Annotated in this window: 106 protein-coding genes, 1 pseudogene and 1 riboswitch (1 of these 108 cut by a window edge); of the genes and pseudogenes, 62 read left to right on the top strand and 45 right to left on the bottom strand. The window is 65.4% G+C overall.

Annotated features, from left to right (window positions below; genetic code table 11):
• The 5 genes and pseudogenes from R6258_RS13140 to R6258_RS13120 form a co-directional block, all read right to left on the bottom strand.
• Positions 1-178, bottom strand: partial view of a TAXI family TRAP transporter solute-binding subunit gene (locus R6258_RS13140; RefSeq protein WP_318450983.1) — the beginning only. It extends 794 nt beyond the left edge of the window; the window shows 178 of its 972 coding nt (coding positions 1-178); it begins with the start codon at positions 176-178; its stop codon lies beyond the left edge, outside the window.
• A 414-nt stretch (positions 179-592) separates the two neighbouring features.
• The gene (locus tag R6258_RS13135) at positions 593-1,888 is read right to left on the bottom strand and encodes a TRAP transporter large permease (protein ID WP_318450981.1); all 1,296 of its coding nucleotides are present in this window, start codon (positions 1,886-1,888) and stop codon (positions 593-595) included.
• Positions 1,878-2,357: a TRAP transporter small permease gene (locus R6258_RS13130; RefSeq protein WP_318450979.1), complete on the bottom strand. Its 480-nt coding sequence runs from the start codon at positions 2,355-2,357 to the stop codon at positions 1,878-1,880. The genes R6258_RS13135 and R6258_RS13130 overlap by 11 nt, the downstream gene beginning before the upstream one ends.
• Positions 2,358-2,421: 64 nt before the next feature.
• Positions 2,422-3,430, bottom strand: a pseudogene (locus R6258_RS13125) (DctP family TRAP transporter solute-binding subunit).
• A 258-nt stretch (positions 3,431-3,688) separates the two neighbouring features.
• Complete coding sequence (locus tag R6258_RS13120) at positions 3,689-4,192, bottom strand: DUF192 domain-containing protein (RefSeq protein ID WP_318450977.1); 504 nt, start codon at positions 4,190-4,192, stop codon at positions 3,689-3,691.
• A gap of 123 nt (positions 4,193-4,315) precedes the next feature.
• Here R6258_RS13120 and R6258_RS13115 point away from each other — a divergent pair, with 123 nt between their 5' ends.
• The 5 genes from R6258_RS13115 (at position 4,316) to modC (ending at position 8,471) form a co-directional block, all read left to right on the top strand.
• Positions 4,316-5,206, top strand: a complete 891-nt coding sequence (locus R6258_RS13115; RefSeq protein WP_318450976.1) for a DMT family transporter — start codon at positions 4,316-4,318, stop codon at positions 5,204-5,206.
• Positions 5,207-5,302: 96 nt separating this feature from the next.
• Entirely contained in the window at positions 5,303-5,680 is a 378-nt protein-coding gene (locus R6258_RS13110) for a winged helix-turn-helix domain-containing protein (RefSeq protein ID WP_318450975.1), read from the top strand.
• 86 nt (positions 5,681-5,766) lie between these two features.
• Positions 5,767-6,606 (top strand): molybdate ABC transporter substrate-binding protein, encoded by an 840-nt coding sequence (gene modA / locus R6258_RS13105; protein ID WP_318450973.1) that lies wholly within the window; start codon positions 5,767-5,769, stop codon positions 6,604-6,606.
• A gap of 12 nt (positions 6,607-6,618) precedes the next feature.
• A complete protein-coding gene (gene modB, locus R6258_RS13100) occupies positions 6,619-7,314 on the top strand; it encodes a molybdate ABC transporter permease subunit (RefSeq protein ID WP_318451152.1) in 696 nt (231 codons plus the stop codon).
• Positions 7,311-8,471, top strand: coding sequence for a molybdenum ABC transporter ATP-binding protein (gene modC, locus R6258_RS13095; RefSeq protein WP_318450971.1), 1,161 nt, complete (start codon positions 7,311-7,313; stop codon positions 8,469-8,471). The genes modB and modC overlap by 4 nt, the downstream gene beginning before the upstream one ends.
• A gap of 120 nt (positions 8,472-8,591) precedes the next feature.
• Here the strand turns inward: modC and R6258_RS13090 are convergent, their stop codons facing one another.
• Positions 8,592-8,963, bottom strand: coding sequence for a phasin family protein (locus R6258_RS13090; protein ID WP_318450969.1), 372 nt, complete (start codon positions 8,961-8,963; stop codon positions 8,592-8,594).
• A 188-nt stretch (positions 8,964-9,151) separates the two neighbouring features.
• Here R6258_RS13090 and R6258_RS13085 point away from each other — a divergent pair, with 188 nt between their 5' ends.
• The 5 genes from R6258_RS13085 (at position 9,152) to R6258_RS13065 (ending at position 13,666) form a co-directional block, all read left to right on the top strand.
• A complete protein-coding gene (locus R6258_RS13085; RefSeq protein WP_318450967.1) occupies positions 9,152-10,111 on the top strand; it encodes a threonine/serine dehydratase in 960 nt (319 codons plus the stop codon).
• Between the two features lie 218 nt (positions 10,112-10,329).
• Entirely contained in the window at positions 10,330-11,145 is an 816-nt protein-coding gene (locus tag R6258_RS13080) for an ABC transporter ATP-binding protein (RefSeq protein ID WP_318450965.1), read from the top strand.
• On the top strand, positions 11,142-11,849 hold the full coding sequence (locus R6258_RS13075) for an ABC transporter ATP-binding protein (RefSeq protein ID WP_318450963.1): 708 nt from the start codon (positions 11,142-11,144) through the stop codon (positions 11,847-11,849). Before R6258_RS13080 ends, R6258_RS13075 begins: the two co-directional genes overlap by 4 nt.
• A gap of 3 nt (positions 11,850-11,852) precedes the next feature.
• Positions 11,853-12,722, top strand: coding sequence for a branched-chain amino acid ABC transporter permease (locus R6258_RS13070; protein ID WP_318450961.1), 870 nt, complete (start codon positions 11,853-11,855; stop codon positions 12,720-12,722).
• Positions 12,722-13,666, top strand: a complete 945-nt coding sequence (locus R6258_RS13065) for a branched-chain amino acid ABC transporter permease (protein ID WP_318451150.1) — start codon at positions 12,722-12,724, stop codon at positions 13,664-13,666. Before R6258_RS13070 ends, R6258_RS13065 begins: the two co-directional genes overlap by 1 nt.
• Positions 13,667-13,792: 126 nt before the next feature.
• Here the strand turns inward: R6258_RS13065 and R6258_RS13060 are convergent, their stop codons facing one another.
• A complete protein-coding gene (locus tag R6258_RS13060) occupies positions 13,793-15,007 on the bottom strand; it encodes an ABC transporter substrate-binding protein (protein WP_318450959.1) in 1,215 nt (404 codons plus the stop codon).
• A 236-nt stretch (positions 15,008-15,243) separates the two neighbouring features.
• Here R6258_RS13060 and R6258_RS13055 point away from each other — a divergent pair, with 236 nt between their 5' ends.
• The 6 genes from R6258_RS13055 (at position 15,244) to R6258_RS13030 (ending at position 20,881) form a co-directional block, all read left to right on the top strand.
• Positions 15,244-15,462: a DUF1656 domain-containing protein gene (locus R6258_RS13055; protein WP_318450957.1), complete on the top strand. Its 219-nt coding sequence runs from the start codon at positions 15,244-15,246 to the stop codon at positions 15,460-15,462.
• A 3-nt stretch (positions 15,463-15,465) separates the two neighbouring features.
• Positions 15,466-16,332 (top strand): efflux RND transporter periplasmic adaptor subunit, encoded by an 867-nt coding sequence (locus R6258_RS13050; protein ID WP_318450955.1) that lies wholly within the window; start codon positions 15,466-15,468, stop codon positions 16,330-16,332.
• A gap of 10 nt (positions 16,333-16,342) precedes the next feature.
• Complete coding sequence (locus R6258_RS13045; RefSeq protein WP_318450953.1) at positions 16,343-18,376, top strand: FUSC family protein; 2,034 nt, start codon at positions 16,343-16,345, stop codon at positions 18,374-18,376.
• Between the two features lie 69 nt (positions 18,377-18,445).
• Positions 18,446-19,684, top strand: coding sequence for a PQQ-binding-like beta-propeller repeat protein (locus R6258_RS13040; RefSeq protein ID WP_318450951.1), 1,239 nt, complete (start codon positions 18,446-18,448; stop codon positions 19,682-19,684).
• Positions 19,572-20,333, top strand: coding sequence for a PQQ-binding-like beta-propeller repeat protein (locus R6258_RS13035; protein ID WP_318450949.1), 762 nt, complete (start codon positions 19,572-19,574; stop codon positions 20,331-20,333). Before R6258_RS13040 ends, R6258_RS13035 begins: the two co-directional genes overlap by 113 nt.
• Before the next feature lie 128 nt (positions 20,334-20,461).
• Positions 20,462-20,881 carry a GNAT family acetyltransferase gene (locus R6258_RS13030; protein ID WP_318450944.1) on the top strand — a complete coding sequence of 140 codons (420 nt, stop codon included), beginning with the start codon at positions 20,462-20,464 and terminating at the stop codon, positions 20,879-20,881.
• Positions 20,882-20,950: 69 nt separating this feature from the next.
• Here R6258_RS13030 and R6258_RS13025 read toward each other — a convergent pair whose 3' ends face one another.
• Entirely contained in the window at positions 20,951-21,640 is a 690-nt protein-coding gene (locus R6258_RS13025) for a glutathione binding-like protein (RefSeq protein ID WP_318450942.1), read from the bottom strand.
• A gap of 79 nt (positions 21,641-21,719) precedes the next feature.
• A complete protein-coding gene (locus tag R6258_RS13020; protein ID WP_318450940.1) occupies positions 21,720-22,430 on the bottom strand; it encodes a glutathione S-transferase N-terminal domain-containing protein in 711 nt (236 codons plus the stop codon).
• 266 nt (positions 22,431-22,696) lie between these two features.
• Between R6258_RS13020 and R6258_RS13015 the strand changes: the two genes are divergently transcribed.
• Positions 22,697-24,397 (top strand): diguanylate cyclase, encoded by a 1,701-nt coding sequence (locus tag R6258_RS13015; protein WP_318450938.1) that lies wholly within the window; start codon positions 22,697-22,699, stop codon positions 24,395-24,397.
• Positions 24,398-24,407: 10 nt separating this feature from the next.
• On the opposite strand, the gene glcC is transcribed toward R6258_RS13015, so the two are convergent.
• The gene (gene glcC, locus R6258_RS13010) at positions 24,408-25,184 is read right to left on the bottom strand and encodes a transcriptional regulator GlcC (RefSeq protein WP_318450936.1); all 777 of its coding nucleotides are present in this window, start codon (positions 25,182-25,184) and stop codon (positions 24,408-24,410) included.
• Positions 25,185-25,439: 255 nt separating this feature from the next.
• Here glcC and glcD point away from each other — a divergent pair, with 255 nt between their 5' ends.
• The 7 genes from glcD to R6258_RS12975 all read left to right on the top strand — a co-directional run bounded on the left by glcD (position 25,440) and on the right by R6258_RS12975 (position 31,787).
• The gene (glcD, locus tag R6258_RS13005) at positions 25,440-26,939 is read left to right on the top strand and encodes a glycolate oxidase subunit GlcD (protein WP_318450934.1); all 1,500 of its coding nucleotides are present in this window, start codon (positions 25,440-25,442) and stop codon (positions 26,937-26,939) included.
• Positions 26,940-26,948: 9 nt separating this feature from the next.
• Entirely contained in the window at positions 26,949-28,133 is a 1,185-nt protein-coding gene (glcE, locus tag R6258_RS13000; RefSeq protein WP_318450932.1) for a glycolate oxidase subunit GlcE, read from the top strand.
• Position 28,134: 1 nt separating this feature from the next.
• Complete coding sequence (gene glcF, locus R6258_RS12995) at positions 28,135-29,418, top strand: glycolate oxidase subunit GlcF (protein WP_318450930.1); 1,284 nt, start codon at positions 28,135-28,137, stop codon at positions 29,416-29,418.
• Between the two features lie 115 nt (positions 29,419-29,533).
• Positions 29,534-29,935 (top strand): heme-binding protein, encoded by a 402-nt coding sequence (locus R6258_RS12990; protein WP_318450928.1) that lies wholly within the window; start codon positions 29,534-29,536, stop codon positions 29,933-29,935.
• A 99-nt stretch (positions 29,936-30,034) separates the two neighbouring features.
• Positions 30,035-30,301 carry a DksA/TraR family C4-type zinc finger protein gene (locus tag R6258_RS12985; protein ID WP_318450926.1) on the top strand — a complete coding sequence of 89 codons (267 nt, stop codon included), beginning with the start codon at positions 30,035-30,037 and terminating at the stop codon, positions 30,299-30,301.
• Between the two features lie 268 nt (positions 30,302-30,569).
• Entirely contained in the window at positions 30,570-31,277 is a 708-nt protein-coding gene (locus tag R6258_RS12980; protein ID WP_318450924.1) for a dienelactone hydrolase family protein, read from the top strand.
• A 261-nt stretch (positions 31,278-31,538) separates the two neighbouring features.
• Positions 31,539-31,787 carry a GlsB/YeaQ/YmgE family stress response membrane protein gene (locus R6258_RS12975; RefSeq protein WP_318451148.1) on the top strand — a complete coding sequence of 83 codons (249 nt, stop codon included), beginning with the start codon at positions 31,539-31,541 and terminating at the stop codon, positions 31,785-31,787.
• A gap of 234 nt (positions 31,788-32,021) precedes the next feature.
• On the opposite strand, the gene R6258_RS12970 is transcribed toward R6258_RS12975, so the two are convergent.
• The 4 genes from R6258_RS12970 to R6258_RS12955 form a co-directional block, all read right to left on the bottom strand.
• The gene (locus R6258_RS12970) at positions 32,022-32,864 is read right to left on the bottom strand and encodes a carbohydrate ABC transporter permease (protein WP_318450920.1); all 843 of its coding nucleotides are present in this window, start codon (positions 32,862-32,864) and stop codon (positions 32,022-32,024) included.
• Positions 32,861-33,739, bottom strand: coding sequence for a sugar ABC transporter permease (locus R6258_RS12965; protein ID WP_318450918.1), 879 nt, complete (start codon positions 33,737-33,739; stop codon positions 32,861-32,863). Before R6258_RS12965 ends, R6258_RS12970 begins: the two co-directional genes overlap by 4 nt.
• Before the next feature lie 109 nt (positions 33,740-33,848).
• Positions 33,849-35,084: an ABC transporter substrate-binding protein gene (locus R6258_RS12960; protein ID WP_412176380.1), complete on the bottom strand. Its 1,236-nt coding sequence runs from the start codon at positions 35,082-35,084 to the stop codon at positions 33,849-33,851.
• Positions 35,085-35,137: 53 nt separating this feature from the next.
• Positions 35,138-36,307: an ABC transporter ATP-binding protein gene (locus tag R6258_RS12955; RefSeq protein WP_318450914.1), complete on the bottom strand. Its 1,170-nt coding sequence runs from the start codon at positions 36,305-36,307 to the stop codon at positions 35,138-35,140.
• 232 nt (positions 36,308-36,539) lie between these two features.
• Between R6258_RS12955 and R6258_RS12950 the strand changes: the two genes are divergently transcribed.
• Positions 36,540-38,135: a bifunctional GNAT family N-acetyltransferase/carbon-nitrogen hydrolase family protein gene (locus R6258_RS12950; protein WP_318450912.1), complete on the top strand. Its 1,596-nt coding sequence runs from the start codon at positions 36,540-36,542 to the stop codon at positions 38,133-38,135.
• A 33-nt stretch (positions 38,136-38,168) separates the two neighbouring features.
• A complete protein-coding gene (locus tag R6258_RS12945; RefSeq protein WP_318450910.1) occupies positions 38,169-38,960 on the top strand; it encodes a zinc-dependent peptidase in 792 nt (263 codons plus the stop codon).
• A 4-nt stretch (positions 38,961-38,964) separates the two neighbouring features.
• Here R6258_RS12945 and R6258_RS12940 read toward each other — a convergent pair whose 3' ends face one another.
• On the bottom strand, positions 38,965-40,377 hold the full coding sequence (locus R6258_RS12940) for an ATP-binding protein (RefSeq protein WP_318450908.1): 1,413 nt from the start codon (positions 40,375-40,377) through the stop codon (positions 38,965-38,967).
• Complete coding sequence (locus R6258_RS12935; RefSeq protein ID WP_318450906.1) at positions 40,374-41,036, bottom strand: response regulator transcription factor; 663 nt, start codon at positions 41,034-41,036, stop codon at positions 40,374-40,376. Before R6258_RS12935 ends, R6258_RS12940 begins: the two co-directional genes overlap by 4 nt.
• A 412-nt stretch (positions 41,037-41,448) precedes the next feature.
• On the opposite strand from R6258_RS12935, the gene R6258_RS12930 reads away from it, so the two are divergent.
• The 5 genes from R6258_RS12930 to R6258_RS12910 all read left to right on the top strand — a co-directional run bounded on the left by R6258_RS12930 (position 41,449) and on the right by R6258_RS12910 (position 46,798).
• Positions 41,449-42,201, top strand: coding sequence for a phosphatase PAP2 family protein (locus tag R6258_RS12930; protein ID WP_318450904.1), 753 nt, complete (start codon positions 41,449-41,451; stop codon positions 42,199-42,201).
• The gene (locus tag R6258_RS12925) at positions 42,198-43,862 is read left to right on the top strand and encodes a phosphoethanolamine--lipid A transferase (RefSeq protein WP_318450902.1); all 1,665 of its coding nucleotides are present in this window, start codon (positions 42,198-42,200) and stop codon (positions 43,860-43,862) included. The genes R6258_RS12930 and R6258_RS12925 overlap by 4 nt, the downstream gene beginning before the upstream one ends.
• An 80-nt stretch (positions 43,863-43,942) precedes the next feature.
• Positions 43,943-44,749, top strand: coding sequence for a glycosyltransferase family 2 protein (locus R6258_RS12920; protein ID WP_318450900.1), 807 nt, complete (start codon positions 43,943-43,945; stop codon positions 44,747-44,749).
• A complete protein-coding gene (locus tag R6258_RS12915; RefSeq protein ID WP_318450898.1) occupies positions 44,746-45,039 on the top strand; it encodes a lipid-A-disaccharide synthase N-terminal domain-containing protein in 294 nt (97 codons plus the stop codon). Before R6258_RS12920 ends, R6258_RS12915 begins: the two co-directional genes overlap by 4 nt.
• A 40-nt stretch (positions 45,040-45,079) precedes the next feature.
• On the top strand, positions 45,080-46,798 hold the full coding sequence (locus tag R6258_RS12910; RefSeq protein WP_318450897.1) for a glycosyltransferase family 39 protein: 1,719 nt from the start codon (positions 45,080-45,082) through the stop codon (positions 46,796-46,798).
• A 20-nt stretch (positions 46,799-46,818) separates the two neighbouring features.
• Here the strand turns inward: R6258_RS12910 and R6258_RS12905 are convergent, their stop codons facing one another.
• Complete coding sequence (locus tag R6258_RS12905; RefSeq protein ID WP_318450895.1) at positions 46,819-47,406, bottom strand: hypothetical protein; 588 nt, start codon at positions 47,404-47,406, stop codon at positions 46,819-46,821.
• Positions 47,407-47,478: 72 nt separating this feature from the next.
• On the bottom strand, positions 47,479-48,345 hold the full coding sequence (locus R6258_RS12900) for a LysR substrate-binding domain-containing protein (protein WP_318450893.1): 867 nt from the start codon (positions 48,343-48,345) through the stop codon (positions 47,479-47,481).
• Positions 48,346-48,468: 123 nt separating this feature from the next.
• On the opposite strand from R6258_RS12900, the gene R6258_RS12895 reads away from it, so the two are divergent.
• Entirely contained in the window at positions 48,469-49,656 is a 1,188-nt protein-coding gene (locus tag R6258_RS12895; protein ID WP_318450891.1) for a TauD/TfdA family dioxygenase, read from the top strand.
• A 149-nt stretch (positions 49,657-49,805) separates the two neighbouring features.
• Positions 49,806-50,495 carry a TVP38/TMEM64 family protein gene (locus R6258_RS12890; RefSeq protein ID WP_318450889.1) on the top strand — a complete coding sequence of 230 codons (690 nt, stop codon included), beginning with the start codon at positions 49,806-49,808 and terminating at the stop codon, positions 50,493-50,495.
• A gap of 10 nt (positions 50,496-50,505) precedes the next feature.
• Here R6258_RS12890 and R6258_RS12885 read toward each other — a convergent pair whose 3' ends face one another.
• On the bottom strand, positions 50,506-51,807 hold the full coding sequence (locus R6258_RS12885; protein ID WP_318450887.1) for a glycosyltransferase: 1,302 nt from the start codon (positions 51,805-51,807) through the stop codon (positions 50,506-50,508).
• Positions 51,808-51,870: 63 nt separating this feature from the next.
• A complete protein-coding gene (locus R6258_RS12880; RefSeq protein ID WP_318450885.1) occupies positions 51,871-52,812 on the bottom strand; it encodes a LysR family transcriptional regulator in 942 nt (313 codons plus the stop codon).
• A 127-nt stretch (positions 52,813-52,939) separates the two neighbouring features.
• On the opposite strand from R6258_RS12880, the gene R6258_RS12875 reads away from it, so the two are divergent.
• The 3 genes from R6258_RS12875 (at position 52,940) to R6258_RS12865 (ending at position 55,262) form a co-directional block, all read left to right on the top strand.
• Complete coding sequence (locus tag R6258_RS12875; RefSeq protein ID WP_318450883.1) at positions 52,940-54,016, top strand: tartrate dehydrogenase; 1,077 nt, start codon at positions 52,940-52,942, stop codon at positions 54,014-54,016.
• Positions 54,017-54,135: 119 nt separating this feature from the next.
• Entirely contained in the window at positions 54,136-54,573 is a 438-nt protein-coding gene (locus tag R6258_RS12870; RefSeq protein WP_318450881.1) for a hemerythrin domain-containing protein, read from the top strand.
• Positions 54,574-54,707: 134 nt separating this feature from the next.
• On the top strand, positions 54,708-55,262 hold the full coding sequence (locus R6258_RS12865; RefSeq protein ID WP_318450879.1) for a lipocalin family protein: 555 nt from the start codon (positions 54,708-54,710) through the stop codon (positions 55,260-55,262).
• Positions 55,263-55,361: 99 nt separating this feature from the next.
• Here R6258_RS12865 and R6258_RS12860 read toward each other — a convergent pair whose 3' ends face one another.
• Entirely contained in the window at positions 55,362-57,005 is a 1,644-nt protein-coding gene (locus tag R6258_RS12860; protein WP_318450877.1) for a methyl-accepting chemotaxis protein, read from the bottom strand.
• 204 nt (positions 57,006-57,209) lie between these two features.
• On the opposite strand from R6258_RS12860, the gene R6258_RS12855 reads away from it, so the two are divergent.
• The 7 genes from R6258_RS12855 (at position 57,210) to R6258_RS12825 (ending at position 63,698) form a co-directional block, all read left to right on the top strand.
• The gene (locus R6258_RS12855) at positions 57,210-58,235 is read left to right on the top strand and encodes an SMP-30/gluconolactonase/LRE family protein (RefSeq protein ID WP_318450876.1); all 1,026 of its coding nucleotides are present in this window, start codon (positions 57,210-57,212) and stop codon (positions 58,233-58,235) included.
• 247 nt (positions 58,236-58,482) lie between these two features.
• Positions 58,483-59,301, top strand: coding sequence for a DUF1338 domain-containing protein (locus tag R6258_RS12850; RefSeq protein ID WP_318450874.1), 819 nt, complete (start codon positions 58,483-58,485; stop codon positions 59,299-59,301).
• Positions 59,291-60,304 (top strand): succinylglutamate desuccinylase, encoded by a 1,014-nt coding sequence (locus tag R6258_RS12845; RefSeq protein WP_318450872.1) that lies wholly within the window; start codon positions 59,291-59,293, stop codon positions 60,302-60,304. Before R6258_RS12850 ends, R6258_RS12845 begins: the two co-directional genes overlap by 11 nt.
• Positions 60,305-60,567: 263 nt before the next feature.
• Entirely contained in the window at positions 60,568-61,338 is a 771-nt protein-coding gene (locus tag R6258_RS12840; protein ID WP_318450870.1) for an ABC transporter ATP-binding protein, read from the top strand.
• A 22-nt stretch (positions 61,339-61,360) separates the two neighbouring features.
• On the top strand, positions 61,361-62,074 hold the full coding sequence (locus R6258_RS12835) for an ABC transporter permease (protein WP_318450868.1): 714 nt from the start codon (positions 61,361-61,363) through the stop codon (positions 62,072-62,074).
• The gene (locus R6258_RS12830; protein ID WP_318450866.1) at positions 62,062-62,790 is read left to right on the top strand and encodes an ABC transporter permease; all 729 of its coding nucleotides are present in this window, start codon (positions 62,062-62,064) and stop codon (positions 62,788-62,790) included. Before R6258_RS12835 ends, R6258_RS12830 begins: the two co-directional genes overlap by 13 nt.
• A 137-nt stretch (positions 62,791-62,927) precedes the next feature.
• Entirely contained in the window at positions 62,928-63,698 is a 771-nt protein-coding gene (locus R6258_RS12825; RefSeq protein ID WP_318451146.1) for a transporter substrate-binding domain-containing protein, read from the top strand.
• A 155-nt stretch (positions 63,699-63,853) separates the two neighbouring features.
• On the opposite strand, the gene R6258_RS12820 is transcribed toward R6258_RS12825, so the two are convergent.
• Genes R6258_RS12820 through R6258_RS12790 form a run of 7 tightly spaced genes read right to left on the bottom strand, consistent with a single transcriptional unit; the run spans position 63,854 to position 71,585 of the window.
• The gene (locus R6258_RS12820) at positions 63,854-64,795 is read right to left on the bottom strand and encodes a hydroxymethylglutaryl-CoA lyase (RefSeq protein WP_318450865.1); all 942 of its coding nucleotides are present in this window, start codon (positions 64,793-64,795) and stop codon (positions 63,854-63,856) included.
• The gene (locus R6258_RS12815; RefSeq protein ID WP_318450863.1) at positions 64,792-66,735 is read right to left on the bottom strand and encodes an aconitate hydratase; all 1,944 of its coding nucleotides are present in this window, start codon (positions 66,733-66,735) and stop codon (positions 64,792-64,794) included. Before R6258_RS12815 ends, R6258_RS12820 begins: the two co-directional genes overlap by 4 nt.
• On the bottom strand, positions 66,728-67,249 hold the full coding sequence (locus R6258_RS12810) for a TRAP transporter small permease (RefSeq protein WP_318450861.1): 522 nt from the start codon (positions 67,247-67,249) through the stop codon (positions 66,728-66,730). The genes R6258_RS12815 and R6258_RS12810 overlap by 8 nt, the downstream gene beginning before the upstream one ends.
• 11 nt (positions 67,250-67,260) lie before the next feature.
• Positions 67,261-68,307, bottom strand: a complete 1,047-nt coding sequence (locus R6258_RS12805; protein WP_318450858.1) for a TRAP transporter substrate-binding protein DctP — start codon at positions 68,305-68,307, stop codon at positions 67,261-67,263.
• A 56-nt stretch (positions 68,308-68,363) separates the two neighbouring features.
• Entirely contained in the window at positions 68,364-69,656 is a 1,293-nt protein-coding gene (locus R6258_RS12800; protein ID WP_318450857.1) for a TRAP transporter large permease, read from the bottom strand.
• A 13-nt stretch (positions 69,657-69,669) separates the two neighbouring features.
• Positions 69,670-70,869: a CaiB/BaiF CoA-transferase family protein gene (locus tag R6258_RS12795; RefSeq protein ID WP_318450855.1), complete on the bottom strand. Its 1,200-nt coding sequence runs from the start codon at positions 70,867-70,869 to the stop codon at positions 69,670-69,672.
• A gap of 41 nt (positions 70,870-70,910) precedes the next feature.
• Positions 70,911-71,585 carry a GntR family transcriptional regulator gene (locus R6258_RS12790; protein ID WP_318450853.1) on the bottom strand — a complete coding sequence of 225 codons (675 nt, stop codon included), beginning with the start codon at positions 71,583-71,585 and terminating at the stop codon, positions 70,911-70,913.
• A gap of 140 nt (positions 71,586-71,725) precedes the next feature.
• On the opposite strand from R6258_RS12790, the gene R6258_RS12785 reads away from it, so the two are divergent.
• Both R6258_RS12785 and corA read left to right on the top strand, forming a co-directional pair.
• Complete coding sequence (locus tag R6258_RS12785; RefSeq protein ID WP_318450851.1) at positions 71,726-72,115, top strand: SirB2 family protein; 390 nt, start codon at positions 71,726-71,728, stop codon at positions 72,113-72,115.
• A gap of 153 nt (positions 72,116-72,268) precedes the next feature.
• Positions 72,269-73,222 carry a magnesium/cobalt transporter CorA gene (gene corA / locus R6258_RS12780; protein WP_318450849.1) on the top strand — a complete coding sequence of 318 codons (954 nt, stop codon included), beginning with the start codon at positions 72,269-72,271 and terminating at the stop codon, positions 73,220-73,222.
• Positions 73,223-73,264: 42 nt separating this feature from the next.
• Here the strand turns inward: corA and cadR are convergent, their stop codons facing one another.
• The 7 genes from cadR to R6258_RS12745 all read right to left on the bottom strand — a co-directional run bounded on the left by cadR (position 73,265) and on the right by R6258_RS12745 (position 81,524).
• Positions 73,265-73,720, bottom strand: a complete 456-nt coding sequence (gene cadR / locus R6258_RS12775; RefSeq protein WP_318450847.1) for a Cd(II)/Pb(II)-responsive transcriptional regulator — start codon at positions 73,718-73,720, stop codon at positions 73,265-73,267.
• Positions 73,721-73,882: 162 nt separating this feature from the next.
• Complete coding sequence (locus R6258_RS12770) at positions 73,883-74,602, bottom strand: glutamine amidotransferase-related protein (RefSeq protein ID WP_318450845.1); 720 nt, start codon at positions 74,600-74,602, stop codon at positions 73,883-73,885.
• A 56-nt stretch (positions 74,603-74,658) separates the two neighbouring features.
• Positions 74,659-75,843: an iron-containing alcohol dehydrogenase gene (locus R6258_RS12765; protein ID WP_318450843.1), complete on the bottom strand. Its 1,185-nt coding sequence runs from the start codon at positions 75,841-75,843 to the stop codon at positions 74,659-74,661.
• Between the two features lie 88 nt (positions 75,844-75,931).
• Positions 75,932-77,317 carry an aldehyde dehydrogenase family protein gene (locus R6258_RS12760; protein WP_318450841.1) on the bottom strand — a complete coding sequence of 462 codons (1,386 nt, stop codon included), beginning with the start codon at positions 77,315-77,317 and terminating at the stop codon, positions 75,932-75,934.
• Between the two features lie 134 nt (positions 77,318-77,451).
• Positions 77,452-78,831 carry a glutamine synthetase gene (locus tag R6258_RS12755; protein WP_318450839.1) on the bottom strand — a complete coding sequence of 460 codons (1,380 nt, stop codon included), beginning with the start codon at positions 78,829-78,831 and terminating at the stop codon, positions 77,452-77,454.
• A gap of 45 nt (positions 78,832-78,876) precedes the next feature.
• Positions 78,877-80,376 carry an amino acid permease gene (locus tag R6258_RS12750; protein ID WP_318450837.1) on the bottom strand — a complete coding sequence of 500 codons (1,500 nt, stop codon included), beginning with the start codon at positions 80,374-80,376 and terminating at the stop codon, positions 78,877-78,879.
• Positions 80,377-80,567: 191 nt separating this feature from the next.
• Entirely contained in the window at positions 80,568-81,524 is a 957-nt protein-coding gene (locus R6258_RS12745) for a LysR family transcriptional regulator (protein WP_318450835.1), read from the bottom strand.
• Between the two features lie 232 nt (positions 81,525-81,756).
• Between R6258_RS12745 and R6258_RS12740 the strand changes: the two genes are divergently transcribed.
• The gene (locus R6258_RS12740; RefSeq protein WP_318450834.1) at positions 81,757-82,563 is read left to right on the top strand and encodes a TraX family protein; all 807 of its coding nucleotides are present in this window, start codon (positions 81,757-81,759) and stop codon (positions 82,561-82,563) included.
• A 49-nt stretch (positions 82,564-82,612) separates the two neighbouring features.
• On the opposite strand, the gene R6258_RS12735 is transcribed toward R6258_RS12740, so the two are convergent.
• Positions 82,613-84,937, bottom strand: a complete 2,325-nt coding sequence (locus tag R6258_RS12735) for a putative bifunctional diguanylate cyclase/phosphodiesterase (protein WP_318450832.1) — start codon at positions 84,935-84,937, stop codon at positions 82,613-82,615.
• A 265-nt stretch (positions 84,938-85,202) separates the two neighbouring features.
• Here R6258_RS12735 and R6258_RS12730 point away from each other — a divergent pair, with 265 nt between their 5' ends.
• The 4 genes from R6258_RS12730 (at position 85,203) to R6258_RS12715 (ending at position 88,251) form a co-directional block, all read left to right on the top strand.
• Complete coding sequence (locus tag R6258_RS12730) at positions 85,203-85,658, top strand: hypothetical protein (RefSeq protein WP_318450829.1); 456 nt, start codon at positions 85,203-85,205, stop codon at positions 85,656-85,658.
• Positions 85,659-85,807: 149 nt separating this feature from the next.
• The gene (locus tag R6258_RS12725) at positions 85,808-86,911 is read left to right on the top strand and encodes a malate dehydrogenase (protein WP_318450827.1); all 1,104 of its coding nucleotides are present in this window, start codon (positions 85,808-85,810) and stop codon (positions 86,909-86,911) included.
• 204 nt (positions 86,912-87,115) lie between these two features.
• Complete coding sequence (locus tag R6258_RS12720; protein WP_318450825.1) at positions 87,116-87,808, top strand: SDR family oxidoreductase; 693 nt, start codon at positions 87,116-87,118, stop codon at positions 87,806-87,808.
• 122 nt (positions 87,809-87,930) lie between these two features.
• Positions 87,931-88,251 (top strand): XRE family transcriptional regulator, encoded by a 321-nt coding sequence (locus tag R6258_RS12715; RefSeq protein ID WP_318450823.1) that lies wholly within the window; start codon positions 87,931-87,933, stop codon positions 88,249-88,251.
• A 49-nt stretch (positions 88,252-88,300) separates the two neighbouring features.
• On the opposite strand, the gene R6258_RS12710 is transcribed toward R6258_RS12715, so the two are convergent.
• The 3 genes from R6258_RS12710 to R6258_RS12700 form a co-directional block, all read right to left on the bottom strand.
• On the bottom strand, positions 88,301-88,786 hold the full coding sequence (locus R6258_RS12710) for a metallophosphoesterase family protein (RefSeq protein ID WP_318450821.1): 486 nt from the start codon (positions 88,784-88,786) through the stop codon (positions 88,301-88,303).
• 3 nt (positions 88,787-88,789) lie between these two features.
• Positions 88,790-90,481, bottom strand: coding sequence for a dihydroxy-acid dehydratase (gene ilvD / locus R6258_RS12705; protein ID WP_318450819.1), 1,692 nt, complete (start codon positions 90,479-90,481; stop codon positions 88,790-88,792).
• Between the two features lie 158 nt (positions 90,482-90,639).
• The gene (locus R6258_RS12700) at positions 90,640-92,037 is read right to left on the bottom strand and encodes a sodium:solute symporter family transporter (RefSeq protein WP_318450817.1); all 1,398 of its coding nucleotides are present in this window, start codon (positions 92,035-92,037) and stop codon (positions 90,640-90,642) included.
• Positions 92,027-92,144: riboswitch (TPP riboswitch) on the bottom strand. Its footprint overlaps the gene before it by 11 nt.
• Before the next feature lie 201 nt (positions 92,145-92,345).
• Here R6258_RS12700 and R6258_RS12695 point away from each other — a divergent pair.
• Entirely contained in the window at positions 92,346-93,023 is a 678-nt protein-coding gene (locus tag R6258_RS12695; protein WP_318450815.1) for a hypothetical protein, read from the top strand.
• Between the two features lie 21 nt (positions 93,024-93,044).
• Here R6258_RS12695 and R6258_RS12690 read toward each other — a convergent pair whose 3' ends face one another.
• The 3 genes from R6258_RS12690 to R6258_RS12680 all read right to left on the bottom strand — a co-directional run bounded on the left by R6258_RS12690 (position 93,045) and on the right by R6258_RS12680 (position 98,232).
• Positions 93,045-94,913, bottom strand: a complete 1,869-nt coding sequence (locus R6258_RS12690; protein ID WP_318450813.1) for a diguanylate cyclase — start codon at positions 94,911-94,913, stop codon at positions 93,045-93,047.
• 138 nt (positions 94,914-95,051) lie between these two features.
• Complete coding sequence (locus tag R6258_RS12685; protein WP_318450811.1) at positions 95,052-96,551, bottom strand: CoA-acylating methylmalonate-semialdehyde dehydrogenase; 1,500 nt, start codon at positions 96,549-96,551, stop codon at positions 95,052-95,054.
• A gap of 178 nt (positions 96,552-96,729) precedes the next feature.
• On the bottom strand, positions 96,730-98,232 hold the full coding sequence (locus R6258_RS12680) for a protein adenylyltransferase SelO (RefSeq protein WP_318450809.1): 1,503 nt from the start codon (positions 98,230-98,232) through the stop codon (positions 96,730-96,732).
• Positions 98,233-98,459: 227 nt separating this feature from the next.
• On the opposite strand from R6258_RS12680, the gene R6258_RS12675 reads away from it, so the two are divergent.
• Both R6258_RS12675 and R6258_RS12670 read left to right on the top strand, forming a co-directional pair.
• Positions 98,460-99,830 (top strand): AlkA N-terminal domain-containing protein, encoded by a 1,371-nt coding sequence (locus tag R6258_RS12675; protein WP_318450807.1) that lies wholly within the window; start codon positions 98,460-98,462, stop codon positions 99,828-99,830.
• A 1-nt stretch (position 99,831) separates the two neighbouring features.
• Positions 99,832-100,329: a methylated-DNA--[protein]-cysteine S-methyltransferase gene (locus tag R6258_RS12670; protein WP_318450806.1), complete on the top strand. Its 498-nt coding sequence runs from the start codon at positions 99,832-99,834 to the stop codon at positions 100,327-100,329.
• Positions 100,330-100,422: 93 nt separating this feature from the next.
• On the opposite strand, the gene R6258_RS12665 is transcribed toward R6258_RS12670, so the two are convergent.
• Entirely contained in the window at positions 100,423-101,385 is a 963-nt protein-coding gene (locus R6258_RS12665; RefSeq protein ID WP_318450804.1) for a LysR family transcriptional regulator, read from the bottom strand.
• A 213-nt stretch (positions 101,386-101,598) separates the two neighbouring features.
• Between R6258_RS12665 and R6258_RS12660 the strand changes: the two genes are divergently transcribed.
• From R6258_RS12660 to R6258_RS12635, 6 genes are all read left to right on the top strand, one after another.
• Positions 101,599-102,732, top strand: coding sequence for an iron-containing alcohol dehydrogenase (locus R6258_RS12660; RefSeq protein ID WP_318450802.1), 1,134 nt, complete (start codon positions 101,599-101,601; stop codon positions 102,730-102,732).
• 239 nt (positions 102,733-102,971) lie between these two features.
• Entirely contained in the window at positions 102,972-103,949 is a 978-nt protein-coding gene (locus tag R6258_RS12655; protein ID WP_318450800.1) for a tripartite tricarboxylate transporter substrate binding protein, read from the top strand.
• A gap of 12 nt (positions 103,950-103,961) precedes the next feature.
• Positions 103,962-104,426, top strand: coding sequence for a tripartite tricarboxylate transporter TctB family protein (locus R6258_RS12650; RefSeq protein WP_318450798.1), 465 nt, complete (start codon positions 103,962-103,964; stop codon positions 104,424-104,426).
• A 3-nt stretch (positions 104,427-104,429) separates the two neighbouring features.
• Positions 104,430-105,944 carry a tripartite tricarboxylate transporter permease gene (locus R6258_RS12645; protein WP_318450796.1) on the top strand — a complete coding sequence of 505 codons (1,515 nt, stop codon included), beginning with the start codon at positions 104,430-104,432 and terminating at the stop codon, positions 105,942-105,944.
• Positions 105,941-107,020, top strand: a complete 1,080-nt coding sequence (locus R6258_RS12640) for an Ldh family oxidoreductase (RefSeq protein ID WP_318450794.1) — start codon at positions 105,941-105,943, stop codon at positions 107,018-107,020. Before R6258_RS12645 ends, R6258_RS12640 begins: the two co-directional genes overlap by 4 nt.
• Before the next feature lies 1 nt (position 107,021).
• Complete coding sequence (locus tag R6258_RS12635) at positions 107,022-107,936, top strand: NAD(P)-dependent oxidoreductase (RefSeq protein ID WP_318450792.1); 915 nt, start codon at positions 107,022-107,024, stop codon at positions 107,934-107,936.
• 34 nt (positions 107,937-107,970) lie between these two features.
• Here the strand turns inward: R6258_RS12635 and R6258_RS12630 are convergent, their stop codons facing one another.
• Both R6258_RS12630 and R6258_RS12625 read right to left on the bottom strand, forming a co-directional pair.
• On the bottom strand, positions 107,971-108,939 hold the full coding sequence (locus R6258_RS12630) for a GntR family transcriptional regulator (RefSeq protein ID WP_318450791.1): 969 nt from the start codon (positions 108,937-108,939) through the stop codon (positions 107,971-107,973).
• A 54-nt stretch (positions 108,940-108,993) separates the two neighbouring features.
• A complete protein-coding gene (locus tag R6258_RS12625; RefSeq protein WP_318450790.1) occupies positions 108,994-110,526 on the bottom strand; it encodes an altronate dehydratase family protein in 1,533 nt (510 codons plus the stop codon).
• A gap of 279 nt (positions 110,527-110,805) precedes the next feature.
• Between R6258_RS12625 and R6258_RS12620 the strand changes: the two genes are divergently transcribed.
• From R6258_RS12620 to R6258_RS12610, 3 genes are all read left to right on the top strand, one after another.
• Positions 110,806-112,122 carry an L-fuconate dehydratase gene (locus R6258_RS12620; protein WP_318450789.1) on the top strand — a complete coding sequence of 439 codons (1,317 nt, stop codon included), beginning with the start codon at positions 110,806-110,808 and terminating at the stop codon, positions 112,120-112,122.
• A 161-nt stretch (positions 112,123-112,283) separates the two neighbouring features.
• Complete coding sequence (locus R6258_RS12615; protein WP_318450788.1) at positions 112,284-113,117, top strand: hypothetical protein; 834 nt, start codon at positions 112,284-112,286, stop codon at positions 113,115-113,117.
• Between the two features lie 201 nt (positions 113,118-113,318).
• Positions 113,319-114,092, top strand: coding sequence for an IclR family transcriptional regulator (locus R6258_RS12610; protein ID WP_318450787.1), 774 nt, complete (start codon positions 113,319-113,321; stop codon positions 114,090-114,092).
• Positions 114,093-114,364 lie beyond the last annotated feature (272 nt).

The following is a 114,364-nucleotide window of genomic DNA, read 5'->3' as shown; positions in this document are numbered from 1 at the left end:
CGTCTTCGACCCGGTTGACCATGCGACATACCGACTGGCCGACGACGTAATAGACGCCGGTCTGGCCGCCGGTGCCGATGGTGATGAAGTTCTGTTGGGCCTGAGCCGGCGTTGCGAGTGTGGCAGCACCGAGGATGGCGCCGGAAGCCATAGCGGCGGAAAGTAACTGGCGTTTCATGCAAGACACCTCATTTGGGTTGTTGTCACGTTTTCGGTCCCTGGCCAACTCATCTCGACGTAGATCATCGGACTGTACCGGGCATGCCGGCAGGCGAACCGATCCTGCGCATTAGCCAAGCGCGTCGTCAATGACCGATCGCTTGGCTGAAAATAGCCGTCGCCCTGTCAAGATACGCACTGTCACACAGGGCTGCAAAAGTGTTCGTCGTTCGTCGGAGCGACGATCAGGCACTCGACGACATGGGCAGTGCGGCTGCGGCTCGGCAATCTTACCCAAAGCCGTCAGCGGACGACAGACCCTTGAATGACTAAGTCGTTGAAATGGCACACTGCGCAAGGGGAAAACGCCGGGAGACAGAGCCCTCCCGGCGTTGCTCATTCTAGCCCATGGCGCTGGTGGCTCGACCCGGGCTCAGAGGTTGTAGCCCAGCACGCCGGGCAGCCACAGCGCGATGGGCGGAAACAGCGCCACCAGCAGCAGGGCCGCGGCCATCGCGACGACGAACACCAGCGCCCAGCCCAGGGTCTGCTCGAGGCGGATGCCGGCCACCTCGGTGGTCACCATCAAATTGACCGCCACCGGCGGCGTGAACTGGCCGATGGCGATATTCATCGCCAGCAGGATACCGAACCACACCGGATTCCAGTCGAAATGCTGCATCACCGGAATCAGGATCGGCATCAGGATCAGATAGATGGAGATCGCGTCGAGCAGCATCCCGGCGAGCAGCACCGCGATCATGATCAGCAGCAGCATTACCGCGCCGTTGTCGGACAGCGCGATCAGCCACTCGGCGAGATGCCGGAAGGTGCCCAGCATGGTGCCCGCCCAGGCGAAGATGCCGGCCAGCGCGATGATCAGCATCACCACCCCCGAGATCGTCGCCGCCTCGCCGAACAGGCGCCACAGTGCGCGCCAGTCGAGTTCCCGAGTCAGCAAGAGTCCGACCACCACGCCATAGGCGACCGCCGCCACGGCGGCCTCGGTCGGGGTGAACAGCCCGCTGCGCAGGCCGCCGAGGATCAGTACCGGGGCGAACAGCGCGGGAATTGCCTGGCGGAAACTCTCGCCCAGGGGCGGGCGCGCGACTTCGTCGGGCGCCTCCCAGCCATGGCGACGCGACAGCCAGAACGCCGGCACCAGCAACGCCAGGCCGGCGAGCACGCCGGGAAACAGCCCGGCGGCGAACAGCGCGCGCAGGTCGACCCCGGGCACCACGATCGAATACAGGATCAGCGCCACCGAGGGCGGGATCAGGATCGCCGTCGAGGCCGAAGCGGCGATCAGCGTCGCCGAGAACGGCTTTGGATAGCCGGCGCGGGTCATGCTCGGCAGCATCACCATCGCCACCGCCGCCGCATCCGCCGGGCCCGAACCGCTCATGCCGCCCATGATCATGCACACCAGCACCGCGACCAGCGCCAACCCGCCGTGACGCGGTCCGATCAGCGCCTGGGCGAAGCGCACCAGCCGCGCGGCGACGCCGGCGCGCTCGAAGACCAGGCCGGTAAGGATGAACAGCGGTATCGCGATCAGCGGGTACTTGGCGATGCTGTTGTAGGTGTTGGTGCCCAGCGTCGCCAGCATGTCGGGCGAAAGGCCGGTGACGATGCCCACCGCGCCGGCCAGGCCCAGCGAGAACGCCACCGGCACCCCGGCCAGCAGCAACAGCAGGAAGCTGGCGATCATCCACAGGTCAGGACTCATCGTCGAGCTCCCCACGCAGGCGATCGCGAGTCTGCTGGACGAGCCGCACCAGCATCGCCAGCGCCAGCAGCGGCAACCAGACCAGGTACCACCACTGCGGCACGCCGAGGCCCGGCGACAGCGACTGCCAGTGGTATTCCTGCCAGGCCAGTTGCGCCCCGTAGCCCACGATCAGGCCCAGCACGGCCAGTCCCGCCAGGCCCTGAAACAGGATCAGGGCGCGCCGCGGCCCCGGCGGCAGCGCGCGTTCGACCAGGCTAATGCGAATATGCCCGTTGCGCCGCACGGCCACCGCCGCGCCGGCGAAGGTCACCACCACCAGCAGGAATACCGAGAACTCCTCGGTAAAGGCGAACGAGGCGTCGGTCACGTAGCGCACCACCACGTTGGCCAGGCTGATCAAGGCGATGATCATCAGCCCGAGACTGGCCAGCAGGCGCTCGAGCCGCGCATCCGGTTGCGGTTTCATGCAGACCTCGTGAAAAAGCCGGCCAGCGCCGAGGCGGCTGACCGGCGATGCGACAAACCCAGGATTAGTGGTTAGAGACCGCCTCGCGTGCCGCGGCGACGATGTCCTCGCCGATCTGCGGGGTCCATTGCTCATATACGCTCTGGGTCGCGTCGACGAATGCCTGACGCTGCGCATCGCTGAGCTCGACCACCTCGACGCCGCGCGACTTGATGTCGGCCAGACGCTGGTCTTTCTGACCGCGCGACAGCTCGATCTCCCACGCACCGGCATCGACCGCCGCCTGCCGCAGCAGTTCGCGGTCGTCTTCCGGCAACTGCTGCCAGACGTTGCGGTTGACGGCGAAGATCAGCGGATCGTTCATGTAGTGCCACAGCGTCAGGTACTTCTGGCCGACCTGGTCGATACGCGCCACGTCGAACACCGACAGCGGGTTTTCCTGGCCGTCGACGGCGCCGGTGGTCAACGCCGGCTTGGCATCGGCCCAGCTCATCTGGGTGGGATTGGCGCCCAGGGCGGTGAAGGTGTCCTGGAACAGCGGCGAACCGACCACGCGGATCTTCAGCCCATCGAGGTCGTCGGGCGAATCGATCGCCAGCTTGGAGTTGGAGAGTTCGCGGAAGCCGTTCTCGCCCCAGGCCAGCGGCTTGACGCCGCGCGACTCGATCGCCGCGAAGATCTTCTCGCCGGCCTCGCCACCGGTAATCGCATCGACTGCGGCGTAGTCCGGCATCAGAAACGGCAGCGAGAACAGGTTGAGCTGCGGCACCTGCGGCGACCAGTTGATGGTCGAGCCCACCGCCATGTCGATCAGCCCCTGTCGCATCGCCGAGAACTCGCGGGTCTGGTCGCCATTGACCAGCTGCGAGTTGGGATAGACGCGCAGGGTGATGCGCCCCTCGGAGCGCTGCTCGACCAGTTCGGCCCACTTCATCGGCGGCCTGGCCCCAGGGGAAGGCGTCCGAGAGTACCGTCGAGACCGAGTATTCGCGAGCCTGGACGGTTAGCGCGGTGCACAGCAAAGCGGCTCCTGCGATAGCGGCAGAAAGGCCGGTACAGCGGCGTGTGATCATAGATCCGTGTCCTTGCATGCGCCAGCCGGTGGACCCGGCCTGGCTTCGTTATGAGTAGCGAGAAATCATGGCTTCTAATGCATCCAGGGCCCTGGAGGGTAGGCGGGCCTTTGCTGGCCGGCTTCTGGCCGGCGTCGATTCTGGCGTACGAGGACGGATAGTCCACAACGTCGCACCCGGCTGGCCGAGCGAGGCTTCATTGTAAGGCGCCGGTGAGCGAATGAAAGTTACCGTGCGTGCGCCATTAGGCGTATTCGTTCAGGGCGATACCGGTAGCGCGACACGATCGCCGACCTCTATATCGCGCGCGGCGAAATAGCCGTCGTTGACCTCGAGCGCCGCGCGAAAGGCCACCCCCGCCGGGTACGAGGGGCAGTCGCTGGCCCGCTCGCTGAGACACGGCGGCATGTGCCTGATGGCGAGAATCTCGCCATCGCTGCCGAGAAAGGCGATCGCCAGCGGAATCAGCGTGTTGTGCATCCAGAATGCCCCCTGGGGCGATTGCTCGCGGGGATAGACGAACAGCATTCCGGCTTCGTCCGGCAGCGTCTCGCGATTCATCAGGCCGCGCGAACGCTCGCGCGGTTCGCGGGCGATCTCCACGCTCAGCGCATGGCGGCGCTCGCCGTTGTCGATGATCAGCCGCGAGCGCTCCAGGCCACCCTCGTCGCCCTCGGCGAGGGCGAGGCTCAGCGCCATGCCCAGCGCAACCAGCGGCGCCCAGCGCCAATGGCGCGCCGCTTGCCGTGAACCGTCCTGCATTGTCGCTCCTCGATGCTCGCCTCATGCCCCGGCGATACGGTTGCCTCGCTGCGATCGCCCCCCTTCTTTATACTCGTGGCTCGCCCTTTAGTCAGGCCCTCCGCCGCACACTCAGGATGTCCCGTGCCACTACGTGATCTAGCGCTCGGTCTCACCGTCATCGCCATCTGGGCGCTCAATATCATCGTCATCAAGCTCGGCGTCGCCGACATGCCGCCACTGCTGCTGATGACGCTGCGCTTTATGCTGGTCGCGGTGCTGATCGTGCCCTTCACCCGCATCACCCGCCGCCAGCTCCCCTGGTTGCTGCTGCTCTCGGTCACCTTCGGCGGGCTGCATTTCCCGCTGTTGTTTCTGGGACTGGGTGAAGCCGAGGCCGGCACCGGCGCGTTGCTGGTGCAAATGGGTACCCCCTTCGCGACCCTGCTCGCCGCGGCCTTCCTCAAGGAGCGCCTCGACGCGCGCCGCTCGATCGGCCTGCTGCTGTCGTTCGGCGGGGTGGTGATCATCGCCGGCGGGCCATCGCTGCCTGCCGCGCTGCCCACCACCCTGCTGCTGGCCAGCGCGCTGTTCTGGGCGGTCTCCAACCTGTTGATCAAGGCGGCGCCGTACATTGCGCCACTGACCCTGGCCGGCTGGATAGCGCTGTTCGCGATTCCCCAGGTGGCGCTGGAAAGCTGGCTGTTCGAGAGCGGTCAGTTGGCGGCGCTGAGCGCTGCCGGACCGAGCGGCTGGGGGGCGGTCGTCTACACCGCCGTAATGTCGTCGATCGTCGCCTACGGCCTGTGGTATCGGCTGCTGCAGAAACATCCGGTCAGCCGCGTCGTGCCCTTGTCGCTGCTGATGCCGGTGTTCGCGGTGCTCCTCGGCGTCTGGCTACTGGACGATTCGCTGGGCGTCAACAAGCTGGCCGGCGGCACCCTGGTGGTCGCCGGGCTGGCAGTCATCAATCTACACCTGGACACGTTGCTGCCCTGGTTCGGCAAGCGCCGCAGCGGCACTCAAAACCGCTGACGGCAAGCCGCGGCCTATCGGGCGGTCGTCAACCGATCCTGTGGCCGATGCCGATCGCATGGTACAAAATGGTTTCATTTCGCCCCCGGAAAACCCATGACACGCACCCGACACGATCGCCCCGGCTTGCAGATCCGCCTGGTCGCCGACCGGGACGTGGTGCTGGGCCCGGGCAAGGCGGCGCTGCTCGAGGCGATCGAGGCCAGCGGCTCGATCGCCGCCGCGAGCCGCACCCTGGGTCTGAGCTACAAGAAGGCCTGGCAACTGATCGACACCATGAATCGTCATCTGCCCCAGCCGGTCGTGACCACCGTCACCGGCGGCAACCAACGTGGCGGCGCCGGGCTGACCCCGCTGGGCCGCGAGGTGATCGAGCGCTATCGCGCGCTGCAACGCAAACTCGATCCCGCCGACTGCGAGGAAGCCAGGGACTTGCTGGCCCTCGTCGGTCAGTGCCACGACACGCCCCGCTGAGCGGTGCCCTGCGCGGCGCTTGGCAAGTCGTCATCCGGCCTCTACAGTGAAGCCGTTATATCCATTCGTACATAACGGAATTCGCGATGGCCACCCTCCCCGTAGAAGCCGCCACCCCCCGTTCCTGCCGTTCGCCGCTGCGAATGGCCGCCCCGTGGCTGCTCATCGCCGTGCTCCTGACGGCGCTCGGCCAGCCGCCGCTGGCGCGGGCCGCACCGAGCGTACACATCTATGCCGCGGCATCGCTCAGCGACGCGCTGGACGCGGCCATCGCACGCTACGAGGCCAGCCATGCGGCGCGTATCGTTCCGGTCTATGCCGCCTCGTCGACTGCCGCCCGCCAGATCGCCCACGGCGCGCCCGCCGAGCTGTACTTTTCCGCCAACGAACGCTGGATGAACTGGCTCGGCGAGCAGGGCATCACCCTCACCGAGCGCAGCGACCTGCTGCACAACCAACTGGTGCTGATCGCCCCGCGCGACGGCGACACCCGGCCCATCACCCTCGACGGCAATCACGAACTGGCGGCGCGGCTCGGCGACGGGCGGCGCCTGGCGGTGGGCGATCCCGCCCACGTCCCGGCCGGTATCTACGCCAAGCAGGCGCTGCACGCGTTGGGTGAATGGCAGGCGCTGGAGCCGCGTCTGGCGCGGGCCGACAACGTGCGCGCCGCGCTGGCGCTGGTCGAGCGCGGCGAGGCGCCGCTGGGCATCGTCTACAAGACCGACGCGCGTGCCAGCAACCAGGTGCACGAGCTCGCCACCTTCCCCGCCGACAGCCACCCGCCGATCAACTATCCGCTGGCGCTGGTCGGCGCCTCGCCCAGCGAGGCGGCTCGGGCTTTCCGCGAGTGGCTGGCCAGCGAACAGGCCCTGGCGATCTTCCACGATTTCGGCTTCACCGCAGCCGCGCCGGGCGCGCACTGACCCGCCATGCCCATGCTCTCGGAGATCGAGCGCGAAGCCATTGCCATCAGCCTCAAGGTCGCCGGCAGCGCGGTCGGTTGGACCCTGATACCGGGTATCGCCCTGGCCTGGCTGCTGGCGCGTCGCGAATTCCGTGGCAAGGCGCTGCTCGACGGTTTACTGCACTTGCCGCTGGTGCTGCCACCGGTGGTGGTCGGCTACCTGTTGCTGATCTCGCTCGGCCGCCAGGGCTGGCTGGGTCAGTGGCTGGATCGGCTGTTCGGGATCGGCCTGCCGTTCACCTGGCAGGGCGCGGCACTCGCCGGCGGAATCATGGCGTTTCCGTTGCTGGTGCGCGCGGTACGGCTCTCGCTCGAGGCCGTCGATCCCAAGCTCGAAGCCGCGGCCAGCACGCTGGGCGCCAACCGCTGGCGGGTGCTGGCGACGATCACCCTGCCGCTGGCACTGCCCGGGGTGATTACCGGCACCCTGCTGGCCTTCGCCCGGGCGCTGTCGGAATTCGGCGCCACCATGACCTTCGCCGCCAACATCCCCGGCGAGACGCGCACCCTGCCGCTGGCGCTGTACAGCTTGATCCAGACCCCCGGCCAGGAGGACGCCGCCGCGCGACTGTGCGCGCTGTCGATCGCCATTGCCATGCTAGCGCTGCTGGCCTCGGAATGGCTGGCCCGGCGCGCCCGGCGGCGCATCAGCGAGCGTGACGGATGACCCGCCTGCATAAAACCGACTCGCACGGGCTCGCCCTCGACGTGACAAAGCGTCTCGGCGGCTTCGCGCTGTCCGCGGAGCTGACCTTCCCGGCCACCGGCGTCACCGCGCTGTTCGGCGCCTCGGGCAGCGGCAAGACCAGCCTGCTGCGGCTGATCGCCGGCCTCGACGGACCCGATGACGGCAGCATCCGCCTCGCCGGCGAAACGCTGGTCGATACGCGCCGTGGCGTGTTCGTCGCTCCCCATCGCCGCCGCCTGGGGGTGGTCTTCCAGGAAGCCCGGCTGTTCCCGCATTACCGGGTGCGCGGCAACCTGACCTACGGCATGCCGCGCGCGAAGCGCAAGCGAGACACCGTTAAGGGCCCCGGCTTCGATGCCGTCGTCTCGCTGCTGGGTATCGAGGCGCTGCTGGATCGCCTGCCCGGCACCCTTTCGGGTGGCGAGGCACGCCGTGTGGCGATCGGCCGGGCGCTGCTGAGCGAGCCCCGCATGCTGTTGCTGGACGAGCCGCTGAGCGGGCTCGATGCGCCGCGCAAGCGCGAATTGCTACGCTACATTGGGCAACTGGCGAAGCGCATCGACATTCCCATCCTGTTCGTCAGCCATGTCCCCGAGGAGCTCACCGCGATCGCCGATCATCTGGTCGTGCTCGAGCACGGCCGGGTTCGCGCGCACGGCCGCCTCGAGGAGCTGCTGTTGCGCTTCGACCTGACCGAGCAGTTGGGTGGCTTCGATGCCGCCTCGCTGCTCGAGGCGCACCTGGTCGGCCACGACGAACGCTACGCGCTGAGCACGCTGCGTCTCGCCGACGGCCAGACGCTGGCCGTGCCCAGGGTCGATGCGCCGCTGGGGGCTCGCCTGCGCCTGCGCGTGCCGATCCGTGACGTCGCCCTGGCCCTGCTCCCCCCCGAGCGCACCAGCTTTCGCAACCAGCTCGCGGCCACCGTCGCGCGCATCGACGCCACGCCCGGCGGAACCGGGATCGGTAATGACGAGGTCGCTGAGAACAGTGCCGTCGAGGTGGGCCTGCGCCTCGGCGACCAGCCGCTGCGCGCGCGCTTGACGCGCAAGTCGCTCGACGAGCTGGGGCTCAAGGAGGGCATGTCGGTCATCGCGCTGGTACGCAGCGTCGCCTTCGCCGAAGTGATGGTGTGACGCGCCGCGCGCAGCCAAACCCTGCGCGGCGAACGGCCATGCAAAAAAACGGCCGCCGGGGTTACCGGCGGCCGTTTGGAGTCGGCTGCGGCGCGAGTGCCGCAGTCGATTCAGCAGCGCTTACTTGGCCTTGCTGGCGGCAGTGCGGCTGGCGGTCTTCATGTTGTCCTCGACCAGCTTCTGGCTCTTCTGAGCGAAGTCCTGGTTCAGGGCAACGACCTTCTCGGCGTCATCCTTGAAACGCTCGCCGAGATCCTTCGCCGTCTTCTGCTGCTCTTGGACGTAGTTGCGAAGGCCTTCGGCATCGCGCACGTTGAGCATAGAACGCGCCTGACCCATGTAGGTGTCGGTGCACGCCTTGGCGAAGTCGAGCTGGGTGTGGAGCACCTTCTCGCTGTAGTCCACGGCCATGGCGGCGTAGGCGCGCGCCGGGCCGAAGAACATGGATTCGAACTGCTGGGTCGCCTGGTCGAAATTGGTGCTAGTCGCCATGATTCACCTCCGTGAGTGATGGTTGGCTAAACTCGGAGGGCTCCTCTCAAAGGGCTTTGACCTCCGCTGCAATGCAACATAGCAAAGCCATTGCTGCATTGCAACATGAGACGTGAAATCGATGCCTCGACTATCTTGACGATACGACCCTGACAGCTCGAACACGTTGCGCGACTCAAGGAATCGGCATGTCTCATCAACACCTTACGCTCGACTCGCTGCATCGGGCCCGCGAGCACATCCAGCGCACGCTGGCCCCTTCCCCGGTCATCGACGACATCGAGCTGTCCCGGCAGTTGGGATGCCCGGTGCGTCTCAAGGCCGAGCTCTTCCAGCCGACCGGCTCCTTCAAGCCACGCGGCAGTCTCAACTGGCTGGCCACCGCCAGCGACGCAGAACTGGCCGCCGGGCTGGGCGCGGTGTCCGCCGGCAATCACGCCCTGGGGTTGGCCTGGGCCGCCTCGGAGCGCGGTGTGCCGGTGACCATCGTGATGCCCGAAAACGCCAGCCCGTATAAGGTCGAGGGCAGCCGTGCGCTGGGCGCCGAGGTGATTCTCCACGGCGACATCAACGACGCCTGGACGCATATGCATCAGTTGGTCGCAAGCCGCGGGCTGACCCTGGTCCATCCCTACGACGATCCGCGCATCATCGCCGGCCAGGGCAGCGTCGGCCTGGAGATTCTCGAGCAGATCCCCCACGCCGCCATGCTGCTGTGCCCGATCGGCGGCGGCGGGCTCATCGCCGGCATCGCCGTCGCCGTCAAGGCGCTGCGCCCGGATATCCGCCTGATCGGCGTCGAGCCGACCGGCGCCGCCAGCATGCAGGCCGCCTTCGACTACGGCGGCCCCTGCCGGCTGGGCTCGGTCGAAACGCTGGCCAAGAGCCTGGGCGCGGCGATCGTCGGCGAGCATACCTACCCCCTGGTACGCCGCTGCGTCGATGCGCTGATCGGCGTCAGCGAATCGGCGATCGACGCGGCCATGCGTCACCTGCTGTTCGACGCCAAGCTGCTCGCCGAGCCCGGTGCGGCGGTCGGCATCGCCGCCCTGCTGGAGGGCCAGCTGGCGCTGCCTCAAGCGGGCGATATCGTCGTGGTGGTCACCGGCGGCAACCTGGGTGGCGATGAGCTCAGTCGCTGGTGTTGAACGTAAAGGCAATGCCATTGGCCGCCGATACAGCGTTTAATCATCGCCATGACAAGCGCTTGTCGCCCATACGCGCCACGCTGTAAGGTCTGGCGACGACTCTCGTCACACCAATCACACCGTGAAAAGCGTTGCCGGCCAAGGCGGGTGGAGCCCAGCCATATCCGCCCTATCCGCATGCGCATAACCACAACAAGACGCTTACGAGGAACTCTTCCTTGATTCGAATCGACAACGTCTCCAAGGCGTTCGGCGGCCTTCAGGCGGTACGGGGCGTTTCCTTCGAGGTTACGCAGGGCAGTATCACCGGGCTGATCGGTCCCAACGGGGCCGGCAAGAGCACGCTGTTCAACATCGTCGCCGGACTCTTCCCCCCTTCCAGCGGCCGCGTGCTGCTCGACGGCCAGGACATTACCGGCCTGCCGCCGCACAAGCTGTTTCACCGCGGCCTGGTGCGCACGTTCCAGATTCCCCATGAATTCTCGCGCATGACGGTACGCGAGAACCTGATGGTGGTCCCGCCCGACCAGAGCGGCGAGAACCTGTTCCAGAGCTGGCTGCGCTGGGGCAAGGTCAAGCAGCAGGACAGCGAAGTGCTGGATCGCGTCGACGAGGTACTCAAGTTCCTCGAGATCACCCACGTCGCCGACGAACTGGCCGGCAATCTGTCGGGCGGTCAAAAGAAGCTGCTCGACCTGGGCCGCACGATGATGACCGACGCCAAGGTGGTGCTGCTCGACGAACCCGGCGCCGGCGTCAACCGCACCCTGCTCGGCAAGATTCGCGAAGCGATCCTGCGGCTCAACCGCGAACGCGGCTATACCTTCTGCGTCATCGAGCACGACATGGATCTGATCTCGGCGCTGTGCGAACCGGTTCACGTGATGGCCAACGGCGCGCTGATCGCCTCCGGTTCGATGGACGTGCTGCGCCAGAACGAGGAGGTCCGCGAGGCCTATCTGGGCGGCGGTGCCAGCGGCCGGATGGGCGAATCGACCAATAAGCCTGCTGCGGATCAAGGAGAGCCCTCATGAGCAGTCTGCTCGAAGCCAAGGGCCTCTACGGCGGCTATGGCGGTGCCGATATCCTCAAGGGCACCAACCTGCGCGTGGAGACCGACGAGATCGTGGTCATCGTCGGCCCCAACGGCGCCGGCAAGTCCACCGCCATGAAGGCGGTGTTCGGCCTGCTGCGGATTCGCGAAGGCGAAGTCCTCTACCGCGGCGAGGCGATTACCAACGCCAAGCCCGAACAGATGGTCCGCCGCGGCATCGCCTACGTGCCCCAGGAGAAGAACGTCTTTCCGTCAATGACGGTGCGCGAGAACCTCGAGATGGGCGCCTATCTGATGAAGGGCGACCTGACCGAGCGCCTCGACAAGGTCTATACACTATTCCCCAAGCTCGCCGAGCGGCGCCGCCAACAGGCCGGACTGATGTCCGGCGGCGAACGCCAGATGGTTGCCATGGGCCGCGCGCTGATGATCGATCCGCAGCTATTGATGCTCGACGAACCCACCGCTGGCCTCTCGCCGCTGCTGATCGACGAGACCTTCGAACGCATCCAGGAGATCAATGCTCAGGGCATCGGCGTGATGATGGTCGAACAGAACGCCAAGCAGGCACTGGCCATCGCCAGCCGGGGCTATGTGCTGGCCACCGGCAGTAACCGCCACGAAGACACCGGTCCCAACCTGTTGGCCAACCCGGAAGTCGCTGAAATGTTCCTGGGAGGCTGAACCATGACCGATATCCTGCAACTGCTCGTCTACGGCCTGGTTCTGGGCAGCGTCCTGACCATGGGTGCGATCGGCGTGTCGATGATTTTCGGCATCCTGCGCTTCGCGCATTTCGCACACGGCGATTTCATGACCCTGGGCGCCTATCTGGGACTGACCTTCATCTCGGCCTTCGGGCTAAGTTCCTGGTGGGCACTGCCCGCGGCGATGGTCGGCATGGCGGTGGTCGCGGTGTTCATCGACCAGGTACTCTACCGGCGGATTCGCCGCACCCAGCCGGTGATCCTGCTGATCGCCTCGTTCGGCATGGCGCTGATCCTGCGCAGCCTGGTGCAGCTGATCTGGGGCTCCGACAACCAGACCTACGCCTCGGGCATCCAGTTCCCCTGGCGGCTCGACTGGCTGGGCGGGCTGCGCCTCAAGCCCGACCACCTGTGGATCATGCTGATCTCGCTGGGCCTGGTCGCCAGCGTGCATCTATTCCTGACCCGCACCCGGCTGGGCAAGGCGATGCGTGCGATGTCCGACAACATGGATCTGGCGCTGGTCTCGGGGATCCCCGCCGAGCGCGTGATCATGGTCACCTGGGTGATCGGCGGCGCCCTGGCGGCCGCGGCCGGCGTGTTCCTGGGCATCGACACGCGCCTGCACCCGGTGATGGGCTGGACCACGCTGCTGCCGATCTTCGCCGCGGCGATCCTCGGCGGCATCGGCCGACCCTATGGCGCCATTGCCGGCGGCATGATCATCGGCGTGTCGATGGAGATGTCGACGCTGCTGATCCCCGCCGCCTACAAACCCGCCGTGGCCTTCGCGATCATGGTCGGCATGCTCATCCTGCGCCCGCAGGGCATCTTCAAGGGGACTGTGTGATGGAACTCACCGGCATCGCCTCGTACCTGATCTCGTTTCTGACCTTCGCCGGCATCTATGCCGTGCTCGCGCTGGGCCTCAACATGCAGTGGGGCTTCACCGGCCAGTTCAACATCGGTATCGCCGGCTTCTTCGCGGTCGGTGCCTATACCAGCGCGATCCTCACCACGCCGTCGAGTCCCGCCTACCTGGGCGGCTTCGGCATGCCGTTTTCGGTCGGTCTGGTCGGCGCGGTCATCGCCTCGACGCTGCTCGGCCTGGTCGTCGGCCTGATCACCGCGCGGCTGCGCACCGATTACCTGGCCATCGCCTCGATCGGCATCGCAGAAATGGTCCGCCTGTTCGTCAAGAACGAGGACTGGCTGACCAACGGCGTGCGCGGCATCGCCGGCATCGACCGGCCGCTGGCCGGCACCGCGCTGGATAGTGGGTTCACCTACCTGGTGATCGTGGCGCTGTTCGTCGGCCTCGTCTACTTTCTGGTCGAGCGCGCCTACGCCTCGCCCTGGGGCCGTGTGCTACGCGCCATTCGCGAGAACGAGCCGGCCACCGCGGCGGCCGGCAAGTCGATCGCCGGTTTCCGGCTTCAGGCGTTCGTGCTGGGCTCGGCGATCATGGGCCTGGGCGGCGGGCTCTATGCCCACTTCTTCGGGTTCCTGAGCCCCGAGGCGTTCATGCCGCTCTACGGCACCTTCCTGGTCTGGGTGATGCTGATCGCCGGCGGCAGCGGCAACAACCGCGGCGCGATTCTCGGCGCCATCGTGGTGTGGGGCGTGTGGTCGGGCACGGAGCTGCTCACCGGATTGCTGCCCTCCGAACACGCCACCCAGGCCGCGGCCCTGCGCGTACTGCTGATCGGCGTGCTGCTGCAGCTCATCTTGGTGCTGCGTCCCGAGGGGATCCTGCCCGAGAAGCCGCCCAAGCTGATCGTCAGGAAGCGCTGAGCGTCTGCGTCGCTCCACCGGCTTTCCCCCGTAACGACAACGCCCGGCCTAGGCCGGGCGTTGTCGTTGCTGATTCGAGAATCGTCGCGGCGGCCAGGCGATGCTCGATCGCCTGGCACGCGTTGCTTACATCTTGGGTTCGAAGATCCGGTTGGTGACCACTTCGCCATCCTTGAAGGTCCACTCGCCGAAGGTCCCCGGCACGTCGCCGTTGTCGTCGAAATTGACCGAACCGGAAGCGCCTTCGTAATCGATATCCTGGCCTTCCTTGAGCAGCTTGACGGCTTTCTCGAACTCACCCGGGCCGACCTGCTCGCCCGGCGGGTTGGCGACGTCGCGCAGGTGATCGCGAATCGCCACGCTATCGGTGGTACCGGCCGCCTGAGCCGCCAGCGAAAGCAGGTAGAAGGCGTCGTAGGCGGTATCCAGGTAGGGCTTGGGCGGCAACGAGCCGTATTCGCTCTTATAGGCGCTACTGAAGTGCTGAGCCCCCGGCGAATCGGCGCGAGCCTGCGGTACGGTACCCACCGAGCCCTCGAGGTATTTCGCGCCCAGATTGTCGACCAGCTCGGGAGCCTTCATGCCATCGGTGAAGACGAAGTTCTTGAAGAAACCGCCCTCCAGCGACTGACGCAGAATGGTCTGGCCGTTCTCCGGGTAACCGATCAGTACCAGCGCCTCGGCGTCATCGTTGGCGGCCTGCTGCAGCTCGCCGCGATAGGCCGCCTGGCCCTGCTCGTAGGCCACCGACGCGGAGACCGTGCCGCCGGCCTTCTCGTAGGCCTGGGTGAAGGCATCGGCAAGCCCTTTGCCGTAGTCGTTGTTGATGTAGATGATGCTGACGTTTTCGTAGCCCTTCTCCTGGGTCACTTCGGACAGCGCCACGCCCTGGAAGGCGTCCGACGGCACGGTGCGGAACAGGAAGTCGCCATCGTCCAGCGAGGTGATCACCGGCGAGGTCGAGGCGCTGCTGATCTGCGGCACCTGCTCGGGCTTGGAGACGCTCTGCGCCACGGGGATGGTCACCCCACTGGAAAGCGCGCCGAAGATCGCGTTGACGCCTTCGATGTTGACCAGCTTCTGAGCCGCGGCGACGCCCGGCTGCGGCGAGGTCTGGGTATCGCCACTGCTGATCGCGACGTCTTCGCCCAGTACGCCGCCGGCGGCGTTGATCTCCTTGGCGGCGAGTTGCGCGGCCTTGAGCGCGGGCTCACCATAGCTTTGCAGATCGCCGGTCAGCGGCACCAGCACGCCGATCTTGAGCGGCGCAGCCAGGGCGGAAATACTGGTGGCCAAGGCCACCGCGGAAATGGCACCGATAAGCGGTTTCTTGACGGTCATTGCAGAGACTCCTTTGCTGACCTTTGATTGTTGGTTGATCGGTGGGCGTGACCCTTCATTGACATCAACCCGTGGTCCAGCATAAGCGGGTCACTGGCAATAGACAAAGTGCCGCGTAGCGCGACAGTCAACGCTCGATCGACAGAGTGGCGAAGGAGACGTACATGGTCACATAATTAGTTAGCATGTTAACATTAATGGCCATTATCCCGCCGCATAATCAGCCAAGGACTCGCATGGGACTTAAGGAAATCGCGCTCGGCGGCATCTATCTGAGCCCAATGCTGGGCTATGCGCTACTCGGCTTCATTAGCGCCGTCGTCGTGCGCAGTTGCCTGCATCGCTTCCTGCGCCAGCAGATCCTGTGGTACGAGGCGTGGTTCGATGCCGCCCTGTTCATCATTCTCACGGCGCTCGCCGCCTTCCTTTTTTCCGCTCCCGGTGAGGCTATCTAGTCGATGCGCAAGTCGTTACGCATTCTCGTTACTCTGCTGGTCGTCGCCGCCGCGGTCGCCGCCGGGCTATGGCTGTGGCATTACTATCTGTATACGCCGTGGACCCGCGACGGCCGCGTGCGCGCCAACGTGATCACCATCGCCCCGGACGTCTCGGGCTGGGTCGATACGCTGGCGGTGCAGGACAACGCCAGCGTCGACCGGGGTGAGGTGCTGTTCACGGTCAACGATACGCGTTACCAGGCGGCGCTCGAGCGCGCCCAGGCGGTGGTCGATCAGCGCCAGGCGACGCTCGATCTCAAGCGCCACGAACAGTCGCGGCGACAGCGCCTGAGCCGCCAGGCGATCAGCGCCGAAAACCAGGAGATCGCCCGCATCGACACCCGTGTCGCCGAGGCCAATCTGGCCCAGGCCCAGGCCGACCTGGAAAGCGCGCGCATCGATGTCGAGCGCACCGTCGTCAAGGCGCCGGTGGCCGGCCACATCCTCAACATGCATCTCAACGCGGGTAACTACGTCAACGCCGGTCAGGCGACGATGGCATTGGTCCAGGCGGATTCCTTCTACGTCACCGGCTATTTCGAAGAGACCAAGATGCCCTTCATCGACCTCGGCGACGCCGCCGTGGTCACGCTGATGAGCGGCGACACCCGCCTGCGGGGGCATGTCGCCGGCCTCGGGCGGGGCATCGCCAACACCAACACCTCGACCAATACCGAGTTGCTGCCCCAGGTCCAGCCGACCTTCAACTGGGTGCGCCTGGCCCAGCGCATTCCGGTGCGCATCGAGCTCGACGCGATCCCCGAGGGCACCCTGCTGAGCGCCGGTATGACCGCGACGGTGCGCATCGTCGACGCAGCCGATCAGTGAGCGCGGCCTGATGTCGGCTTTCCTCGATGCCTACCTGACGCCCTCGGCGAGTGCCGTCAAGTTCGCTATCAAGGCCACCCTGGCGATGTTCCTGGCGCTCTATCTGGCGCTGTGGTTCAACCTCGACCGCCCCTACTGGGCGCTGATCTCGGCGGCCTTCCTGCAGATTCGGCCGATGAGCGGCATGGTCGTCGAGAAGGGGCTCTGCCAGATCGGCGGCACCGCCATCGGCGCGCTGGCGGGCATCGTTATCATGGCGCTGTTCGTTCAGGCGCGCGTCCCGGCGCTGATCGCGCTGACCGCCTGGATCATGCTCTGCACCTACGGCAGCTCGCTGCTGCGCAACAACTTCTCCTACGGCTGCATCATGGCCGCGGTGACCGCGATGCTGATAGTGGTGATCGCCGGCAGCAACCCGGCGAGTGTCTTCGACGTGGCCGTCGCGCGGCTTTCCGAGCTCGGCCTGGGCGCCGTCTGCGCGACCCTGGTCAGCTCGCTGCTGTGGCCTTCGCAGGTCAGCGACCATCTGGCCGCCCAGGCCGACAGCGTGGTCAATCAGGCGTTCGTCCAGGCCGCGCAGCGCCTCGAGGCCAGCGACGACGAAGCAGCGCTGCAAGCCTCGCTGACCGGCAGCCTGGGGCCGCTGACGATGCTCGAGACCGACAGTCAGGCCGCGCGCTACGAAGGCCCCGAGGGCAAGGGCCGGGTGCGCGCCACGCATGTGCTGACCCGGCGTACGCTACGCTTTCTGGCCACGCTACAGGCCATGCAGCGCCTGCTGCGCGATCACAACGCACGAATCGATGGCGACATACGCCAACTCATCGCCGAGATCGCCGAGGGCTTTCGCCAGGCCGAGCAGGTCAGTGGCGTGAGTGCGGCCCGTGAACGGCTCCAGGCCCTGCGCCACCGCGCCCACCAGCAGGACACCGCCAGCCTCGCCCCGCTGCAGCTGCGCATCGTGCTGGGGCTGCGCGAGACGCTCGGTCACGCCATCGTGATGCTCGACGCACGCGAGGCGGTAACCCGTCCCCGCGGCCGCCAGTTGCGCAGCGGCCGACTGTCCTGGCACCGCGACCATCTCGCCGCCGGCGTCAACGCCCTGCGCGCGGGGATCGTGTTCGTCGGTCTGGCGACGTTCTGGGTTCTCACTCACTGGTCCAACGGCCAGGTGGCGATGCTGCTGGGCACGCTGTTCTCGGCGTTCTTCGCCAGTCGCGACAATCCCGTCGCGCTGACCCTGACGTTCTTCAAGGGCATGCTGTTCGCCATTCCCAGCGCCTTCCTGTTCGGCCACGTGCTGCTCTCGCAGGCGTCGGGATTCCCGCTGCTGGCGTTAGTGTTCGGCACGCCGTTGTTCCTCGGCCTGCTCGGCGCCGGCAATCCCAGGACCATGGGCCACTGCCTGGCGTTCACCATCTTCAATATCCTGCTGACCATGCCCGGCAATGGCATGGACTTCTCGTTCGACAGCTTCGCCAACCGCGCCATCAGCGTGATCATCGGGCTCAGCGCGGTGGTCATGAGCTTCAGGCTGCTCCCCGGGCTGGGAGCGACGCTGCGCCAGCGGCGGCTGGTCTCCTCGATCACCCGCGACCTGCGGCGCATCGATCGCCACTCGCGCCACGATACCGAGGCGCGCTTTGCCGGGCGCATGGCCGATCGCATCCTGTCGATGGCCCGCCACGACGACACCCTGCCGGAAAAGCAACGCCACCTGCTCGCGCTGGGCCTGACCGGGCTCGACATGGGCAACAGCAGCCTGCGCCTGCGTGGGTGGCTGGACGACACGCCCCATCCCGCGGTGAAGCGCGCCCAGCGCCAGGTGCACGAAGCGCTGGCCGAGGCGTATGCCGAGAGCGCCGCCGGGCGGCCCATCGGTAACGCGCTGTCCCGGGCCGCCCATTCGCTGTACGACGCCGTCGCCCACCATGACGCCCTGCCCCAGGAGAGCCGGCCTCTGTTACAGGGCCTGCTCGAGCGCCTCGAACTGACCCTCAGCCAACAGGCCGAGCGCCAGGCGGCGACCGATACCGCAGGGTGAGGCCAGCGCTGCGACCGGTTACTGCAAATCCGGTCACGTATTTGCGTTCCCTCTGCATGATGACAACACTTGATTAACCGCCTAAGGATTGAAAATACCCCGCTCAAGGTCGGCGACGATCTCTATGTGTGCACCGGCCACGACATCCTGATCTCCCTGGATGCCGCCACCGGCGAGGAAAACTGGCGCTACGATCCGCAAGTACCCGACGAGGCGATTCCCTATACCGCCGCCTGCCGCGGCGTCACCTATTACCAAGTGCCGCGGGATCGCCTGGCTTCATCTTCAGCGACCACCGACCAGGCTGGCAACGAACAGGCCAGCGACAATGCTCGGGGCAACGACTCGAAGCCGGCCCCGAGTGGCTCGGAGAGCAATCAGCAGGCCGCCGCCGTCAGCGACCAGCGCTGCCGCGCCCGGATCATCGTCGGCACGCTGGACGCGCGACTGATCGAGGTCGACGCGCAAACCGGCAAGCCTTGCAGCGGCTTCGGCCAGCACGGCCAGGTCGATATTACCGGCCACATGGGGTCGACCCCGCCAGGCTACGTCGCCATCGACACCGCCCCCGTGGTGGTCCGCAACGTACTCGTGACCGGACACGAGGTGCTAGACGGCCAGAGCACCGACGAACCCTCCGGCGTGATCAAGGGCTGCGACGTCGTCACCGGCGAGCTACTGTGGGCCTGGGACCCGGCCAAACCCAGGCAGAGCCGCCCCCTGACCGGCGACGCCATCTACCCACGCGGCTCTCCCAACATGTGGACCACGGCCATTGGCGACAGCAAGCTGGGCATGGTCTATCTGCCGATGGGGAACGCCCTGCCCGATTACTGGAGCAGCAACCGCAACGAGGCGGAAAAGACCTACTCCAGCGGTGTCGTCGCGCTCGACGTGGAGACCGGCCGGCCCGTCTGGCATTTCCAGTCGGCGCACAACGACGTATGGGACTACGATCTCGGCGCCCAGCCGACGCTGATCGACTTTCCCACCGATCACGGCGAGGTGCCGGCACTCATCCTGCCCACCAAGCAGGCCGAGATCTATATGCTCGATCGCAAGACGGGTAAACCGCTTGGCGGTGGCGTGGAAGAACGCCCCGTGCCCCAGGGCGGCGTCGAGCCCGAGCAGCGCTCGCCGACCCAGCCGCGCCGATCTGCGCTTCCCGCCGCTCACACCGCGCGATACCTGGGGAATGAGCCCCTTCGATCAGCTCTATTGCCGCATCCAGTTCCAGCGCGCCCGCTACGACGGCCCCTATACGCCACCGATGGCGGACCAGCCGTATATCCAGTACCCCAGCTATAACGGCGGCTCCGACTGGGGCAGCGTGGCGGTCGACCCCACGCGCGGCGTACTCATCGCCAACTACAACAATATGGCCATGTACAACCAGCTGCTGTCGCGCGAGACCGTGAAGAAGCTCGGCTGGCAGACCCGCGCGGAGAAGCACCAGGGCGTGACTGCCGTGGAGGGCGCCGGAGCGCCGCAGGTCGGCGCTCCCTACGGCGTCGATGTCAACGCCGGCTGGCGCAACCCCTACACCGGCCTGCTCTGCACCCAGCCGCCCTACGGCGGCATTCGCGCCTTCGACCTCGCCAGCGGCAAGACGCTGTGGGATCGGCCGCTGGGAACGGCACGCGCCAATGGCCCCTGGGGGATCGAATCCCATCTACCAATCAATATCGGCACCCCCAACAACGGCGGCGCCGGGGTCACCGCCGGCGGTTTGGTCTTCATCGCCGCGGCGACCGACAACCTGTTTAGAGCCATCGATATCGAGACCGGCAAGACGCTCTGGAGCGTACCGCTGCCGGCCGGCGGCCAGGCCAACCCCATCGTCTACAAGGCCGATGGCCACGAATACGTGATGATTCGCACCTCCGGTCATCATTTCATGCACACGCCCAAGGGCGACTCGGTCATCGCCTATGCATTGCCGGAGAATAGCGGCTGAGGATCAGTCATCAGACTGACAGCGAGAAAGCGCCGCCTCTCGGGCGGCGCTTTTTTATGTCCGGGCCGTTTCGCCCCGCGATGGCGTCGCGCATGGCAGAATGGCGGCGAGCGCCGAAGGAGAAAGAGATGCAGATCCGCCCGTTTCAACACGCCGACGAGGATGCCGTGATCGCGCTGTGGCAGGCCTGCGAGCTATCGCGCCCCTGGAACGACCCGCGCCGCGACATCGCCCGCAAGCTCGCCGAGGATCCCAGCCTGTTCCTGGTCGGCATCCTCGATGGCGAGTTGATCGCCAGCGCAATGGCCGGTTACGAGGGCCATCGCGGCTGGCTGCACTATCTGGCGGTGGCGCCAGCGCATCAGGGTCGCGGCCACGGCAAGCGGATGATCGCCGCCGTCGAGCGCGCGCTGATCGCCCGGGGCTGTCCCAAACTGATGCTGATGGTGCGCCACGAGCGCCCCGAACTGCTCGAGCTGTATGACCGGCTCGGCTACACGCAGGGCGAGTTCGTCACTCTCGGTAAGCGGCTGATCGCCGACGATTGACGCTCGACCGGCGTACCATCATGAAAAAGCCCGGCTTCAGCCGGGCTCTTGCGTTGCGAGGGGATGGCGTCATTTCTGGCCGAACAGATGCTTGCGCGCCTCATCGTCCATGGTCACTCCATCTTCCGGATTGACTTCCTCGGCACGTGCATAGGCGCGCTTGATGCCGTCACGCCGAGCGATCTTCTCGAACCAGCGCTGGACATTGGGAAAGTCCTCGATCTCCTGGCCCTGCTTGGCATACGGCTTGATCCACGGCCAGATCGCCATGTCGGCGATGGTATAGTCGTCGCCGGCCACGTAATCATGATCTTCCAGACGCTTGTCGAGCACGCCGTAGAGCCGCGCGGTCTCATTGAGGTAACGCTCGATGGCGTAATCGATCTTCTCCGGCGCGTAGTTGCGAAAATGATGGTTCTGGCCGGCCATCGGCCCCAAGCCGCCCATCTGCCAGTACAGCCACTGCAGCGTCACATAGCGCTCGCGACCGCTTGGGGCGAGGAACTTGCCGCTCTTGTCGGCCAGGTATTCGAGAATCGCCCCCGACTCGAACAGCGACAGCGGCTGGCCGCCATCGGCCGGATGCCGGTCGACGATCGCCGGGATCCGATTGTTGGGCGCGATCTCCAGGAACTCGGCGCTGAACTGTTCGCCCTTGCCGATATTGATCGGATGCAGGGCGTACTCGAGCCCCGCCTCCTCGAGAAAGATGCTGATCTTGTGGCCGTTGGGCGTTGTCCAATAATACAGATCGATCATGGAACCTCCTGTGTCCTATGACTTTCTGTGACGGCAAGCTGTGACGGCGAGCGGCGCACCGCTCGCCCGGGATCCGGCGTCAGTTGGCGTAGGCGCCCTCGATATCGACGATGCGCTTGGTGTTGCGTCCCAGGCCGTCATGCAGGTCGAGCATGCGCTCCATCCAGGCGTAGACCGGGTCGGCGTTCGACACCAGATCGGCGGTCGATACGCAGCGCGCCCACATGAAACTGCCGAACAGCAAGTAGTCGGCGGCCGCCGGCGCCTCGCCGTCGACGAAATCCGCTTCGCCGAGCCGGCCGCGCAGCGGCTCCAGCGCCTGGTCGAGCTGGCTCAGACCGCGGCTCGGGGCATGGACCTCCTCGAGGGCGCGACCGAATGCCTTCTCGCGGGTCTCGCGGAAATACTCGCGGTCGCACGGATCGATGGCGTTGTACAGATCCATGATGATGGTCTTCATCATCCCCGGGGCCAGGCTGCGTTCGGCATAGAACTTGAAGAAGCGCGCCCGCGACTCGGCCTCGCCGCTGCCCAGCAACGGCTTGTCGGGGTAGGTGCGGTCGAGATAGCGGAAGATCTCGTAGCTGTCGGTCGCCGTGGTCTCGCCGTCGACCAGCACCGGCACCTTACCCTGCTCGGAGAAGGCGATCGCCTGCTTATCGGTGAAGTACCAAGGCCGGGCCTCGTAATCCAGCCCCTTGTGGGCCAGCGCGTACTTGACGCGCCAGCAGTAGGGAGAAAAGCGCAGATTCTCGTCGATACCGCACAGGTCATACAGTACACGTGGCATAGCGTCCTCGGCGTCAGAAGCGTTGTTTGCAGACGCTACCATCATGCCCAAGATGCCACCAAACCGACAGCGACAGTCGCTGGTAACGGCATCGATGCGCTGCGTTGAATCGAAGGCGTTTCATCCTGGCGGCTAGCGGCCGGATACTAGACGCAAACCGAGCGGACGCCTTATAGACGCAGCAGAGCGACCGCCGATAATCAACGGGGCGCCGTTGTCGCGCCCCACCCTCGCCCAGCGAGGGTTATAACCGACGGACGCAGCGGATGCCCTGGCGCCTTCTGGCGGGAATCGTAGCGCTATTCGCAGGCTTGCTGAGCGGGCCGGACGATGCGCGCGCCCATGCAGGCCCGGTGCGCGAACCCGAGTCGCTCAAGCGCGTTTCACTGCAGTTGCTGTGGCACCACCAGTTCCAGTTCGCCGGCTACTACGCCGCCGTCGATCAGGGCTATTACCGTGACGCCGGGCTCGAGGTCGAGATTCGCAGCGGCGGCTACGACGCCCAGGGCCACGCTCCCGATCCCGTGGAAGAAGTCGTGTTCGGGCGCGCCGACTTCGGCACGTCGCGCGCCGACCTGCTGATCCACCATAGCCACGGCCTGCCGGTCGCGTTGCTGGCCAGCATCATGCAGCGCTCGCCACTGATCTTCCTGACCCTGAAACGCTACGGTTTCAACCGGCTCGAAGCGATCGGCGACCGGCCGGTATCGTTGACCCTGCCCAGCCTGGGAAGCGGTACCCGGGTCAGCGCCGAGACGCTGGCCGCGCTCGAGCGCGCCGGGGTCGACTATCGCGCGCTCGACAATTCCGCGCCCAGTTGGCAACTTGCGGACCTACTCGACGGCACGACCCAACTGATCCCCGCGTATGTCACCGACACCCCTTACTTCGTGCGCCAGGCCGGCGCCCGACCGGTGGAAATCAAACCCACCGACTACGGCATCGACTTCTACGGCCAACTGCTCTTCACCAGCCAGCAGCTACTCGACGAAGCGCCCGAGACCGCCGCCGCGTTTCGCCGCGCTTCCCTCCAGGGCTGGCGCTACGCCCTCGATCACCCCCAGGAAATCGCCGAGCTGATCCTGCGCGATTACGGCACTCGCGGCCCCGGCTACGACAAGGCCTTCCTGCTCGCCGAGGCCGAGCGTATCCGCGGACTCATGCAGCCCGAACTGATCGAGATCGGCTACACCAACCGTCAACGTTGGCAGCAGATCGCCGATACCTATAGCGAATTGGGTCTGATCGGACACTACGAACTCGACCGTTTCCTGCAGGCGGCTTTGCCGCCTCGGCCTCAGCTCGCCAATCTCTGGGCCTGGTCGCTCCCCGGGTTGAGCGTACTGTTGGGGATCGCCGGAATCGCCGGCTATCTGTACGCCACTAACCGCCGGCTAGTTACCGAGGTGGGGCGGCGCCAGCATGCCGAGCAGGCGCTACGCCACCATGCCGAACGCGACGGGCTCACCGGCGCCCTGAACCGGCGCCTATTCGACGAGAATTACCAGCACGAGATCGCCCGCGCGCATGCCGGGGGCCGCGCGTTGAGCCTGATCATCTTCGATGTCGATCACTTCAAGCTGATTAACGATCACTTCGGCCACCTGGCCGGCGATCAGGTATTGATCGACATCGCCGCCGTCACTCGACCGCTGCTACGCGCGACGGACTATTTCGGTCGTTATGGCGGCGAGGAGTTCGCCTTGCTGCTGCCAGACACTCCGCTCGACGAGGCCTGCGAGATCGCCCAACGGCTGAACGAAGCCCACCGCGCCCATCGGGTCGTCGATGGCGCCAGCACCATCCATTACACCGTCAGCCTGGGTGTGGCGGCGCTGCGGCCCGACGACGGTTCGTCCGACGCGCTATTGCGACGTGCCGACCAGTTGCTCTATCAGGCCAAGCGCGCCGGGCGCGACACGCTGATGAGTCAGGGGGTGGATGGGAGCGCGACACCGGTGGGCTGAGAAGGCACGCTCACTGCCATGCTTCCAGACGCATCGCCGCTCGCACTAGCCGCTCATTCTCGGCCTCGATCTCGCGCAGGCTGTCGCCGATACTCTCGAGATGTTCCAGGGCCGCTCGCTGGGCGCCCTCGGCGTCCTGGTCGATCACCGCGCGATACAGCCGCTCGTGCTGGCGGTTGATCCGCTCGCGCGATGCCGGGCGGTGATAGAGATTCTTGACCGAGGCGAATACCGAGCTCAGCAGCAGGTCGGTCAGGCTCTGCAAGGTGTAGACCAGCACCGGATTGTGCGAGGCCTCGCAGATCGCCAGATGGAAGCCGTGATCGTAGCGCGCCAGGCGTTCGACATCGATCTCGTCGGACTGGCTCACATAGTTCGCCATGGCCTCGTAGCGATGCCCGATGACCACGCGATCGGCAGGAGTGCCGCGCATCGCCGCCAGCCGTGCCGACTCGCCCTCGAGCAGGGCCCGCACCTCGAGCAGGTCGTAGAGCGTGCGCGGATGATCGCGGAACAGATGCATCAACGGACTGTCGTCGCGACGCGGAATCAGCCGTGCGACCACCGAGCCACGGCCCTGGCGGGTCTCGATGATGCCCTTGCCGCGCAACACTCGCAGCCCTTCGCGCAACGAGGCCCGCGATACCCCCAGCTTGTCGCACAGACGACGCTCCGAAGGCAGCAGCTGACCGGGGCGGATGACCCCGTCTAGCACCAGCTGCTCGAGTTTGGCGGCCACCGCATCCGGCATTCGGGTACCGCTCGGCATCGTGGAATGCGCAACCATGCTGGCTCTCCCCGGACGCTCGCATGGCGTCCTTCATGCGGTTTTATGTGGGCGAATCGGCCCAGCACATGGCTTCATTGAAGACCTGGAAAACCATTTCATAAATACGACCAATGGCTGGTCTGACCAGCGAACCAATGGCTGGACAGCGCCGTCCTGAAAGACCAAATTAAAAGGCCAGATCGAAGGACCAACCGGACCACTCGTGCGGCGGCGGCCCAACTCGGGACCGCGCCCGGACAACGGGAGCACGCCATGAACATTCTCTACGACGAGCGGCTCGACGGGGCCCTGGCCACGCTCGACAAGGCCAGCGTGCTCGCCGACCTGCAGCAAGCGCTCCCCGAGATGACCCTGCTGCATCGCGAGGAGGACCTGCGTCCGTTCGAGTGCGACGGCCTCTCGGTGTATCGCGTGCTGCCGATGCTGGTGGCCATGCCGCACACCCTCGAGCAAGTCGAGACATTGATGCGGCGCTGTCATGCGCTCGACGTGCCGGTGGTCACCCGGGGTGCCGGTACCGGCCTGTCGGGCGGCGCACTGCCGCTCGAAAAAGGCGTGCTGCTGGTAATGTCGCGCTTCGCGCGGATTCTCGGCGTCGACCCCCAGGCACGCACCGCCCGCGTCCAGCCCGGCGTGCGCAACCTGGCGATCTCCGAGGCCGCCGCGCCTCATGGGCTCTATTACGCACCCGATCCCTCGTCGCAGATCGCCTGCTCGATCGGCGGTAACGTCGCCGAGAATGCCGGCGGCGTACACTGCCTCAAGTACGGGCTGACCGTGCACAACGTGCTGCGCGTCGAGGTGATCACCATCGAGGGCGAGCGCATGACGCTGGGCTCGGATGCCTTCGACGCACCCGGCTTCGACCTGCTGGCGCTGTTCAACGGCTCCGAGGGCATGCTCGGGGTGATCACCGAGATCACCGTCAAGCTGTTGCCCAAGCCACAGAGCGCCAAGGTGCTGATGGCCAGCTTCGACGACGTCGGCAAGGCCGGCAAGGCGGTCGGCGACATCATCGCCGCGGGAATCGTCCCCGGTGGCCTGGAGATGATGGACAAGCTCGCCATCCGCGCCGCCGAGGACTTCGTCAAGGCCGGCTATCCGGTCGAGGCCGAGGCGATCCTGCTCTGCGAGCTCGACGGCGTCGAGGCCGACGTCGACGACGACTGTCAGGCGGTGCGCGGCGTGCTCGAGGCGGCCGGTGCGACGGCCATCGACCAGGCCCGCGACGACGCCGAGCGCGCACGCTTCTGGGCCGGCCGCAAGGCCGCCTTCCCGGCGGTCGGGCGCATGTCGCCGGACTACTACTGCATGGACGGCACCATCCCGCGCCGCGAGCTGCCGCGGGTGCTCAAGGGCATCGCCGAGCTTTCGGCACAGTATGGGCTGGCGGTGGCCAACGTCTTCCACGCCGGCGATGGCAACATGCACCCGCTGATCCTGTTCGATGCCAACAAACCCGGCGAGCTGGAGCTTGCCGAGACCGTCGGCGGCAAGATCCTCGAGCTGTGCGTCGAGGTCGGCGGCAGCATCACCGGCGAGCACGGCGTGGGTCGCGAGAAGATCAATCAGATGTGCAGCCAGTTCCGGGCCGACGAACTGAGCGTCTTCCACGCCGTCAAGGCCGCCTTCGACGAGTCGCGCCTGCTCAATCCCGGCAAGAACGTGCCGACACTGGCCCGCTGTGCCGAATTCGGCGCCATGCACGTGCACAACGGGGAATTGCCGCACCCCGATCTGCCGCGTTTCTGAGGAGCGACGATGAGCCACGATCCATACGATGCGAACCGACCCGATCCACGTCGTCGTGACCCGGATCGCCATGAGCAGGATCGCTACCCGACCCACGCCGAACCGGACCAGGCGGCGGGCCATGACGCCAGCGAGGCGCTCGCCGAGCGCATCCGCCGGGCGCATGCGAACAGAACGCCGCTGCGCATCGTCGGCGGGGACACCAAGGCTTTCTATGGTCGCCGGGTGGATATTTCAGGCGGCGGCGAAGCGCTTTCGACCACCGAGCATCACGGCATCGTCCACTACGATCCGGTCGAGCTGGTCGTCTCGGTGCGTGCCGGAACCCGCCTGGCCACACTCGAGGCGGCGCTCGACGCCGAGGGCCAGCAGTTGGCCTGCGAGCCGCCGCATTTCGGCGCGGCCGCCACGGTCGGCGGCATGGTCGCCGCGGGACTGTCGGGGCCGCGTCGCCCCTGGGCCGGTGCGGTGCGCGATTTCGTGCTCGGCATCCGCATGATCGGCCACGACGGCACGCAACTGCGTTTTGGCGGCGAGGTGATGAAGAACGTCGCCGGCTACGACCTGTCGCGGCTGATGGTCGGCGCCCAGGGCTGCCTGGGCGTGCTCACCGAAGTGTCGTTCAAGGTGTTGCCCAGGCCCGCCGCCACGCGCAGCCTGCGCCTGGCGATGCCCCTCGAGACCGCGCTCGAGCGCCTCGCCGAGTGGGGGCGCAAGCCGTGGCCGCTGAGTGCCGCGAGTTACCATGACGGCGCGCTCAACCTGCGCCTGGAGGGCGGCGCCGGTTCGGTCGCGCAGACCGCCGGGCAACTCGGCGGCGATGCTCTCGAGGATGACTACTGGACAGCGCTTCGCGAGCAGCGCCTGGCACTGTTCACCAGCGACGATCCGCGCCCCCTGTGGCGCCTGTCGTTACCCAACAATACGCCGCCGCTGGCCCTCGACGGCGACGTGCTCTACGACTGGGCCGGCGCCCAGCGCTGGCTGAAGAGCGACGCCCCCGTCGCGAGCATCCGCGGAGCCGCGGCCCGCGCCGGAGGCCACGCCAGCTGCTTCCGGGCGCAGCACGGCGCGAATCCCGACGAGCCTTTCACCGCGCTGACGCCGGTGCTGGCCAAGTATCACCAGCGCCTCAAGCAGCGGCTCGACCCGTACGGCATCTTCAATCCCGGCCGGCTCTACGAGGCCCTCTGACATGCAGACCCACTTCACCGACGCCGACCTACAAAAGCCGCATCTGCGCGAGGCCGATCGCGTGCTGCGCACCTGCGTACACTGCGGCTTCTGCAACGCCACCTGCCCCACCTACCAACTGCTCGGCGACGAGCGTGACGGTCCGCGCGGGCGTATCTATCTGATGAAGGAGTTGCTGGAAAGCCGCGACGATGACGACCAGGTGACCCGCGAGACCCAACTGCACCTGGATCGCTGCCTGACCTGCCGCAACTGCGAGACGACCTGCCCGTCGGGGGTCGAGTACCATAAACTGCTCGACATCGGGCGCGCCGAAATCGAGCGCCGGGTGGGCCGCACGCCCAAGGAGCGCGCGTTGCGCTTCGGTCTGCGCCAGGCACTGGTCGAGCCACAGCGCTTCAAGGCGCTGCTGGCACTCGGCCAGACCTTTCGTCCCTTGGTGCCCGGCACGCTGCGCGACAAGCTGCCGGCCAGGCCGACCGATCCCGGGATCAGGCCCGCGCCCGAGGTTCATCAGCGCCAGATGCTGATTCTCGAAGGCTGCGTCCAGCCCGGGCTGTCACCCAACACCAATGCCGCCACCGCGCGGGTTCTGGACCGCCTCGGCATCGGCCTGACCCCGGCGCCCCAGGCCGGCTGCTGCGGCGCCATCGACTATCATCTCAACGCCCAGCAGGCCGGACGGGCGCGCATGCGCGCCAACATCGACGCCTGGTGGCCGCACATCGACAAAGCCGGCGATGCGGGGATAGAGGCAATCGTCCAGACCGCCAGCGGCTGCGGCGCGTTCGTCAAGGAGTACGGCGAAATGCTCGCCGACGACCCCGACTATGCCGAAAAGGCCATGCGGGTCAGCGAACTGGCCAGGGATCTCGGCGAGATCCTGCGCGACGAGGATCTCGCGCCGCTGGCGATAAACGGCGAGCGGCGGCTGGCCTTTCACTGCCCCTGCACCCTGCAGCACGCCCAGCGGCTCAATGGCCTGGTGGAAGGCGTGCTCACCCGGCTCGGCTTTGCGCTGACCCCGGTGCGCGACGCCCACCTGTGCTGCGGCTCGGCGGGCACCTATTCGGTGACCCAGCCCGAACTCGCCACCCGATTGCGCGACGACAAGCTCGACGCGCTCGAAGCCGGCGAGCCGGAGCTGATCGTGACCGCCAACATTGGGTGTCAGACGCACCTTAATGGGGCTGGCCGTACCCCGGTCCGACACTGGATCGAGATCGTCGATGAGGCATTAAAACCAGCAACGAGCAACGGGCCGCGAGTAGCGAACAGCTCGTAGCCCTTTGCTCGTGGCTCGTAGCCCGTAGCCCGTAGCCCGTAGCCCGTAGCCCGTAGCCCGTAGCCCGTAGCCCGTAGCCCGTAGCCCGTAGCCAAATACTAACCAAGGAGATGTCATGCAAACCAAGGCCGTACTCACCCAGAGCGACGTCAACGCCATCCTCGATGCCGCGCAGCAGGAAGCCGAGGCCAACAGTTGGGCGGTGACCGTCGCCGTCGCCGATGACGGCGGCCACCTGCTCGGTCTGCGCCGGCTCGACGGCGCCGCGCCCTTCTCGGCCGGCGTCGCCGGCGAAAAGGCCCGCAACGCCGCCATCGGACGCAAGGAGACCCAGGTCTTCGAGGAGATGATCAATAACGGTCGCACCGCCTTCGTCACCGCGCCGCTGCAGGCGCTGCTTACCGGCGGCGTTCCGGTGATCGTCGACGGCCAGGTGATCGCCAGTGTCGGCGTTTCCGGCGTCAAGCCCGACCAGGACGCGCAGGTCGCCAAGGCCGGTGTCGCGGCCATCGGCTGAGTGCCGCGGCACGACGCGCTGGCGTCGGCCCCGACCGGATTCCTATACTGATTGAATCAGCCCGATCAATTGGTGGCTCACCGGAGCCGAGGAGACGACATGGCCGGCGGATGGTCGAGAGATGGCGCCGTGCAGGACCAGATCGACAGCACGGTCGAGGATGCCGTGCAGCGCTCGCGCAGCCAGTTGCCGCGCGGCGAGAGCCTGACCCACTGCGAGGAGTGCGACGCGCCGATTCCCCAGGCGCGCCGCGAAGCGGTGCCCGGGGTGCGCCTGTGCATCGCCTGCCAGGGCGAGCGCGACAAGCGCCAAGCGGCGTTCAGCGGCTACAATCGTCGCGGCAGCAAGGACAGCCAGTTGCGCTGAGCGAGTGGTACGTTTCTTCTGAATGCCTTCCACACGGCGCACTGACGCTGTGCGGAGTGATCATGGCCCAGACGCCAACCCAGACGCTGTTGCGCAACGCCGCCAGCAACGGCTGAACGAGCCATGCACTCCTCCCGGCATTGCACCCGCGGAACGGGCGATCGTCCGAACGTTTCGCAAGGCCTACGATTAGCCGGCAAACGTCAGCGTCGCTGCGACTTTGCCTGCCAGGCCGGCGTACCACGAACGACACCATCACGGAGGACCCATGTCGCAATCACCCGTTACCACCCAGTGGATCGATATCGCCAGCCACGACGGCCAGACCTTCAAGGGTTACCTGGCCCTGCCGCCGGCCGGCAAGGGTCCCGGTATCGTGTTGATCCAGGAGATTTTTGGCGTCAACCGGCATATCCGCAGCGTCGCCGAACAGTACGCGCTGGACGGCTACGTGGTGCTCGCCCCCGATGTTTTCTGGCGCCAGGAACCGGGCGTCGAGCTGACCTACGAAGGCGACGATATGGACAAGGCCCGCGAACTGGTGGGCGAGATCGACTTCACGGTCGCCGTCAAGGACCTGGCCAGCACCACCCAGACACTGCGCCAGCGCCCCGAGTGCGAGGGCGAGGTGGCGTCGTTGGGCTACTGCATGGGCGGCATTCTCGCCTACCTGGCCGGCATCGAATCCGGCGTCGACAAGGCGGTGTGCTTCTACCCCGGCGGCATCGCCAAGCATCTCGACAAGGCCGACGCGCTCAAGGTGCCGACGCAGTTCCACTTCGCCGGCAACGACGGCCATATCACCGACGACCACATCGGCCAGGTACGCGGCACCTTCGCCCGGCGCGACGACATCGAGATCCACGTCTACGACGACGCCGATCACGGCTTCAATTGCTGGGCACGCGGCGCCTACCATCGCCATGCCGCCGCGCTGTCCCACGGTCATGCGCTGACCTTCCTGGAAAACGCCTGAAGCCATCGCCTCGCCCCGGCATCACTACACGGGGCGAGGCAACTGTCAGAAATCGTGCGATGTCCTCTTGCTGATTCGTTGCCAACTAGCATCACTCGTCCTGGTCGATGCGGCCCTAGGGGTTGTTGGAAGCGCCGACGTCCCTTTCGCGGAGAGGGTGCAGTCAATTCGGCGCTTGTCGTTTCCGCCATCCACGACTAGCTTCCAGAGGGCATGTCAGGAAGGCATGCCCAGACCATGAATCAACTAGGGATAGAAGCGATGGGAATTATTGCGTGGATCATCTTCGGTCTGATCGCCGGTGCTATTGCCAAGCTGATCATGCCGGGTAAAGATCCGGGTGGCTTCATTGTCACTATCATCATCGGCGTCCTCGGCGCCGTCGTCGGCGGCTGGATAGGGACCGCACTGGGCTTCGGTGACGTCTCCGGCTTCAACATCGGTAGCTTCATAATCGCGGTGCTCGGTGCTATCGTGCTGCTGATCATCTATCGCGTCGTGCGTAAATGAGTTGTGCGTAAATAACCAGCGACTAGATAGCCGGTCCGGCGGCTCAGTCCGCCGGGCCGCCGCGCTGTCCCACGGCCATGCCCTGACCTTCCTGGAACCCCACTGAAGCCATCGCCTCGCCCCAGCCCACCATGGGGCGAGGCAGTCACGCTCGTGCCGTGGATTCCGCGACGGCTATCGTCTGTTCAGCGCCAACAAGCACGCTCAGACCTGCCCATTTCAGGCAGTACCGGTTCAACGAATCCCCGCCCTGAGAAACGACTGCACGAACTGACGCTGGAATAACAGGAAGGCCACCAGCAACGGGGCGATACTGAGCAGCGTGGCAGCGCTGACGGTGGCCCAGTTGACGCCGGTTTCCGGCGCGGAAAAGATGCCGAGCCCTACGGTCAGCGGACGACTTTCCACCGAGTTGGTGACCACCAGCGGCCACAGGAAATTGTTCCAATGGTGGCTGATCGACACCAGCCCATAGGCGAGATAAGTGGGCTTGGCCAGTGGCACATAGACCTTGAGCAACACCGCCATCCAACCGCAGCCCTCCACCCTGGCGGCGTCTTCCAGCTCCCGGGGAATCGTCTTGAAGGTCTGCCGCAGCAGGAATATCCCCAGAGCACTGGCTACATAGGGCAGCCCGATGCCGGTAATCGTGTCGACGAGTCCCAGCGAACTGGCGATGCGATAGTTCTCGACGATGAGTACTTCGGGGAAGACGAAGAGCTGGATCAGCACCAGCATGAACAACACGTTCTTGCCCGGGATCGGAAAGCGGGCAAAGGCGAAACCGGCCAGGGTGCACACCACGAACTGGGCGATGACGATACCCGTCACGAGCATGAACGTATTGAGGTAGTAACGCGCGAACGGCGCCTGGGCCCAAGCATCGGCGAAGTTATCCCAGGTCAGCGGCGACAGAAGATCGAAGCGCACCATGAACTCGGTGGGATGAAAGGCGGCCCACAACGCATAGAGCAAAGGGGATACCCATATGATTCCCAGCAGCCACGCCGCCACCGTTTCGAGCCCCGGCACATGGATGCGCTGTCGCTTGATTGGCGAGAGTGCCGGAGTACTCATTGGTAATGGATCCGACGATCGAGCACGACGAATTTGACCGTGGCCACCCCTGCCAGCACCACTAGAATCACCACGGTGATGGTCGCGGCGTAGGTACGGTCGAAGAAAGAGAAGGCGTTTTCGTAGACGTAATAGAGCAGCAAGTTGGTAGCGTTGTTGGGCCCGCCCTTGGTAAGAATGAATAGGTGATCGATTACACGCACGGCATTGATCAGCGCATTGATCAATACGAACAGCGTGGTCGGCATCAGCAGCGGGAACGTCACGCGACGAAAGAAACGCCAGCGGCTGGCGCCCTCCAGATCGGCAGCCTCCTTGAGCTCGGGCGGAATGCTTTGTAGGGCCGCCAGGTAGAAGATCATGAAGAAGCCGGCCTCTTTCCATACCGCCATGGCGATGACGGAATACAGGGCTACGCCGGGATCGCCCAGCCAGTTGACGCCGGGGATGCCGAACGTGCCGAGAATCGTATTGAACAGGCCGATTTGGGGGGCATAAAAGAACATCCAGATATTCGCGGCGGCGATCATCGGTAACACGGTGGGTGTGAAGTAGGCCATGCGCACGAAGCTACGCCCCGGCAGCCGACCGTTGACGAACAGCGCCATGCCCAGCGCCAGGGCCATCGAAGTGGGAACGGTGCCCAGCGCATAGATCAGGTTGTTGCGTGCCACTTTTCGGAACGTGGCATCCTCGAACAAGAGCGTGTAGTTCTCCAGGCCCACGAATTCGGTGGGGGCACCACCAAAACCGGGCAGGAACAGGCTGCTGATGACCGTCGAGACGGTCGGCAGGTAGGCGAACGTGGCCAGCAATACCGCCGCGGGAAGCAGCAGCAGTGCGCCATATATCTGCATCCGACGATTGTCGTTCATGATCGGCGTACCTCTTGCCGTAGCCAAGCCGGGGACAGATCAAAGAGCCTCCTCACCTGACCTGTACCCGGCGAGGCCATGTGCACCTGTCAGTCAGCCGGCCGCAGCTTCAGCGGGCGTAGCGGCGCAGCGCTGCATCCGCCTCCGCCTGGGCCTGCTTGAGCGCCTCCTCGGGGCTCATCTGGCCGGTGAGCGCGGCCTGCACGGCGTTATCCAGCGCCCGCCGTACGCGTCCACCCTGATAGGTCGCCAGTTCGGCCGTACTGTGCTCGAGCTGGTCGCGGGCCACCGCCGCCGCAGGGAACTCCTCGACATACTGCTGCAGCGCCTCGGTCTCGTATGCTGCGGGGCTCACACCCATGTAGCCGGTCTCCATCGACCATGCCGCCGCGCGCTCGGGAGCCGTCATCCAGCGAATGAAGGTCATCGCCGCGCGCTGCTCCTGCTTGCTGGTGTCCTTGAAGACGTAGAAGTTACCGCCTCCGGTCGGGCTCCCCCGCTGGGTCTTCATCGGCAGCATCGCCACGCCGAAGTCGAAACCGGCCTCATCCTTCACCGCGGTGAGGTTACCGGTGCTGTGCCAAATCATGGCGGTGGACTGCTCGATGAAATTCTGGCGCAGCGTGCCCCACTCGATGATGCCGTCGGGCATGGCGTCGTGCTCGTCGGCCAGCGATACCCAGTATTCCAGTGCTTCGATGGCGGCGGGGGCATCGAAATAGACTTCGGTGCCATCATCGCTCATGAGTTTGTGACCGTTCTGAAAAGCGAAGGCCTGGAACATCCAGTAGGGATAACCGGTCGAGGGAACCATCACGCCCCACTGGTCACCGCCGCTGGCCTCGCGAATCGCGGCGCCCATTTCGGCCATCTCTTCCCAGGTTTGCGGGGGCTGTTCGGGATCGAGTCCGGCGGCCTCGAACGCGTCCTTGTTCCAGTAAAGGACGATCGTCGAGCGTTGGAAGGGAATGCCGTAGGTCTTGCCGTCGACACGTCCGTTCTCCATCAGGCCCGGATAGAAGCTATCCAGCCATTCACGCTCGGCGTCACTCTCGACGATATCGTCGAAGGCCACGATCGCGTCCTGCTCGAGCAGTTCATAGATATCGATGGAGAACAAAACGGATAGCTGAGGGGTATCTCCCGCCTCGATGGCCGACATCGCCCGCACGCGGGTATCGTCGTAGTTGCCGGCGTAGATGGCTTCAACGTCGATATCGAGATGTTCTTTTTCGAAATCGGCCACCAGGCCGTCGATCACCTCGGTCAAGGCACCGCCGACGGCGACCGGGTAGTACATGGTCAGCGAGGTCGGCTCCTGCGCCTGGCTCGGACCGGCCGTCATCAAGCCACCAAGGGCCAGGCCGCCAAGCATGCTCAATTTGGAAGTACGCGCGTTCATCGGTTCACTCCCGGACGCTGGGTCCCAGTTTGAGGGGGCGGGGTTTGCGCCTCGCTTTCCCGGTAGACGCGACCCACGGTCGCGGAAACGTCATGCCCACGGAGGACGAGCCGTTGCCCGCCGTCCCCGTCGAAGAAGTGAGCCGCCTCGGCCGGCCACTGCAGGCGGCATTGGCCCGGCGGTTTCTCGGGGGCCGGGCCATCCAGCCGGGCGCGCAGCGCATGCTCGCCGACTTTGAGGCGTACGATGCTATCGGCCCCAAGGTACTCGGTATCCTGCCATTCGGCCGGCACCCCCGGAGCATCCCAAGCGGCAATATGGATATCTTCCGGGCGCACACCAAGTTGTCTTCCCACTGCCTCGTGGCTCGCCACGGCGCAGCGTGGTTCGCCTTCGATCACCGCGCCGTCCGAGGCCGCAGCCAGCGGCAGCAAGTTCATGGCCGGGCTACCGATGAAGCTCGCGGCAAAAGCAGTGGCCGGCCGTCGGTAGAGCTCGCTCGGCGTGCCGTCCTGAACGATGCGTCCACCCTGCATCAGGATCACCCGGTCGCCCATGCTCATGGCCTCGACCTGATCGTGGGTGACATAGATCACCGTCATGCCCAGCCGACGCTGCAGGGCCTTGATCTCACGTCGCATTTCGCCACGCAGACGCGCATCGAGGTTGGACAGCGGCTCATCCATCAGGCAGATCTGATGTTCGGAAATGATGGCTCGGGCCAATGCCACGCGCTGGCGCTGCCCGCCCGAGAGCTGCGCCGGCTTGCGGTCGAGGTAGGCTTCGAGGTCAACCAGCTTGGCGACGCTGGCGAGTCGCTCGCGGCGCTCGGGACCCGCCACCTTACGGCTGCGCAGGCCGAAGACGATGTTCTCGGCCACGTTGAGATGGGGAAACAGGGCATAATTCTGGAAGACCATGCTCAACCCGCGATCGCCGGGCGGCAGCGAGGTGACGTCCCTTTCACCGATATGGATGCGCCCGCCCGAGGCCTGCTCGAGGCCGGCGATCATGCGCAACGTGGTTGACTTTCCGCAGCCTGACGGGCCGAGCAATATGACGAACTCCCCCGGCGCGACATCGAAGCTGATGCCGTCGACGGCGGGGGTGTCTCCCCACTTTTTGCTGACGTGTTCCAGGCAAATGCGCTTGTTGTTATCGGACATGACGTTCCCGGGCAGGCGAAGGCGGCGTGGGCCGAACGTGAGCGTCGAAGGTTGTCATCCCTGTTTTCCAAGCGTAGCCGCTGTCGTCTCCTTTTCATCATGTTTATGGTCGGTCCGTTACCGCTGCGTGATCGTCGGGTGACAGGGTCGTGACAATCTTCTCCGAGAGGGGAAGGCCCGACGCCATGCTAGAATGGGACATTCATTTTTCGCTCAGAAACAACAGGCCCTAATGTCCCTCGACGATCTTCACCTTAACCTGCGCAACCTGGCCCCCGACGACTATCCCCAGTTGAAGACGCTGATGGATGCCGTCTATGACGATATCGGCGGGGCCTGGCCGAAACACACCATCGACAAGCTGATCGGCGAGTTTCCCGATGGTCAGATCCTCATCGAGGACGACGGCCGCATCGTCGGCGTGGCGCTGACCGCGCTGGTCGACTACGACGAATTCTCCAATCCGCACAAGTACGACGACCTGATCGGCCATCGCGAGGTGATTCTCAACGATCCCAACGGCGATGCGCTGTACGGCCTCGACGTGCTGATCGACCCGGCCTACCGCGGCCACCGCCTGGGCCGGCGCCTCTACGAGGCGCGCAAGGAGCTGTGTCGCTCGATCAACCTGCGCTCGATTCTCGCCGGGGGGCGGATCCCCAACTATCACCAGTACGCCGCCGAGATGTCGCCCACCGAGTACCTGGAGAAGGTCGCCCGCAAGGAGATCCACGACCCGATCCTGTCGTTCCAGTTGGCCAACGATTTCCAGGTCAAGCGGCTGTTGCGCAAGTACCTGCCCGAAGACGAGAAGTCCCAGGGCTACGCGACGTTGCTGGAGTGGAACAACATCCTCTTCGAGCCCGCCGAGCGGGTGCTCGAGACGCGCAAGACCCAGGTGCGCGTCGGCGCCGTGCAGTGGCAGATGCGCGAGTTCGCCTCGGTTGAATCGGTGCTCCAGCAGGTCGAGTACTTCGTCGACGCGGTGGCCGACTACCAGAGCGACTTCGCGGTACTGCCGGAACTGTTCAACACGCCGCTGATGGGGCTCACCGACCAGTCCAACCAGATCGAGGCGATCCGTTTCCTGGCCGGCTTCACCGAGCGCTTCAAGAGCGAGATCTCGCGCATGGCGGTGTCGTTCAACATCAATATCATCGCCGGCTCGATGGTCGAGATCGGCGACGACGGCAAGCTCTACAACGTCTCCTACCTGTGCCACCGCGACGGCGAGATCGATCGCCAGGCCAAGCTGCACATCACCCCGCAGGAGCGCCGCGACTGGGTGGTGGAAGGCGGCGACGAACTGCGCGTGTTCGATACCGACGCCGGCCGCGTGGGCATCCTGATCTGCTACGACGTGGAGTTCCCCGAACTGCCGCGGCTGCTCGCCGATCAGGACATGGACATCCTGTTCGTGCCGTTCTGGACCGACACCAAGAACAGCTACCTGCGGGTGCGTCACTGCTCCCAGGCGCGCGCCATCGAGAACGAATGCTACGTGGTGCTGTGCGGCAGCGTCGGCAACGTGCCATCGATCGAGAATCTCGACATCCAGTACGCCCAGTCGTCGGTGTTCTCGCCGTCGGACTTCGCCTTCCCCCACGATGCGGTGCTCTCCGAGACCACCCCCAACACCGAGATGGTGATGTTCTCGGATCTCGATCTGACCCGGCTCAAGGTGGTGCGCAGCGAAGGCTCGGTGACCAACCTCAAGGATCGCCGCCAGGACCTTTACGACCTGCGCCTGCGCGACTGGTCATGGAAGTCCGGTGGCCGGCAATCCGGTGGCCGGGATGCCGATGGCCGCCTCGACGAAAGCAGTTGACGATAGCTTGGCGCAAATAGCCAAGGAACGCCCATGAACCTGTGGAACGAACTCAAGCGCTGGGGCGGCGCGCACCGGCCCGGCCGTCAACCTTTCCCCGAGGCCGAATGGCAGCGCGCACGCCGACGGCTGCCGCTGCTTGCGGCGCTCGACGACGCCGAGGCCGAGCGACTCGGTCAGCGCGCCTGGGCGTTTCTGCATCGCAAGCGCCTGACGCTGCCCGACGACGATGCCTTCGACCTGGCCGCGCGCCTTGCACTGGCCGCCCAGGCCTGCCTGCTGACGCTCGGCTGGGACGATAGGGAGGCCCGCGAGGCGTTCGCCAACGTCCATCAGGTCGTGGTGGTCCCCGACGCCTTCCGGCGCCATGTGGAAGAGATGGACGAGGCCGGCGTGGTCCATGAGTACGAGGACGAGCGGGTCGGCGAAACCTGGTATCAGGGGCCGATCGTGGTGTCGCTGGCCGACCTGGCGGAAAGCGGCGACTGGACCGGCTTCAACGTGGTGATCCACGAATTCGCGCACAAGCTCGACATGGGCAATTCGCAGGATGTCGATGGTTGCCCGCCGCTGCCGCGAGACATCGCCGCCCAGGAGTGGCACCGGGTGTTCACGGCGGTATGGGACGATCTGCAGGCGCACCTCGTGCGCGGCGAGCCCACGCCGATCGACGACTACGCCGCGACGCATCCCGGCGAGTGCTTCGCGGTGTGCTGCGAGACCTTCTTCAGCGCCCCCGACCTGCTCGACACCGCCTACCCCGAACTCTACGCCTTGCTCGCGCGCTACTTTCGCCAGGCGCCGCTGGCTCGCCTGCCGCACTGAGCCTTCATGAAGCTTTGCGGCCTGGCATGCTCGGCCAGGCCAGGCTCACCTCGAGTCCGTGCGGCTCCCGATTGGTCAGGATCAACCGTGCCCGCTGGCGTTGTGCCAGTTCCAGGACGATCGACAGGCCCAGGCCGCTGCCGGTGATGCGCTGATCGGCGGCGCGCCGGAAGCGCTCGGTGACCCGCGTGAGCATGGCCTCGGGGATTCCCGGGCCGGTATCGCTGACTATCAGCCGGGCTTCACCCTCGGCGCTCGACAGCTCGAGCGTCACTCGTCCGCCGTCAGGGGTGTAGCGCAGCGCGTTATCGACGAGATTGCGCACCAGGATGCCCATCTCGACCGGATCGGCGCGGACCCGAAGCGCCGTCAATCCGGTCACTTCGAGCGTCTGGTCGCGCGCCTGGGCCCAGGGCCAAAGTTCGGCGATCAGCTCCAGCACCAGCGGATAGATATCGATGTCCTTCGCCTGCTGGGCGTCGCCCCGGTCCAGGCGGGCCAAAACCAATAGCTGTTCGACGACCCGCTGCAGGCGCGCCACTCCGGTATAGGCCTTGTCCAGCGACGCACTTTCGCCGGCGCGGGCGTTGTCGAGATGGATCTTGAGCCCGGCCAGCGGGGTACGCAGTTCATGGGCCGCATCGGCGGTGAAACGCCGCTCGCGCTCCAGCGTCTCGCGCAGGCGGGCGATGAAATCGTTGATCGAAGTCTGCAGACCGTTCAGCTCACGCGGCACGGCGGCATCGATGAAGCTCAATTGCCGGTCGTTGCGTCCGGCGACCTGGCGCGACAGGCTGCCGATGGGCTTGAGACCGCGCTTGACGGTCCATGCCGTGGCCAATAACAGTAGCGGCAAGGCGATCAGCATCGGAATCAGGTTGCCCAGCATGACCTTGCCGCCGAGCTCATCGATGAATTCCTTCTGGATGCCGGCGCGGATCCAGGTCTCGCTGCGTGCGTCGAGCAACGAAAACACCCGCCAACGCTCGCCGCCATAGTCGACCCAGCGATAGCCCTCGGCCTCGGGCGGCGGAAAGGGACCATGGTCGTTCCATCCCGCGCCCAACAGCAGTGGCGTCGCGTCGCCATTCCAGAAACCCATTGCAAGCATGCGTTCCTCGTGGTGGTAACGCACGGCGTCGTCGGGATCATCGGGCGGCTCGGCTCGGCCATCGGTATAACGCCGCGCCAGGTGACCGGGCTGATTGAGCCGTGCGGCGATCGCGCGATACGCCGCGGGGGACGTATCGGCACGAATCTGGGCGGCGATCAAGCGACCCTGCAGGCTCAGTTGAGCATCGAGGATCTCTTCCATCTCGTGCTCGGTGATTATGTAGGTGGCGGTGACGGTGAGCGCCGTGGCCGCGGCCAGTACCAGCGCCAGGGAGCGGGTGAGATAGCGTCTGATCGAGATCATTCACGGTCCGGAGTAAGCCGATAGCCGATGCCGCGCACCGTGGCGATCAGCCGCTTGTCGAGTTTCCTGCGCAGATGATGAATATGCACCTCGACGGCGTTGGAGGCCACCTCTTCGTTCCAGCCGTAGAGCAGGCTCTCGAGATGCGGCCGGGTCATGACCTTTTCCGGATGGCGGGCGAGTTCGAGCAACAGTGCGTACTCGCGTCGCGCCAGGGGCACGACCTGGGAATGCCAGGTCACTTCGTGACTCGCCTCGTCGATCCGCAGCGGGCCGATCTCGATGATCTGCGAGGCCCGCCCCTGGGCGCGACGCATCACCACACGCAGGCGTGCCAGCAATTCCTGCAGATCGAAGGGTTTGAGCACGTAGTCGTCGGCCCCGCCATCGAGCCCGGCGATACGCGCCTCGATGTCGTCACGCGCAGTCAGTATCAGCACTGGCATGGCGCTATGGCGGCGAACACCCTTCAACACTTGCATGCCATCGATGTCCGGCAGCCCAAGGTCCAGCACCATTACCGAGAAGGTATCGTAGCGAACCGCGGCTAGCGCATCGTGGCCGTTTTCCAGCCAGTCGACCGCATAACCCTCGCGCTGCAGGGCCGTCTTGATGCCGTCGCCCAGCAGTGGATCGTCCTCTACCAGTAATACACGCATGCCGGCCTCTTCGCTCTGCCCTAACGACCTTCACTATCCGCGCCCTTTCTTAAGGACACCTTAAGGCGAAATATTCAGAACAGTAAACCGGACAGTTCCAAAAATCGACAAAACAAAACACCGGTAAAAATTAACAGTTCATTTCTTACTTTCGACTTTTCAATTAAGTCTTCGTTAAGCAATGACAGCAAGAATAGGCTCAATAACGACGATCACAGGGTCATTGTTTATCGGTAAAAAGCCCACTTACCCGTCCCTATCGAAAAATTGAACTGACCGATGTCTATCAACACTTATCCGCTCAAGGCAAAGAGTAAACGATGATCCAGCCTTCGTTAAAAGACAACGCAACGCCAGGCACCCGCAGGGTTTTTAGAGCCCATTGCCTGGCGTTCATGGCAAGCATTTGGTTATGTACCCGCGACTGAAAAAGGACCGCCCTTGGCTGGCACTGGGCGCGTCCTGGGCCAGTTTCATCGCCTTGAGTATTCCCTATCGTCATTATGCGGTCGACTTCACGGTTGCCGACTATCTATTCAATAGCGAAGGCAACGACTGGACCCTGCAACATGCATGGGTGACCGAAACGCTATTGCACGAAGGCGGAAGATCTTTCAGTGAGCTGCTCGCTTTCCTCGCCATAGGCGGACTGATCACCAGCTTCATCCGGCCTTCGCTTCGTCGCTGGCGTCGCCCGTTGAGCTATCTGGTAATCGCGATAGCCGCCTCGACGATCAGTATCGCCACACTAAAACAACTGATCAGCATGGATTGTCCCTGGGATCTGGCGCGCTACGGCGGTGAGCTGCCATTCATCGGCTTGTTCGAAATGCGGCCCGGCAATCTGCCGGATTCCGCCTGTTTCCCGGCCGGACACGCCAGTGCCGGCTACGCCTGGTTGGCATTGTATTTTCTCTTCAAGGCAACCCATCCCCGCTGGCGCTGGCTCGGGTTGGCGATCGGTCTGGCGATGGGAGTGGCCTTTGGTTTCGCTCAGCAACTGCGTGGCGCTCACTTTCTTTCGCATGACCTATGGACGCTCCTCATCTGCTGGACGATCAGCGCACTGCTGGCCCGCGCCCTGCTGCCTCTACCTGAACCAACCGTGGCTGTAACGCGACCACTGGCTCATCCGCTGAATTCCAACGCGAGACCTTCATCATGACGTCGCTACTTTCGCGCTTGCCCAGCTCCGCGGCAGGCATCGTGGCAGGATCCTGGCACTACCGGCCCCGGGTAAGCACCGAATGCCTCACCCTGATCGTCACCGTGGTCTTTACGCTGTTGTATAACATTCCCTTCTGGCAAGGCGCCCTCGATGGACACGCCTGGTCCGCCCCCGGCACCTGGCTGTTGATTGCGGGATATGCGGTGGTACTGACCAGCCTGCAGTATGTGGTCTTCCTGCTATTCGTGAGCCGCTGGACGGCCAAGCCATTACTGGCGCTGCTGATCCTGGTCGCCGCCACGGTGAGCTATTTCACCGGCACCTACGGCACGTATTTCGACACCACCATGATCACCAACGTGTTGCAGACGGACAGCCGCGAAGCCGGCGAACTGCTGACCGAGAGCTTCGCGCTGCATATGGCCGTCTTCGCCCTACTGCCCATCGCGCTGTTGCATCGAGTGCGCATCCCGGCCATTTCCTGGCGCCGCGCTGTCCTTCGCCGCCTGGGCTATCTATCGCTCGCCGCCATCGCCCTGATCGCCTCCGTGCTGCTGACTTACCACAGCCTGTCGCCATTGATGCGCAATCGGCCCGAGCTGCGTTATCTGGTCACGCCGGGCAATTACCTGGTGTCGATGGGACGGGTCTTGACCGCCCACGACAGTGTCGAACCACAACAGCGACTGCCGCTTGAAAGCGACGCCAAGCTCGCCGCTCACCCCGGCCACAAACCGGCACTGCTGGTGATCGTGGTCGGCGAAACCGCACGCGCTGCCAACTGGGGGCTGAACGGCTACCATCGGCAGACCACGCCGCAGTTGGCCCAGCGCGACGTGATCAATTATCCGGATGTTTCCTCGTGCGGCACCAGTACCGCCGTTTCGGTGCCTTGCATGTTCTCCCCCCTGGGCCACGAGGATTACGACGAATCCTACATAGACAGCCACGAATCGCTGCTCGACGTGCTACGACATGCCGGCGTCAACGTGCTGTGGCTGGACAACCAGTCGGGTTGCAAGGGCGTGTGCGACGGCGTCGCCAGCGAGTACATCGCGCCCGACGACTATCCTGCGCTCTGCCAGGACGGGCGTTGCCTGGATGGCGCCCTGGCGAAGGAATTAAAACGACGCGTCGAGCGAAGCCACGGCGACACGGTGATCGTGTTGCATGAATTGGGCAATCACGGGCCCAGTTACTACCAACGCTACCCCGAGGCGTTTCGGCGTTTCACACCGACCTGCGACAGCGCCGACCTGAGCCAATGCTCCCAGCAACGAATCGTCAACAGCTATGACAATGCCATTCTCTATAATGATACGGTACTCAGCGACATCATCGACTTTCTCGCCCGGCAACAGCGCTTCGCGGCCTCGATGGTCTACCTGTCCGATCATGGCGAGTCGCTGGGCGAGCACGGGCTGTACCTGCATGGCCTGCCTTACGCCATCGCGCCGGACGAACAGACCCATGTGCCCATGATATGGTGGCTGTCCAAGGCCATGCAGCGCCGGGCGAGCATCGATTCCAGCTGTCTCAGATCGAACGCCGACCGGCCCCACAGTCATGCCAATCTGTTTCATAGCGTATTGGGGATCATGGGCGTAACGACGCAGGTGTACCGCCCCGAGTTCGATATCGTCAGTAGTTGCCGCTAAAGTACTCTCGAGGCACTTAAGGATTGCTTAAGAAATGCCCGTCAAACTGGACGGCTCGTGATAGAACATAGGGCTTCATCGTGACAGCACCGCAGCTTTCCATTGTAATTCCCGCCAAGGACGAGGCCGGCAACCTGCCTGCGTTGCTCGACGAGATCCAGGCCGCCCTGCCGGATACCGACTACGAGATCCTGGTGGTCGACGACGCTTCGAGCGATGGCACCTGGGAGCTGCTGTGTCGGCGTGCCGCGGGCGACGCACGAGTGCGTCCGTTACGCCATGCCGAGAGCGCCGGTCAGAGCACCTCGATCTGGCAGGCCGCCCACGCGGCGCAGGGTATCTGGCTGGCGACACTGGATGGCGACGGCCAGAACGACCCCGCCGACCTGCCCAGGCTTTTCGAACGCGCCCAGCGTGGCGACGTGACGCTAGTCATCGGGCAACGCACCAACCGTCGCGACGACTGGCTCAAGCGTCTGTCGTCGCGCATCGCCAACGGCGTCCGCGCGGCCCTGCTCAATGACGCGACACCCGATACGGGATGCGGCATCAAGGTCATCCAGCGTCGCGCCTTCCTAGCGCTGCCTTACTTCGATCACATGCATCGCTTCACGCCCGCGCTGGTGCTGATGCAGGGCGGAAGCTGCCTATCGCTGCCGGTCAATCACCGCCCGCGCGGCAGCGGACGCTCGCATTACGGGCTCAACAATCGGTTGTGGGCCGGGTTGGTCGACCTGCTGGGCGTCATGTGGCTGCGGCGTCGTTCGCGCCTGCCGTCGCCGCTGGAGAGCGTCAGCGGGCCTGCAGCGCTGAGCGAGGGCGAGGAGGCGCCCCGGCCCGAGCAGGCCGAAAGCGGTACGACGGCCCTGAAGGGACTGTCGCGATGAATCAGGAGTGGCTCTGGATTGCCATTGGCTTCCTCGGGCAGGCGCTGTTCTCGGCACGCTTCATGGTCCAGTGGATAGCTAGTGAGCGCGCCAAGCGCAGCATCGTTCCCAAGGCCTTCTGGTTTTTCAGCCTGGGCGGCGGCGCCACGCTGCTCGCCTATGCGCTGTATCGTCAGGACCCGGTGTTCATCGTCGGCCAGGGGACGGGGCTGTTCATCTATGTCCGCAACCTGATGTTGCTGCGTCGCGAGGAGCGCAATACCGCACAGAACGCCCCGCATGAGCCTTGAGCTTGCCTGGGGCCGTCATTCGCTAGGCCGTGAGTGATTCATGCAACGACCCGTCTACCTGCGCGGCAACCAGCGACTGATCTGGTTGCTGCTGCTGATCGCCGCCGTGCTCTTGCTGGCCCTGGGCATCGGGTTACGCGACCCGTGGCCGGCCGACGAGCCGCGTTTCGCACTCAATGCCCAGGAGATGCTGGAGACCGGTAACTTCTGGATCCCCCACCGGGGTGGAGAGCCCTACCCCGACAAGCCGCCGGTCTTCATGTGGGTCTCGGCGGCCTCGATCGCCCTGACCGGCTCGGTGCGGCTGGGCTTTTTGCTGCCCTCGCTGATCGGCGCGCTGGGCACGCTGGGGCTGGTGATGGACCTTTCGCGACGGCTCTACGGCCGGCGCATCGCCACGCTGGCCGGCATCGCACTGCTCACCACCCTGCAGTTCGTGCTGCAGGCCAAGACCGCCCAGATCGACATGCTGGTGACGCTGTGGACCACGCTCGGCGCCTACGGATTATTGCGTCACGCCCTGCTGGGGCCGGCGCGGCGCTGGTGGTACATCGGCTGCGTGGCGATGGGGCTGGGCGTGATCACCAAGGGCGTGGGATTCCTGCCGCTATTGATGCTGCCGGCCTGGGGGCTGCTGGCACGGCGCGGGCAGGCCGGCCGCCTGGCCTGGAAGGACCTGGGATTGGGCCTGGCGGCGCTTCTCGGAACCATTGCGCTGTGGGTAGTACCGATGGCACTGATCACCACCCTGGGTGACGATCCGACCCTCACCGCCTACCGCGACAATATCCTGTTCAAGCAGACCGGCGAGCGCTACGCCGAGTCCTGGCACCATCTCAAGCCCTGGTACTACTACCTCGTCGCGGTGATTCCCTGGGCCTGGCTGCCGCTGGTCCTCGGGCTGCCCTGGCTGATACCCGCCTGGTGGCATCGCGCCCGCCGGCTCGACGCCCGGGTACTGCTGCCGCTCAGCGGGGTGATTCTGCTGGTGATGTTCTTCTCGCTGTCGCCGGGCAAGCGTGGCGTGTATGTACTGCCGGGTATTCCACTGCTGGTGCTGGCCATGGCGCCATTGCTGCCGGGCCTGCTGTGCAAGCGCTGGCTGCACTGGCTGGGGACCGCCCTGGTCGCGGTGCTGGGCGGCATCTTCCTGGTTGCCGGCGTGCTCGGTGCCGTCGGCCTGCCGGCACTCACCGACCTGGCCACCAAGTATGGCGTCTCGCCGTGGCTGTGGTGGATCGTGCTGGGGCTGAGTGCGGGGGCATTGCTCTATTGGCTGCGGCCACGCCAAGGCATGCTGGCCCTGGCCGGCTGGCTGGCGGTGTTCTGGTGCCTGTGGTCGACCTGGGGCTACATCCAGCTCGACGCCACCCGCTCGCCGCGCGACATGATGCAGCGTGTCGAGCGGCTCACCGGCGACGATGCCTGGCTGGCGATGCCCGCCTTCGACGAGGAGTTCCTGCTGCAAACGCGTCAACCGACCGTGCACTTCGGCAACGCCACGCCGCTGGAGCGACAGCTACAGCGCGCTTTCGCCTGGATCAACCAGGCACCGCACAAACGCTGGCTGTTCATCGATCAAGGCAAGGCCGACGAATTGCAATGCGCCGAGCTCTCAAGGGCGCTCGATCTGGGCTTCCAGAACAGCGATCGCTGGTGGCTGATCCCGGGCGAGGCCTTCGACGCCTGCCGGGGGGACGCACAGGCGGCACCGCTGTATGTCGTGCCGACCAGCCTGGAGGCGTCGGCACACGGCTGAGGCTGGCTGAGCGGCGGGCCTCACTGCGAACTCGACCAGTCCTGGCTGCGCGAGGGAGGATTGGGCTCGGGGCAGTCGAGGCTACCCGTCGACCAGCTATCGCTGCGCAACTGATGGCAGCGATCGGGACCTTCCCGCGGATCGCGTGGAAGCCGACGGCCGTCGCTCGAGACGCCGTCGACGATCACTTCGACATTGGGCGTCCATGCGCCGGGACGCCCGTGATGGCCATAACGATCCCGATCCCGACCCCAGCCATCATGATGGCGCCCGTCATGATGGCGACCGTCATGGCGATCACGATAATCATAATCGTCGCGTCGGTAATGCCAGCGTCCGTCCCGATAGGGATCGCGGTAATCGCGTTCGTAGTCGCGGCGTTCACGGTCGCGTTCGTAGTCGCGGCCATCGTAGCCACGCCCATGATCGCGGCCGTCTTGCCAACGCATTCGCTCGCCGCCGCGGTGCATGTCGCTGCCGAACGTCTGGTTGCCGAACGTGATGTCATAGCGCCGCTCGTCGGCGACCACCGGCAGCGGGGTCGCGAGCAACAGGTACCCGACGATCAGCAGGCCCCCCGCCAGCGTCGGCTTGTCCGTGAGTCGCATCGGATTCTCCCAGTCAGGCTTTCTTTCAGCTTTCTTTCAGAGTAGTTCGCTATTCGTCTCCCCACCCTGAACCTAGCCACCCTGCGCCACCAGCCAATCCCACAGCAGCAATGCCTCTGGGCGCGGTGAACGGCGTGCCGGACGCACCAGCCAGAAGCCCTCGTCGCTGGGCACGCTCAAGGCGAACGGCGCCACCAGGTCGTGACGCTTGGCCAGCAGGCTGCGATGAACCAGCGCCACGCCGCCGCCGCGGGCCGCCAATGACAGCGACATGACCTGGCTGTCGCACATCAGCGAGCCACACTGACGATCAAGCCCGGGCACCCCGGCGCGCTCGAGCCAGGCCGGCCAGCCCACGGCAAAGCCCATCGCATGGATGAGCGTCTCGCCGGCCAGCGCCTGCGGCGTGGTGAGGCGTTCGGCCGTTCCGGCCGAGCAGGCCGGCAAAAGCTCTTCGTCGCCCAGCGAAAAGGCCACCGAGCCCTCCCATTGGCCGAGCCCGTAGCGGATCTCTATATCGGCGCCTTCGGGGCCGAAGTCGTCGCGCCAGATCGCGCTGACCAGGCGTACCACCACCTGTGGATGCTGGCGATGAAAGTCGAGCAGCAGCGGCGCCAGCCAGGTCTGCTGCATCACCGGCGTGGCGCGCAGCGTAACCGGAGCCTCGGCGCGGGGGCCGAACACCTCGGAGGTGCCCTCGGCGAGCCGCGCGAAGCCTTCCTGTACGCTCGGCAGCCAGGCTCGGCCGGCCGGGGTCAGCGTCAGACTGCGTGCATGGCGGATGAAGAGCTTCTGGCCCAGGCGATCCTCGAGCAGGCGGATGCGCTGGCTGACCGCCGACTGGGTCACCGCCAGCTCCTGGCCGGCCTGGGTGAAGCTCAGGGTACGCGCGGCGGCTTCGAAGGCCTGCAGCCATTGCAAGGGGGGAACGGCGCTCATGGGAAAGTTACCTATAAGCCATGCTTGGTCATTGGTCCTAGATTAATCGTTTGTCGAAGTCCCGTGCAAACTCCATGCTGTGTTCGTTCAACCGATACAGACGTTCGCAACAGGAGGCCACCGATGACGACCGCGAGTCCCGATCGCACCCAGCAGACAACCGCTCGCCAGCGCTACGACATGGGCGAGTTGTCGGCTTATGACGACGGCCCGACCCTGAACGATGCCGTGGCGACCGGCGCGCGCGTCACCGTGACCTGGGACGATGGCGTCCAGGGCCATTTCCCGCTGCTGTGGTTGCGCGATCATTGCCCGTGCGCCGCCTGCCGCCACCCGCTAACCCGCGAGCGTCTCTACCTGCCGCTCGAGAGCATTTCCGGCGCGCCGGGCGTTAGCCTGGACGGTGGCATCCTGCGTCTGGAATGGGCCGACGGCCATCTCAGTCATTACGATCCGGTATGGCTTCATCAGCGCCGCCTGGAAGAGGCCGGCACGCAACCGGCGCAGGCGCTGCCGGCGCGCCGCCCCTGGACGCGCGACTTTCGCCCCGCCCGCGTTCGCCACGCCGACTTCCTCGCGCTCCAAGGCGAGCGCGAATGGCTCGAAGCGCTGCTGCGCGACGGCCTGGTGCTGCTCGAGGACGGTCCGCTGGCCGACGAGGAAGTCAGCCGGCTGGCCGGGCGCATCGGCCCGATGCGCGCCACCAACTTCGGTGCGCGTTTCGACGTTCGCTCCAAGCCCAACCCCAACAACGCCGCCTACACGGCCATCGGCCTGGCGCTGCACTCCGACCTGCCCAACTGGCGCCAGCCGCCGGACATCCAGATGCTGTATTGCCTGCAGAACGAAGCCGAGGGCGGTGAATCGATCTTCGCCGACGGTTTCGCGGTGGCCGAGGCCTTGCGCGACGTCGATCCCCAAGCGTTCCGCGTGCTCGCCGAGACGCCCATCGACTTCCGCTTCCAGGACGAGGAGCACGACATCGCCGTCCGCGCGCCGGTGATTCAGCTCGACGCCGACGGCAACCCGCTTGAAGTGCGCTTCAACAACTGGATCCGCGACACCCTGCGGTTGCCGCTGGACAAGGTCGAAGCCTGGTACGCGGCCTACCAGCGCTTCTGGCAGATGCTCCACGATCCCCGGCATCAGATCGAATTCGTCCTCGAGCCGGGCCAGATGGTCGCCTTCGACAACCGCCGCGTACTACATGGCCGGCGCGCCTTCGACCCCAATACCGGCAAGCGTCACCTGCAGGGCACCTATCTCGATCTGGACCTGCTGGAGTCGCGCCTGCGCGTCCTCGCGCGTTGATCGACACTGCGTGTCTGCGCGCACCCATCGAAGATTACGCCGTTACCGTGCCCGGGCCCTGCGCCCGGGCATTTTGCCTGGCGGCCGTTGGCCGCCGGCGCTTATGCCAGTATCCTGAACGCGAATCCTTTCGCGACGAGCTCTGCCCCATGAACCGCTCCCTGGGCCTCGTCATCGCCCTGCTGCTCGGCCTGATCGGCCTGGGCCTGCTCTGGCAGTGGCTGGCGATGAACGATGCGCTGACCCCGCAACGGCTGATGGAAACCACCCGATACGCACTGAGCTGGCGTGATTCGCCATGGGCGGTGCCGGTGGTGATGGGCGTCTACGTCGGGGCGACACTGATGGTCTTTCCGCTGAGTATCCTGGTGGCGGTGACCGGGTTGCTGTTCGGTCCGCTGTGGGGTTTCGGCTACGCGCTCGCCGGCACCCTGCTGGCCTCGGCCGTCACCTACTGGGTGGGCCGCAAGCTCGGCCGCGAGGTGCTGCTGCGTCACGGTGGCAAGCATCTCAATGGCCTGGCCAAACGGCTCGCCGGGCGCGGCATACGCACCATGACGGTGGTCAATCTATTACCGCTGGCGCCGTTCACGCTGACCAACATGATGGCCGGTGCCTTCCATCTGCGCTTTCGCGATTACATGGTCGGCTCGCTGATCGGAATCATCCCCGGACTGGTCGGGGTCACGTTGCTGGGCAGCCAGCTCAAACAATTGATTACCGCCGAGAATCGCGGCGAGCTGGCGTGGGCATTGGGCGGGATCACGCTCGGCGTGCTGGTGCTGGTCGCGCTCAAGCGTTATGCGGATCGCAAGCAGCGCTCGCGCCGCGCCCCCTGAGCGTTGCCGGTCATTTCTGCGAGGCTTCCGGCTCGTCCGGCCTGACCAGCGGCAGGCCGAACATCGGCTCGTCCTGCAGCACCGAACGCAGCACCCGGCCGCGATGGCGCAGCAGCTGCCATTCCGCCTCGAGCCGTCCGCGCACACGCTCCCAGGCACCGTCATCGGCATGGCTGACCGGGCCGCCGGCGGCAATCACCCGCCGATAGACCGCCAGGCATGAATCGGCGCAGCAGCCCTCGTCGCACGCGTCGGCGGTCGCCAGCGCGCCTTCGCGCAGCGCATCGCGCAACGCCGGGTCGATCAGCTTGTCGAGCGCCTCGCCGAACGCGGCGACATCGTCACGCGCCAATGACAGTCCATTCTTGCCGTCGCGCAGCACCTCGCGCACCCCCGAGGCGTCGATCGCCACCACCGGCAACCCTGCCGCCATCGCCTCGACCAGCACCATGCCCTGGGTTTCGCTGTGCGAGGCGAAGGCGAACACGTCCATGGCGTGATAGGCGTCGATCAGCGCCTGATCGTGCAGCTTGCCCGAAAAATGGAAGCGATCGGCCACGCCCTGCTGGGCCGCCGCGCCGTGCATGGCGGTACGCGCATCGCCATCGCCGACGATCAGGAAATGCGCCTCGGGGTGGTCGGCCAGCCAGTGGGCCACCGCACGGGCGAGGAACGGCAGATTCTTCTCCTGGGCCAGGCGGCCGACGTGCCCCACCAGGTAGGCCGACTCGGGGATCCCCATCCGCCGGCGCAGCGCCAGGCCGTCGCCGTTGGCGAAGCGGCGCGTGTCGACGCCACTCGGGACCACGTACACGGCGCTGTTGGCGCCACGCTGGAACAATAGACCGCGGATGCTTTCGCTGGGGGCGATCACCGCATCGCAGAGATGGGTGTATTCGGTGGACAGCGCGACGGCGAAACGTTGCATGCGCGGCGAATCGCCCGGCACGTAGTGGGTGTAGTGCTCGTAGAGCGTGTGATGGGTGAACACCAGCGGCAGGCCGTAGGTCTCGGCGGCGCGCGCGGCGGTATCGCCGAGCAGGAACGGATGGTGCGAATGGACGATGTCGGGTTCGAAGGCCTCGATGGCCTCGTAGAGCTGGCCGGGAATCGGTACCGGTAGCGAGAAGTCGCTGCCGTTGAAGTGCTGCACCGCCGCCACGCGGATCACGTCCGGCTCATGCCGCGGCTGTCCCTGCAGCTTGGGCGCCACCACCAATACCCGATGCCCTTCGGCCTGCAGGCGCCCCTTGAGTCGCTGGACCGACTCGCTGACGCCGCCCACGATTGGCCGGTAAGTATTGGTAAACATGAGGATATTCAAGCCATCGCCTCCCTTGGCACTCAGGACGCCCACTTGGGGGTGCACATCATATCAGGCCGAGCCGTGCTTGCCTGCTGTCGAGGTGCCCACATCCTGGGGTGGCACGCGTCCGGGCAGGTTGTCTTCAAGGTAGGCGATAAAGGCCCCTAGCCGCGCCGGTAAATGTCGACGCGGCTCGTAGACGGCGTAGAAATCGGCAGCCACGCCTTGCCAGTCCGGCAGCAGGGCCTGCAGCTCGCCACGTTGCAGGTAAGGGTAAACGTCCCACCATGAACGCAGCATGACGCCGTGGCCGTCCAGCGCCAGGCGCGTGACCACCTCGGCATCGTTGCTTGCCAGCCGCCCACCGACCTTGATCGCCGTCGTCTCGCCGTCACGATCGAAGCGCCACAGTGCATAGCCGCTATCGTTCTCGCGCACGACCAGGCAGTCGTGGCCGGCCAGCTCGCGCGGATGCGCCGGCATGGCGCGGTGGGCCAGGTAGGCCGGAGCGGCACACAGCACCCGCCGGTTGGCCAGGACGCGCCGCGCGACCACGCGGGCATCGGGTGGCGGGCCGACGCGAATGCCCACGTCGAAACCGTGGTCGGCCAGGTTGAGCGGGAAGTTGGTCAGTTCGAGCAGCACCTCGAGACGCGGATGCTCGGCGGTGAAGCGCGAGATCAGCGGCGCCACGTGGCGCCGGCCGAAACCGAATGTCGCGTTGATCCGCAGTTGGCCGCTCAGTGCCGCCTGACGCGTGTTCAGTGCGCCTTCGAGCTCACCGAGTTCGTCGAGGATCGCCGCGCCGCGCCGCCGGTAGAGCTCACCCTCCGCGGTCAACGTCAACCGGCGTGTGGTGCGGCTGGCGAGTTCGACGCCGAGCCGCGCCTCGAGCTGCTTGAGACGCTTGCTCACCGCCGACAGCGACATGCCCAGCTCCTGCGCGGTGGCGGTCAGGCTGCCGCAGCGGGCCAGGTGTTGAAAGAATGCCAGATCGTCGAGCGGAGCCATGAGTCGACCGATTCTCCACTTTTTCGCAACAATGGCTTGCACTCTAGCCTGATTATCTCGGCGCGCCCAGCGTCTAGACTGGGTGGACAGACGCCCACCGAACAATCAATGCACCAGGAGACGCCCCATGAGTCACAAGATTGCCGTGATGGCCGGCGACGGCATCGGTCGCGAAGTCGTGCCCGAAGGGCTTCGCGTACTCGAGGTCGCTGCCGAGCGTTTTGGCATCGCCCTGGAATTCGAGCACTTCGATTTCGCCAGCTGCGATTACTACCTCGAACATGGCCAGATGCTGCCCGACGACTGGCGCGAGACGCTCGGCCGCTTCGATTCCCTGTTCTACGGCGCGGTCGGCTGGCCCGAGAAAGTCCCCGACCATATCTCGCTGTGGGGCTCGTTGCTGCAGTTCCGGCGTGGCTTCGATCAGTACATCAACCTGCGCCCGTGCCGCTCGATGCCCGGCATCAAGAGCCCGCTCGCCGATCGCCAGCCCGGCGACATCGATTTCTACGTGGTCCGCGAGAACACCGAGGGCGAGTACTCGAGCATCGGCGGCAGGATGTTCGAGGGTACCGAGCGCGAAGTGGTGATCCAAGAGACCGTGATGAGCCGCATCGGCATCGATCGGGTGCTCAAGTACGCCTTCGAGCTGGCCGCCCGGCGCCCGCGCCACAAGCTGACCTCGGCGACCAAGTCCAATGGCATCTCGATCACCATGCCCTACTGGGACGAGCGAGTGGAGGCGATGGCCAAGACCTACCCCGACGTCACCGTCGACAAGTTCCATATCGACATCCTCGCCGCCAATTTCGTCCTGCATCCCGACTGGTTTGACGTGGTGGTCGGCAGCAACCTGTTCGGCGACATCCTCTCCGACCTGGGCCCGGCCTGCACCGGCACCATCGGCGTCGCGCCCTCGGCCAACATTAATCCCGAGGGCGATTTCCCGAGCCTGTTCGAGCCGGTCCACGGCAGCGCCCCGGACATCGCCGGACGCGGCATCGCCAACCCCATCGGCCAGATCTGGTCGGGTGCGATGATGCTCGAGCACCTCGGGCACGAGGACGCCGGCCGCGCGATCGTCGATGCCATCGAGGCGGTGCTCGCCGAGGGACCGCAGCAGGCGCCACTGACTCCCGACCTCAAGGGCAAAGGCAGCACCGAAGAGCTCGGCAAGGCGATCGCCGACAGGCTGCGCGGGTAAAATCTCGTGCAGCGGGCGGGCCTGCGGTCGTCATCCGGGTCCGTGATCGGCTAAGGTAACGAGCGGCGTCCCTGGCAGGCGCCGCCATCAGGATGCCAGTTCATCACAAGGAGATAACCGTGACCCTATTCGAAGCCTTGCGCGAAGATCACCAGACCCAGCGCACCCTTCTCGACCTGCTGACCAGGACCCATGGGGACAGCGACGGTCGCGACGAGCTGTTCCAGAAGGTCAAGGCCGAGCTGCAGTACCACGCCAACGCCGAGGAACGCGCGCTCTACGTGCCGATGATGGAGCACGACATGACCCAGGAGAAGGCGCGTCACAGCGTGGCCGAGCATCACGAGATCGACGAAATGATCGAGACGCTCGAGGCTACCGACTACAGCTCGTCGAGCTGGATCGCCTCGGCGAAGAAGCTCCAGGAACTGGTCAATCATCATCTGGACGAGGAGGAGCAGGAGGTCTTCCAGCTTGCCGGTCGCGCGCTCAGCGACGCCCAGAAGAACCAGCTGACCGCCACCTACCGCAACGCCATGGCCGAGCAGCGCCAGTAACGCCGCCGTTCCAGGGCCGGGCGCCTCCGGGCCCTCCCGGGGGCATGGCGATCTCGCCTGGCGGTGTATGCAACTTTTTGCACGCACGGCCATCACAGTAGGGGTCACCGCGAACAACACCGATAAGGACGTTCATGGCAACCCGACTGCCGCATTTTCCGCGTCTCACCTGGCTCGCCCCCTTCTCGCTGCTCGCGGGCTGTACCGGCATTCCCGACGGCACCGAACCGGTCACCGACTTCGAACTCGAACCCTACCTCGGGCAATGGTATGAAATCGCCCGTCTGCCGCATCGCTTCGAGGAGGGGCTGGCCTGCGTCACCGCCACCTACGAGCGCCACCCGGAGGGCGGCGTCAAGGTCATCAACCGCGGCTACGATTTCCAGGAAGCCAGCTGGGACGTCGCCGAGGGTCAGGCGCAGTTCATCGACGAGCCGACGGTTGGCCGCCTCAAGGTCAGCTTCTTCGGCCCCTTCTATGGCGGCTACAACATCCTCGAACTCGACGACGACTACAGCCATGCCCTGGTCGCCGGCCCCGACCGCGACTACCTGTGGATCCTCGCGCGCCAGCCGCAGCTCGAGGAGGCCACCTACCGGAGCCTGGTCGAACGCGCCCGGGAGCTCGATTTTCCGGTCGACGAGCTGATCAGGGTCGAGCAGGATCCCAGCGTCTGCCCGGATCGCTGATCGGCGCGCAGCCGATCCACGCAAAAGCCCCGGCAGGACCCTGCCGGGGCTTTTTATCTTGCATGGCGAGCGACCCAAGCCGCTCGCCCCGACCACCACTCAGGCGTTGTCGACGACCCGAAAGCGCGCCACCGCTTCATAGAGCTGGCCCGACTGATCTTCAAGCGAACCCGCTGCGGCAGCGGCCTGCTGGACCAGCGCGGCGTTCTGCTGGGTCACCTGATCCATCTGCGTCACGGCCTGGCTGACCTGTTCGATCCCCGAAGATTGCTCGTTGGAAGCCGCGGAGATTTCACCCATCAGGTCGCTGACCCGCTGGGCGCTGTCGCGGATCTCGCTCATCGCGCTGTCGGCCTGGTCGACCAGTTTCGCCCCGGTGTTGACCTGCCCCACCGAGCTTTCGATCAATGCCTTGATGTCGCTGGCGGCCTTGGCCGAACGACCGGCCAGGTTGCGCACCTCGCTGGCGACCACCGCGAAGCCGCGCCCCTGCTCGCCGGCGCGCGCCGCTTCCACCGAGGCGTTGAGCGCCAGCAGGTTGGTCTGGAAGGCGATGCCATCGATCAGCGTGATGATGTCGGCGATCTTGCCGGAGCTTTCGCGGATATCGCCCATCGTGGTGACGACCCGGGAAATCACCTCCTGGCCGCTGGCCACGGACTCCGTGGTCTGCGCGGCGAGACGGTTGGCCTGGCCGGCGTTGTCGGCGTTCTGGCTGACGGTCGAGGTCAGCTGCTCCATGCTCGCGGCGGTTTCGGCCAGCGATGCCGCCTGCTCTTCGGTGCGCGCCGAGAGATCGTTGTTGCCGGTGGCGATCTCGCGGGTACCGGTGTCGATCGACTCGCTGGCGCGGCGGATCCTCGCGATGGTCGCTGCCAGCTCGCCGCGCATGCGCTCGATGGCGTACATCAGGCTGCTGGTGTCGCCACTGCGCAGCGGCGTCGGCCGGGTCAGGTCGCCGTCGGCGATGCGCCCGACCACGTCGACCGCCGTGCGCGGCTCGCCGCCGAGGCTGCTGTAGACATTGCGGATCAACACCAGAAACACCGCCGTCAAGGCACCGCCGGCGACCAGCAGGATCATTGCATACTGCCAGAGCTTGCCGATAAAGGCCGACTCGATATCATCCGTGTAGACACCCGCCGCCATGTTCCATCCCCAGGGTTTAAAGCGCTCGACATAGCTAAGCTTGGGGAGCAGCGTCTTGTCCTCGGCGCTGCGCTGCGAGTGGTAGGGCAAGAAACCGCCCTCCGCGGCCAGGCCGGCCAGGTCGCGATAGACCGCCACGCCATTGGGATCCTGGTAGTCGCGCATGCTGGTGCCCGGCTCGCGACGTGGGTGGTAAACGATATCCACGTCCGCATCAAACACGAACACATAGTTGTTGCGTTCCTCACCGAAGCGCATGGTATCAAGCGCCGTGATAGCCCGCTGCTGGGCCTCTGCCTGATCCATCTCGCCCGCTGACACTTGTTTCGCATAGCCGTCGAGTAGCGTATGCACCATGCCGACGATGTTGTACAGCGACCGCTGGCGGTCTTCGTACATGGTGTTGCGGCTCTGCCAGGCCATGCCGACGACGATGCCGATCATCACCATCCACATCAGGGCCAGGGTCAGCCACATCTTCTTCTTGAGCGTCCAGCCCGCCAGCCGCGGGAGCGACCGGCTCGACGCTCCCGGAGAAGCATCCGTCCGGGAATGACTCCCGTCATGCACCATCACCGCGCTACTCGCTGCCATCGTCTATCCTCGCATCTGCTCTCGCCCCGTTTTGGACTACCGTCTTATCGGCATCTCGGCGCGGTACTGTAGCGACACGAGCCATTTACCGACCCCATCTCCTCACCATGGCGCCGTGGAACTTCTACAGTTGATAGGGGCACGCTGCCCGGACCTCGAAAGGTCGCGGCCCGCACAAATCGACAAACAAAAGGAATGCGCACTATGAAACTCGGACGCCGTCAGTTTCTGTCCGCCTCGGCCGCATTGGCCGCCGCCTCTACCGCCCCGGCGCTGTTCGCCCAGGCCAGGACGCCCCAGCCCAGCCGCTACCCGGCCGATGTCTGGCAAACCATCGACGATCGCTTCAAGCAGTTCGTCCTGTTCAACACCCCGCTCGAGCGTCACTGGTCCGGCGGGCTGTGGCTGGAGGGTCCGGCCTGGAACGCCGTGGGCCGCTACGCGGTATTCAGCGACATTCCCCGCGCCCTGCAGATGCGTTGGGACGAAGTCACCGGCGAGGTCAGCGTCCTGCGCCACGAGGTCGGGCACTCCAACGGCAACACCTTCGACGCCCGAGGCCGGCTGGTCGCCTGCGAGCACTATCCGCCGAAGGTCGTGCGCTACGAATGGGACGGCTCGACCACCGTGCTGGCCGAGACCTATCAGGGCAAGCCGCTCAATGCGCCCAACGACCTGGTCGCGGTCGGCTCGGGCGGCATCATCTTCACCGACCCGGGCTACGGCGCCCACGTCGACTACGAGGGCCACAAGCGCGAACTGGAACTCGAGACCGCGGTGTACTACATCGACGACAGCCTCGATGAGCCGGTCGTCCTGACCACCGCGCTGTTCAAGCCCAACGGGATCGCTCTGGGGCCGGACAAGCAGACGCTGTTCGTCAGCGACACCGCGCCCTCGCACTATCCCCAGAAGCCGGCCACCATCACCCGCTACAAGCTCTCGCCGGACTACCGGAAACTGCAGGATGAAAAGCAGATCGTCGCCAGCCCCAAGGAAACCTACGACGGCATGACCTGCGATGCGCAGGGTAACGTCTGGGCCGCCACCTCGGGCGGCGAGGGGATCGACGGCGTGTCGGTGTTCGACCGCGAAGGCGCGCTGCTCGGGCGCATCCTGCTGCCCGAGGTCTGCGCCAACGTGTGCTTCGTCGGTGACGACCGCAACCGATTGCTGATGACCGCGAGTCAGTCCATCTACACCCTTTATACCGGCGCCAAGGGCGCCTGATCCGGGCCCACCCAAGCAGACACCGCCCGGTCAGGCTGATTCCCGGGCGGTTTTCATTATCTCACCCGCGTTTTTCATCAGCTCGACGTGGCCCCTTGCCGGGCGCGCGGCTCGCGCCGGATGGTTAAGCGATGATGATCGCTTTGGCTAATCGGGCATTCGCCCGGCTACTTGAGGCTACTAGTTAGTAGCCCGCGACTGCGACGCGCATCCGACTAATCCGAGCACAACAACAGCAAGGCATGCCATGACACTCGAGACGTTCTTCGCCCAGCTGTGGGACGACTACATCGCCATGACGCCTCAGGCGCAGCGCATCCACGATGCGTTCATCGCCGACGGCGAGAGCATCATCAACGATCATGTGGCCTTTCGGACCTTCGATCGCGGGCCGATCACCCTCGCCGATCTGGAGCCGCATCTACTGGGGCTGGGCTACACGCGCTACGAGCCCTACGATTTCGCGGCCAAGAAGCTGCGCGCCTATGGCTACCTGCCGCCGGCCGACGACCAGCCGCGAGTGTTTCTTTCCGAACTCAAGTGCGACGAGCTATCGTCCTCCGCCCAGCGCATCATCGACGCGCTCGTCGCCCAGATCGATCCCGCGCGGGTCGCCACGCCCGACGTGCTGTGGGCCGGCCGACTGTGGGACGCGCCAAGTTTCGAGGACTACCAGGCACTGATGGCAGAGAGCGAGTACGCCGCCTGGCTGGCCATCATCGGCCTGCGCGCGAATCACTTCACCATCAGCGTCAATCAGTTCCGGGCCTACGACAGCGTCGAGAAGGTCCTGGCCAAGGTCGAGTCGCTGGGGCTGGGCATCAACGAGTCGGGCGGTCGCATCAAGGGTTCCCCCGAGGTGTTGCTCGAACAGGGCTCGACGCTGGCCGACCGGGTCGAGTTCACCTTCGCCGGCGGCCAGGTCGAGAAGATCCCCAGTTGCTACTACGAGTTCGCCAAGCGCTATCACGACGCCGACGGCAAGCTTTATCAAGGGTTCGTCGCCGCCAGTGCCGACAAGATCTTCGAATCCACCGACATCCGCGGCGACCGACATGCTGGCTGAGTGGCTGGCGTTGACGCTGGATGGCGAGGCGCCTGAAGCGCGTCAGGGCCGCCTGCCCTTTGCCCGCTACGTGGTCCACGCTCCCGGCATCCTCGAACTGGTGCCCAGTGCCGCGCGTCATCAGGCGCGGGCCTGTGTGCTGTCGGCGGGCATCCACGGCAACGAAACGGCGCCCATCGAACTGCTCGGCGAGCTGCTCGCACGGCTCGAAGCCGGCCTGCTGCGCGTCGGTGCGCCAACGCTGATCATTCTCGGCAACATTCCGGCGCTACGCGCCGGTGAGCGCTTCATCGCGACCAATCTCAACCGGCTGTTCGACCGCGAGCAGCATGCCGAAGGCGACGAGGCGCAGCGCGCACGCCAGTTGATGGCCGCGGTGGATGACTTCTACGCGCGCCATTCGCAGCCCAGGCTGCACTATGACCTGCACACGGCGATCCGCGACAGTCGCTACCCGCTGTTTGCCGTCGAGCCCTATACGCAAGACGCCGCAACCGGCACCGAGCAGTGGCGCTGGCTGGCAGCCGCCGGCATCCAGGCGGTACTGCATCAGCATCGCCACAGCTGGACCTTCTCGCACTACTCGCGGCACTATCACGCGGCCCAAGCGTTTACGCTGGAACTCGGCAAGGTGCGCGCTTTCGGCGACAATGACCTCGCCGCGCTGCGCCCGATGCGTCATCTGCTCGAGGCGTTGATCGAAGGTCGCGAACCCGCCGGCGCCGATCCGCAGGCCATGGCCTTCTTCCAGGTCGAGCACGAGCTGATGCGTCAGGCCGAGGATTTCAAGCTCTGCTTCGCCGACGATACGCCGAACTTCACCCAGTTCGCCGCCGGCATCCGGCTGGCCGTGGACGCCGTAGCCGGTGACTTCGTCGTCAGGCCATCGCCGCTGGCGGTGGTGTTTCCCAACGCGGCCGTCGAGATCGGCGCCCGCGCCGCGCTGCTGGTGCGTCCGACGACAGCACCGAAGCCGGCGTCTGGCGGGTCGATAACCGATTAGCGAGCGCCCGGCGCTCGGTACGGCCCCGCGCCGACGCAGGCGATGGATAGCGGACAACAACAAGACAGAGGCACGTCATGCCCCCGACACGATATTTCGACCCGACGACCTTATTTCGACCAAAGTCGAATGACCAGACGCCACGCCGGTTCTGATCCTTGGCCGAGTGCCTGTTAGAATCGCTGCTTTTTCGCGCCGGCCTCGTTAGCAATCTCTCTTCAACGCCGACCGCACCGGCAAGATCCGTCACTGGAGCCCGACTCATGGCCGCAACACCCCTTCCGCTGGAAGTGATCAATCTCAAGAAGCGCTTCGGCGACAACGAAGTGCTCAAGGGTTTGTCACTCAAGGCCCACAAGGGCGACGTCATCAGCATGATTGGCGCGTCCGGCTCGGGAAAGAGCACCTTCCTGCGCTGCATGAACCTGCTCGAACAGCCCAACGAAGGCGACCTGATCGTTCACGGCGAGTCGATCAACTTCAAGCAGACCCGCCGCGGTCGCGAACCCGCCGACTGGCGCCAGGTCGAGCGCATCCGCGCCAAGCTGTCGATGGTCTTTCAGGGCTTCAATCTCTGGGCCCACATGACCCTGCTCGAGAACGTCGTCGAGGCGCCCATCCACGTACTCGGCAAGCCCAAGAAGGAAGCCCTCGAGCATGGCCGCGCCCTGCTCGACCGGGTCGGCCTGCTGGATCGCGCCGACTATTATCCGACCCAGATGTCCGGCGGTCAGCAGCAGCGCGGGGCGATCGCCCGCGCCCTGGCCATGGAGCCCGAAGTGATGTTGTTCGACGAGCCGACCTCGGCGCTCGATCCGGAACTGGTCGGGGACGTGCTCAAGGTCATGCGCGACCTCGCCGAGGAGGGCCGCACCATGATCGTCGTCACCCACGAGATGAGCTTCGCCCGCGATGTCTCCAACCAGGTGATCTACCTGCATCAGGGGCTGATCGAGGAGGCCGGCGCGCCCGCCGAGGTGCTGGAAAACCCGCAGTCGGAACGCCTCAAGCAGTTCCTGGCGCCCAAGTTCTGAGAGCTGGCTGGAGAGACTCCCCATGATCGACCTGCAAGGTTACGGGCCACGCCTGCTCGAGGGCGCCCTGATCACCATCGAGCTGGCCGTGCTGTCGCTGCTGCTGTCGGTGGTTCTCGGCCTGCTCACCGCCACCGCCAAGATGTCGCGCAACTGGCTGGCCCATCGCATCGCTACGCTCTATACCACGCTGATCCGCGGGGTACCCGACCTGGTACTGATGATGCTGCTGTTCTTCGGCGGCCAGATCGGCATCAACATGGTCACCGACTGGCTCTACTATCAGTTCGACATGGACATCTTCATCAATATCGATGAGTTCATCGCCGGCGTGGTGACCATCGGCTTGATCTTCGGCGCCTACATGGGCGAGACCTTCCGCGGCGCCTTCATGGCGGTGGAAGGTGGCCAGATCGAGGCGGCCCGCGCCTACGGCATGTCCGAGTCGCTGATGTTCCGCCGCGTGCGCTTTCCGCAGATGATGCGCCATGCGCTGCCGGGACTGTCCAACAACTGGATGGTGCTGCTAAAGACCACGGCGCTGGTGTCGGTGATCGGTCTCACCGATATGGTGCGGGTCGCCGAGGAAGCCGCCAAGGCCACCCACGAGCCGTTCACCTTCCTGATTCCGGTGGCGGTGATCTACCTGCTGATTGCCAGTCTCTCGGAATGGTTCTTCGCGCACCTGCAGAAACGCTACGACGTCGGCTTCGGAGGTGAAGAATGCAACAACTGAACGCCTGGTTTACCGACCTGCTGGCCGGTAACGAGATCTTTACCGCCAATACCCTCGGTTATTACGCCGAAGGCCTGGCGACCACCGTGCAACTGGTCTTCCTGTCGCTGATCATCGGTCTGGTAATGGCGGTGCCACTGGCCATCGGCCGGGGCTCCAAGCGTCCCTGGATCAAGTGGCCGATCTTCTTTTATACCTATGTGTTTCGCGGCACACCGCTGCTGATCCAGCTGTATATCATCTATTACGGCGTGGTCTTCGTGGAGGGGATCCAGGACACCTGGCTGTGGCTGATTCTCGAGGAACCCTTCTACCCGGCGCTGATCGCCTTCACGCTGAATACCGCGGCGTACACTACCGAGATATTCCGCGGTGCGATCAAGGCCACGGGCAAGGGCGAAATCGAGGCGGCGCGCGCCTACGGCATGTCGCGGGCCAAGATGATGCGACGAATCATCCTGCCCAGCGCCTTTCGCCGCGCCCTGCCGGCCTACGGCAATGAAGTGATCTTCATGCTGCACGCCAGCGCCATCGCCAGCGTGGTGACGATCATGGACCTGACCGGCGCGGCGCGCTTCGTCTATGCGCGCTTCTACGCGCCGTTCGACGCATTCCTGTTCGTCGCGGCGATCTACCTGTGCCTGACCTTCAGCATTCTCTATCTGTTCCGCTATCTCGAGAAGCGGCTGCTGGCCCATCTCAAGCCGCAGAGCTGAGAGCGGGCTGAAACGAGCGTTGGAAAAGTGCTGATAACAAGCGCTTTTCCCTCTTCCGACCCGGCGCGCGGTGAGATAACGTTAGCGGGTCATCGGCCAAGGTCGATCAATACAAGAACGGGGAATCACTACTCATGATGAAGAAATTGCTTTCCGTCACCCTGCTGGGCGCCGCCCTCATGGGCGGCACTGCGCAGGCCCAGGAAGACACCGTACGCTTCGCTGTCGACGTGCCCTACGAACCGATGGAATACCGCCTGCCGAGTGGCGAACTGACCGGCTTCGATATCGAGCTGGGCAACGCCCTGTGCAAAGAGATCGGCATCGATTGCGAATGGGTCGTGCAAGGCTGGGACGGTATCATTCCCGGACTGCTGTCGCGTAAGTACGACGCCATCATGTCGTCGATGACCATCAACGACCAGCGTCGCCAGCAGGTGCTGTTCTCCGACCCGTACTTCACGCCGCCCTCGGCCTGGTTCGTACCGGCCAAGAGCGACATCCGCACCCCCGCCAAGGAGACCCTCGAAGGCAAGAGCATCGGCGTTCAGCGCGGTACCCTGCAGGATAACTACGCCACCGACATGTACGGCGATGTCGCCAATATCAAGCGCTATTCCACTGCCGGCGACATGGTGCTGGACATGGAATCGAATCGCCTGGACATCGTGTTCCTCGACTTCCCGGTCGGCAAGTCCACGCTGCTCGACAGCGAAGAGGGTAACTACAAGGTGGTCGGCGGCATGATCACCGAGCCCAAGAAATATTTCGGCGACGGCTTCGGTATCGCCTTCCGTCAGCGCGACGAGGATCTGGCCCAGAAGTTCAACGACGCCCTCGCCACGCTCAAGGAAAACGGCACCTACGACGAGATCTTCGAAAAGTATTTCGGCAACAAGAAGCAGTAAGTCTCATCGTGGTCTTGCCCTTGAAGGGCTAATGACCGCAGCGGCCTTGCGCTTGGCGGCTTGACCCCGTCAGTCACGCCAAGGCAGTGCCCAAGAAAAGGATGGCCCTCGCGGCCATCCTTTTTCTTTTGCGGATTGCGGATTGCAGATTACGCTCAGCCCACCCGCTCGCGGGGCACGTTGCCGAGATGGCTCGCCGTCTGCCCTCCCGGCAGCGCGGCGATCAGGTCGGCCGCCTCGAGCAGGCGCGGCAGCGACACGCCGGTATGCACCTGTCCGCCATGCAGCGCATAGAGCAGATCCTCGGTGGCGGTGTTGCCCGTCGCGCCGGGCGCGAACGGGCAGCCGCCCAGTCCCGCCGTGGCGGCATCGAGCGCCGTCGCCCCGTGGTGGATGGCGAACAGCGCATTGGCCACGCCCATGCCGTAGGTGTCATGACCATGAAACGCCCACTTGAGCCGCTCGTCGGCGTGCCGCTCGCGCAGTCGGGTGAAGTGATCCGCCACCTGATAGGGCGAGGCCCGTCCGGTGGTGTCGCACAACGCGACTTCCAGCGAGACGTCCCTCACCGCATGGCGTGCCTTGTCGAGCACCGCATCGACCTGCGGCCAGCCGATGGTGCCTTCATAAGGGCAGTCGAAGCTCGTGCCCAGGTCCAGGCGCAGGCAGACGGCATCCTGCAGATCGCGCTCATGCAGCCGCTCGACGATGGCGGCCAGGCCCACCAGCGACTCGTCGACGCTCTGGCGCACGTTGCCCCGGTTATGGGATTCGGACACCGACACCACGTAGACCAGCTCGCGCAGGCCGCTGTCCAGGGCCCGCTCCGCGCCCTTGAGGTTGGGTACCAGCGCCGAGAAGCGCATGGCCGGACGGCGGTTGAAGGCCGCCACGATCTCGCCGATGTCGGCCATCTGCGGGATCGCCTTGGGACTGACGAAAGAGCCGATTTCCAGGCGCGTGATGCCCGCCTCGATCAGCGCCTCGATGCAACGGATCTTGTCGGCGGTGGGCAGCGGCTCGCGAATCGACTGGAAGCCGTCGCGCGGGGCGACTTCGACGATGTCGACGCGGGACGGCGGTGTCAGGGCATTCATGAGCGGCCCTCCATGTTCAGCCAGTTGATGACGCCGCCCCGGGACAGGATCGCCTGCTGCCGGGGGCTGAGCTCGTGGTGCAGATAGAGTGTATCGGTATCGTTGAGCGTGGCGACGACCCGCTGGCCCGCGGCGAGTTGCTGGCGCAGCCCGACAATCTGCAGACGGTCGCCCTGCTGCAGCCGGTCGATATCCGCCGGCTCCTCGAAGGTCAGCGGCAGCACGCCGAAGCACGGCAGGTTCTGCCAGTGGATACGCGCGATGCTTCTGGCGATGACCACCTGCAGGCCCAGAAAGCGCGGCACTAGCGCGGCGTTCTCGCGGCTCGAGCCCTGCCCGTAGTTGTCGCCGGCGACGATGATGTGTCCCGCGTCGCCACGTTCTTTCGCCCGCCCTACGTAACCGGGATCCACCGTCTCGAAGGTGAACTCGGCCGAGGCATGGATGTTGCTCCAGATCGGCAACACTCGAGCGCCGGCCGGGATGATGTCGTCGGTGGAGATGTTGTCGCCGACCTTGAGCAGCACCGGCGCGTCGATCGCCTCGGGCAGCGCCTCGAGCGCGGGCAGCGGCGGCGTGTTGTCGGTGGCGAGCAGCGATACGCCACGCGCCTTCTCCAGCGGCAGCGGCGGCATGAACATCCGCTCGTCGGCGGTCATGTCCTCGGGCTCGCGAATCCGGGGATAGGCCATGTCCAGCGTGCGCGGGTCGGTGATCACGCCGTGTAGCGCCGAGGCGGCGGCGGTTTCCGGGCTGCACAGGAATACGCTGTCCTCGCGGGTCCCCGAGCGACCGGGAAAGTTGCGCGGTACGGTGCGCAGGCTGTTGCGCCCAGCCGCCGGCGCCTGGCCCATGCCGATGCAGCCGTTGCAGCCCGGCTGGTGCAGGCGTGCGCCGGCCGCGACGAGCGAGGACAGGTGCCCTTCGTCGATGAGCGCCGCGAGAATCTGGCGCGTCGATGGGTTGATGTCCAGCGAGACGCCGTTGGCGACGTTGCGGCCCTTGACGATCTCGGCGGCCACCGCGAAGTCGCGGTAGCCCGGATTGCCCGAGGAGCCGACGTAGGCCTGGTAGACCGGCTCGCCGGCGACATCGCTGACCGGCACGACCTTGTCGGGACTCGACGGCAGCGCGATCAGCGGCTGGAGCTGCGACAGGTCGATGCGCTCGTCGATGTCGTAGGCGCAGCCCGGATCGGCGGCCAGCGGCGTCCACTCGGCCTCGCGGCCCCGTGAGGCCATGAACCGGCGGGTGACGTCGTCGCTGGGAAACACGCTGGTGGTCGCGCCCATCTCGGTACCCATGTTGGCCAGCACGTGGCGGTCCATGGCACCCAGCCCGTCCAGGCCCGGGCCGTAATATTCGAGAATGCAGTTGCGCGCCCCGGCCACGCCATGGCGGCGCAGCAGTTCGAGGACGATGTCCTTGGCGCTGACCCAATCGGGTAACTGGCCCACCAGCTCCACACCGATGATCCGCGGCATGGTCAGGTACAGCGGCTCGCCGGCCATGGCCATCGCCACCTCGATGCCGCCGGCACCGATGGCCAGCATGCCCAGCGCGCCGGCGGCCGTGGTATGGCTGTCGCAGCCGACCATGCTGTCGCCGGGCTTGCCGAAGCGCTCCATGTGCACCGGGTGGCTGATGCCGTTGCCGGGGCCGCTGTACCAGACCCCGAGCCGCTCGCAGGCGCTCTTCAGGAACAGGTGGGCGTCGGCGTTGATGTGGTCCTGCTGGATCAGGGTGTGATCGATGTACTGCACGCTCGGCGAGGTCGTCACCCGCTCGATGCCCATGGCGTCGAGCTCGAGCATGACCAGCGTGCCCAGGATGTCCTGCAGCAACGCCTGGTCCATGCGCAGGGCGACTTCCCGGCCCGGCACCATTTCACCCTCGACGAGGTGGGCGCCGATCAACTTGTGGCTAAGTGTCTCAGGCATGCGAGGCCTCCTTGCCGGTGGCAGGATGAACGAGACGGTAGGCGGCCTGGCAGGTCTCGATCAGAAACTGCAGGGCCAGGGCGCCGAAGCCGATCGGCAGCAGCGCGTAGGGGTAGACCATGGGCGTGCCGAAGGCGCTCGACACTCGCTCGCCGTACTCCCAGGCCTGCATCGCCATCAGCCCGCCGCGCCAGACCAGGATGGCGCAGAACGATACCCCGATCAGGCCGGTCAGCAGCGCGACCAGGGCCTTGGCCCGGCCGGGCAGCTTGTCGATGAAGAAGGTGATGCGGATATGCGCGTCTTGGCGCTGCGCCTCGGCCGCGCCGACCACCGCGAGGTAGACCAGCAGAAAGGAATTGATCTCCAGGCTCCAGCTGGTCGGTGCGGCGAAGAAGTAGCGCATGATGGCGTCGTAGCAGATGGTCAGCATCATGAACGCCAGCACCGCCATCGACGTCCAGCGCAGGACGGCCAGCAGGCCGTCCCATCCGCGCAAGGCTGGCTTGAGCATCGTCGCCCTCCTCACGCCTGGCCGAGCGCCAGCGCAATCGCCCGCTCGCCGACCTCCTGGCCCACCTGTTCCTTCCAGTGGGCCCAGACGGCGTGGGTGCCTTCGTTGAACGCCTCCAGGTCCTCCTCGCTGGGTTCGACGACCTTGACCCCGGCTTCCTTGACGGCGGGCCAGTACTTTTCGGGGTACACCACGTCGTTGCAATGGCTGGCGAAGTTGTCGGTGTACCACTGACTGGCGCCCTGCAAGGCCTGCTTGGTGCCGTCGTCCAGCGCGTCCCAGCGCGAGCGCAGCATGAACGGCGCCACGGTGAAGGCAGTCAGCGGCAGCTCGTAGCAGGTGCCGAGCTGCTCGTGGAGGCTACGCCCATAGATGGTGGAGATATTGGCCACCGCCGCATCCACCGTGCCGCGCTGCAGCGCCAGATAGGTCTCCGACGAGGGGATGCGTACCGCGGCGATGTTGTAGGGCTCCAGGGCCTTGGTGGCTTCGAAGCTGACGATGCGGACCTTCTTGCCGCGCAGCGCCTCCAGCGAGGTGATCGGGCTGGCCTGGGTGCTCCAGATATACTCGGGCTCGAGAATGCCGCCGCCCGAGGACAGCATGTAGAGATTGTCCTTGGCCAATTCCTCGTTGATCAATTGGAACAGCGGGCTGTCCTGGGCCAGGCGATCGGGATTGCGGTAGAGCTCGCCCACCACGCCGGGTAGCCCGGTGATGCCCAGGATCGGCAGCGAACGGGTGATGTACGAGGTGGTATGGAACATGAAATCGATGCTGCCGGCACGCAGCGCCGGGAGTTGCTCGTCGGCCTTGAGCAACTGGCCGGAATGGTAGAAGTCGACACTGGTCGCCTCGCCGCCGTTCTGCTTGAGGTAGTCGACGAAGCCGTTGGAGCCGTAGCTCAACGCCTCGTACGACGGCGTGATGTAGGTCACGCCGGTCAGGGTGGTGGCGGCCATGGCCGGCCGCGCGAACAGACTGTGGCCGCCGAACAGCGTCGCACCGGCGGTGGCGAAGGTACCGTACTTGAGGAGTTCTCGACGAGTGACTGGCATGGTGACGCTCCTTGGGTTGTTGTTGTGGGTTATCACGCGTGGATGGATCGCCGGGCTCACATCAGGCCCGGCAGCCAGAGGCTGATGCTGGGAAACAGCACGAACAGCATCAGGACCAGGAACTGCACCGCCACGAAGGGCAATGCACTGCGAATGATTTCCTCGATCGACAGCTCGGGACACACCCCGCGCAAGGCATACAGGTTGAGCCCTACCGGCGGCGTGACCACGGCGATCTCGAGGTTGAGCACCAGCACGATGCCGAACCACAGCGGGTCGTAACCCAGCGCCTGGATTAGCGGCAGCAGCACCGGCGTGGTGACCACGATCAGCGATACCGCGTCGACGATCATGCCGAGCAGCACCAGCAGCACCATCACCGCCATCAGGATGGCCCACGGCGGCAGCGTGCTGGCGGTCAGCATCTCGGTGAGGATCTGCGGCACTCGCACCAGGTTGAGGTAATCGCCGAAGATCTTGGCGCAGCCGATGATCAGCAGGATGGCGCCACTGATGCGCACCGTAGACCCGAGGATCTCGAGCAGCCTGCGCCACGACAGCGAGCGGAACACCACCGTCGCGATCAGCAAGGCGCCCAGCGCGCCGATCCCGGCGGCCTCGCTCGGCGTTGCGAGGCCGGAATAGATCGAGCCGAGCACGGCCACGACCAATAGCGCGGCGTGCCAGATATTGGCCAGGCTGCGAAAGCGCTCGCCCCAGCTGAAGCGCTCGGTGGCCCGCGGCGCCTCTTCGGGGCGTAGCCCTACTCGCAGGTAGATATACAGCGACAGCGCCAGGGCCAGCACGATGCCCGGCACGATACCGCCGATGAACAGATCGGCCACCGACACGCTGGACACCGCGCCGTAGATGATGAACGGCACGCTGGGCGGGATCAGCATCGCCAGCGCCCCGGCGCTGACCACCGATCCGGCCGCCAGCGAGCGGCTGTAGCCCCGCTCGAGCATCTGCGGCACGGCGATCGAGCCGACGGCGGCGACCCCGGCCAGGCTCACCCCGGACACCGCCCCGAACATCGCCGAGGCGCCCACCGAGGAGATCGCCAGGCTGCCGCGCAGCCAGTTGAGCCAGCGCACGGCGGCCTGGAACAGGCTGGCCCCTACCGGCGTCGCGCCGAGGAAGTTGCCCATCAGCACGAACAGCGGCAGGGCGATCAACTCGAAGCTGTTGAGCTGGCCGAACAGCGACGAAGGGGCGAAGAAGAACGCCAGCGAGCCCTTGGCCAGGTACAGCCCGACCAGCCCCGAGAACCCCAGGGCCAGGAAGATGGGCATACCTAGGCCGATCAGTGCCACCAACGCCAGCAGGACGATTACGGTGTCGTTCATGGTCGCACTCCGCTCAGATCACGCCGCTGTCGCGCAGGGCGGCGATGCCGGCATCGTCGAGCGCCAGCCACTCCTTGAGCACCGCCCCGGTGTGCTCGCCCAGCGCCGGCCCGACGTGGCGCACACGGCCCGGCGTGGCCGACAACCGCGGGAAGACGTTCTGCATCGGCAAGGGTCGGCCGTGGCGGTCCGCGACCTCGACGATCGCCTCGCGGGCCTTGAAGTGCGGATCGTCGAGCATTTCCGGCGCGCGATAGACCAGCCCGGCGGGCACGCCGCCCTCGGCCAGCCAGGCGACGATGTCGTCGGCGTCGTGCTGACGGGTCCAGCCGGCCACCACGTCGTCGATGGCCTGCTGGTGCTCGCCGCGTGCGCGGTGGGTGGCGTAATCCGGATGGTCGGCCAGGGTGGGCTGGCCCATCACCTCGCAGAGACGACGAAACACCGTGTCCTGGTTGGCGCCGATGATCACGTCGCGCCCGTCGCGGGCCGGATAGGCGTTGGACGGGGCGATCTTGGGCAGGAAGCTGCCGCTGCGCTCGCGGATCTTGCCGGCGCGGGCATAGTCGGGGATCAGGCTTTCCATCATGCCCAGCACCGACTCGAAGATCGCGCTGTCGACCACCTGGCCGCGCCCGGTGCGCTCGCGCTGGTGCAGGGCGACCAGCGCGCCGAGCGCGCCGTGCACGCCGGCCAGGGTATCGCCCAGCGAGATCCCGACCCGCACCGGGGCGCGATCGGGATAACCGCTGATGTAGCGCAACCCGCCCATCGCCTCGCACACGGAAGCGAACCCGGCCCGCGTAGCGTAGGGGCCGTCCTGGCCGAAGCCGGTCACGCGGACCATGATCAGGCCGGGATTGCGCCGGGCCAGGTCGTCGTAGCCCAGCCCCCATTTTTCCATCGTGCCGGGGCGAAAGTTCTCGATGAGGATGTCGGCCTCGCCGGCCAGGTCGCGCAGGACCGCCTGGCCGCGCGACTGGCGAAGATCGAGGGTCAGCGACTTCTTGTTGCGGCCGATGACGTTCCACCACAGCGGCTCGCCGTTGGCGTCGGCCTCGCCCCACTGGCGCATGGCATCGCCCTTGCCGGGAGGCTCGATCTTGATCACGTCGGCGCCGAAGTCGGCCAGCACCTGGCCGCAGTAGGGGCCGGCGATCAACTGGCCAAGCTCGAGCACCTTGAGGTCGGTAAGCGGCGTGTCGGGAAGCATTGTTGTTGTCGCCCTCGTGTTGGTTGTCGTTCGGGAGGCGCTCAGCCTCTTCCGCCATCCTCGAAGTGCAGATGCAAGTCGCGCGCCGCCAGCAGATGAGCACGCATCACGTTCTCGGCCCACTGGGCGTTGCCCGCCTCGATGGCGATCAGCATCTCGCGGTGATGGCGCATGCTGCGCAGCAGGTGATCGTGTTGATAGTTCTGCAGGTTGCGTCGTGTCACCGAGGTGCGCACCACCATGTCGAGCACCGTGGCCAGCCGCTGGCTGCCCGAGGCGCGGATCAGCTCACGATGGAACTCGTGATTGAGTGCCGCGATCTCGTTGCGTGCCGACTCGCTGGCCTGCTCGGCCAGCAACTCCATGCGCTTGGCCAGTTGCTGCAGGTGTTTCAACTGGGCCGGCTGGATATGCTGCGTGGCGCGATGAATGGCCAGCGGCTCGAGCAACAGCCGGATCTCGAAGACTTCCCGGGCGTCCTGTTCGGTCCAGGCCGTGACACGGGCGCCATGGTGGGGAATCGCCTCCAGCCAGCCCTCGGACACCAGCTCGCGCAGCGCCTCGCGCACGGGCGTGCGACTGACCTCGAGCTCCCTGGCCACGCCGGTTTCGCGCACGTAGTCGTGGGGCTGGTAGCTGCCATCGAGGATGCGACGTTTGATCGCCTCGTAAACCTGGGCCACCGCCGTAGGATAGGACGTCTGTCTCGTCGTCACGGTTCGCACCTATTGCATGCAATCCAAGCGTAGGAGCTGGTCAAATACGCTGCGCATTGCGCTTTAGTCGTAAAGTTGTATGCAATTCAAGCGCTGCGTACCGGCAATAAAGGCTTCGTCAGCAACACGAGGGAAATCGAGTGGATTACTTTCTCGTCAAGCAGATTCACATGACCGCCGCCGGCCTCAGCCTGGCGCTGTTTTGCCTGCGGGCCTGGTGGTCGGTGCGCGAATCGCCGCAATTGCAGCAACGCTGGGTGAAGACCTTGCCGCACCTGATCGATACGGTGCTGCTGGTGGCAGGCGTCACGCTGATGATCATGCTGCGCGCCTGGCCGACGCAGCAGCCGTGGCTGGCGGCCAAGCTGGTCGGCCTGGTGGCCTACATCGTCATCGGCACGCTGGCGATCAAGCGCGGCAGGACGCCGACGATACGCGCCGTGGCGGCACTCGTCGCGATTGCCATCTTCGTCTATATCGTCGGCGCGGCGCTGTCGCACCACCCCGGGTCGTGGCTGGCGCGACCGTAACGGCCATGCGGCGAAAGACTGCCTGGGGTGCCCTGCGTTCGCGGGGCGGGGATTTCGCTTTTACATCGGCTGCGCCAAGCGATGCGCGACGGTTGGCTAGACGCATGCGAACGCCTAATCTGAGCGCACGCCACCGGATAATCAGGGACATCGATGATTCGCACCTTTGAGCTTCACCGTCAGACCATCAAGGAAGTCACCGAAGAGACGCAGCCGCTGGCCCGGCGCCTCGCCCAGTCCACCTGGATCGATGCCCACGAGCCCGACGACGAGGAGCGCGACCGGCTCAACGCCTTCCTAGCCGACGAACTGCCCGCAGGAGAGGACGTAGAGGAGATCGAGTCCTCGGCGCGCTACTTCGTCGATGCCGACGGCATTCACGTCCACTCGCTGTTTCTCTCCCAGAGCGAGGGCCGCCACGGCAACACCACGGTCGCCTTCATCCTGCAGCCGGAGCGGCTGATCACCTTCCGCGACTGCGAACTCGCCGACTTCCGGCTGCTGCGGCTACGTGCGCGCAGCGGTCAGGTCGAGGCCAGCTCGGCGCAGACGCTGATGATGACCATCTTCGAGCAGAAGGTCGAAAACCTCGCCGACACGCTGGAGGACATTCACCGCAAGCTCGAGGATGTCAGCCATCTGGTACTCGAGGAGGAAGGCTCGGACCTCGAGGACGCCATCGACCAGCTCGCCAAGCTCGAGGACAGCAACGGCAAGATTCGGTTGTGCCTGATGGATACCCAGCGCTCGGTATCATTCCTGATCCGCCACCTGCGCGGCCACAGCGAGATCCAGGAAACCGCCCGCGAGGTGATGCGCGACGTCGAGACGCTGATGAGTCACACCGCCTTCCTGTTCGACAAGATCAACTTCCTGATGGACTCCACTCAGGGCTTCATCAACATCCAGCAGAACCAGATCATCAAGATCTTCTCGATCGCCGCGGTGGTGTTCCTGCCGCCGACCCTGGTCGCCAGCATCTACGGCATGAACTTCACCCATATGCCGGAACTCACCTGGACATTCGGCTATCCGTTCGCGCTGGGTCTGATGGTGGTCGCCGGCGTATCGCCGTACCTGTATTTCAAGCACAAGAACTGGCTGTGAGGCGCCGGCCCGGGCTCTAGCAGGAGGGATCGATCCTCGCGTTCAGTGCGAGTGCGCGCCGCCGATATGGCCCACCGCCGGCGGCGCGCCGGTCTCTTCCTCGTCGGCCGGCTGGGCGAGTTCGCGGAGAATACCGCAGGCGCCGGTCTCGTCGTCGCCGCGACAGCGGGCGCGCAGCTCGATCAGCGCATCACGCAGGCTGTTGAGCTGGGCGAGGCGTGTTTCGACATGACCGATGTGCTCGTCGACCAGGTCGTTGACCTCGGCGCAATCGCGCTCGGGATGGTCGCGGTGCAGCAGTAACCGGCGGATCTCGCCCAGCGTCATGTCCAGCGCCCGGCAATGGCGGATGAACGTCAAGCGCTCGACGTGCATCATTCCGTAGAGCCGATAGTTGCCGGCGCTGCGCGCCGGCTCGGGCAACAGCCCCTCGCGCTCGTAATAGCGTATCGTCTCGACCTGACAGCTGGTACGTCGTGCCAGTTCACCAATCTTCATGATGCCCCTCCTCCACCTGCCGCACTCGCTGGTGCAAGCCCTGGCCTGTCGATTGTCCATCCCGGCTTCAGTGTAGAGCCTGAGACAAACGCCTGACCATCGAGTTCGGGGTCGTCCCTGGGAAAGCTGCTTTGCCGGGACGCAGACCGGCACCGAATACCGCTAGCGCGCGCGATTGAGCGCCTGGCGCATGAAGTTGAGAATCCAGCGCACCATCAACTGGTCGTCGACCGGCGCGTTGAGCGAGGCCTGGCCTTCGCGGACCCGGTTGCCGGGGATCTTGCCGCGGCGACGCTCCATCAAATCCGCAGAGTAGGCCTTGGAAAACTCCGGATGGCCCTGTACGCCGAGGAAGGTCTCGCCGACCTGCATCACGTAGATCGGGCAGAAGTCGCTGGCGGCAAGCACCGTGGCACCCTCGGGCAGCCGCGACACCTGATCCTGGTGGCTGACCACCAGATCGAGCCCCTCCTGCCAGGGGTCCATCCAGTCGGCACACTCGGTGATCCGGTTGAACGACATGCCCACGCCCCAGCCGCGCTCGCTCTTGACCACCTCGCCACCCAGCGCCTTGGCGATCACCTGGTGACCGAAGCAGATCCCCACCAACGGCTTCCCGGCCGCCCACAGCTCACGCACGAAGCCGCACAACGATTCGATCCACGCGTCGCCATCGTTGGCCCCGTACTTGGAACCGGTGGTCAGCCAGGCATCCACGGCATCGACATCGCCGGGAATCTCGCCGTCCAGGCAACGCCACACCTGGAACTCGAGGGTCGGATCGACACTGGTGAACAGCCGCTCGAACATCTCCGGGTAGTTGCCGTGGCGGGGCTGCAGTTTCTCGTCGACGTCGTCGCACTGCAGCAGGCCGATTCGCATGGGCATTGTCTCCTTCAAGGGGTTTGGACGCGCCGTATTCTACCCAACCAGATTGGCTACAAACGACCCTCGACGGCGTTGCAAAACAGCGCCTGGTACTGTTCGGCGTCGAAGGCGATGGGGTTCGAGCCGGCCGATGGGTCGACCGCCGCCATGCGCCCCACCGTCTCGGCCTGGGCCAGGTCGATGTGCAGCTCGGCCAGGGTATGCGGGATACCGAGTCGCTCGCGCAGCTCGAGCACCCAATCGATGACCGCCGCGGTCCCCGGCTGGCGCAGGTCGAGATAGCGCCCCAGGCGCACCATCGGCTCACCGATCGAGCACTCGTTGGCGCGCAGCACGTAGGGCATGAGGATCGCGTTGAGGGTGCCGTGGTGGGCGTCGTACAGCGCACCCAACGGGTGGGCCAGCGCATGCATCGCGCCCAGCCCGCGCTGAAAGGCGGTAGCGCCCATCATCGAGGCGACCAGCATCTGCTGGCGGGCCTCGATATCCTGGCCGTCGCGATAGGCTGAGGGCAGAAAGTCGCGGATACGGCGCATGCCCTCCACGGCGATGCCCTCGGCCAGCGGATGATAGTTGGGCGCGCACCACGCCTCCAGGCAGTGCGACAGCGCATCCATGCCGGTCGCGGCGGTGATCGCCGGCGGCAGGCCGATGCAGAGCTCGGGGTCGAGAATCACCGTCGACGGCATCATGTTGGGATGGAAGATGATCCGCTTGACCCGCGCCTGCTCGTCGGTGATCACCGAAGCCCGACCGACCTCGGAGCCGGTGCCGGCGGTGGTGGGCACGGCGACGATCGGCACGATCGCCGCGCCGTCGGCGTGCTTCCAGTTATCGCCGATATCCTCCAGCGACCAGATCGACAGGCCATCGGGCTGCTTGGCCATCAGCGCCACCGCCTTGGCGGCGTCCAACCCCGAACCGCCGCCGAAGGCGATCACTCCGTCGTGACCGCCGTCGCGAAAGGCGGCCACGCCATCGGTCACGTTGGTGCCGGTGGGGTTGCCCTTGACGGCACTGAACAGCCCGCAGTCGAGCCCCGCCTCGCGACAGCCGGCGAGCGCCGCCTCGACCATCGGCAGCCTGGCCAGGCCGGGATCGGTGACCAGCAGGGGCGCACGCATGCCCAGTGTCCGGCACGCCTCGGGCAACTCGCGTATCCGGCCGATGCCCGTGCGTATCTCGGTGGGATAACTCCAGGTGGTGGTAAATGCGCTCATGTCTTTACGGCTCATGGTGACCTCGTTTCGCTAGAGCCGTCAGCTCGAAGCTGTAAGCTTTAAGTAAAATCGGCTTACGGCTTACGGCTTACGGCTTACGGCTTTAAGCATGCTTGAGATGGAACGACTTGGGCCGGGTCAAGCTCTCGTAACCGATCCTCGACAGCGAGCAACCGCGCCCGGACTGCTTGACGCCGGTCCAGGCCAGCTCGGGATCGAGATAGTCGCAGCGGTTGGTGAACACCGTGCCGGCTTCCAGCCGCCGGGCGAGCGTTTCGCCCGCGGCAAGGTCACGGGTGAATACCGCCGCGGTCAACCCGAACGGGCTGTCGTTCATCAATGCCACGGCCTCGTCGTCCGAAGCCACCGCCATCACGCCGACCACCGGCCCGAAGCTTTCCTCGGTCATCACCCGCATCGAATGGTCGACCCCGGTCAGCAACTGCGGTGCCAGGTAAGCGCTGCCGGGCGCCGACAGCGGGTATTCGCCGGGGTCGATCCACGCCCGGGCGCCCGCGGCGACGGCCTCCTCGATCTGATTGCGTACGAAGTCCGCCGCCTCGGGACGCACCAGCGGGCCCAGGGTGGTCGCCGGATCGCTGGGGTTGCCGAGCTTGAGTTGGCGCAACCAGGCCACCGCGCGCTCGACGAAGGCCTCGAAGAGGGACTGAGCGACGTAGATGCGCTCGATGGCGCAGCAGCTCTGCCCCGAATTGAAGAAGGCGCCGTCCATCACTCCCTCGACGGCGGCATCCAGGTCGACGTCGGCGCGAATGTACGCCGGGTCCTTGCCGCCCAGCTCCAGCCCGCTGGCGATGAAGCGCCCGGCCAGGGCCGACTCGACCCGCTCGCCGCCGGCCACCGAGCCGGTGAACGAAACGTAGTCGATGCGCGGATCGCGCATCATGTCCTCGGCCGCCGCGTGCGACAGGTGCAGATGCTGAAAGACTCCCTCGGGCAGGCCGGCGACATCGAAGGCCTGCTGGATGCGCTCGGCGCACAGCGGAGTCTGGGAGGAATGCTTGAGGATCACCGCGTTGCCGGCCATGATCGCCGGCACGATCGCGTTCACCGCGGTCATGAAGGGGAAGTTCCAGGGCGCCACGACGAAGGCCACGCCCAGCGGCTCGCGGCTGATGTAGCGGGTAAAGCCCGGCTTGTCGGCGAGCCGGATCGGCGCCAGCGCCTGTTCGGCGAGTGCGATCATGCCCCGTGCGCGCTCCTCGAAGCCGCCGACCTCGCCGCCGGCCGCGGCGATCGGCCGGCCCATCTGCCAGGTCAGCTCCTCGGCCAGCTCATCGCGCATCGCCACGAAGGCATCGACCATCGCCGAGCAGTAGCGCGCCCGCTCGCCCAGCGGCACCTCGCGCCAGGCCCGCTGCGCGACACTCGCCCGGTCCAGGGTCGCCTCGACCCGCGCCGGATCGGCCAACTCGCGCTCGACGTAGACCGAACCATCCACCGGGGATATCGTTTTCTGTATAGCCATGAATGTTCCTTAGCTCACGAGCTTCGGGCTTCGAGCCACGAAACCCAAGCTCATCCAATCTTGCCCGTAGCCCGTAGCCCGTAGCCCGTAGCCCGTAGCCCGTAGCCCGTAGCCCGTAGCCCGTAGCCCGTAGCTCAGATGATTTCGAAATAGCGGTCCAACTCCCAATCGGTAATATGCTTGCGAAACTCGCGCTCCTCCCACTCGCGAGTCGCCGCGAAATGCTCGACGAAGGCATCGCCGAACAGCTCGCGCGCCGGGGCCGAGGCCTTGAGCCGCTGCGCCGCCTCCCACAGCGTGCGCGGAAGCGCCTGATGCGCGGGATGCTCCAGCGCATAGGCGTTGCCGACGACCTGCTCGTCGGGCTCGAGCTGATGCTCGATGCCGTACAGCCCCGCGCCGATCGCCGCCGCCAGCGCCAGGTAGGGGTTGGCGTCGGCGCTGCCCAGGCGGTATTCGACCCGCTGCGACTTGTCGCTGCCCGGTATGACGCGCAGCGCGCAGGTGCGGTTCTCGACCCCCCAGGTCGCCTCGGTGGGCGCCCAGAAGCCGGGGATCAGCCGCGTATAGCTGTTGATGGTCGGCGAGAACATCGCCAGCAATTCCGGCATCAGCTTCTGCTGACCGGCGACGAAGTGGCGCTGCACGTCGCTCATCGTGTAGGGCTTGTCGGCGTCGAAGAACGCCGACTTGCCGGTGCCGCGTTCGCGCAGCGACAGGTGGATGTGCCCGCTCTGACCGGGATAGTCGGGCGACCACTTGGCCATGAAGGTCGCCATCAAACCGCGCCGCTGGGCCCAGACCTTGACGAAGGTCTTGAACAGCGCGCCCTTGTCGCCGGCGGCGAGCGCGGCGTCGACGCCGATCGCCGCCTCCAGCACGCCGGGGCCGGTCTCGGTATGCAGCCCTTCGATGGGAAAGTCCATGGTCTCCGACAGCGCCAGCAGTTCATGGTAGAGCTCGCCGTGCACCGAGCTTCTGAGCATCGAGTACCCCATCATGTCGGGCGTCAGCGGCTTGAGGTTGCGAAAGCCCTTGTCGCGGATCGATTCGGGGGTTTCCTGGAACATGAAGAACTCGTATTCCAGCGAGCCGAACACCTCGAAGCCCAGCCCCTCGGCGCGCGCCAATACCCGCTCGAGCAGGCCGCGCGGGCAGATCTCCCGCGCCGGTCCGGCGAACTCGGCGAGAAACAGCAGCATGTCGCCTTCGAAGGGGATGTCGCGACAGCTTTCCGGGACGATGCGCAGCGGCGCGTCGGGGTAGCCGGTGTGCCAGCCGGTGAACTGCACGTTGTCGTAGAGCGCGTCCTTGCTGTCCCAACCCAGCACGACGTCGCAGAACGCGAAGCCGTTCTCGAGCGCATCGAAGAACTTCTTCTTGCTCATATACTTGCCGATCATCACGCCGTCGATGTCGAACAGTCCGACCTTGACGTGACTCAGCCCGCGGGACTCGACCAGCTGCCGGGCCTGGTCGGCGCTGGTCACTTCTCTGGCTTGCTTGACGCCCATCGCACTACCTCGCTGGCCGTGTTGTGGTTGTTATTGACGCTTGCCTCACGCGGTGCCCGCGCGTTCGCTGTGCTCGACGGCGAATTCCTCCTCGGGAGAGAGTATCAGACGATGCCGGCCGACCAGCGCAAAGTAGACGATGCCCACCGCGAACCAGGCCGCCACGCCCACCACGCCGATCCGATAGGTGGCGTCGGAAAGTTGGAAGAAGATCGTCACCACGGCGATGACGATGGTCACCCAGGCGCCGGCATTGCCGAACGGGCTGCGATAGGGGCGCTCCATGCCCGGGTAGTTCTTGCGCAGCAGGATGAACGAGACGGCCTGGGCGATGTAGGAACACATCGCCCCGAATACCGCCATGTTCAACAGGGTGCCGCCGATCACCGCCGAGCTCTGGTCGGCCCCCAGGCCGACGAAGCAGATCAGCATGATCGCCAGGCCGACCAGGGCGCCGGCGATCATCGCCACGTGCGGGGTCTTGCGCGAACCGTGGGTCACCGACAGGAAGGTCGGAAAGTAACCGGCACGCGACAGCGAATAGATCTGCCGGCCCTGGGCGAAGATGATGGTGTGGAAACTCGAGATCAGGCCGATGATCGCCACCAGTGCCAGGACCTTGGCGGTGCCCGCCCCGTAGATCGCCTTGAAGCCGTCGAGCAGCGGCTCGCCCGACTGGCCCAGCGCATAGGCACCCACGCCGGCGACCGAGGGGTTGAGAAACAGGATCATGAACGCCGAGATGATCAGCGTGATGATCCCCAGGATGATGCCCTTGGGCATGTCGCGCTTGGGATCGACCGACTCCTCGGCGGCCAGCGGCAGTTGCTCGATGGCCAGGAACAGCCATACCGCGAACGGCATCGCCGCCAGCGCGCCGACTATGCCCATCGGCAGGAAGGGACCGTTGCCGCCTTCCAGCAGCACGCCGCCCTCGCCGATGTTGAGCGCCCAGGCCGAGAAGTCGATATGCGGGAAGGCGCTGAACCAGAACACCAGCAGTACCGCCAGGGCGAGTAGCGTCACGCCCAGGGTGACCTTGAAGGAAAGCTCCACGCCGACGATGTTCAAGCCCACGAAGAGAATGTAGCCGAGCACCCACCACACCGGCTGGAAGGCCGTTCCGGTCTCGAATATCCCGGTCAGGTAGGAGCCGATGAAGAACACGATCACCGCGGGGGTGAGGATGTACTCGACGTTCTCGCACAGCCCGGTTATGAAGCCGCCCCACGGCCCCATCGACGAACGGGCGAAGGAGTAGGCGGCCCCGGTGTGTGGCAGCGCCGGCGACATTTCGGCGATGCAGAAGGTCAGGCCCAGGTACATCACCGCGATCAGCACGGTGGCGATCAGCATGCCGCCCCAGCCGCCCGAGGCGAGCCCCAGGTTCCAGCCGGAGTAGTGCCCGGAGATCACCGCGCCGACGCCCAGCGCCCAGAGCGACCAGGGCCCGGCGTGGCGTCGCAGCCCGCGCTTCTCGAAATAGGCGGCATCTTCGTGCCGGTAGTGGATGCTGCTCGTTTCCTTGCTGGTATTTGTCGTCATTGTTGTGCCCTTCCAGCTGAACCGGTGGCGCGGGCGAGCGACTCGCCACGCGCATACGCGACTACCGCGGCAACGTTCGCGGCTCACTGGAGTCTGGGCAGACTCACCCCGGCGCGGCAACTAGCATCGGTGGCGGCCACCGGATAGCTATCGAAAAAATCGATACTGCACCGCAACGCAGCACGCAACCCTCAACGAACGTCGATCCGTTCGACCAACCACGGCAGGTGACGCCGGAGCTCGCCGGTGTAGCGCGTTTTCAGCAACCCGCGGCTGTCGCGCGCCAGCTGCGCAGGCAGGTCGCCGAGCTCGTCGCGCCGCGCGACCAGCGTCAATTCCCGACGCAGCGGGGCAATGGGCAGCTCGACCACCTGCACGTCGAGACGATCGAGTCCCGCCTGGCACAGGCACAGTGGCGTGGTGATCGTCCAGCCGACGCCGGCGTCGACCATGCGCAGCAAGGCGAAGGTATTGTCGAGATGCAGCCGGGCGGGCAATTCCAGCTGGTTGAGACGCAGATGGCGCTCGATGGCCTGGCCGATCAGCGACTGCGGGGTGTAGCGCACGAAATCCAATTGTCGGGCCAGCCAGCGCAGGTTGTCGTGGCCGCCATGCCAGTGTCGCGGCAGCACCAGCACGAAGGGTTCATCGAGCAGCGAGTGGCGCTCGAGCCCGTCGTAGTTCTCGAGCCGGTCGTCGGAGACGATGATATCGACGTGGCGGGTCAGCAGCGCATGGCCGTGCATGTGCGAAAGCCCGGTGGTCAGCGTGTAATCGCGGGTGTGGCGCTTGATCGCCTCGATCAACGGCTGGCCGACCGCGGTGGCCAGCGAGTCGACCAGCGCGATGCGCACCTGATGGAGCTGCTGGAAGGCGCCGCTGCGCAGCTCGCGACGCGTCGCGCGGGCCTCGTTGAGCATGCGCTGGGCGCGATCGTAGAAGAAACGCCCCGCGGCGGTCGGTTCCAGCGGCCGGGCGTGACGCAGGAACAGCGACACCCCCAGCGTTTCCTCGAGATTGGCCAGGCTCTGCGACACCGACGATTGCTTGAGCCCCAGGTGCAGCGCCGCCGCCGTCTGGCTACCGCGCTCCAAGGTCTCGACGAAGATTTCCATGCTCCGAAGATCGAAGCCGAACGCCCCACGCATATCGCCACCTCGTTTGCCAGGCCGATTATGGCGTCGCACTATCCAAAGCCTCCGCCAAGGATCTTGCCAACGGTCACCTCGGCGACGATGCGGCATTCGCCGCAGGCCGGCAAATGCCGTCGCTCAACGCTGGCCAGGCCGCGACTGGAGCCGATCGGCCAACGACGCTATGGTAGGCCGCTTCGTCATCCGCGACATGCGTGACGAGCGAGCGTTCGTCATGGAACCGCCTATGCCTCACATTCTCAGCGACAGCACCGTCTCGCCAGGGCCGCTCCCAAGCCTCTCCTCGGCCTGGACCGGCTGGGGCCAATGGATCGCTCTGATCACCATGAGCCTCGACCACGCCATCCGTTACCTGCTGCCCGAGACCTGGGAGCTGGGCTGGGCGAGTTCGTCGATCGGCCGGATCGCCTTTCCGCTGTTCGCCGCGATGGTCGCCTGGCATGCACTGTTCGATACCCGCGATGCGCAGCGCTATGCGCGACGCATCCTGGTGATCGGGCTGGCCGCACAGCTGCCCTACCTGGTCATGCCGCGCGGCGCCTTCCAACTGAACGTCTGCTTCACGCTGGGGCTGAGCCTGGCCTGGGCGAGCGGGCTGCGCACGCTGCTCGGGAGCGAAGCGGCGCGCTCGAACGTCCGTCACGCGGCGTTGGGCCTGGGCTTGCTGCTGCTCTCGCCGGGACTCTGGCTACTGCTCGGTCCCTGGCTGGAATACGGCCACGCCGGGTTGGCGCTGGTGCCCGGCTTCATGCTGGCGCTGAGCCAGCTTGCGCGGCTTTCTACCGACCCGGGCGAACGGGCGATAGCGCTCGCCGCCAGCCTGCCGGTACTGGCCCTCGCCGACTGGCTGAATCACTCGTTGATGGCCAAGGCGTTCACCCTGGCGACCGTGCTGGGCGTGTTGTGGCTGGCGGCCGGCGGTGCTCAGCGCGTTTCAGCGGTGGCTCTGCGCATGCCGCGCTGGCTATGGCTGGGCTGGTATCCGGGGCATTTTGCGGCGATCGCCGCCTGGCTGCTGTTCGGCGCGGCGTGATCGGCTGAAACCTCGACACGGCTAGCCGCTCATCGCTTATTGCCCCCTCTCATGCCGTGCTCGAGCAGTCACTGATCGCCGCGACCAGGGCATCGAACGGCAGCGGGCGAAAGAACCAGTAGCCCTGGAAGATATGACAGCCGTTGCGAAGCAGGAAGTCGCGTTGCGAGGCGGTCTCGACGCCCTCGGCGACGACTTCCAGGCGCAGATTCCGGGCGATGGTGATGATCGTCTGGACGATCGCCTCGTCGTTGGAGTTCTCGAGTTCCTGGATGAAGCTGCGATCGATCTTGAGCTCGTCCAGTGGCAAGCGCTTCAGGTAAGCCAGTGACGAGTAACCGACCCCGAAATCGTCGATCGCCAGGCTCACGCCGATGCGCTTGAGATCGCGCATCGTCTCGACCGTCTCGATCAGGTTGTCGATCATTACCCCTTCGGTGATCTCGAGCTGCAGGCGCCACGGGTCGATACCCGAGCGCTCGATGCAGCGCTCGATCGTGGCGGCGAAATCAGGCTGGCCGAACTGACGCGGACTGATGTTGATCGACAGCCGCGGGAGCTGCCGTGCGTCGAGCCGCATGAGCGTCTCGCAGGCCTGGTCGAGCACGCGCTGGCCGATATCGAGGATCAACCCGCTCTCCTCGGCCACCGGGATGAACTCGAACGGCGGGATCATGCCGCGCTCCGGGTGCGACCAGCGCAACAACGCCTCGGCGCCAACGATCCGTCCATCGCCGTCGACCTGGGGCTGGAAGTGCAACTGCAACTGATCGGCTTCGAGCGCCTGACGCAGGTCCTGCTCAAGGGTCAACCGCCATACGGCCGCGGTCTGCATGCTCGGCAAGTAGCCACAGGCCTTAGCGCGTCCCTCCGTCTTGGCCTGGAACATCGCCGTCTCGGCCTGCTTGAGCAGTTCGGTCGCGCTACTCTCCTCCTCACTGAACAGCGCGAAACCGATACTCGGGGTCACCATCAGCGGCCGATCGCTGAGATGGTAGGGCTCCGAAAGTGCGCTCATGACACGCTCGGCGACACTATTGACCCGGTCGATCACCTGCTGGCGATTGCCCTTGATGCGTGCGACCACCACGACGAACTCGTCGCTGTTGACCCGCGCGGCGATGTCGCCGTCACGCAGCAGTTCGGTCAAGCGACGTGCCGTGGCGTTGAGCAACCGGTCGCCGACCGAGTGGCCGAGTGACTCGTTGACCTCCTTGAAGCGGTCCAGGTCGATGAACAGCACCGCGCCGTACTCGCCGTGATGAAAGGTGTCGGCCATGATCTGCGCCAGGCGCTCGCTGAGCAGACGCCGATTGGGCAACCCGGTCAGTGCGTCGTAATAGGCCTGACGGTGGATGGTCTCCTCTGCTTGGCGCCGTTCGGTCAGGTCTTCGACGACCGCGACGCCGGCGACGATATCGCCTTGGCTGTCGCGCACGCCACTGAACAGGATCCGCACCGGCAGCGCCGGCCCCGACGCCGCCAGCATGCTGTAGTCGCCCTCGAAGTAGCCTTCGCCTTGACTCAACGCGCGTTGCACGGCCCGCTTGACGCGGGAACTCTGCACGGATTCCAGCATGTCGAAACCCAGAAAATGCTCCCGTGCCTCACCGGTGATCTGGAGCAACTTGTCGTTGCAGTCGGTGACCCGGCCCCGGGCGTCGAAATGCAGCATGCCCAGCGGCGAGGCCTGGAAGATGGTGTGGTAGCGGCTTTCGCTCTCGCGCAGCGCATGCTCACGCGCCTCGCCCTCGGCCTGGAGATGGAAGTTGTCGCGCAGGATTCGATTCCAGCGAAGACTGACGACCAGCGTGAAGATCAGGAACAGCCCGACCATCGCCGCCACGACCAGCGACACCGAGCCGCCCAACCATAGGTAGTGCAGGCTCAAGGGCAACAGCGTGGGAATCAGGAAGGCCGCCGCGACCGACCACACCGGCGCCATGGTGACCGCCCCGCCCGAGGCGATGCCGGCCAGCGCCATGACCAGGATCACCTGGTGCTGGGAATCCGAGACCGGAAACAGCCATAGCCCGCAAGCGCCCCACAACAGCCCCGAAGCGGTCGAGCCGATCGCATAGCCGATCATCCAGCGCCGCGCCGCCTCGGCAGGCGGGGCCTTGCGCTGAAAACACCAGGCCAGCCCCAGCCGGGCGAGCGTGACCAACGCCACCGCCGCCGTCCAGCTCAGCATCAGGCGCTGATCGACGACCGACCACAGCGAGGCGACCAGCAGCCCCGCGACCAATACGGCCGACACCATCGGTAGCCACAACCCATCGTAGAGGATGCGCACCTGTTCGCTGCGTATCCGTAACCGATGCGGTGTCTCGCTGTCAGCACTTCCCCGCGCAATCTTCGTTGAGGCTTTCAATACGCCGCCCCTTTATATGGCCCTGCCCCGTTAGTCATCGCCGGGATAAATCCGCACCCCGCGATCCGTCACCGTCTCATCAGTCTTTCACCTTAAGGGTTTCAGGCGGCATTCGAACATTTTTCTGTCCCGAACAAACGCCGCTCAGCTAAAATAACCAACCCATCATGCCGCGTATAGGTGGCAGAAGATTCGTATTGAGCGCGCCAGCGCCTCCTCTTCATACTAGCTGTCCATTCGCTCACATGGATTCGTGAGGGTTACAGTGCAGCCGTCCAGCGCTCAATTACCGTTATATTCCTGTCACTGGTACGCTTGGCAATGCGTCAGCGCCGACGATGGAGCCGACAGCTATTTTTCGCCGGTCTATCTGAAACGAGTGGTGGCCCGGGGCGGCTTGGCGCCGGCACTGACCCTGGCGATAGTCAATGTGCTCAACCTCGACAGGCCCCAGGACGAGATTCTCTCACTGCGCACCATCCGCCACGACTGCCGGCTACTGATTGCCGACGTCATGGAGCCGGGCAGGACGCCCTCCAGCACCGTCATCATCACGCCGATCACCTTCGGCTGGCTGCGCCGCCATGCTCCGCACGTCCTCGACCAGCATCCCTCGGCGCTGCTCGATCATGCGGATACCGCAAGCGCCGACCGCTATCTGAGACGGGCCTTTCCCTATGTGACGAGACCCAGCCTGTGCCACGATGGTGGGGGTCGCTGAAATTTCTCCAGCCCTCTATGCTAGCCTGTACGTTGGGTTCCGCAGAGCCCGACGCCCGTTATTCATCGCGCAGCCATCGGCTCCGATCGGGCCAGATGACGATGCCGCGTGGCTAGCGCCTCCATCCAACGAGCCTTGGGAAACAAATGATGAAACGCCCCTTCCGTATTGCCGTCACCGGCGCCGCTGGTAGCATCAGCAATTCGTTACTCTTTCGTCTTGCCGCTGGCGAGGTCTTCGGCACCGATCAGCCCATCATCCTGCAACTGATCGAGCGCAGCGAAGCCATGGAGGCACTGCGCGGTCTGGCCATGGAACTCGAGGATTGCGCCTTCCCGCTGTTGCATGCCGTCCGTCTGCACGACAACCCGGAAGACGGCTTTCGCAATGTGCATTTCGCCTTTCTGATCGGCGCCAAGCCGCGTGGCCCCGGCATGGAGCGTGCCGATCTGCTGGCCGCCAATGCCGAGATATTCAGCCGTCAGGGGCGTGCGCTCAACGATCATGCCAACCCCGACGTCAAGGTGCTGGTGGTCGGCAACCCGGCCAATACCAATGCGCTGATCGCCAGCCGCAACGCCCCCGACCTGTCGCCGTCGCAGTTCACCGCAATGAGCCGGCTCGACCACAACCGCGCCAAGGGCATGATCGCCAACCGTACCGGCTTCAATACCGCCGATATCCGCAAGGTCGCCGTCTGGGGTAACCACAGCGCCAGCCAGTTCCCCGACGTGCGCAATGCCGAGGCGATGGGCGAGCCGATCTGGCCCGGACTCGATCACGACTGGGTCGACAGCACCTTCATTCCCCGCGTCCAGAAGCGCGGTGCGGAGATCATCGACGCGCGCGGCCAATCCAGCGCCGCCTCGGCCGCCCAGGGCGCCATCGATCATATGCGCGACTGGTACATGGGCACGCCCGAGGGCGATTTCGTCAGCATGTGCATCGTGTCCGACGGCAGCTACGGCATCACCAAGGGCATCGTGTTCTCGTTCCCGGTGCGCTGCCGCTACGGTCGCTACCAGATCGTCCAGGGCCTGCCCATCGATGACGCCGCCCAGAAGCGTCTCGACGCCACCGAGAAGGAACTGCTCGAGGAAAAGGACGCGGTCAAGCATCTGCTGCCGCCCGAAACCGAGGAGTCGCACAACAACCTGAGCGTCAACCTGCGCTCCGGGGCCAATCGTTACGGCGAGGAAGACCGTGACGACGATAGCGAGGCCTGCGTGCTGCGTACCGATCGGGTGATATAACGCCCCCGCCGTTGCACGGCGCAGCATGCGCCGTGCAACGGTCCGCTTACCCCGCCTCTTGCCGTTTTCTTGCCACGTCACCTGCTGCCATGGGGCAGTTCGGTAGTCTGCATCGTCATTAACGATGCCAGCCTCATGCCTGACATTGCATAAGTCGGCATGTCTTACCATGCTAAGAATCGACGGCTTGGCATGGAGGTCATGATGAACGATCGCGTACTACTGATTACCGGCGCCTCGAGCGGCATCGGCGCCGCTACCGCTCGCGCCGCCCATCGCGAGAATTACCAACTGGTACTCGCGGCCCGTTCGCTCGACAAGCTCAAGACGCTGGAGCATGAATTCGGCGCCGAAAAAGTGCTTGCCGTCGAGTGCGACGTCACCTCGATGGAGGATCAGCAGGCGATGGTCGATCAGGCCATGGAGCGCTTCGGGCGCATCGACGCGGTCTTCGCCAACGCCGGTGTCGGCGGCTCGCCCGGGGGCTTCAGCGAGGCCGACCATCACGCTTGGCGGCAGATGCTGATGACCAACGTCTACGGCGTCGGGCTGACCATCCAGGCGACCCTGCCGGCACTGCGCCGCAGCCAGGGTCATATCCTGTTGACCGGCTCCGCCGCGGGCCGGACGACGATCCCCGGTTCGATGTACAGCGCCAGCAAGTGGGCGGTGACGGGCATCGGGTACAACCTGCGCGAGGAGCTGCGCGGCACCGGCATCCGCGTCACGCTGATCGAGCCCGGCATGGTCGACACACCGTTCTTCGACCAGGCCCCCGAGCAGGCCCTGGCCGATCGCGACATCGCCAATGCGGTGATGTATGCCATCGGCCAGCCCCAGCACGTCGACGTCAACGAGATTCTGGTGCGTCCCACGCCGCCACGCGACGAGAATTGACGCATGGCGACGGCGCCGACCGAGAGCGCAAAAAAAGCCCGCAAAAAACCTCGAATTTACACTGGTCGCGCGGGCAAAAATTGCGCATGCTTGAGGGGTCCGATTGTCACTTCTGGAGCCTCATGGACGCGGTACGACAAACCGGCAACTGTGCCTCACGTGCGCAGTGCCATCCCAACCGGGACTTCGATGTTCGAGATATGGAGCATCGCACCCGGCTGATGCGCGTAGTCACTCGCCGCATCGCCCTTTCTGAACTCGGTAACCGTGAAATCGCCCGGCGCGCCGGTATCCCCACTCAACGCATCAGCGACCTGCTCGCCGGTCGGCTGGAGCATTTTTCCGCCGACGATCTCCAGGCGATCCGCGATCGCGTGGAAAGCGTCGTCGACGATAGCGAGCCCGCCCCGAGCGTAGCCACGGTCAGGACTACGCCACCCTAGCGCCATCGCCAGCTTGCTACAGCTCGACCTCGAACGCTTGGCCTCGCACTCAGAGCGGCAGATGGATGATCGCGCCGCGCAGCCCTCGCTCGTCCAACCATAGCTTGCCGAGCGTGATGGGTAGCCGAAAGCGACGCCGTCCGGCGCCGCCGGGGTTGAACAGCAGCCGACCGTCGCGCCATTCGTTGCGCGGCTTGTGGGAATGGCCATGCAGCACGGCTTCGCAGGTCGTGGCGGTGTCGAAGTCGGCGATGTCGTGAACCAGATGCAGGCGGCGGCCGTTGACGACGAGATCCTGGGTTTGAGGTAGCCGTTCGGCCCACGGCTGGGTATCGATGTTGCCGCGCACGACGTACAACGGCGCGATCGCCGCCAGGCGCTCGAGGATCGCCTCGTCGCCGACATCGCCGAGGTGCACGATCGCCTCGCAGTCGGCCAGCAGCGTCAGCGCCTCCGGACGCAGCTGACCGTGGGTGTCGGCGATCACGCCCAGCGCCGAGCCGATCGTCAGCGTCGGCACCTCGCCCGCGGCCATCGTCTACTCCGGCAGGTCCGTCACCGCCCCTCGCGAGGCCGAACTCACGGTGCGCGCATACTTGGCCAGCACCCCGCGCCGATAACGCGGCTCGGGCTGACGCCAGGCCGCCCGGCGCAGTTCGAACTCGTCGTGACTGAGCGCGACGTTGATGATGTCGGCCTCGGCATCGATGGTGATCTCGTCGCCATCCTCGATGAGTGCGATGGGCCCGCCGTTGAACGCCTCCGGCGAGACATGGCCGACCACGAAACCGTGGCTGCCGCCGGAAAAGCGTCCATCGGTGATCAAGGCCACCTGATCGCCCAGCCCGCGACCCATGATCGCCGAGGTCGGGGTCAGCATCTCGCGCATGCCCGGCCCGCCGCGCGGCCCCTCGTAGCGGATCACCACCACGTCGCCGGCGATCACGGTGCCGTCGTTGATGCGGGCCTGGGCCTCCTCCTCGGAACCGAACACCCGCGCGCGGCCGGTGAAGCGCGTGCCCTCCTTGCCGGTGATCTTGGCCACCGCCCCCTCCGGCGCCAGGTTGCCATGCAGGATGCGCAGATGGCTCTGCGCCTTGATCGGCGCATCGAGCGCCGCGATGATCCGCTGATCCTCCGGGTACGGCGCGACCTCGGCCAGGTTCTCGGCCAGCGTGCGACCGGTCACCGTCAGGCATTCGCCGTGCAGCAAGCCGGCCTCGAGCAGCGTCTTCATCAACGGCTGGATGCCGCCGATCGCCACCAGCTCGCTCATCATGTAGTGGCCGCTGGGCCGCAGGTCGGCGAGTACCGGCACGCGCTGGCCGATCCGCGTGAAATCGTCCACCTCGAGCTCGACTCCGATGGCACTGGCCATGGCCAGCAGATGCAGTACCGCATTGGTCGAGCCGCCCAGTGCAATGACCACGGTGATGGCGTTCTCGAACGCCTCGCGGGTCATGATGTCGCTGGGCTTGATATCACGCTCGAGCAGCGCGAGCACCGCCGCTCCGGCGGCGCGGCTGTCGTCGCGCTTGGTATCGGAGACGGCGTTCTGCGCCGAGGAATTGGGCAGGCTCATGCCCAGCGCCTCGATCGCCGAGGCCATGGTGTTGGCGGTGTACATGCCGCCGCAGGCGCCCGGCCCGGGAATCGCCGTCTCCTCGATCTGCTTGAGCTCGATGCGATCGATATCGCCGCGCGAGTGGGCCCCCATCGCCTCGAACACCGAGACGATGTCGGTATGGTTCGCGCCCGGCAGGATGGTCCCGCCGTAGACGAACACGCTGGGCCGATCGAGGCGCGCCAGGCCGATCATGCAGCCCGGCATGTTCTTGTCGCAGCCGCCGATCGCCACGACTCCGTCGAAGCCCTCGCAACCGGCCACCGTCTCGATCGAGTCGGCGATCACCTCGCGCGAGACCAGCGAATACTTCATGCCCTCGGTGCCGTTGGCGATCCCGTCCGAGATGGTGATGGTATTGAACACCACGCCCTTGCCGCCGGCCTCGTCGGCCCCAGCCCGCGACTGCTCGGCGAGTTCGTCGATATGACTGTTGCAGGGCGTGACCTGGCTACCGGTGGAGGCGATGCCCACCTGGGGCTTGCGGAAATCGTCGTCGCCGAAACCCACCGCGCGCAGCATCGCGCGGCTGGCCGACTTGCCCGGACCGTCGACGACCGGGCTCGAATAGCGACGACGCGGGTCGGCGGGGGATTCATCACTCATCACGGCTACTCCCTGGACTGGTCATGTGGCTGGTCTGTTGCGACATTGCATCACAACAGACTAGCCGACTCAGTCTGAAAGCGCGGCGCCGCGCTTGCAAACCGCCTCCCGCCATTCGGCTTTCGCACCCGATCGGGTCACGAACGCAGCGGCTCGCTTCACTGGGTCGACAACGCCCTCACCGGCCGTACCCAGGCTACCGCCAAGCTGACCACTGCCGACGCCGTCAGCGCGCCCAGAAACGGCGCCAGCGTCGGCGCGCCGCCGGGAAAGCTCGTCGCCAACAGGCCGCCCGCCAGGCTGCCCTGGGCGACCCAGCCGGGCAACACCGCGCCGCCCAGCCCGGCCAGCCCGCCGGCCACCGCCGCCGTGGTGCTCATCCGCGACCAGAGTCCCAACAGCACGGGCACCACCGCCGTGGCACACAACAGATCGGCGACCAGGAACAGTCGCAGCACCGACACGCCCTGCAGCGCCACCAGCATCGCCGGGACCATCAGCGCCAGGGTGATCCAGCGCGCCCCGCCCAGCGACAACCCTCGCCGGCCGAGGCTTTCGCCCTCGCCGACCAGCAGCGAGGCGATGCCGTTCTGCAGGGTATCGACGCTCGAGGCGACCAGCGTCACCGCCAGTATCAGCGCCAGCAGGCTCAGCCAGCCCGGGGCGCCGTGCAGCAGGGCGAAGAACGGCATCGGCGGCTCGCCGAGTCGAACCCCGCTCAACGCCGCGAGGATCCCCAGCCCACCGATGACGGCAACCACCACCACCGTCGTCACGCCACCCAACACGGCACCGCGCCCCAGCGCGGCGGCGTCGCGGGCCGCCCAGACACGCTGCCAGTAGCCCTGGTGGAACAGGTTGGCCGCGGTCACCGCGATCACCAGCGTCACCGCCACGCTCAGCGCATCGCCGAAGGCGATGTCGGGCAGCGCGGCCGAGGCCGGTAGCGCCGGCATCCGCGCCAGCGCCACCCCGCCGACGACCAGCAGCAGCGCGCTCAGCAGCAACGCCTGCCAGCGGTCGGTAACCAGGCTCGCCCGCAGTCCGCCCCAGGCGGTGTAGGCCAGCGTGGTCACCGCCACGGCGACGATCGCCACGCTGCCCGACAACGGCGAGAGCAACTCGGTGATTCCGCCGATGGCGCTCAGCTCGGCGGCCAGGAAGCAGGCCATATAGAGTATCGAGATCAGCGCCACGTAGCGGCGCACGCCGGTACCGAAGCGCGCCGCGGCGAACTCGCCGATGCTGCGCCCCTCGGGCAGGCGGCGGCGGATCGCCGGACCGCAAAGTGCCAGCACGATGAATGGCAACGCCGAGCCGATGGCGTAGCCGGCCAGCGCCACCGGGCCGACGAAGGCCCCCACTTCCGGCGGGGCAAAGAGAATCCACGCGCCCATCCCCGAGGCCAGGAACGACAGCCCCAGCGTGGTGGCCGGCTGCGAGTTGCGCGCGGTCATGTAATCGTCGAGCGGATCGCCCGCGCGGATCGCGCGCAGGCCGAGAATGGCAAACAACAGCAACGCCGCACCGAGCGCGGCCAGGGTCGCGTATAGCATGTCGCACTTCCTCCGCCGGCATTAACCGGATCAGGTTCCAGGGTCAGCGCTTTGTGAAAGCCGCACTCTCAGCCCGCCCATTGGGCAGGACTCCCCTGGCGACAGTGAATGAGTGTAGGTATGTCGATTAAAGGTTAACGGCATAGCGCCGATAACCCAAGTTATGGCAAATTGTCGACGCATCGGCTTTGCCGGACAAGGCACCCGGCTTGGCGATGCTGCGGGAATCGCCTGGTCAATGTAGCAATCAATGGTCTGAAACGACGACACAACAACGAAGAATAACGCAGACATAGGGTCCTAGCGCCATGCCTTACCACGAAGCCAACGAGCATGCCCCCGGCCGGCTGCATGCGCTCTTCACCGACCCCTATCAGGCGTTCGGCAATCACGTCCATGCACGCTGGGACAACCTGCCGGTCGCTCTGCATGCCCTGCTCGACCGCCCGGTGGCCGCGGACGTACTGAAAGCTCGGGTGATCCACGGTTGGGAAAACGGCAACTTCCAGCTCGGCGAGCTCAATCATAGCGACCATGCCCTGCGCCGCCTCGCCGACCTGCGCCACGTCGAGGCTCGTTACCGCCAGGCGCGAAGCGACGGCCAGGCGCTGCCCAGCGACGACCGCTCGCTGCTCGAAAGGCCGCTGGACGATGCCATTGCCCAGGCCGAGCAGGCCGGCCAGTCGATAGACGACCTGACCCGCAATACCCCGGCGCGCTGGCCCACGTTCGAGCAGGGGCTGTTTCTCTACACCTTCTTCAAGATCTATCACCGCCTTACCTACGGCGAAGACGACGCCTACCGCTCGATCCGCTGCCTGGCGGCGCGCGGCCTGTACGAAGTCCACGAGTTCCATCTCGAAGAGGGCGAGTTCGCCATCGTCACGCCCGCCGAGGACGAGCCGCAGGCCACGACCCTGCTGATCCTCCACGAAAGCCAGCTCGAGCCGGTCAGCCAACTCCTGCAGACGTGCCGGATCTTCTAGGCGTATAGCCTTCGGCTTGCCCTAGGCGCGTTCACTCGAGTCCTGCGCGCAAAAATGGCGCGTCACGATGCGGTTGCGTTGCCGGGCCTTGGCCTCGTACATCGCCTGGTCGGCCTGCAAGTAGAGCGAATCCGCATCGACGATGCAGGCGAAATCCTCGCAGGCGACCAGGCCGAACGACGCCGTCACCACCCCAAGTTCCGAAGCGCGATGCGCAATGGCGAGTCGTTCGAGCGACTCGCGAAACCGCTCCAGCTCCTGATAGCCCGCCTCGCAGGAGTCGGCTTCCAGCAGTAGGCCGAACTCCTCGCCGCCGAGCCGGAACAGCTGATCGCCGGGGCGCTGGAAGCGCTCCGTGAGCAGTTCGGCGACCCGCACCAATACCGCGTCGCCGGCCTGATGGCCGTAGGTATCGTTGTAGGCCTTGAAGGCGTCGATATCCATCACCGCGAACAGCAACGGCCGACCGGTGCAGCGTCGATACTCGAGCTCCGCCTCGAGCCGCGCGCCGAACTGGCGGCGGTTGAAAAGCCCGGTGAGCGGATCGGTGCGCGCCAGGCTGGCGAGCTTTCGGTTGGCCCGCTCGAGTTCCCGGGTGCGCGCCACGACCTGCTCCTCGAGCCGCTGATTGGCGATGCGCTGCATGTCGTGGGTGGCGCGTTCGGCGCTGAGCTTGTCGTTCTTGAGCTGATTGATCTTCCAGGCCAGCCCCAGCGACAGCAGCATGAACTCGAGCCCCGAGCCCACCTGCACGGCGTATTCCGTGACCACATTGTAGGGCAGTACGCCGGCCACCCGCAGGAAGTACAACGAGATCCCGACCAGCAACACGCACCAGGCCACCAGATAGATTCGCGCCAGCACCTCGCCGCGACAGCTTCGCCAGACGGCGACGCCGAGCCACAGCGTGGAGAGCACGATGAAACCGGGAATCATTACCCGAAATACCCAGGCGTAATGCCCCCACAACGCCGGCAGCGCACTCAGCAGGCATAGCGCCGCCAGGCCTTGCAGCCCCCGGGACAGGCGTGGCACATGTCGGCGCAGGTTGAGATAGCTGTCGCTGAACAGGGTCAGGGTGAGCGCGAACAGGCCGATGTTGAGCGGCACCAACTGGTTGTTGAACGTCGGCCACTGCGGCCACCAATACTGAAAGGCGAAGCCGCGCGCGGTGAACATCAGCACGAAGAAAGTGCCCAGATAAGCCGCGTAAAGCAGCAGGGTGTGCTCACGCAGCGCCAGATAAAGCAGGAAGTTATAGGCCAGTAGCGCCAGCAACGCGCCGAAGTAGAGGCTGAAGGCCATAAGTTCGCGCTGGGCCTTGGCCAGGAAACCGGCATCGTCCATCAGGTAGAGCGGCGTGGCGTCAAAGAGCCCGTCGTGGCTATCCAGGCGCAGGATGACGCTGCGAGTCTCGCCGGGAGGCAGCGAAATCGGCAGCACGAAGGTGCGGTGCACTACCGGGCGCGAGCCGAAGGCGCGCCGATCCCCGGTCCGCCAGGATTTCACGATGGTACCGGCGGGATCGGCCACCCAGGCATCCAGATAGTCGTGCAGCGGCATCGCCAGCTCCAGCAGGCGTCGCGCCGGCGCCGAGGTATCGTTGGTGAGTTCGAAGCGCACCCACCAGGCCGACTCGGAGAAGCTGAAGTTGAGGGTCTCCTGCCTGGAGGGCCGCCAGGGCAAGCGCTCGCCGCCGGTCAGCAGCGCGTCGATGTCGTAGATCCGCTCGGCATCCTCGAGCAGGCTCACCCGCGGGCTCAGGTTGAGCTCGCGCGGGGCGTCGGCTATCGCGATCGCCCCGTGGGCCGGCGAGGTCGTCAGACACAGCAGCGCCAACCAGCACAGCGCAAGCGTCAATGATGGCAACGAAAGAGGACTACGGCTCACGACGGCTCCGCGCAAACGATCAAGGCGTCACCAGTCTATCCTGTTTTCCCATCCGCTCCGGTCGGCGCTTTTTCACTCTTCTCAACGCAAGCGGCCCCGCCTCTGGCGAGGCGGGGCCGTGTCGACGCGCCTTCTTACTCAGCCCATCGAGATGGTGCTGTTGATCCCCGAGGAGACGTTTTCAGGCTCGAACCAGCGTGCGGTGACGGTCTTGGTCTGGGTCCAGAACTGGACCGCCTGCTTGCCGTTGGGCCCCAGGTCGCCGAGCTTCGAGGCCCGCGAACCGGTGAAGCTGAAATACGCCACCGGCACCGGGATCGGCACGTTGATGCCCACCTGGCCGACGTCGATGTCGCTCTCGAAGCGCTTAGCCACCCAGCCGGAGTTGGTGAAGATCGAGGTGCCGTTGCCGTTGGGGTTGGCGTTGATGAATGCGATGGCGTCGTCCAGCGTGTCGACGCCGACCACGCAGAGCACCGGGCCGAAGATCTCCTCGCGATAGATGGCCATCTGCGCGTTCACGTCGCTGAAGATGGTCGGCCCGACGAAGTTGCCGTCCGGATAGCCGTCGACGCTCAGGCCACGGCCGTCGAGCCTGAGCGTGGCCCCCTCCGCCTCGCCCTTGTCGATCAGCGACACCACCCGGTCGCGCGCCGCCGGCGACACCAGCGGGCCCAGGTCGGCGTCGCGCTGGGTGCCGGGGCCGACCTTCATGGCGCGGGATTTCTCGACGATCTCGTCGAGCCACTCGCGCGCCTCGCCGACCAGCACCAGCACCGAGTTGGCCATGCAGCGCTGGCCGGCCGCGCCGAACGCCGAGCCCAGCAGGTTGTTGATCGCCTGGCTGCGATTGGCGTCGGGCATCACCACGCAATGGTTCTTGGCGCCCATCATCGCCTGCACGCGCTTGCCGGCGGCTCCGGCGCGGGCGTGGATCTGGGTGCCGACGTGGGTCGAGCCGATGAACGACACGGCCTTGATGTCCGGATGGTCGCACAACCGGTTGGCGACCGCGGGCCCGCCATGCACGACATTGAGCACGCCGGGCGGCACGCCGGCCTCGTGGGCCAGCTCGACCAGCCGCATGGTCGACGACGGGTCCTGCTCGGAGGGCTTGAGGACGAAGGTATTGCCGGTGGCAATAGCCAGCGGAAACATGAAGCACGGCAGCATGATCGGGAAGTTGAACGCGGTGATCCCGGCGCCCACCCCCAGCGGCTGGTTGAGCGAATAGACGTTGACGTCGCTCGCGGCGTTCTCGGCGATCTCGCCGAGCTGCAGCGAGGTGATCGAACAGGCGTGCTCGACCACCTCCAGGCCGCGCCCCACCTCGCCCTCGGCGTCGGGCAGGGTCTTGCCGTGCTCCTCGGTGATCAACGCGGCCAGCTCACTGGTGTGCTCGCGGATCAGCGCCTGGAAGGCGAGCATGATGCGCATGCGCTTGGCCAGCGGCACCTTGCGCCAGGTCTTGAAGGCGGCCTGGGCGCTGGCCACCGCGCGATCGACCTCCTCGACGCTGCAAAACGGCACCCGGGCGACGACCTTCTGGGTCGCGGGATCTATCACATCGCGCCATTCACCGGACTGCGACGGCGTGGGTTTGCCATCGATATAGAGGGCGATATCTCGGACGGACATGCGGGCGGCTCCTGTTGTGATTATTGATCTCGTTAGCGGTCGTCGCCCCGGCGCGCCTGGCCGTTCTTGATGCCGCGAGGCGCAACCGGAGAAGATTTCGCTAGCGTTCGTGCTATGGCTAGTTTACGCGCACGGCAACCCTACACAACGCCCGCCCGCGTACGACTTTTGTCCCGCCTCAGGTACCGCAAAAGGTGCGAAATACCTGCTCGCTGGGCGCGGCGGGCAGCGCGTACTCTTCGCGTCCCGGCTGATCCTCGAAGGGCTTGGCGAGCACCTCGCGCAGCGTCTCGAAGGGCCGGAAGTCGCCGTCGTCCGCCGCCGTCAGCGCCTCCTGAACGCGGTGATTGCGCGGGATGTACTTGGGATTGACCGCCCGCATGCGCCGGGCGATCTCGTCGGGACCGGCCGCTTCCCGGGTCAGTCGCTCACGCCACCGGGCGAGCCAGGCCTGGATCGGCTCGCTGCGTTCGAACAGTTCGTAAAGCGCCGGCTCGGCATCGACCGAGGCCGCCACGTCGCCGAGTTGCCGAAAGGTCAGGGTGAAGTCGGCGCGCCCCGCCCGCATCGTCTCGAGCAGCGCGTCGATGAGTTCGCCGTCGCCCTCCTCCTCGCCGGTCAGGCCGAGCTTGGCGCGCATCACCGCGAGTTTCTCGGCCTCGAAGCGCCCCGGATAGGTCTCGATCACCTTGGTGGCCTTGGCGATGGCCTGTTCCTGGTCCTCGTCGATCAACGGCAACAGCGTCTCGGCCAGCCGCGCCAGGTTCCACTGGCCGATACCCGGCTGGTTGCCGTAGGCGTAGCGCCCACCCTCGTCGATGGAACTGAACACGGTGCGCGGATCGTAGGCCTCCATGAACGCACAGGGCCCGAAGTCGATGGTCTCGCCGGAGACGCTCATGTTGTCGGTGTTCATCACCCCATGGATGAAACCGACGCCCATCCAGCGGGCGATCAGCGCGGCCTGGCGGGCCTGGACCGCCTCGAGCAGTGCCAGGTAGCGCTCGCCCTCGGGCCGGCCGAGATGCTCGCTGTCGGCGAGTTCGGGCTGCAGTTGTGGATAGTGGCGCTCGATGACATGGTCGGCCAGCTCGCGCAGGCCGTCGACATCGCCACGCCCGGCAAAGTACTGAAACGTACCGACGCGAATGTGGCTCGCCGCCACGCGGGTCAGGATCGCCCCCGGCTCGGGGATGCGCCGGACGACTCGCTCGCCGGTGGTGACCGCCGCCAGCGCCCGGGTGGTGGGGATGCCCATGGCGTGCATCGCCTCGCTGACCAGGTACTCGCGCAGCACCGGGCCGAGCGGCGCGCGCCCGTCGCCGCCCCGCGAGAACGGCGTGCGCCCGCCGCCCTTGAGCTGGATGTCGCGCAGCCGGCCCTGGCGATCCGTGACTTCGCCGAGCAGCACCGCCCGGCCGTCGCCCAGGCGCGGCACGAAGTTGCCGAACTGGTGCCCGGCATAGGCCATCGCCAATGGCTCGGCCCCGTCGGGCACGCGATTGCCCGAGAACACCTGGGTGGCGAGCGTCTCGTCGTAGGCGTCCAGGTCGAAACCCAGCTCCTCGGCCAACGGGCGGTTGAAGGCCACCAGTCGGGGCGAGGCGACGGGCACGGGATCGAAGCGTTCATGGAAACGCGCCGGCAGGCGGGCGTAGCGCAGGGTGAACGTGGGTAGCATTGCCTCTCCGGGTCTTGCCGATGGATGAAAGATGGCTTCGTCGTCTTTGAGGATAGGTGATAGCGAGCGATACACTTTGCAAGTTTCCGCCGGCCACGCGAAGCAAGGTGCCGGTTGCCACTCAAGGCAAGGTTTCGGTTGCCACTTGAGTGCCGATTCCGGCGAGTCCTCGGCCACGGACACGATACACTGGCCAGCAAAGGTTGACTCTTAGCGAGGAGAACGCCGTGCTCGACCCCGAACGCTGTCGCCAGGCGCGCCTGTCGCGGGACGCGCGCTTCGATGGCCAGTTCTTCACTGCGGTACGCACCACGCGGATCTACTGCCGTCCGATCTGCCCGGCCACCCCGCCGCAGGAGCGCAACGTCAGTTATTTCGCGAGCGCCGTCGCGGCCGCCGAGGCGGGTTTTCGCCCCTGTCTGCGCTGCCGGCCGGACAGCGCCCCGGGCTCGCCCGCCTGGAAAGGCGTCGACACCACCCTGGAGCGGGCGCTGCGGCTGATCGACGGCGGCGCCCTGCAGCAGGGTTCGCTCAGCGCACTGTGCGAGCGCCTGGGAATCGGCGAGCGTTACCTGCGCCGGCTGTTTCAAGAACGCTTCGGCGTCTCGCCCAAGACCTACGCCCTTTATCAGCAGTGTCTGTTCGCCAAGCAGTTGCTGCACCAGACCGACCTGCCGGTGACCGAGATTGCCTACGCCAGCGGCTTTCACAGCCTGCGCCGCTTTCACGACGCCTTTCGCTCGCGCATGGGCATGAATCCCGGCGAGCTACGCCGCCGCGCCGCGACCGGCGGCCGCGGCCTGACGCTCCAGCTGGCCTATCGCCCGCCCTATGCCTGGGAGCGGCTGCGCGACTTCCTCGGCCAGCGCTCGATCAATGGGCTCGAGTGGGTCGGCGAAGACCATTATGGCCGCTGCTTTGCCTGGCAAGGGGCCAAGGGGCGCTTCACCGCGCGCCACGAGCCGCAGCATTACCGCTTCACGGTGACTCTCGAGCTCGACCGGCTGGCATCGCTCAAGGCGGTGGTCGGCAACATCCGCCGCGTGCTCGATCTAGACGCCGACAGCGCCGCCATCGAAGCCCACCTGGCCCAGGCGGCGCCCGGGCTCAAGCTGGTGGAGGGGTTGCGCCTGCCGGGCATCTGGAACGCGTTCGAGGCCGGCATCAAGGCCATCCTCGGCCAGCAGGTCTCGGTCACGGCGGCACGCAGGCTGGCCCAGACCCTGGTCGACACGCTGGGCGAGAGTGACGGTGAGGGCGAGATGGGCTCGCAGCGTCGCTTCCCGGAGCCGGCCGCCATCGCCGCCAGCGACCTTGGCTTTCTGGGCATGCCGACGGCGCGGCGCGAAACGTTGCGCCGCCTGGCCGAATGGCATCTCGCCCACGGCCACGACGAGGACGCCCAGGCCTGGCTGACGCTCAAGGGCGTCGGCCCCTGGACGGTGGATTACGCCCGCATGCGCGGCGCCAGCCATCCCGATATCTGGCTGGGTGGCGACCTGGGCGTGAAGAAGGCGCTCGGCGAGCTCGACGGGGCCGATCCCGCCGCCGCCTCGCCCTGGCGCAGCTACCTGACCTTCCAACTGTGGAATCGCTGACATGTACATCGACTATCTCGCCACGCCTCCCGGCTCACCCCTCGGCCTGCTGGAGATTCGCGCCAACGACCAGGGCATCACCCACATCCGCTTCGTCGACGAGGCCGCACACACCGCCAACCCCCATCCGCTGATCGAGCACTGCAAGGATCAGCTTGCGGAATACTTCCGCGGCGAGCGGCGTGAGTTCTCGCTGCCCCTCGCTCCGCAGGGCACCGAGTTCCAGCAGCGCGTATGGCAGCGCCTGCGCGAGGTGCCTTTCGGCGAAACCTGCAGCTACGCGACGATCTCCCGGGGCATCGGCTGCCCCAACAGCCACCGCGCGGTGGGCGCCGCCAACGGCCGCAACCCGCTGGCGATCATCGTGCCCTGCCATCGCGTGATCGGCAGCAACGGCCAGTTGACCGGCTATGCCGGCGGCCTGCCGCGCAAGCTGTGGCTACTGCGACTGGAAGGCGCGAGGCTCGTTGTCTCGGACGACCTGTTCGCCACGCTGTAAACGTCCGACGGCCGGCATCGGCGCGCGGAGAGTGCACCGGGCCGCCTGCGTTCGATGAACGACGTTCTACACGGTGATGTACGACCGCCGGGGTTACCGCTCGTTTTCTTCAAGCGCTTGGCCGGCCATCTCCCGCAGATTCTCGATCAGAGCCTGCGTTGCCGACGACAACGATTCCTGGCGTCGCGTGATAATACCGTAGTAGTCCAGCGGCTTGCCGATCACCCGATCGAGCACCACGTATTGTCCTCCCGCCAGGGGACGACGCATGACGGAGCGCGGCAAGACCGCCAGCATGTCCGAGGATTGCAGCAACTGCAGGGTCGCCTGAATGGCTGTGGTCTCGATCACGTTGGCCGGCGTCGCGATGCCCTCTTCCGCCAAAGCCGATTCGAACACCCTGCGCATGGGACTCGACAGCGGGTGCAATATCCATGGCCAATGGCTCAGCTCTTCCAGCGAGGGGTCATCGGCCAGTTGGGTCAGCGGATGATCGCGGCGCACCACGACCCGCAATGGCTCGTCCAGCAACGGCTCGAAATCGAACAGGTTGTGCTGGCTGACATGCGTCAAGCGCCCGATGACCAGGTCGAGACGCTTGTGTTCCAGTTCGAGCAGCAGCCTGTCGCTGGTCTGTTCCTGCAGGCTCACCGAGAGACGCGGTCGATCGCGTTTGAGGCGCGCGATGGCAGCCGGCAGTATCTCCGGAGCCGCAGCGGCGATAGCTCCGATCAGCAAATGACCGTAGCCCCCCTGGCGCAGGTCATTGATGTCGTCAACCAGGCGCTCCAGGTCATTGAGCAGAATCCAGGCATGGCGAATGACCTGTTCCCCCAACTCGGTGGGCTGCATGGCACGCGGCAAGCGCTCGAACAGCGCGAAACCGAAATAGAGCTCCAGATCCCGCAGCATCTTGCTCGCGGCCGGCTGGCTCAGGCACATCGTCCGCGCCGTGGCGTGCATGTTGCGGCTTTGGGCCAGGGTAGTCAGCAACGTCAAATGCTTGAAACGTAGCCAACCGCGGAGATGCGCATGTGACAGCTTGTCCGTCGTCATGATGAAAATATCCTAGTTGGCACCCGTGGCCAGCGCTCATTGCGCATGGCCGCCTGGCTTACCGATAACCCAGACGAATCACAATGCCACAAACTTCGATTGGATTATGATTTCCATATCGCCATAGCCTGATGCTCAGGGCAACGCCTCGCGCTGTCTCGTCACGAACAACAACTATCGCCTTGGTCGACGCCAGACCCTCGGGAGAGCCCCATGAGTTCGATCATCCAGTACCTCACCAAGATACGCTTCGGTGCCGGCGCCGTGGACGACCTGGCCGAGGAGCTGACCCTTCTCGGGGTCGCCAAGCCCTTGATCGTCACCGATGCGGGTCTCACCGCCAGTGGTCTCGTGGCTCGTGTTCAAGAGGCAATCAGCGCCGAGCGCTCGACCCCCGTGTATGACGCCACGCCGCCGAACCCGACCGAAGTCGCCATCGAAGAAGCCGTCGCTTGCTATCGCGAGCACGCCTGCGATGGCATCGTCGCGCTGGGCGGTGGCTCGAGCATCGACCTGGCCAAGGGCGTCGCCTTGCTGGCCAGCCATCCGGCCCCCCTGCGGCAATACGCGGTGATCGAAGGTGGCGCTGCGCGGATCGGCGATAACGTGCTGCCGCTCATAGCCATTCCCACCACCGCCGGCACGGGCAGCGAGGTCGGCCGCGCCGCCCTGATCAGCATGCGCGACGAACGCAAGCTCGGGTTTCTCTCGCCGCATCTGATTCCCGATGTGGCGATCTGCGACCCTCTATTGACCCTCTCGTTACCGGCATCCCTCACTGCCGCCACCGGCATGGACGCCATCGCGCACTGTGTCGAGACGTTTCTCAGTCCACGATTCAACCCACCCGCCGAGGCCATCGCCCTGGACGGCCTGCAGCGCGCCACGCGTTACATTCGCACCGCCGTGCACCACGGCGACGATCTCGAGGCCCGCAGCGAAATGCTCATGGCCGCCACGCAGGGAGCCTTGGCCTTTCAGAAGGGGCTCGGCGCAGTACACTCGCTATCCCACGCACTGGGCGGTTTCCACGATCTCAAGCTCCATCACGGCACGCTCAATGCACTGTTGATGCCGCACGTACTGCGCTTCAATCAGGACCACTGCGGCGACAAGTTCGAGCGTCTGCGCCACGCCATGGGGCTCGCCCCAGCGACGGATCTCGCCGAGGCCTTTATCGAGCTCAACCGCGACCTGGGACTGCCCATGCGCCTCAGCGACATGGGGGTGACGCAAGAGCGCCTGGCCCCGGTAGCGCAATGGGCCCTGGAAGACCATTCGACCGCGACCAATCCGCGACCGGCCACGCGAGAGGACTTCCAACGTCTCCTGCAGGAGGCCTTTTGAAACGACGCTTCGATACATCGAAAAGCGTTCCAGGTTTTATTCTGCGTGACGCCAGCGCTGGCAAGGGTTACGCAAACGCTTCCAGCAACACGCCCCATTGAAAGCAGGAGGATTAATTATCAAACCAGGCCAAAGAGCCTCGACAAACGAATATTGCGTGCAATGTTCACTAAGACCAGACTGAAAAATGCGTTCGGCTAAACGACATCTCCATGACACGCCAATAACAAGGATCGATCATGTCAAAACGACACAACAAAGCGCTACTCGCCAGCACCGCTGTCCTGCTGACCGCCATCACCGGCCCGGCCCTCGCCGACTATCCCGAAAAACCCATTACCATCATTGTTCCCTGGGCCGCCGGCGGCGGTACGGATGCCACGGCACGCACCATTGCCAGTGCGCTGGAAGAAGAGCTCGGTCAGACGATCAACGTCGTCAATCGTACCGGGGGCAGCGGCGTCGTTGGTCATACGGCAATCTCCACGGCCAAGCCCGACGGCTACACCCTTGGCCTGATCACCGGCGAAACCAACATGATGCACTGGCTGGGGTTGACCGACCTCACCTACAAGGACTTCACCCCGGTCGGCCAGATCAACTTTGACTACGCCGGCGTACAAGTCGCGGAGGATGCTCCCTTCGACTCGCTGGACCAGTTGCTCGGCGCCATCAAGGAACAGCCGTCCGGTACCTACAATGCCTCCGGCACTGGACTCGGCGGCGTATGGCACCTGGCCTTCGCCGGCTTCCTGCTCGACCAGGGCATCGAACCCAACAAGGTGACCTGGATTCCCAGCCAGGGCGCGGCCCCGGCCATGACCGAACTCGTTTCCGGTGGCATCGATATCGTGCCCAGCTCGGTACCCGAGGCTCGCTCGATGATCGAGGCTGGCAAGGCGCAAAGCCTGGGCATCATGGCACCCGAGCGGCTGGACAGCTTTCCCGATGTTCCTACCGTCGAGGAGGCCATCGGCAGCGATTACACGATCGGTGAGTGGCGCGGCATTGCCGGCCCCAAGGGCATGGATCAGGAAATCGTCGACAAGCTCGAGAAGGCGCTGGAAGCAGCCTACAACAGCGAGACCTATCAGGGCTTCATGGCCAAGCAGGGTTACGGCACGGAATGGCGCAATGCCGAGGACTTCGAGAAGATGATGGGCGAAATGGACAAGGAATACGGCAAGATCATCGAAAGTATCGGTCTGAAAAAATAATAAGGGCTTCCCATGAAAGACGTTATGTTGGGGCTGTGTTTCATGGTGGCAGGCATCGTCACGATCTATGTCGCCAGACAATATCCCACGATGCCCAGCCTGCAATTCGGCCCTTCGCTATTCCCCTCCCTCATCGGGGGAGGGTTTTTCATAGGCGGTCTGGTGCTCGCAGCCAGTCAGTTCTCGACGCTGCGTCAGCGCGCCAGCGAAGGCCACGTCGTTCTGCGACCCGATTTCCAGGCTATCCTCGTCTCCCTGCTCCCCTGTGGCCTGATCGTGTTCTACATCCTGGCCAGCGACTATCTGGGGACAGCTATCAGCCTGGCCACGATGATGTTCGTACTGATGCTGGCCCGCAAAACGCAATGGCTTCTGGCATTGGGTGTCTCCGTGGCGGCCTCGCTGGTCATCTACTTCATTTTTTCACGCTATCTGCTGATACCCCTTCCCGAAGGGCTGTTGAGCGTCAGGGGTTAACTCATGGATGCATTGCTCCAAGGACTTCAGCTCGTCTTCAACGGCCAGACGATGCTGGTGATTCTCGCCGCGGCAGCGTTCGGCATCTTCGTCGGCGCCGTTCCCGGCCTGACGGCGACCATGGCCGTGGCGCTGTTGGTCCCGATCACCTTCTACATGGATCCGACGCCGGCCATCGCGGCGATCGTCACCACCTCGGCCATGGCCATCTTCGCCGGCGATATTCCCGGTACCTATCTGAATATCCCCGGAACGCCAGCCTCGGCGGCTTACGTCGGTGAATCCTCGCAGTTGGCCAAGAAGGGACGCGCCCGAGAGACCTTGGGTACCAATCTGGTCTGCTCGGTGTTCGGTGGCCTGTTCGGGACCGTTATCCTGGTCTTCGTCTCCCCCTCGCTGGCGGAAGTCGCGCTGAAGTTCAGCTCCTACGAATACTTCTGGCTGGCGCTACTGGGGCTGAGCAGCTCGATCTTCATCTCGATCGGCTCCAAGGCCAAGGCCTTTCTCTCGTTGATGATCGGCTTGCTCCTGTCCACGGTGGGCCTGGACATGATGAGCGGGGCGCCGCGTTTCACCTTTGGCATTCCCGATCTAATGGCCGGGATCAATTTCATCCCGGTGATGATCGGCATGTTCGCGCTCAACGAGATCATGAGCTTCTATGGCTCACGCATCGAAACCCGTAACCCGCCGGCCCTCAGCAAGGACAAGGTGTTCGGGCAGGTGCCCACCCATGTGAAGAAGTACTGGCGCAACATGCTGCGCGGCAGTTCGATCGGCACCCTGATCGGCGCGCTCCCCGGCGCCGGCGCGGACATCGCGGCATGGATCGCCTATGCCGCCGGCAAGAGCCGCTCGAAGGACAAGGCGGCTTACGGCACAGGTCACATCGAAGGGATCGTCGACGCCAGCTCCGCCAATAATTCGGGCATCAGCGGTGCCTGGGTACCTGCGCTGGTGTTCGGCATTCCCGGCGATTCGATCACCGCCATCGTGATCGGCGTGCTGTACATGAAGGGCATGAATCCCGGACCGACGATCTTCATGGAAGGTAGTGGCCTGGTGTACTCGCTGTTCGTGGTGTTCTTCGTGGCCAATCTGATCATGCTCCCGATCGGCTACATCGCCATTCGCTCGGCCAAGGTCTTCATCCTGACCCCACGCAAGATACTGATGCCGATCATCCTGTGCTTCTGCATCGTCGGGGCCTTCTCGATCAACAACTCGATTACCGATGTGTGGATCATGCTGCTCGTCGGCCTGGTGGCCTTCATCCTGGCGCGCTGCGACTTCCCCATGGCCCCGGCCATTCTCGGCCTGGTACTCGGCACTACGCTGGAAAACAGCTTCATGAGCTCGATGCTCAAGAGCAACGGCGACCTGCTGAGCTTCTTTTCGCGGCCGATCAGTGCGGGCCTGGGTGCCTTGGTCATCCTGATCTGGCTACTGCCGCTGTTCGCTCGCCTCTACCGTCGCGCTCGCGGCGGCTCACGAGATCAATCGCCGAGGACTCCATGACCACCTATGCTGCCGCCCCCTTGACCGACCTGTTGTCCGCGCTGTTCCAGGAGGCCGGTGCCACGACCGAGGTCGCCGAGACTACCGCCGCCATACTCGTCGAAGGCGACTTGCTGGGCCACCATACCCACGGCACCAAGTTGGCCCAGGGCTATCTCAAGGACCTCAAGGCCGGCCACGCCTGCGGCGACCATCAACGCCTCGAGATCGTGGAAAGCAGTCCCGTCGCGGCTACGATCGACGGCCATTATCTGCTGGGCCCGTACCTGGTGCAGCGCGCCCTGACTCATGCCCAGCAGGCGGCCGACGGGTTCGGCATCGGTATCGTGAGTCTCAAGCGCTCGCACCATATTGCCTGCCTGGCGGCCTACTTGCGCCCGCTCGTCGAGCGCAACCTGATCCCCCTCGTGCTGAGTTCGGACCCCGCCGTGGCCTCGGTCGCCCCCTATGGCGGCACCACGCCGGTGTACACGCCCAACCCGCTGGCGATCGGCATTCCGGGACGCGAGCATCCCCTGCTGATCGATGTCAGCATGTCGACCATCACCAACGGCACCGTCAACAAGACGCGGGCCGAAGGCGGCAAGCTTGCACATCCCGCCATCCTGACCCACCGCGGGACGGTCAGCGACGACCCCGAGGACTTCTTCACCACGCCACCGGGCAGCATCCTGCCGCTTGGCGAGAAAGCCTTCGGCCACAAGGGATTCGCCCTGGGCCTGATGATCGAGGCGCTGACCTCGGCGCTCAGCGGCTATGGCCGCAAGGATGCGCCCACCGGCTGGGGCGCCTCGGTCACGGTCATGGTCATCGACCCGGCGCGTTTCGGCGGCACCGACGCCTTCCTCGACGAGACCGGCTTCCTCGCCCAGCGCTGTCTCGATGCCGAGCGCGCCGACCCCGATGTCGCGGTGCGCCTGCCCGGCCAATCCGGTCTAGCGAAGCGCCAGGGCTATCTGCGCGACGGTATCCCGCTACCGGAGGATGTCGTCGCCTCACTGCGCCAGGCCGTGGCCGACTCGGCCCAGGCGAAAAGCGCCCTTGGCCGTTCCCTGGGGTTATCGCAGGAGGGATGACATGACAGCGCTCGAGGATCGCGACATGCAGGACACAAGAACGATAGGCGTCATCGGTACCGGGCTGATGGGGGCGCCGATGGCGCGACGCCTCGCCGAAGCGGGCCATCACGTAAGCGCCTGGAACCGCAGTCCCGACAAGACCCAGGCACTGGCCGCGCACGGCATCGAGACCGCCGACAGCCCGCAGGCCGCCGCCCAGGCCGCCGATATCGTCGTGGTCATGCTCAGTTCGGGGCCGGTATGCGATGACGTCCTGCTGGGTCCCGACGGCGTGATCGCCCGCATGGCCCCGCACAGCACCCTCGTGGTGATGAGCTCCATCCCGGTCGACACCGCCAGGCGACAGGCGCTGGCGGCCGAGGCGCGTGGTATCGGCTATCTAGATGCGCCGGTCTCCGGCGGCGAGCGAGGCGCCATCGACGGCACGCTGGCCATCATGGTCGGCGGCGACCCCGCCACGTTCGCCCGCGTCGAAACCGTGTTCGCCTCGCTGGGGCGCGCCGTCCACGTGGGACCCGTCGGCAGCGGGCAACTCGCCAAGCTCGCCAATCAGATGATCGTCGCCAATACCATTGCCACGGTGGCCGAGGCATTGCTGCTCGCCGAGCGCGGTGGCGCCGACCCCGGCAAGGTACGCGAAGCGCTGATGGGTGGCTTCGCCGATTCGACGATCCTGAAGGTCCACGGCGAGCGCATGCTCAATGACGACTTCCGCCCCGGCGGGCCGGCCAAGTGGCAATGGAAGGATACGCAGACCGCCCAGGCGCTCGCCGGCGACCTGGCGCTGGAACTGCCCGTCTCGCGCCTGGTGGATGATCTATTCGCTGATCTGGTCGCGCACGGCGACGGCGACCTGGATCATAGCGCCCTGATGCGCGAACTGCGGCGGCGTAACGGTGAACGCCTCGGTTGAACCAAACGGATCTACATGGCGTGCGTACGGCGCCTCAGGGACGCTCGACCTCGCGCAGGTAATCCGGCACGTCGATCGCGCCGACATCGCGGAACTCGGCCAGCCGCGCCTGTACCTGCGCCTCCGAGCGCGCCAGGTGCTCATCGAGGGCACGCCCGGCCGCCCCACCGTCTCGCGCCAGCGCCTTGTCGAACACGTGGCGATGCTCGTCGAAGAACGGCGCCTCGCTGGGCAACTCGATCGACGAGCCCAGCAGATGCTTGCTGATCAGCAGGATCGGCCGCGTGCGGCCCAACATGGTCATGATTTCCGCGTTGCCGCCACGCATCAGCGCCTGGTGATGAAGATCATTCTCCAGGGCATCCAGCAAGGCACTCGGCACGCGTGGGTAATCGCGCGCGGCGGCATCCAGACGCTGGATGTAACGTCGTATCTCGGCGTCCTCCAGCGCATCGGCGGCGCGTGTCATCATGTACGGTTCCAGTTGACGACGCGCCTGGTATAGGTCGTGCAGACGCGCATCGTCCAGCGGCACGACCGTCCAGCTGCTGTATTTGACCTTTTCCACCACACCGATGGTCTGCAGGTAGAGCAGGATGCGATGCGTCAGGGTCCTGCTGACCGACAACGCGCGTGCCAGCTGCAGTTCGTTGAGCTCGAAGCGCCCCTTCATCGAACACAGCACCACGTCGCGTTCCACGCTCTCCGCGAACGCTCGCCAGGCGTCCGTGCGCTCGATACATGACGCACTGAAATCGCCCGTTCCCAGCGAACGCCGCACGATCTCTCCCGGCTGCGCGCCAACCTGATAGCCGCGTCCCTCGAAACGGCAGATCGTCCCTTCCTCGTGGAGTCGTGCCAGGGTCTGTCTCACCGGTGAACGGCTCATGCCGAAATGCTCGGCGATATGCCCTTCCAGCAACACCAGCCCCGGCTCGAGACGCCCCGCATCAATGGCGTCATGCAATACGTGGTAGAGCTGGTCTTTCAGCGGTCTGGCCATGCGCCCGTCCTGTCTCCTTGATTGCGCCGTCGGGAGCCCGCCCCCGGCGCCCCCTCAAGTGATGGCACCGACCATCCACGGCACGAACTCGTTGCTGCCATAGCCCAACGACTCGCTGGCACTCGACTCCCCCGAAGCGATCGCCAGGATTTTCTCGAAGATCTCCTCGCCCATGGCCTCCACCGTGGCATCGCCATCGATGATGGCCCCGCAATTGATGTCCATGTCCTCCTGCATGGTCTCGTACATCGAGGTGTTGGTGGCCAGCTTCAGGCATGGCGCCGGCTTGAAGCCGGATACCGAGCCGCGCCCGGTAGTGAAGCATACCAGCGTGGCCCCCGAGGCGATCTGGCCGGTGACCGACACCGGATCGTACCCCGGGCTGTCCATGAAGTTGAAGCCGGCAACCTTGAGAGGCTCGGCGTACTCGAGCACGTCGTTCAAGCTCGACGACCCGCCCTTGGCCACCGCGCCCAGGGACTTCTCGAGGATGGTCGAGAGCCCGCCGGCCTTGTTGCCGGGCGAGGGATTGTTGTTGAGCTCCGCGCCGTTGATCTCGGTGTAGTGCTTCCACCAGGCGATCCGCGCGAGCAGCTTGCGCGCCACCTCCACGTCCACCGCCCGATCCAGCAGTAAGTGCTCGGCACCGTAGATTTCCGGCGTCTCGCTCAGGATCGCACTGCCGCCGTGGCGCACGATCAAGTCGGCGGCGTGCCCCAAGGCCGGGTTCGCGGTAATGCCTGAATAACCGTCGGAGCCGCCGCACTGCAGCGCGACGCTCAAGTGTCGCAATGGTGCGGGGCGACGTTCGACACGCCCATGGGCGCGCGCCATGTCCAGCACCTGCTCGCAGGCCTTGCCAATGCTCGCGCGAGTACCGCCGACCTGCTGGATATTGAAATAAGCCAGACGGCGCTCATCATGCAATCCGGCGGTTTCCACCAGCTGCTTGACCTGGTTGGTTTCGCAGCCCAGCCCGATGATCACCACGAGCGCAAAGTTGGCGTGTCGCGCATAACCCGCGATGACCCGTTCGAGAAACGCGAAGCCCTCGGACTCGGTATTCATCGCACATCCCGAGCCGTGCGTGATCGGCACTACGCCGTCGAAACCCAAGGCCGCGATCTCGCCGTCCGCGTTGAGCTGCTCCGCGGCCACCTTGGCCACGGTCGCCGAACAGTTCACCGTCGACAGAATACCGATGTAGTTGCGCGTACCGACTTGCCCATTCGGCCGATGGTAGCCCAGGAACGTCCGTTCGGAGGCCAGCGTCGGTGAGCGTGGGAACGGCCGGAAACCCGCCAGCGCCGTGTCGCGTTCGAGCATCGCCACATTATGGGTATGCACATGCTCGCCAATCGCGATGTCGACGCTCGCCTGCCCGATCACCTGGCCATACTTGATGATGGTGTCGCCCCTGGCGATGGCCGCCAGGGCGACCTTGTGACCGGCAGCGATGTTGTGACGCGCCACGCGTCCGTCATCGCCGTCCAGCGGCAGTCCTTGCGGCAATGCGCGAGCCGCAACCCCCACGTTGTCGGCCTCGTTGAGCCGGATGACCGGCGATGTCGTACTGATGAGTTGCATAATGACCTCGGTGACCGTCGATCGGGCGCCACCCTGGAGGTGCTCCCGGCTTCATGCATGCGCGTCGCTTGGCGCAAGACCAATATTGTATATTGCACGCAATGTTCAGTTTAAAAACTTTGACGCCGTTTTCACCGCATTGCAAGCACACCGGCCATCGATAACCAAAAGAGATCAGCTCAATAAAATTGCGATTGGCTCGTTATTGTCGATTGGCCTTAGCCTGACTGAAACACCCATTGCGGCGGCGCTGACCGCCCCACCTTCAGGACGACAGGCATGACCACGATCACTCACCTTCAGGTGCGGGATATACGCTTTCCCACCTCGCGCCATCTCGATGGCTCGGATGCCATGAACGAAGCGCCGGATTATTCGGCGACCTATGTCACGCTCACGACTGACGCCGACGACGCGCATCAGGGCCACGGCCTGACGTTCACCATCGGTCGCGGCAACGATGTCTGCGTCATGGCCGTCGAGGCCCTGGCCTCGCGTATCGTGGGGCGCGACCTCGAGACCATCACCGCCGAGATGGGAGCGTTCTGGCGCGACCTCACCAGCGGCGACAGTCAGTTGCGCTGGCTCGGGCCGGAGAAAGGCGTGATGCACCTGGCCGCCGCCGCCATCGTCAATGCCGTGTGGGATCTGTGGGCGAAGCGCGAAGGCAAGCCGGTGTGGAAGCTATTGGTCGACATGTCCCCTGAGCAGCTGGTCCGCTGCCTGGACTTTCGCTTCGTGACCGATGCCCTTACGCCGCAGGAGGCCATCGCGCTTCTCAAGCATCGCGAAGCCGGCAAGGCAGAACGGGAGGCCCGCATGCGCGCCGAGGGCTATCCCGGCTATACCACCTCCGCCGGCTGGCTAGGCTATTCGGAAGACAAGATGCGCCGCCTGGCGCGCGAGGCGCTGGCCGAGGGCTGGACGCACTTCAAGCAGAAGGTCGGTGGCGATATTGAGGAGGATCGCCGGCGTGCGCGCATCCTGCGCGAGGAAATCGGCTGGGAACGCGCGTTGATGATGGACGCCAACCAGGTATGGGAAGTCGACGAGGCCATCGCCTGCATGCGCGAGTTGGCGGAGTTCGACCCGCTGTGGATCGAGGAACCCACCAGTCCGGACGACATCCTCGGTCACGCCGAAATCCGCCGCCGCCTGGCCCCTATCGGGGTCGCCACCGGCGAGCATTGCCATAACCGGGTGATGTTCAAGCAGCTGCTGCAAGCCGGTGCCATCGACTATTGCCAGCTCGATGCCGCGCGACTTGGCGGGCTCAACGAAGTGATCGTGGTCATGCTCCTGGCCGCCAAGTATGGCGTCCCGATATGTCCGCATGGGGGGGGCGTGGGACTTTGCGAGTATACCCAGCACATTTCGCTATTCGACTACATCGCCGTGTCCGGCTCGCTGGAAGGGCGCATTCTCGAATACGTCGACCATCTTCACGAGCATTTCGTTGACCCGGTGCGCATCCAGCATGGACGTTACCAGGTGCCCGAGGCGCCAGGGTACAGCATCACGATGCATGACGACTCGCTCGAGCGTCACCGCTACCCCGAGGGCGCCGCCTGGAACGCGGCCCCGGGCAGTAGTTGACCAGCCGAAGGGAGCGACACCACGATGCCGATCGCCGTGTCCGGCATCGCCGCCGCGTCGAAGCTGTGGTCAGTCAGCGCATATCGGGCGATCCGGGCACCTGACAGCCGCCATCGACCTGGGCGAGAATGCCCCAGACCGCCCCCGAGAGACTACTCACGATGACACGCTCCTTCTGGCTGGCGGCCAGCCTGTTGGCGCTGGCCGCCCTCGCCTGGCTCGAGGCGCCGCAGCACTGGGCGCAGGCCACCCTCGACGACGCACTGGGCGACGCCTTCGCCGCCTTCGCCATCGCCAAGGGCCTCAACGCCACCATTTCGGTGCTGCAGTCCTCGACCATCGACCTGCAGGTATTCCAGATCTCGGTCGGCGAAGCGCTCGATCCGGCCAACGACATGATCGAGCGCTTCTCATGGGTGATGTTCGCCGCCACCGGCTCGCTGGCGCTACAGAAGTTGCTGCTGGGCATCTCGGCCAACGTCGTCATTAAGGCATTGGTCAGCGGCGCCTGTGTGCTGGCCGTGGTACTGGTGGCGCTGCGCGCGCGGGTCGGGCAAGTGGCCGCGCTCAAGCTGGCCCTGGCCTGCGTGTTCCTGCGCTTCGCGGTCGTGCTGGTGGCGCTGGCCAGCGGCCTGGCCAGCGAGGCGTTCCTCGACGAACCGCGCCAAGCCACCATGAGCCAGTTGGAAACCACCGAGGAGCGCCTGGCGGAGATCGCCGACGACCGGATCTCCGGCCAGGAAGACGCGCGAAACTGGTGGCAACAGCTCAAGGGCAGCCTGGACAATCTGGTCGGCGACCCGGTGGAAAGCGTGGTCGACGGCTTCGACGCGATCACCGACAAGGTCGTCGACCTGACGATGATCTTCATCACCCAGACGATGCTCTTTCCGCTGGGCTTTCTGTACCTACTCTACCGCCTGGGCGGGCGGCTGTTCGGCCAGGCGCGCCTCGGCGGGCGGTTCGAGCGACGCCGGCTGCCGCCCAGGGAGTAAAAGCGCCCCCTGCCCGCTCTCGATATATATCTAGCGCACCGGCACAGGGCGCTTGATTCGCAAGTGGCTCCGAGCCATGCCGAGCGTTCCAAAAACCGGAACGCCCATGGCAGCGTGTTATATTGACGGTCAATCAATTCGTTACATCGACATGAGTCGTTGCGACGACCGCCCCTGGATCAAGTCACGTATGGACACACCATGGACAAAACGTTAGTCAAAGGCATCCATGTTCTGGAAACCATTGCTGCCAGCGATTCCCCCATGTCCGTGAGTGAAGTCGCTGAAGCCTGTGGCCTGGCGAGAAGTAACGCGCACCGGGTTCTCAGCACGTTCCTGAAGCTCGGCTATCTCTCGCAGGATGAATCCACCCGACGCTACCGTATGACGCTTCGCGTCTGGTCGTTGGGTTCGAGGCTCGTAGACCGCCTGGACTTCAAGCGCGAAGCTTTAGCGTTTCTGGAAAGACTCAATAACGAAACGGGCGAAGCGACCCACCTCTCCGTTCTCAATGGGCATAACGTCATCTATATCGACAAGCTTGAGGCCAAGCACGCCGTGCGCACGTTCACTCGCATTGGCGGTATCGCTCCGGCCTTCTGTGTCGCGACCGGTCGTGCCATGCTCGCCTATCAGAACGACGAGACCATTGAAGACGCCATCGCCCAGTCCACGTCCTTTACGGAAAACACCATCACCGATCATGAGGCGCTGCGCGAGGAGCTTCGACTGACACGACTGCGGGGCTACGCCGTCAACCGAGGCGAGTGGCGCGGCGGTGCCTACGGCATTGCCGTACCCGTCTTTTCCGCGACCAATCATGTCATTGCCGCGATCGGCATCTCGGCTCCCGCCGAGCGCATGTCCGACGATCGGATCGAACACCTCGCCATCCTCCTCAAGGAGCTCGGCCGCGAGCTTTCCCGCAATCTTGGTGCCAGTAACGCCCTGATGGCGGGCTCGTCGGCTCCCTAGACAAGTACCGCCCGCCCCTCAGCAACGCGCTACCGCGGCCAGCCGCCCCAGCGACCGGGCTCCTCATCTTCCGGCGAGTTCCCTGGTGTCGAACTGCCTGATTGATAGACGCGCTGGCGGCTCCCGGCGCATCGCCCCTATCGTCCTGTCGCCTTCAAACCGGCCCGACCGGCAGACAACTGGGAACTCGTTCTGGCACTCCACACCAGCACCGCGACGAAGACCGCCACCCCGGCCAGGTCGACGACCAGCAGGCCGTGCGGCCACAGCAT

It is taken from the genome of Halomonas sp. HP20-15, from assembly GCF_033446685.1.
GTDB lineage: Bacteria > Pseudomonadota > Gammaproteobacteria > Pseudomonadales > Halomonadaceae > Modicisalibacter.
This window is presented reverse-complemented; position numbering and strand designations above follow the sequence as displayed.

Bases quoted from the DNA above. Each gene is read 5' to 3' on its own strand.
- R6258_RS13015 (WP_318450938.1), top strand. From the start codon at position 22,697: ATGCCCTGGCGCCTTCTGGCGGGAATCGTAGCGCTATTCGCAGGCTTG.
- R6258_RS12760 (WP_318450841.1), bottom strand. From the start codon at position 77,317: ATGGCTATACAGAAAACGATATCCCCGGTGGATGGTTCGGTCTACGTC.
- R6258_RS12665 (WP_318450804.1), bottom strand. From the start codon at position 101,385: ATGACGACGGACAAGCTGTCACATGCGCATCTCCGCGGTTGGCTACGT.
- R6258_RS12815 (WP_318450863.1), bottom strand. From the start codon at position 66,735: ATGCCTGAGACACTTAGCCACAAGTTGATCGGCGCCCACCTCGTCGAG.
- R6258_RS12845 (WP_318450872.1), top strand. From the start codon at position 59,291: ATGCTGGCTGAGTGGCTGGCGTTGACGCTGGATGGCGAGGCGCCTGAA.
- R6258_RS13060 (WP_318450959.1), bottom strand. From the start codon at position 15,007: ATGACCGTCAAGAAACCGCTTATCGGTGCCATTTCCGCGGTGGCCTTG.
- R6258_RS12800 (WP_318450857.1), bottom strand. From the start codon at position 69,656: ATGAACGACACCGTAATCGTCCTGCTGGCGTTGGTGGCACTGATCGGC.
- R6258_RS12875 (WP_318450883.1), top strand. From the start codon at position 52,940: ATGAGTCACAAGATTGCCGTGATGGCCGGCGACGGCATCGGTCGCGAA.
- R6258_RS12965 (WP_318450918.1), bottom strand. From the start codon at position 33,739: ATGAACGACAATCGTCGGATGCAGATATATGGCGCACTGCTGCTGCTT.
- R6258_RS13090 (WP_318450969.1), bottom strand. From the start codon at position 8,963: ATGGCGACTAGCACCAATTTCGACCAGGCGACCCAGCAGTTCGAATCC.
- R6258_RS12835 (WP_318450868.1), top strand. From the start codon at position 61,361: ATGATCGACCTGCAAGGTTACGGGCCACGCCTGCTCGAGGGCGCCCTG.
- R6258_RS12635 (WP_318450792.1), top strand. From the start codon at position 107,022: ATGACAGCGCTCGAGGATCGCGACATGCAGGACACAAGAACGATAGGC.
- R6258_RS12725 (WP_318450827.1), top strand. From the start codon at position 85,808: ATGAAACGCCCCTTCCGTATTGCCGTCACCGGCGCCGCTGGTAGCATC.
- R6258_RS12960 (WP_412176380.1), bottom strand. From the start codon at position 35,084: ATGACGGCCGGTCCGAGCCAGGCGCAGGAGCCGACCTCGCTGACCATG.
- R6258_RS12610 (WP_318450787.1), top strand. From the start codon at position 113,319: ATGGACAAAACGTTAGTCAAAGGCATCCATGTTCTGGAAACCATTGCT.
- R6258_RS13110 (WP_318450975.1), top strand. From the start codon at position 5,303: ATGACACGCACCCGACACGATCGCCCCGGCTTGCAGATCCGCCTGGTC.
- R6258_RS12720 (WP_318450825.1), top strand. From the start codon at position 87,116: ATGAACGATCGCGTACTACTGATTACCGGCGCCTCGAGCGGCATCGGC.
- R6258_RS12990 (WP_318450928.1), top strand. From the start codon at position 29,534: ATGCAAACCAAGGCCGTACTCACCCAGAGCGACGTCAACGCCATCCTC.
- R6258_RS13070 (WP_318450961.1), top strand. From the start codon at position 11,853: ATGACCGATATCCTGCAACTGCTCGTCTACGGCCTGGTTCTGGGCAGC.
- R6258_RS12710 (WP_318450821.1), bottom strand. From the start codon at position 88,786: ATGGCCGCGGGCGAGGTGCCGACGCTGACGATCGGCTCGGCGCTGGGC.
- R6258_RS12940 (WP_318450908.1), bottom strand. From the start codon at position 40,377: ATGATCTCGATCAGACGCTATCTCACCCGCTCCCTGGCGCTGGTACTG.
- R6258_RS13130 (WP_318450979.1), bottom strand. From the start codon at position 2,357: ATGAAACCGCAACCGGATGCGCGGCTCGAGCGCCTGCTGGCCAGTCTC.
- R6258_RS12765 (WP_318450843.1), bottom strand. From the start codon at position 75,843: ATGAGCCGTAAAGACATGAGCGCATTTACCACCACCTGGAGTTATCCC.
- R6258_RS12795 (WP_318450855.1), bottom strand. From the start codon at position 70,869: ATGCTTCCCGACACGCCGCTTACCGACCTCAAGGTGCTCGAGCTTGGC.
- R6258_RS12855 (WP_318450876.1), top strand. From the start codon at position 57,210: ATGAAACTCGGACGCCGTCAGTTTCTGTCCGCCTCGGCCGCATTGGCC.
- R6258_RS12615 (WP_318450788.1), top strand. From the start codon at position 112,284: ATGACACGCTCCTTCTGGCTGGCGGCCAGCCTGTTGGCGCTGGCCGCC.
- R6258_RS12770 (WP_318450845.1), bottom strand. From the start codon at position 74,602: ATGCGAATCGGCCTGCTGCAGTGCGACGACGTCGACGAGAAACTGCAG.
- R6258_RS13030 (WP_318450944.1), top strand. From the start codon at position 20,462: ATGCAGATCCGCCCGTTTCAACACGCCGACGAGGATGCCGTGATCGCG.
- R6258_RS12980 (WP_318450924.1), top strand. From the start codon at position 30,570: ATGTCGCAATCACCCGTTACCACCCAGTGGATCGATATCGCCAGCCAC.
- R6258_RS12850 (WP_318450874.1), top strand. From the start codon at position 58,483: ATGACACTCGAGACGTTCTTCGCCCAGCTGTGGGACGACTACATCGCC.
- R6258_RS12620 (WP_318450789.1), top strand. From the start codon at position 110,806: ATGACCACGATCACTCACCTTCAGGTGCGGGATATACGCTTTCCCACC.
- R6258_RS12650 (WP_318450798.1), top strand. From the start codon at position 103,962: ATGAAAGACGTTATGTTGGGGCTGTGTTTCATGGTGGCAGGCATCGTC.
- ilvD (WP_318450819.1), bottom strand. From the start codon at position 90,481: ATGAGTGATGAATCCCCCGCCGACCCGCGTCGTCGCTATTCGAGCCCG.
- R6258_RS12890 (WP_318450889.1), top strand. From the start codon at position 49,806: ATGAACCGCTCCCTGGGCCTCGTCATCGCCCTGCTGCTCGGCCTGATC.
- R6258_RS12895 (WP_318450891.1), top strand. From the start codon at position 48,469: ATGACGACCGCGAGTCCCGATCGCACCCAGCAGACAACCGCTCGCCAG.
- cadR (WP_318450847.1), bottom strand. From the start codon at position 73,720: ATGAAGATTGGTGAACTGGCACGACGTACCAGCTGTCAGGTCGAGACG.
- R6258_RS13075 (WP_318450963.1), top strand. From the start codon at position 11,142: ATGAGCAGTCTGCTCGAAGCCAAGGGCCTCTACGGCGGCTATGGCGGT.
- R6258_RS12805 (WP_318450858.1), bottom strand. From the start codon at position 68,307: ATGCCAGTCACTCGTCGAGAACTCCTCAAGTACGGTACCTTCGCCACC.
- R6258_RS12745 (WP_318450835.1), bottom strand. From the start codon at position 81,524: ATGCGTGGGGCGTTCGGCTTCGATCTTCGGAGCATGGAAATCTTCGTC.
- R6258_RS13135 (WP_318450981.1), bottom strand. From the start codon at position 1,888: ATGAGTCCTGACCTGTGGATGATCGCCAGCTTCCTGCTGTTGCTGCTG.
- R6258_RS12810 (WP_318450861.1), bottom strand. From the start codon at position 67,249: ATGCTCAAGCCAGCCTTGCGCGGATGGGACGGCCTGCTGGCCGTCCTG.
- R6258_RS13035 (WP_318450949.1), top strand. From the start codon at position 19,572: ATGAGCCCCTTCGATCAGCTCTATTGCCGCATCCAGTTCCAGCGCGCC.
- R6258_RS12860 (WP_318450877.1), bottom strand. From the start codon at position 57,005: ATGGCAGCGAGTAGCGCGGTGATGGTGCATGACGGGAGTCATTCCCGG.
- modC (WP_318450971.1), top strand. From the start codon at position 7,311: ATGACCCGCCTGCATAAAACCGACTCGCACGGGCTCGCCCTCGACGTG.
- R6258_RS12715 (WP_318450823.1), top strand. From the start codon at position 87,931: ATGGACGCGGTACGACAAACCGGCAACTGTGCCTCACGTGCGCAGTGC.
- R6258_RS12945 (WP_318450910.1), top strand. From the start codon at position 38,169: ATGAACCTGTGGAACGAACTCAAGCGCTGGGGCGGCGCGCACCGGCCC.
- R6258_RS12825 (WP_318451146.1), top strand. From the start codon at position 62,928: ATGAAGAAATTGCTTTCCGTCACCCTGCTGGGCGCCGCCCTCATGGGC.
- modB (WP_318451152.1), top strand. From the start codon at position 6,619: ATGCTCTCGGAGATCGAGCGCGAAGCCATTGCCATCAGCCTCAAGGTC.
- R6258_RS12865 (WP_318450879.1), top strand. From the start codon at position 54,708: ATGGCAACCCGACTGCCGCATTTTCCGCGTCTCACCTGGCTCGCCCCC.
- R6258_RS12970 (WP_318450920.1), bottom strand. From the start codon at position 32,864: ATGAGTACTCCGGCACTCTCGCCAATCAAGCGACAGCGCATCCATGTG.
- R6258_RS12750 (WP_318450837.1), bottom strand. From the start codon at position 80,376: ATGACGACAAATACCAGCAAGGAAACGAGCAGCATCCACTACCGGCAC.
- R6258_RS12915 (WP_318450898.1), top strand. From the start codon at position 44,746: ATGAATCAGGAGTGGCTCTGGATTGCCATTGGCTTCCTCGGGCAGGCG.
- R6258_RS13020 (WP_318450940.1), bottom strand. From the start codon at position 22,430: ATGCCACGTGTACTGTATGACCTGTGCGGTATCGACGAGAATCTGCGC.
- R6258_RS13120 (WP_318450977.1), bottom strand. From the start codon at position 4,192: ATGCAGGACGGTTCACGGCAAGCGGCGCGCCATTGGCGCTGGGCGCCG.
- modA (WP_318450973.1), top strand. From the start codon at position 5,767: ATGGCCACCCTCCCCGTAGAAGCCGCCACCCCCCGTTCCTGCCGTTCG.
- R6258_RS12935 (WP_318450906.1), bottom strand. From the start codon at position 41,036: ATGCGTGTATTACTGGTAGAGGACGATCCACTGCTGGGCGACGGCATC.
- R6258_RS12700 (WP_318450817.1), bottom strand. From the start codon at position 92,037: ATGCTATACGCGACCCTGGCCGCGCTCGGTGCGGCGTTGCTGTTGTTT.
- R6258_RS12985 (WP_318450926.1), top strand. From the start codon at position 30,035: ATGGCCGGCGGATGGTCGAGAGATGGCGCCGTGCAGGACCAGATCGAC.
- R6258_RS12975 (WP_318451148.1), top strand. From the start codon at position 31,539: ATGGGAATTATTGCGTGGATCATCTTCGGTCTGATCGCCGGTGCTATT.
- R6258_RS12900 (WP_318450893.1), bottom strand. From the start codon at position 48,345: ATGAGCGCCGTTCCCCCCTTGCAATGGCTGCAGGCCTTCGAAGCCGCC.
- R6258_RS12885 (WP_318450887.1), bottom strand. From the start codon at position 51,807: ATGTTTACCAATACTTACCGGCCAATCGTGGGCGGCGTCAGCGAGTCG.
- R6258_RS13050 (WP_318450955.1), top strand. From the start codon at position 15,466: ATGCGCAAGTCGTTACGCATTCTCGTTACTCTGCTGGTCGTCGCCGCC.
- R6258_RS12680 (WP_318450809.1), bottom strand. From the start codon at position 98,232: ATGCTACCCACGTTCACCCTGCGCTACGCCCGCCTGCCGGCGCGTTTC.
- R6258_RS13065 (WP_318451150.1), top strand. From the start codon at position 12,722: ATGGAACTCACCGGCATCGCCTCGTACCTGATCTCGTTTCTGACCTTC.
- R6258_RS12630 (WP_318450791.1), bottom strand. From the start codon at position 108,939: ATGGCCAGACCGCTGAAAGACCAGCTCTACCACGTATTGCATGACGCC.
- R6258_RS13025 (WP_318450942.1), bottom strand. From the start codon at position 21,640: ATGATCGATCTGTATTATTGGACAACGCCCAACGGCCACAAGATCAGC.
- glcD (WP_318450934.1), top strand. From the start codon at position 25,440: ATGAACATTCTCTACGACGAGCGGCTCGACGGGGCCCTGGCCACGCTC.
- R6258_RS12880 (WP_318450885.1), bottom strand. From the start codon at position 52,812: ATGGCTCCGCTCGACGATCTGGCATTCTTTCAACACCTGGCCCGCTGC.
- glcE (WP_318450932.1), top strand. From the start codon at position 26,949: ATGAGCCACGATCCATACGATGCGAACCGACCCGATCCACGTCGTCGT.
- glcF (WP_318450930.1), top strand. From the start codon at position 28,135: ATGCAGACCCACTTCACCGACGCCGACCTACAAAAGCCGCATCTGCGC.
- R6258_RS12910 (WP_318450897.1), top strand. From the start codon at position 45,080: ATGCAACGACCCGTCTACCTGCGCGGCAACCAGCGACTGATCTGGTTG.
- R6258_RS12930 (WP_318450904.1), top strand. From the start codon at position 41,449: ATGTACCCGCGACTGAAAAAGGACCGCCCTTGGCTGGCACTGGGCGCG.
- R6258_RS12820 (WP_318450865.1), bottom strand. From the start codon at position 64,795: ATGAATGCCCTGACACCGCCGTCCCGCGTCGACATCGTCGAAGTCGCC.
- R6258_RS12660 (WP_318450802.1), top strand. From the start codon at position 101,599: ATGAGTTCGATCATCCAGTACCTCACCAAGATACGCTTCGGTGCCGGC.
- R6258_RS12925 (WP_318450902.1), top strand. From the start codon at position 42,198: ATGACGTCGCTACTTTCGCGCTTGCCCAGCTCCGCGGCAGGCATCGTG.
- R6258_RS12640 (WP_318450794.1), top strand. From the start codon at position 105,941: ATGACCACCTATGCTGCCGCCCCCTTGACCGACCTGTTGTCCGCGCTG.
- R6258_RS12740 (WP_318450834.1), top strand. From the start codon at position 81,757: ATGCCTCACATTCTCAGCGACAGCACCGTCTCGCCAGGGCCGCTCCCA.
- R6258_RS13045 (WP_318450953.1), top strand. From the start codon at position 16,343: ATGTCGGCTTTCCTCGATGCCTACCTGACGCCCTCGGCGAGTGCCGTC.
- R6258_RS12830 (WP_318450866.1), top strand. From the start codon at position 62,062: ATGCAACAACTGAACGCCTGGTTTACCGACCTGCTGGCCGGTAACGAG.
- R6258_RS12695 (WP_318450815.1), top strand. From the start codon at position 92,346: ATGCCTTACCACGAAGCCAACGAGCATGCCCCCGGCCGGCTGCATGCG.
- R6258_RS12840 (WP_318450870.1), top strand. From the start codon at position 60,568: ATGGCCGCAACACCCCTTCCGCTGGAAGTGATCAATCTCAAGAAGCGC.
- R6258_RS12625 (WP_318450790.1), bottom strand. From the start codon at position 110,526: ATGCAACTCATCAGTACGACATCGCCGGTCATCCGGCTCAACGAGGCC.
- R6258_RS12955 (WP_318450914.1), bottom strand. From the start codon at position 36,307: ATGTCCGATAACAACAAGCGCATTTGCCTGGAACACGTCAGCAAAAAG.
- R6258_RS13085 (WP_318450967.1), top strand. From the start codon at position 9,152: ATGTCTCATCAACACCTTACGCTCGACTCGCTGCATCGGGCCCGCGAG.
- R6258_RS13055 (WP_318450957.1), top strand. From the start codon at position 15,244: ATGGGACTTAAGGAAATCGCGCTCGGCGGCATCTATCTGAGCCCAATG.
- R6258_RS12670 (WP_318450806.1), top strand. From the start codon at position 99,832: ATGTACATCGACTATCTCGCCACGCCTCCCGGCTCACCCCTCGGCCTG.
- R6258_RS12755 (WP_318450839.1), bottom strand. From the start codon at position 78,831: ATGGGCGTCAAGCAAGCCAGAGAAGTGACCAGCGCCGACCAGGCCCGG.
- R6258_RS12905 (WP_318450895.1), bottom strand. From the start codon at position 47,406: ATGCGACTCACGGACAAGCCGACGCTGGCGGGGGGCCTGCTGATCGTC.
- glcC (WP_318450936.1), bottom strand. From the start codon at position 25,184: ATGGTTGCGCATTCCACGATGCCGAGCGGTACCCGAATGCCGGATGCG.
- R6258_RS12645 (WP_318450796.1), top strand. From the start codon at position 104,430: ATGGATGCATTGCTCCAAGGACTTCAGCTCGTCTTCAACGGCCAGACG.
- corA (WP_318450849.1), top strand. From the start codon at position 72,269: ATGATTCGCACCTTTGAGCTTCACCGTCAGACCATCAAGGAAGTCACC.
- R6258_RS12655 (WP_318450800.1), top strand. From the start codon at position 102,972: ATGTCAAAACGACACAACAAAGCGCTACTCGCCAGCACCGCTGTCCTG.
- R6258_RS12685 (WP_318450811.1), bottom strand. From the start codon at position 96,551: ATGTCCGTCCGAGATATCGCCCTCTATATCGATGGCAAACCCACGCCG.
- R6258_RS12950 (WP_318450912.1), top strand. From the start codon at position 36,540: ATGTCCCTCGACGATCTTCACCTTAACCTGCGCAACCTGGCCCCCGAC.